Annotated in this window: 91 protein-coding genes, 3 tRNA genes, 1 pseudogene and 1 riboswitch (1 of these 96 running past the window's edge); of the genes and pseudogenes, 40 read left to right on the forward strand and 55 right to left on the reverse strand. The window is 40.3% G+C overall.

Translation table 11 applies throughout. The annotated features are described in order from the left end of the window. Positions 1–450 precede the first annotated feature (450 nt). A tRNA-Asp gene (locus AC0UMU_RS01740) sits at positions 451–524 on the reverse strand. A 364-nt stretch (positions 525–888) separates the two neighbouring features. Here AC0UMU_RS01740 and AC0UMU_RS01745 point away from each other — a divergent pair. After that, positions 889–2,319 carry a CCA tRNA nucleotidyltransferase gene (locus AC0UMU_RS01745; RefSeq protein ID WP_022600840.1) on the forward strand — a complete coding sequence of 477 codons (1,431 nt, stop codon included), beginning with the start codon at positions 889–891 and terminating at the stop codon, positions 2,317–2,319. A 15-nt stretch (positions 2,320–2,334) separates the two neighbouring features. On the opposite strand, the gene AC0UMU_RS01750 is transcribed toward AC0UMU_RS01745, so the two are convergent. From AC0UMU_RS01750 to AC0UMU_RS01760, 3 genes are read right to left on the reverse strand one after another with little or no spacing between them, the layout of a single operon-like run. Continuing rightward, complete coding sequence (locus AC0UMU_RS01750) at positions 2,335–3,525, reverse strand: FtsX-like permease family protein (RefSeq protein WP_022391037.1); 1,191 nt, start codon at positions 3,523–3,525, stop codon at positions 2,335–2,337. A 49-nt stretch (positions 3,526–3,574) separates the two neighbouring features. After that, positions 3,575–4,222, reverse strand: coding sequence for an ATP-binding cassette domain-containing protein (locus tag AC0UMU_RS01755; protein ID WP_288640567.1), 648 nt, complete (start codon positions 4,220–4,222; stop codon positions 3,575–3,577). A 12-nt stretch (positions 4,223–4,234) separates the two neighbouring features. Then, positions 4,235–5,800 (reverse strand): DUF4836 family protein, encoded by a 1,566-nt coding sequence (locus AC0UMU_RS01760; RefSeq protein ID WP_288640564.1) that lies wholly within the window; start codon positions 5,798–5,800, stop codon positions 4,235–4,237. Positions 5,801–6,234: 434 nt separating this feature from the next. On the opposite strand from AC0UMU_RS01760, the pseudogene AC0UMU_RS01765 reads away from it, so the two are divergent. Then, positions 6,235–7,797: pseudogene (locus AC0UMU_RS01765) on the forward strand (exo-alpha-sialidase); the annotation flags it as partial. A gap of 75 nt (positions 7,798–7,872) precedes the next feature. Beyond that, positions 7,873–8,520: a GDSL-type esterase/lipase family protein gene (locus tag AC0UMU_RS01770; RefSeq protein ID WP_333491140.1), complete on the forward strand. Its 648-nt coding sequence runs from the start codon at positions 7,873–7,875 to the stop codon at positions 8,518–8,520. An 85-nt stretch (positions 8,521–8,605) separates the two neighbouring features. On the opposite strand, the gene AC0UMU_RS01775 is transcribed toward AC0UMU_RS01770, so the two are convergent. The 5 genes from AC0UMU_RS01775 to AC0UMU_RS01795 form a co-directional block, all read right to left on the reverse strand. Further along, the gene (locus tag AC0UMU_RS01775) at positions 8,606–10,075 is read right to left on the reverse strand and encodes a sodium:solute symporter (RefSeq protein ID WP_288640559.1); all 1,470 of its coding nucleotides are present in this window, start codon (positions 10,073–10,075) and stop codon (positions 8,606–8,608) included. 127 nt (positions 10,076–10,202) lie between these two features. Beyond that, positions 10,203–10,979, reverse strand: a complete 777-nt coding sequence (locus AC0UMU_RS01780) for a hypothetical protein (RefSeq protein ID WP_288640557.1) — start codon at positions 10,977–10,979, stop codon at positions 10,203–10,205. 18 nt (positions 10,980–10,997) lie between these two features. Next, entirely contained in the window at positions 10,998–11,411 is a 414-nt protein-coding gene (locus tag AC0UMU_RS01785; RefSeq protein ID WP_009319017.1) for an ExbD/TolR family protein, read from the reverse strand. A 15-nt stretch (positions 11,412–11,426) separates the two neighbouring features. Continuing rightward, on the reverse strand, positions 11,427–12,128 hold the full coding sequence (locus AC0UMU_RS01790; RefSeq protein ID WP_009319019.1) for a MotA/TolQ/ExbB proton channel family protein: 702 nt from the start codon (positions 12,126–12,128) through the stop codon (positions 11,427–11,429). A gap of 26 nt (positions 12,129–12,154) precedes the next feature. Next, positions 12,155–12,868 carry a pyridoxine 5'-phosphate synthase gene (locus tag AC0UMU_RS01795; protein WP_288640554.1) on the reverse strand — a complete coding sequence of 238 codons (714 nt, stop codon included), beginning with the start codon at positions 12,866–12,868 and terminating at the stop codon, positions 12,155–12,157. 196 nt (positions 12,869–13,064) lie between these two features. Here AC0UMU_RS01795 and AC0UMU_RS01800 point away from each other — a divergent pair, with 196 nt between their 5' ends. Both AC0UMU_RS01800 and AC0UMU_RS01805 read left to right on the forward strand, forming a co-directional pair. Next, positions 13,065–13,943 carry an NAD kinase gene (locus AC0UMU_RS01800; protein ID WP_022600848.1) on the forward strand — a complete coding sequence of 293 codons (879 nt, stop codon included), beginning with the start codon at positions 13,065–13,067 and terminating at the stop codon, positions 13,941–13,943. A gap of 80 nt (positions 13,944–14,023) precedes the next feature. Next, positions 14,024–14,869 carry a helix-turn-helix domain-containing protein gene (locus AC0UMU_RS01805; RefSeq protein ID WP_288640550.1) on the forward strand — a complete coding sequence of 282 codons (846 nt, stop codon included), beginning with the start codon at positions 14,024–14,026 and terminating at the stop codon, positions 14,867–14,869. A gap of 95 nt (positions 14,870–14,964) precedes the next feature. Here the strand turns inward: AC0UMU_RS01805 and AC0UMU_RS01810 are convergent, their stop codons facing one another. Then, positions 14,965–16,062 (reverse strand): PspC domain-containing protein, encoded by a 1,098-nt coding sequence (locus AC0UMU_RS01810; RefSeq protein ID WP_288640547.1) that lies wholly within the window; start codon positions 16,060–16,062, stop codon positions 14,965–14,967. A gap of 32 nt (positions 16,063–16,094) precedes the next feature. Continuing rightward, positions 16,095–16,421, reverse strand: a complete 327-nt coding sequence (locus tag AC0UMU_RS01815) for a PadR family transcriptional regulator (protein ID WP_009319024.1) — start codon at positions 16,419–16,421, stop codon at positions 16,095–16,097. A gap of 165 nt (positions 16,422–16,586) precedes the next feature. Between AC0UMU_RS01815 and AC0UMU_RS01820 the strand changes: the two genes are divergently transcribed. From AC0UMU_RS01820 to AC0UMU_RS01880, 13 genes are all read left to right on the forward strand, one after another. Continuing rightward, positions 16,587–16,814, forward strand: coding sequence for a hypothetical protein (locus AC0UMU_RS01820; protein WP_195595953.1), 228 nt, complete (start codon positions 16,587–16,589; stop codon positions 16,812–16,814). A 397-nt stretch (positions 16,815–17,211) separates the two neighbouring features. After that, a complete protein-coding gene (locus AC0UMU_RS01825; RefSeq protein WP_009319025.1) occupies positions 17,212–17,916 on the forward strand; it encodes a M48 family metallopeptidase in 705 nt (234 codons plus the stop codon). 231 nt (positions 17,917–18,147) lie between these two features. Continuing rightward, positions 18,148–18,615: a ribosome assembly cofactor RimP gene (gene rimP / locus AC0UMU_RS01830; RefSeq protein ID WP_122304293.1), complete on the forward strand. Its 468-nt coding sequence runs from the start codon at positions 18,148–18,150 to the stop codon at positions 18,613–18,615. A 2-nt stretch (positions 18,616–18,617) separates the two neighbouring features. Continuing rightward, complete coding sequence (gene nusA, locus AC0UMU_RS01835; RefSeq protein WP_022391095.1) at positions 18,618–19,874, forward strand: transcription termination factor NusA; 1,257 nt, start codon at positions 18,618–18,620, stop codon at positions 19,872–19,874. 118 nt (positions 19,875–19,992) lie between these two features. Then, positions 19,993–22,890, forward strand: coding sequence for a translation initiation factor IF-2 (gene infB / locus AC0UMU_RS01840; protein ID WP_288640539.1), 2,898 nt, complete (start codon positions 19,993–19,995; stop codon positions 22,888–22,890). Between the two features lie 145 nt (positions 22,891–23,035). After that, complete coding sequence (locus tag AC0UMU_RS01845; RefSeq protein WP_009319029.1) at positions 23,036–23,674, forward strand: CvpA family protein; 639 nt, start codon at positions 23,036–23,038, stop codon at positions 23,672–23,674. Beyond that, positions 23,655–25,106 (forward strand): Fe-S cluster assembly protein SufB, encoded by a 1,452-nt coding sequence (gene sufB / locus AC0UMU_RS01850; RefSeq protein WP_022391092.1) that lies wholly within the window; start codon positions 23,655–23,657, stop codon positions 25,104–25,106. The genes AC0UMU_RS01845 and sufB overlap by 20 nt, the downstream gene beginning before the upstream one ends. A 39-nt stretch (positions 25,107–25,145) precedes the next feature. Continuing rightward, the gene (gene sufC, locus AC0UMU_RS01855) at positions 25,146–25,904 is read left to right on the forward strand and encodes a Fe-S cluster assembly ATPase SufC (protein ID WP_009319031.1); all 759 of its coding nucleotides are present in this window, start codon (positions 25,146–25,148) and stop codon (positions 25,902–25,904) included. 36 nt (positions 25,905–25,940) lie between these two features. Further along, on the forward strand, positions 25,941–27,284 hold the full coding sequence (sufD, locus tag AC0UMU_RS01860) for a Fe-S cluster assembly protein SufD (RefSeq protein ID WP_288640534.1): 1,344 nt from the start codon (positions 25,941–25,943) through the stop codon (positions 27,282–27,284). A 21-nt stretch (positions 27,285–27,305) separates the two neighbouring features. Continuing rightward, positions 27,306–28,520, forward strand: a complete 1,215-nt coding sequence (locus AC0UMU_RS01865; RefSeq protein WP_278715771.1) for an aminotransferase class V-fold PLP-dependent enzyme — start codon at positions 27,306–27,308, stop codon at positions 28,518–28,520. Positions 28,521–28,723: 203 nt separating this feature from the next. Next, positions 28,724–29,896, forward strand: coding sequence for an efflux RND transporter periplasmic adaptor subunit (locus AC0UMU_RS01870; protein ID WP_423767135.1), 1,173 nt, complete (start codon positions 28,724–28,726; stop codon positions 29,894–29,896). Next, positions 29,893–33,000, forward strand: a complete 3,108-nt coding sequence (locus AC0UMU_RS01875; RefSeq protein WP_278715775.1) for an efflux RND transporter permease subunit — start codon at positions 29,893–29,895, stop codon at positions 32,998–33,000. Before AC0UMU_RS01870 ends, AC0UMU_RS01875 begins: the two co-directional genes overlap by 4 nt. Beyond that, on the forward strand, positions 32,997–34,412 hold the full coding sequence (locus AC0UMU_RS01880; protein ID WP_278715777.1) for an efflux transporter outer membrane subunit: 1,416 nt from the start codon (positions 32,997–32,999) through the stop codon (positions 34,410–34,412). Before AC0UMU_RS01875 ends, AC0UMU_RS01880 begins: the two co-directional genes overlap by 4 nt. A gap of 51 nt (positions 34,413–34,463) precedes the next feature. Here AC0UMU_RS01880 and AC0UMU_RS01885 read toward each other — a convergent pair whose 3' ends face one another. After that, positions 34,464–37,052, reverse strand: a complete 2,589-nt coding sequence (locus AC0UMU_RS01885; protein ID WP_278715779.1) for a hypothetical protein — start codon at positions 37,050–37,052, stop codon at positions 34,464–34,466. Positions 37,053–37,300: 248 nt separating this feature from the next. On the opposite strand from AC0UMU_RS01885, the gene AC0UMU_RS01890 reads away from it, so the two are divergent. The 5 genes from AC0UMU_RS01890 to AC0UMU_RS01910 all read left to right on the forward strand — a co-directional run bounded on the left by AC0UMU_RS01890 (position 37,301) and on the right by AC0UMU_RS01910 (position 45,131). Next, positions 37,301–39,202, forward strand: a complete 1,902-nt coding sequence (locus AC0UMU_RS01890) for a portal protein (protein ID WP_278715782.1) — start codon at positions 37,301–37,303, stop codon at positions 39,200–39,202. A 157-nt stretch (positions 39,203–39,359) separates the two neighbouring features. Further along, on the forward strand, positions 39,360–40,583 hold the full coding sequence (locus tag AC0UMU_RS01895) for a sugar MFS transporter (protein WP_278715784.1): 1,224 nt from the start codon (positions 39,360–39,362) through the stop codon (positions 40,581–40,583). A gap of 134 nt (positions 40,584–40,717) precedes the next feature. Beyond that, a riboswitch (cobalamin riboswitch) is annotated at positions 40,718–40,917 on the forward strand. A 45-nt stretch (positions 40,918–40,962) separates the two neighbouring features. Next, positions 40,963–42,990: a TonB-dependent receptor gene (locus tag AC0UMU_RS01900; protein WP_278715787.1), complete on the forward strand. Its 2,028-nt coding sequence runs from the start codon at positions 40,963–40,965 to the stop codon at positions 42,988–42,990. Positions 42,991–43,002: 12 nt separating this feature from the next. Then, positions 43,003–44,145 carry a DUF5074 domain-containing protein gene (locus AC0UMU_RS01905; RefSeq protein ID WP_278715789.1) on the forward strand — a complete coding sequence of 381 codons (1,143 nt, stop codon included), beginning with the start codon at positions 43,003–43,005 and terminating at the stop codon, positions 44,143–44,145. An 800-nt stretch (positions 44,146–44,945) separates the two neighbouring features. Continuing rightward, positions 44,946–45,131 carry a hypothetical protein gene (locus tag AC0UMU_RS01910; RefSeq protein ID WP_278715792.1) on the forward strand — a complete coding sequence of 62 codons (186 nt, stop codon included), beginning with the start codon at positions 44,946–44,948 and terminating at the stop codon, positions 45,129–45,131. A gap of 13 nt (positions 45,132–45,144) precedes the next feature. Here AC0UMU_RS01910 and AC0UMU_RS01915 read toward each other — a convergent pair whose 3' ends face one another. Both AC0UMU_RS01915 and AC0UMU_RS01920 read right to left on the reverse strand, forming a co-directional pair. Next, complete coding sequence (locus AC0UMU_RS01915) at positions 45,145–46,419, reverse strand: ATP-binding protein (RefSeq protein ID WP_278715794.1); 1,275 nt, start codon at positions 46,417–46,419, stop codon at positions 45,145–45,147. 181 nt (positions 46,420–46,600) lie between these two features. Next, on the reverse strand, positions 46,601–47,236 hold the full coding sequence (locus tag AC0UMU_RS01920) for a leucine-rich repeat domain-containing protein (RefSeq protein ID WP_278715795.1): 636 nt from the start codon (positions 47,234–47,236) through the stop codon (positions 46,601–46,603). 1,063 nt (positions 47,237–48,299) lie between these two features. Between AC0UMU_RS01920 and AC0UMU_RS01925 the strand changes: the two genes are divergently transcribed. After that, positions 48,300–50,987, forward strand: coding sequence for an ATP-binding protein (locus tag AC0UMU_RS01925; RefSeq protein WP_278715797.1), 2,688 nt, complete (start codon positions 48,300–48,302; stop codon positions 50,985–50,987). A 34-nt stretch (positions 50,988–51,021) separates the two neighbouring features. Then, on the forward strand, positions 51,022–52,986 hold the full coding sequence (locus AC0UMU_RS01930; protein ID WP_278715800.1) for a sensor histidine kinase: 1,965 nt from the start codon (positions 51,022–51,024) through the stop codon (positions 52,984–52,986). 32 nt (positions 52,987–53,018) lie between these two features. Here AC0UMU_RS01930 and AC0UMU_RS01935 read toward each other — a convergent pair whose 3' ends face one another. Both AC0UMU_RS01935 and AC0UMU_RS01940 read right to left on the reverse strand, forming a co-directional pair. Continuing rightward, a complete protein-coding gene (locus AC0UMU_RS01935) occupies positions 53,019–55,004 on the reverse strand; it encodes a terminase large subunit (RefSeq protein WP_472300155.1) in 1,986 nt (661 codons plus the stop codon). 81 nt (positions 55,005–55,085) lie between these two features. After that, positions 55,086–55,337 (reverse strand): hypothetical protein, encoded by a 252-nt coding sequence (locus AC0UMU_RS01940; protein WP_288640522.1) that lies wholly within the window; start codon positions 55,335–55,337, stop codon positions 55,086–55,088. Positions 55,338–55,461: 124 nt separating this feature from the next. Here AC0UMU_RS01940 and AC0UMU_RS01945 point away from each other — a divergent pair, with 124 nt between their 5' ends. From AC0UMU_RS01945 to AC0UMU_RS01955, 3 genes are read left to right on the forward strand one after another with little or no spacing between them, the layout of a single operon-like run. Beyond that, on the forward strand, positions 55,462–55,986 hold the full coding sequence (locus AC0UMU_RS01945) for a hypothetical protein (RefSeq protein ID WP_009319049.1): 525 nt from the start codon (positions 55,462–55,464) through the stop codon (positions 55,984–55,986). Between the two features lie 35 nt (positions 55,987–56,021). Continuing rightward, positions 56,022–56,588 carry a hypothetical protein gene (locus AC0UMU_RS01950; RefSeq protein WP_278715805.1) on the forward strand — a complete coding sequence of 189 codons (567 nt, stop codon included), beginning with the start codon at positions 56,022–56,024 and terminating at the stop codon, positions 56,586–56,588. Beyond that, entirely contained in the window at positions 56,581–58,947 is a 2,367-nt protein-coding gene (locus AC0UMU_RS01955) for a hypothetical protein (RefSeq protein WP_278715808.1), read from the forward strand. The genes AC0UMU_RS01950 and AC0UMU_RS01955 overlap by 8 nt, the downstream gene beginning before the upstream one ends. Positions 58,948–59,024: 77 nt before the next feature. On the opposite strand, the gene secA is transcribed toward AC0UMU_RS01955, so the two are convergent. The 6 genes from secA to AC0UMU_RS01985 all read right to left on the reverse strand — a co-directional run bounded on the left by secA (position 59,025) and on the right by AC0UMU_RS01985 (position 69,510). Continuing rightward, positions 59,025–62,321 (reverse strand): preprotein translocase subunit SecA, encoded by a 3,297-nt coding sequence (gene secA / locus AC0UMU_RS01960; RefSeq protein ID WP_009319052.1) that lies wholly within the window; start codon positions 62,319–62,321, stop codon positions 59,025–59,027. A 197-nt stretch (positions 62,322–62,518) separates the two neighbouring features. Further along, entirely contained in the window at positions 62,519–64,099 is a 1,581-nt protein-coding gene (locus tag AC0UMU_RS01965; protein ID WP_288640516.1) for an alkaline phosphatase family protein, read from the reverse strand. Between the two features lie 4 nt (positions 64,100–64,103). Next, positions 64,104–65,309 carry a lipoprotein N-acyltransferase Lnb domain-containing protein gene (locus tag AC0UMU_RS01970; RefSeq protein WP_270737497.1) on the reverse strand — a complete coding sequence of 402 codons (1,206 nt, stop codon included), beginning with the start codon at positions 65,307–65,309 and terminating at the stop codon, positions 64,104–64,106. 111 nt (positions 65,310–65,420) lie between these two features. Next, positions 65,421–66,644 carry a mechanosensitive ion channel family protein gene (locus tag AC0UMU_RS01975; protein ID WP_288640513.1) on the reverse strand — a complete coding sequence of 408 codons (1,224 nt, stop codon included), beginning with the start codon at positions 66,642–66,644 and terminating at the stop codon, positions 65,421–65,423. Between the two features lie 151 nt (positions 66,645–66,795). Then, positions 66,796–68,061: a DEAD/DEAH box helicase gene (locus tag AC0UMU_RS01980; RefSeq protein ID WP_270737492.1), complete on the reverse strand. Its 1,266-nt coding sequence runs from the start codon at positions 68,059–68,061 to the stop codon at positions 66,796–66,798. A 123-nt stretch (positions 68,062–68,184) separates the two neighbouring features. Then, positions 68,185–69,510, reverse strand: a complete 1,326-nt coding sequence (locus tag AC0UMU_RS01985) for an MATE family efflux transporter (protein WP_270737488.1) — start codon at positions 69,508–69,510, stop codon at positions 68,185–68,187. A gap of 178 nt (positions 69,511–69,688) precedes the next feature. Between AC0UMU_RS01985 and AC0UMU_RS01990 the strand changes: the two genes are divergently transcribed. From AC0UMU_RS01990 to AC0UMU_RS02010, 5 genes are all read left to right on the forward strand, one after another. After that, positions 69,689–71,032, forward strand: a complete 1,344-nt coding sequence (locus AC0UMU_RS01990; protein ID WP_009319058.1) for a glucose-6-phosphate isomerase — start codon at positions 69,689–69,691, stop codon at positions 71,030–71,032. A 211-nt stretch (positions 71,033–71,243) separates the two neighbouring features. Beyond that, complete coding sequence (gene rplU / locus AC0UMU_RS01995) at positions 71,244–71,555, forward strand: 50S ribosomal protein L21 (protein WP_009319059.1); 312 nt, start codon at positions 71,244–71,246, stop codon at positions 71,553–71,555. Between the two features lie 20 nt (positions 71,556–71,575). Further along, positions 71,576–71,833: a 50S ribosomal protein L27 gene (gene rpmA / locus AC0UMU_RS02000; RefSeq protein ID WP_009319060.1), complete on the forward strand. Its 258-nt coding sequence runs from the start codon at positions 71,576–71,578 to the stop codon at positions 71,831–71,833. A 105-nt stretch (positions 71,834–71,938) separates the two neighbouring features. After that, complete coding sequence (locus tag AC0UMU_RS02005; RefSeq protein WP_009319061.1) at positions 71,939–72,418, forward strand: low molecular weight protein-tyrosine-phosphatase; 480 nt, start codon at positions 71,939–71,941, stop codon at positions 72,416–72,418. Between the two features lie 172 nt (positions 72,419–72,590). Beyond that, positions 72,591–73,286: a DUF4919 domain-containing protein gene (locus AC0UMU_RS02010; RefSeq protein ID WP_009319062.1), complete on the forward strand. Its 696-nt coding sequence runs from the start codon at positions 72,591–72,593 to the stop codon at positions 73,284–73,286. Positions 73,287–73,690: 404 nt separating this feature from the next. On the opposite strand, the gene AC0UMU_RS02015 is transcribed toward AC0UMU_RS02010, so the two are convergent. From AC0UMU_RS02015 to AC0UMU_RS02025, 3 genes are all read right to left on the reverse strand, one after another. Beyond that, complete coding sequence (locus AC0UMU_RS02015; protein ID WP_195596683.1) at positions 73,691–74,779, reverse strand: HpaII family restriction endonuclease; 1,089 nt, start codon at positions 74,777–74,779, stop codon at positions 73,691–73,693. Next, positions 74,760–76,502, reverse strand: a complete 1,743-nt coding sequence (gene vsr, locus AC0UMU_RS02020; RefSeq protein WP_195596685.1) for a DNA mismatch endonuclease Vsr — start codon at positions 76,500–76,502, stop codon at positions 74,760–74,762. The genes AC0UMU_RS02015 and vsr overlap by 20 nt, the downstream gene beginning before the upstream one ends. A gap of 119 nt (positions 76,503–76,621) precedes the next feature. Further along, positions 76,622–76,873: a hypothetical protein gene (locus tag AC0UMU_RS02025; RefSeq protein ID WP_195596687.1), complete on the reverse strand. Its 252-nt coding sequence runs from the start codon at positions 76,871–76,873 to the stop codon at positions 76,622–76,624. A gap of 648 nt (positions 76,874–77,521) precedes the next feature. Here AC0UMU_RS02025 and lysS point away from each other — a divergent pair. Both lysS and AC0UMU_RS02035 read left to right on the forward strand, forming a co-directional pair. Then, positions 77,522–79,249 (forward strand): lysine--tRNA ligase, encoded by a 1,728-nt coding sequence (gene lysS, locus AC0UMU_RS02030; protein WP_039928646.1) that lies wholly within the window; start codon positions 77,522–77,524, stop codon positions 79,247–79,249. A 15-nt stretch (positions 79,250–79,264) separates the two neighbouring features. Continuing rightward, entirely contained in the window at positions 79,265–80,260 is a 996-nt protein-coding gene (locus tag AC0UMU_RS02035; RefSeq protein ID WP_022391065.1) for an NAD(P)H-dependent glycerol-3-phosphate dehydrogenase, read from the forward strand. A gap of 355 nt (positions 80,261–80,615) precedes the next feature. Here AC0UMU_RS02035 and AC0UMU_RS02040 read toward each other — a convergent pair whose 3' ends face one another. Then, positions 80,616–81,164: an FKBP-type peptidyl-prolyl cis-trans isomerase gene (locus tag AC0UMU_RS02040; protein ID WP_009319066.1), complete on the reverse strand. Its 549-nt coding sequence runs from the start codon at positions 81,162–81,164 to the stop codon at positions 80,616–80,618. Positions 81,165–81,489: 325 nt separating this feature from the next. On the opposite strand from AC0UMU_RS02040, the gene AC0UMU_RS02045 reads away from it, so the two are divergent. Both AC0UMU_RS02045 and asnS read left to right on the forward strand, forming a co-directional pair. After that, on the forward strand, positions 81,490–82,770 hold the full coding sequence (locus tag AC0UMU_RS02045; RefSeq protein WP_122304567.1) for a pseudouridine synthase: 1,281 nt from the start codon (positions 81,490–81,492) through the stop codon (positions 82,768–82,770). 84 nt (positions 82,771–82,854) lie between these two features. Then, positions 82,855–84,261 carry an asparagine--tRNA ligase gene (gene asnS, locus AC0UMU_RS02050; RefSeq protein ID WP_122304568.1) on the forward strand — a complete coding sequence of 469 codons (1,407 nt, stop codon included), beginning with the start codon at positions 82,855–82,857 and terminating at the stop codon, positions 84,259–84,261. Positions 84,262–84,360: 99 nt separating this feature from the next. On the opposite strand, the gene AC0UMU_RS02055 is transcribed toward asnS, so the two are convergent. The 11 genes from AC0UMU_RS02055 to AC0UMU_RS02105 all read right to left on the reverse strand — a co-directional run bounded on the left by AC0UMU_RS02055 (position 84,361) and on the right by AC0UMU_RS02105 (position 92,222). Then, complete coding sequence (locus tag AC0UMU_RS02055) at positions 84,361–84,801, reverse strand: hypothetical protein (RefSeq protein ID WP_022391062.1); 441 nt, start codon at positions 84,799–84,801, stop codon at positions 84,361–84,363. Continuing rightward, positions 84,788–85,249 (reverse strand): phage holin family protein, encoded by a 462-nt coding sequence (locus AC0UMU_RS02060; RefSeq protein WP_009319070.1) that lies wholly within the window; start codon positions 85,247–85,249, stop codon positions 84,788–84,790. The genes AC0UMU_RS02055 and AC0UMU_RS02060 overlap by 14 nt, the downstream gene beginning before the upstream one ends. Then, positions 85,234–85,464, reverse strand: coding sequence for a hypothetical protein (locus tag AC0UMU_RS02065; RefSeq protein ID WP_009319071.1), 231 nt, complete (start codon positions 85,462–85,464; stop codon positions 85,234–85,236). Before AC0UMU_RS02065 ends, AC0UMU_RS02060 begins: the two co-directional genes overlap by 16 nt. Beyond that, complete coding sequence (locus AC0UMU_RS02070) at positions 85,461–85,727, reverse strand: hypothetical protein (RefSeq protein ID WP_009319072.1); 267 nt, start codon at positions 85,725–85,727, stop codon at positions 85,461–85,463. The genes AC0UMU_RS02065 and AC0UMU_RS02070 overlap by 4 nt, the downstream gene beginning before the upstream one ends. Positions 85,728–85,740: 13 nt before the next feature. After that, complete coding sequence (locus AC0UMU_RS02075) at positions 85,741–87,204, reverse strand: hypothetical protein (protein ID WP_473979854.1); 1,464 nt, start codon at positions 87,202–87,204, stop codon at positions 85,741–85,743. After that, positions 87,201–87,467, reverse strand: a complete 267-nt coding sequence (locus AC0UMU_RS02080) for a hypothetical protein (RefSeq protein ID WP_288641735.1) — start codon at positions 87,465–87,467, stop codon at positions 87,201–87,203. The genes AC0UMU_RS02075 and AC0UMU_RS02080 overlap by 4 nt, the downstream gene beginning before the upstream one ends. Before the next feature lie 18 nt (positions 87,468–87,485). Further along, positions 87,486–88,850, reverse strand: a complete 1,365-nt coding sequence (locus tag AC0UMU_RS02085) for a hypothetical protein (protein ID WP_288641736.1) — start codon at positions 88,848–88,850, stop codon at positions 87,486–87,488. A gap of 31 nt (positions 88,851–88,881) precedes the next feature. After that, positions 88,882–89,517: a hypothetical protein gene (locus AC0UMU_RS02090; RefSeq protein WP_009319076.1), complete on the reverse strand. Its 636-nt coding sequence runs from the start codon at positions 89,515–89,517 to the stop codon at positions 88,882–88,884. Between the two features lie 14 nt (positions 89,518–89,531). Then, on the reverse strand, positions 89,532–89,918 hold the full coding sequence (locus tag AC0UMU_RS02095) for a hypothetical protein (protein ID WP_009319077.1): 387 nt from the start codon (positions 89,916–89,918) through the stop codon (positions 89,532–89,534). A 71-nt stretch (positions 89,919–89,989) separates the two neighbouring features. Next, entirely contained in the window at positions 89,990–91,378 is a 1,389-nt protein-coding gene (locus tag AC0UMU_RS02100) for an SU10 major capsid protein (RefSeq protein WP_009319078.1), read from the reverse strand. 76 nt (positions 91,379–91,454) lie between these two features. Then, positions 91,455–92,222, reverse strand: coding sequence for a hypothetical protein (locus AC0UMU_RS02105; protein ID WP_473979855.1), 768 nt, complete (start codon positions 92,220–92,222; stop codon positions 91,455–91,457). Between the two features lie 463 nt (positions 92,223–92,685). Between AC0UMU_RS02105 and AC0UMU_RS02110 the strand changes: the two genes are divergently transcribed. Beyond that, positions 92,686–94,332 (forward strand): fumarate hydratase, encoded by a 1,647-nt coding sequence (locus tag AC0UMU_RS02110; RefSeq protein ID WP_009319080.1) that lies wholly within the window; start codon positions 92,686–92,688, stop codon positions 94,330–94,332. Between the two features lie 114 nt (positions 94,333–94,446). Here the strand turns inward: AC0UMU_RS02110 and AC0UMU_RS02115 are convergent, their stop codons facing one another. The 7 genes from AC0UMU_RS02115 to AC0UMU_RS02145 all read right to left on the reverse strand — a co-directional run bounded on the left by AC0UMU_RS02115 (position 94,447) and on the right by AC0UMU_RS02145 (position 99,040). Further along, the gene (locus AC0UMU_RS02115; protein ID WP_009319081.1) at positions 94,447–95,139 is read right to left on the reverse strand and encodes a Bax inhibitor-1/YccA family protein; all 693 of its coding nucleotides are present in this window, start codon (positions 95,137–95,139) and stop codon (positions 94,447–94,449) included. A 127-nt stretch (positions 95,140–95,266) separates the two neighbouring features. Beyond that, a complete protein-coding gene (locus AC0UMU_RS02120) occupies positions 95,267–95,749 on the reverse strand; it encodes a hypothetical protein (RefSeq protein ID WP_278714855.1) in 483 nt (160 codons plus the stop codon). An 11-nt stretch (positions 95,750–95,760) separates the two neighbouring features. Beyond that, a complete protein-coding gene (locus AC0UMU_RS02125; RefSeq protein WP_278714856.1) occupies positions 95,761–96,225 on the reverse strand; it encodes a hypothetical protein in 465 nt (154 codons plus the stop codon). After that, positions 96,222–96,629 (reverse strand): hypothetical protein, encoded by a 408-nt coding sequence (locus AC0UMU_RS02130; protein ID WP_009319084.1) that lies wholly within the window; start codon positions 96,627–96,629, stop codon positions 96,222–96,224. The genes AC0UMU_RS02125 and AC0UMU_RS02130 overlap by 4 nt, the downstream gene beginning before the upstream one ends. Positions 96,630–96,901: 272 nt before the next feature. Beyond that, complete coding sequence (locus AC0UMU_RS02135) at positions 96,902–97,789, reverse strand: carbohydrate kinase family protein (protein WP_009319085.1); 888 nt, start codon at positions 97,787–97,789, stop codon at positions 96,902–96,904. Positions 97,790–97,793: 4 nt separating this feature from the next. Continuing rightward, positions 97,794–98,555, reverse strand: a complete 762-nt coding sequence (locus AC0UMU_RS02140) for an NYN domain-containing protein (RefSeq protein ID WP_009319086.1) — start codon at positions 98,553–98,555, stop codon at positions 97,794–97,796. A 412-nt stretch (positions 98,556–98,967) separates the two neighbouring features. Next, a tRNA-Phe gene (locus AC0UMU_RS02145) sits at positions 98,968–99,040 on the reverse strand. A 184-nt stretch (positions 99,041–99,224) separates the two neighbouring features. Here AC0UMU_RS02145 and AC0UMU_RS02150 point away from each other — a divergent pair. After that, a tRNA-Pro gene (locus AC0UMU_RS02150) sits at positions 99,225–99,297 on the forward strand. Between the two features lie 172 nt (positions 99,298–99,469). Here AC0UMU_RS02150 and AC0UMU_RS02155 read toward each other — a convergent pair. The 7 genes from AC0UMU_RS02155 to AC0UMU_RS02185 all read right to left on the reverse strand — a co-directional run bounded on the left by AC0UMU_RS02155 (position 99,470) and on the right by AC0UMU_RS02185 (position 109,796). Then, entirely contained in the window at positions 99,470–99,880 is a 411-nt protein-coding gene (locus AC0UMU_RS02155) for a hypothetical protein (RefSeq protein ID WP_278714176.1), read from the reverse strand. Positions 99,881–100,580: 700 nt separating this feature from the next. Beyond that, on the reverse strand, positions 100,581–103,532 hold the full coding sequence (locus AC0UMU_RS02160) for a type I restriction endonuclease subunit R (protein ID WP_278714174.1): 2,952 nt from the start codon (positions 103,530–103,532) through the stop codon (positions 100,581–100,583). A 14-nt stretch (positions 103,533–103,546) separates the two neighbouring features. Beyond that, positions 103,547–104,263: a restriction endonuclease subunit S gene (locus AC0UMU_RS02165; protein WP_278714172.1), complete on the reverse strand. Its 717-nt coding sequence runs from the start codon at positions 104,261–104,263 to the stop codon at positions 103,547–103,549. Beyond that, a complete protein-coding gene (locus AC0UMU_RS02170) occupies positions 104,247–104,831 on the reverse strand; it encodes a restriction endonuclease subunit S (RefSeq protein ID WP_278714170.1) in 585 nt (194 codons plus the stop codon). The genes AC0UMU_RS02165 and AC0UMU_RS02170 overlap by 17 nt, the downstream gene beginning before the upstream one ends. 2 nt (positions 104,832–104,833) lie before the next feature. Further along, a complete protein-coding gene (locus AC0UMU_RS02175; RefSeq protein WP_278714168.1) occupies positions 104,834–106,684 on the reverse strand; it encodes an ATP-binding protein in 1,851 nt (616 codons plus the stop codon). 2 nt (positions 106,685–106,686) lie between these two features. Continuing rightward, positions 106,687–108,513, reverse strand: coding sequence for a type I restriction-modification system subunit M (locus AC0UMU_RS02180; RefSeq protein ID WP_278714166.1), 1,827 nt, complete (start codon positions 108,511–108,513; stop codon positions 106,687–106,689). A gap of 8 nt (positions 108,514–108,521) precedes the next feature. Then, a complete protein-coding gene (locus AC0UMU_RS02185; protein WP_211035171.1) occupies positions 108,522–109,796 on the reverse strand; it encodes an ATP-binding protein in 1,275 nt (424 codons plus the stop codon). 196 nt (positions 109,797–109,992) lie between these two features. On the opposite strand from AC0UMU_RS02185, the gene AC0UMU_RS02190 reads away from it, so the two are divergent. Continuing rightward, a complete protein-coding gene (locus tag AC0UMU_RS02190; protein WP_288640784.1) occupies positions 109,993–110,430 on the forward strand; it encodes a hypothetical protein in 438 nt (145 codons plus the stop codon). 82 nt (positions 110,431–110,512) lie between these two features. Here AC0UMU_RS02190 and AC0UMU_RS02195 read toward each other — a convergent pair whose 3' ends face one another. The 4 genes from AC0UMU_RS02195 to AC0UMU_RS02210 form a co-directional block, all read right to left on the reverse strand. Continuing rightward, a complete protein-coding gene (locus AC0UMU_RS02195) occupies positions 110,513–111,646 on the reverse strand; it encodes a site-specific integrase (protein ID WP_288640783.1) in 1,134 nt (377 codons plus the stop codon). A gap of 368 nt (positions 111,647–112,014) precedes the next feature. Beyond that, positions 112,015–112,992 carry a metallophosphoesterase gene (locus AC0UMU_RS02200; protein WP_122304680.1) on the reverse strand — a complete coding sequence of 326 codons (978 nt, stop codon included), beginning with the start codon at positions 112,990–112,992 and terminating at the stop codon, positions 112,015–112,017. A 253-nt stretch (positions 112,993–113,245) separates the two neighbouring features. Then, the gene (locus AC0UMU_RS02205) at positions 113,246–114,157 is read right to left on the reverse strand and encodes a DMT family transporter (RefSeq protein WP_270213820.1); all 912 of its coding nucleotides are present in this window, start codon (positions 114,155–114,157) and stop codon (positions 113,246–113,248) included. Positions 114,158–114,195: 38 nt separating this feature from the next. Then, positions 114,196–115,343, reverse strand: partial view of an MFS transporter gene (locus AC0UMU_RS02210; protein ID WP_122304681.1) — the 3' portion only. The gene runs 79 nt beyond the window's last position; 1,148 of the gene's 1,227 nt are visible here — the last part of the coding sequence; the start codon falls outside the window, past its right edge — the gene reads right to left on this strand; it ends in the stop codon at positions 114,196–114,198.

Genomic DNA, 115,343 nt, shown 5'->3' on the forward strand with positions numbered 1-115,343 from the left:
CGACTCATAAATCTACCCTTAATCGTGTATTGGATGATAGTTGCGGATTTTAGGAATTATAAAACATTAACTATATTATCCTACTCATTACCGAATACATGTCTGAAAATGTCCGGGATATATAATTTCTTATCGAAAAAATTAGAAACTATCCGATTTTACACAGATCATATTAGAGAGAAATTCACATGAATAGTCAGTTTTCCTCTTAAGAAAGAGACTGCAACGATACTGACATCGTTATAGAACAGAAGAAAACGCAAAAAATATCCTGAAATCCAGACCGGGACTTACACTTTCCCAAATACGACAAAAGATATTTAGCAATCGAAATAAACCTATTTATTCTGATCTTGTAGTAAAAGCGGTCGGATGTATAAAATACAGATTATTGAATCAGGATAAAATAAAAAACTCCAATTCTATTAAGAATCAGAGCTTTTTATTTCGCGGTGCGGACGGGACTCGAACCCGCGACCCCATGCGTGACAGGCATGTATTCTAACCAGCTGAACTACCGCACCATTTTTATCATAAGGAACTCTCCTGTTCCCTTTTGCGTTTGCAAAGATAGACACTTTTTTTTATTCTGCAATAGTTTAATGAAAATTTTTACCTTCATAATTCCTTTAATAAAGCGACAATTCTATAGTTCAACTCATAACCGATAAGTTTACAGAAGCTTAGAGGCGTCTAAAATTTTCAACAAAAAGATTTATTAAGAAATACTCAGCCTTAATTTCATAATAACAAGAGACCTTTTACCCTGTCTCTTCGGTCGCAACGAATATCTTCGACATCGGAGCAAACGAGAATAAATCAGAAGGCTTTTCGGCAGATCGATAAAAATAGCTATTTTTGCAATCGAAAATCAGATTCTTAATAAAGATGCTACTTGACATTGCCCTGCAAAAAAAACATTTGAGCCATTTTATTTTTCCGAAGATTTCCGAAACCGCAGACGAGATGAACCTCCCTTGCTATGTTATCGGAGGATATGTTCGTGATATTTTTCTGGAAAGGGATTCGAAAGATATCGATATCGTTACCGTAGGAAGCGGTATCGAATTGGCAACGACTTTCGCCGAGAAATTGGGAAAGTCGGCTCGACTATCGGTATTTAAAAACTTCGGTACGGCACAAGTCAAGTACAAAGATATCGAAGTAGAATTTGTCGGAGCTCGCCGTGAATCTTATACCCACGATTCACGTAAACCGATCGTAGAGGACGGTACTCTTTGCGATGATCAAAACCGTAGGGATTTCACAATAAACGCATTAGCGATTTGCTTGAATAAAGAACATTTCGGAGAGTTGATCGATCCGTTCAATGGAATGGAAGATCTGAAAGCAGGCATTATCCGCACGCCTTTAGATCCGGATATTACATTCAGTGACGATCCGTTACGCATGATGCGGGCCATACGATTCGCCACCCAATTAGAATTCTCTATCGAAAAAGAAACTTTCGCTGCAATAGAGCGAAACCGTAAACGTATAGAGATCATTTCAAAAGAACGAATCATCGATGAGCTAAATAAGATCGTAACATCTTCAAAACCCTCTACGGGTTTTATATTACTGGACAAATCGAAACTATTGCCCTTAATTTTCCCCGAGCTGAATGCGCTCAAAGGAATAGAAACCATCGACGGTCGGGGACATAAAGATAATTTCTATCACACACTGACCGTTCTGGACAATGTTGCAAAGAAAAGTAATAATTTATGGCTACGCTGGGCCGCCATATTACATGATATTGCCAAACCGGTAACAAAACGGTACGACAAAAAATCAGGATGGACTTTTCATAACCATAATTTTATCGGTTACAAAATGATTCCGGGTATTTTCCGACGTATGAAACTGCCATTGAACGACAAAATGAAATTTGTCCAGAAAATGGTCGACTTGCACATGCGTCCTATCGTATTGGCCGAAGAAGAAGTTACCGATTCTGCCGTTCGGCGTCTATTATTCGACGCCGGTAACGATATAGAGGAGCTCATGACCCTTTGTGAAGCGGATATTACATCTAAAAATCAAGAAAAAGTAAAAAAATTCTTAGACAATTTCACACTGGTACGAGGTAAACTGAAAGAGATAGAGGAAAAAGATCGAATAAGAAATATGCAGCCCCCGATCAGCGGTGAAGAGATCATGGATATTTTCGGATTGACACCTTGCCGGGAGGTCGGAGATATAAAAAGCGCCATCAAAGACGCTATTCTCGATGGTATTATCCCGAACGAAAGGGATGCCGCTTTTCGCTTCATGCTCGACTTTGCCGCTTCCAAAGGTCTGAAACCAACAAAATAGAACACCCTGAAATCATTATTTTATCCGCCACAAGCTCATGACCTTTCGATATATTGCACGGCAATTAAAAAACGATACGGCCAATAAAAGAGCGCACCCGATAAAGACAGTCGGCAAAAACGATCCCGGCTCATATCCGGGCCACATACGGGAAAGCAAGTCGGTATAATATCCCCTACTTCCCCAAACGGCAAGTAACGAAAAAAGAAAAACCGACAAATTCAGCATTATCGTAAGCATCCTATAAGGACGGGATATTTGTGCAGGAGTATAACCGATCAATAACAGGTTTTGCAATTTCCGTGTATTCTTCTGCAACAGCAAATAAATGCTCAGCATCAAAATAAAAAATGACAATGCCGTAATCAACAGACCGATTGCAATGACCAGCCCCGTGACGATCTTGAGAAAATAAGTAGCTTTTCCGGCATCTAGATTTCCGCCTTCGGTTTCATAACCCTTCTTTTGTAAAAAAGTCACAATTCGCTCGTCAGACGGATTACCGACTTCCACTATCAAGCGAGAAGGATCTTTCACTTCTCTGTTTCCGAACTCTCCATTTGCCCATTGCATAAATCTGTCCGGCACTAAAATCGTATTAAGTCGATTGGAAAAACCAACGATGTTCCCTTTAAAAGATCTGCTTTTTCCATTCCCCGAAATATGAATATCCACATTGACCAAACCCAACACCCCTTCGGAAAGTTGCGGAAGATTCCGAGATTGGGCAAATCCGAAATTATATAAATTCAAATAATTACGAGGAAGGATTATCGGAAGAAAATCAGACCGCTCATCAAAACGCCAATCGGCAGATTTTACATCAATATAGGCATCGGGAACTGACTCGAAAAACATCTGTGTACTCATCCCCATGCCTCCGGCCATCGAGACTCCCGCAGATACATTAAAATGTCCCGGAGTAAAAGCTCCGACATTTTTCACAAAAGGCTGGTTCTTAATTTCGTCAACATCTTCCGAAGTGAAGCCCGAACTCTTTTTTACAAGAGAACCCAACGTACTGACCCGCTTGGACAAGATCATATACTCTTTTTTCATAAGACCGTCTTCTTGTGAAAAAAGAGGCTTCACATCTTGATAAAACTGAATGCTGAGAAGTACAATGAACATTCCTAAAAGGTTTGCCAAAAAGAATCCTACAAATTGGACTATGCTCAGATGCCGTCTCAAGAGTTTCCACACCATAATTTCAAAACCATTTTTTAATTATATACTCATGCAGCCGCAACGCCCTCTATAACCTCAGTACCTTATCATACCTTATATCCAAATGTTTGCCGATGGATGTCACAATTACACCGGCCTCCCGATTCTCTGCCTCTTTCAATAAAATAGAAGAGAGAATGTGACCGTTCTCCTCATCTAAATGACTGATCGGCTCATCCAAAAAAATAAAGTCGAACGGTTGGCACAACGCTCGGATAAAAGCAACCCGTTGCTGCTGTCCGAAAGACATCTTTCCGACCAAAGAATTTTTCTTATCGGCTATTCCGAGCTGCTCGAAAAAGGTTTCTATCTCCTTATCATTTTTATAACCGGTAAGATTATTCTTTATCATGACATTCTCCCAAGCCGTCAATTCAGGGAAAAGTCGAAGCTCTTGAAAAAGAAGGCTTAACGAATGACAGCGAAGATCGATCCACCGGGAAACGGACAACTGTTTTATATCTTGATCGTCAAAATAAATCTGCCCGGAATAATCGTCCCGGTAACCGTACAAATAGCTGCAAAACGAAGACTTTCCCGTGCCCGAAGCAGCCTCTATCAGATAAACCTGACCTCTCTCTAATGTTACGTCTTTTTTCCAGACGTCCGAATCAAGAACATCCCCACTCTCCGAAAAGACATGGGGAAGTACTTGTTTTAAAATAATTCTTTCCATAAGAAAATACGACTACCTCTCTTGTGAAGCCATAACCGTTATCCAGTCAAGAATAGCAGCAAAAGCATTCTTACTGTCATCAGACAAGAATATTTCAATATTGCCATTCGTTCCGTTGCCTGAACCGCTCAAATAAGTAAAAGGACATTGTTCAAATAACGAAACATACTGTCTTGAAGAATAAGAGCCCATAACCATCGGCATAAGGTTAGCGATTCCTTCTTTCATATTAATAACAAGGCTATAAAACTGTTTATCAAAAGCCGAAGCATAAGGAGTATTTGCCAAAGACTCCGGCATACCGTTGCTAATATTCTCGAACACTTGCGTACTGTTCGTAATGAAAAAATTCTTCTTATTTTCCAACCCGAAATATAACGATGCTTCTCCCATACTCAGTTTATAACGGTTTTTCCCGATCTCTTTTACTCCCAATATACCCAAATTACGTTTTATCAACTCTACGGCATAATCATCATTTACTTGGGCAAAAACAGCCACATCCGGTATTGCAGTCCCCATAAATCCGGATGCGTTTCCGGACAAACCGATCACAGATAATAACAGATCTCCATCGATAGAACTTATTATTTTTTTTGTATCTTCACTCTGAATTGCATTCATCTGTGTCTGGGTGAGCCCGGGCAATGCCGAAAGAAACTTATACAACTTTTGCCCATCCAAATTCATGCCGACAGCATAAAGAGCATTTGCCGGAATTTGTTTCAAGAACTTACCGGACTGCTTTCCTCCCATCTTAAAAATTTCTTCCAGTTTCTTCATCGAATCTTTATCATCAGAACGCAATCCGGATGTTATTTTGATTTTGCCTTTTTGGAAATCACAATACCCGATCGAGTAAAGTGATCCCAACAAAATCCCATCCGGCAAATAAGCGCTATATACCGAACGGAAAAATACCGGCAGAGCCCCCATGCGATACCAATAATTAACGTCTTTTCGTTCCTTCAAAAAAGCAGAAAATTCTCCATTCGACAGAAGACTGTTCTCTTTCTTTTGCGTAAACCATCCGGCCGCCGTTTTACTCTCCAAAATACCTGTCGCATCCTGTCCTATTAACAACAACACTCGGTTTTTGTCAAAAAGACATTTGGCTCTCTGACCGATAAGAGAACTTTCTACATTGTCCTCCTTCGATATCGGAGTCGCAACACCTTCAGCCTCCATAGCCTTCATAACTTCCCTCCATTTATCGACATCGGAAATCTTGGCTAAAATACAAAGTACAGGATTTGTCTCTCCGGCAGCAAAACAGACCCAATTATCCGTAAAAGAAAGTCCTGAGATTTCCGGATCTTCTTGTATCTTTTTCCAAAGTTTCACAGTTCCTTCACCCATACCGCTGCTAAAAGCGTTAAAAAGAGATGCGTTTTTTTCTGACTTTATCCAATCGGCAACATCTCCTTTTTCCGATAAAGACTTCATATCAAATGTCATGACAAAAGCGGCATCCGAAGGAATAGTCTGCATATATTCCGATTTTTCACTACATGAGAACAAAAATAAAAAAGTACACAATAGTGCGCACAAGCCTGTAAAAGAGATCCGATTTTTCATATTTTTATTTTTTTAGTCTTATAACATTCAATCCCGTTTTCAAGTTCTCTAAAATCTCGATAGCCTTAGAATCCGTCCAGATTTTCCGATAAGAAAACACTATCAAGTTATTTTTGCGTTTCCTTCCATGACTGTTTTCTCCCTTTCGCTCGTCTGATAATCCGTCATCATCTTCATAAAAACAACAGAACACCCCTGAAAGAAACATTCATACCAGACCTGAGCAAAATTCAAGCCGACCCTTATTGCAAAGGTAGTATTTCCTCATCGAAATGCAATCTTTTAGCATAATAAATAAATATTGAAAAATATTACAAACAGAACTTATCGGAAATATCCGTTTCGATTAATAAAATGCAAAAAACAAAATATTTCTCTTTAAAAATTTAATCATTATTGTATATTTGCAATAATATATCAGATTTAATGCTATGATGAACAGATTTTTAACATTCGCATGTCTATGCTTGTTTTCTACACAAGGTTTCTCCGGGACTTACTGTAATGCAATACCTGAATATCTGTCGGTCGGACAAGAATATTCCACCCGACCAACGGAGTGTACACAAAGCAATCGACCATCTGCAATTTGTGATGTCACGTTAAAACGAGCCGCTACTTTGGTCGGAAGGGGCTCTTCCGAAGCGATATTGTCTTTCAACGTCAGAACTACCGATACAGAAAATCCGCACCGGCTAAAAGGCATAAATATCGATCTCAAAGGATCTACGAACATAACAGATATTACTACACTAAAAATTTACAGTCAAAATACAGACGACCGGTTTAAACCGGAGACGGCAACGTTATGCGCCTCTGTTACCGACATTTCATCCGATAATATTCATATCGCATTTGACAAACCGCTCTCTTCGGGTAACAATTATTTCTATATCGTAGCTTCGGTAAGAAACAATGCTTATGAAGGAAACCGCATAAACATCAGATTATTGTCTTTAGAATCGACTATCGGATTTTGTACGCTATCGCAAAATGAAGCCGGAGGAACAACAGAAATCATTCTGGAACGTAAACTGCTTTTCGCTCCCGGAGATGAAGGTTCGAAATACTATCGTATTCCCGCTTTAGCGACAGCTGCAGACGGCTCTTTGATCATGGTCGCAGACAAAAGATGGACGCAATTGAACGACTTGCCCTCACATATAGACATTGTTGCCAAACGCAGTGAGGATAAAGGAAAAACCTGGTCGGCCACATCGATTGTAGCCGGAGCTGATGATGACTCAAAGGGATATGGAGATCCGCTATTGATCGTAGATAAGAAAACGGGAGATATTCTGTGTATCTATGCCTTCGGACAAGGATTATGGCAATCTACCGCATCCGATCCTATCCGTATAGGGTTGTCACGCAGCAAAGATAACGGGAAGACATGGACTCCTACCGAAGATATTACCTCGCAAATATACGGCGCGGAATGTAAAGACCCTATACGCCGTAACTGGCACGGAGCTTTTGCCGCTTCCGGACGAGGCCTACAACTGAAAGACGGACGCTTGATGTTCGTCCTTGCCGTACGAACTCCTGACACACGGCCATGGGGCGGCAATTTATCAAATTATGCATGCTACTCCGATGATGGCGGCAAAACATGGGCCGTATCAGAAAATGCAGCCACATCTACCGGAGACGAGGCCAAACTGGTAGAGCTGAACAACGGTAATATAATGATGAGCATTCGCAGTCCTAAAAACCGCACGTTCAGTATTTCGACAAACCGGGGGGTCAATTGGTCGGAAGCTTCGAAAAACACCGATTTAAAAGAGCCTGCATGTAACGGAGACATACTTAACTATGCATCGATTCTCGGGTTAAGAAACAAATCCTGTATTCTGCATTCTCTCCCCAATGACACAACAATACGACAAAACGTATCTATAGCTGTCAGTTATGATGAAGGATCGACCTGGCCTATAAAGAAAACGATATGTCCGGGCTATTCTGCTTATTCTACAATGACCGTATTACCGGACGGAACGATCGGCATTGTCGTCGAGGAAGGCAAATGGGACAAAAATCTACCGGGAGAAGACGGATTCAGCCTGTATTTTATGCGGTTCTCATTAGATTGGATCACGAACGGCACTGACAGATATACTCTACCCCGATATTCTACCTATTATTATCAACGTGCGTCTTTATTCGACATATTGCCAATCACGTCCAAAGACATCGTTTTTTTAGGAAACAGCATCACAAACGGCTGCGAATGGCATGAACTTCTTAAAAACAAAAATGTCAAAAACAGGGGAATAAGCGGAGACGTCATTAGCGGCATAAATGATCGCATAGACGAAATTCTGAAAGGGAAGCCATCCAAAATATTTTTAATGGCAGGCATAAACGATATTTCTAAAGGTCACAGCATCACAGAAATTACCGGGAATATCGACAAATTAGTAAAAAAGATCAAAAAAGTTTCTCCCAAAACGAAATTATATTTACAAAGTCTACTGCCTGTAAACGACTATTTCGGGAAATTCGAGGAACATACATCCCGCTGGCAAATGGTTGTCCCGATCAATGAAGAACTGAAAAAAATCGCAAAGGAAAATAAACTGACCTATGTCGACGTTTACTCCCTTTTTGCCAACTCTTCAGGTAAAATGAATATCCAATATACCAATGACGGACTACATTTATTAGGGACGGCTTATGTCATGTGGCGCGATCTTATAAAACCTTATGTAGAAGAGTAAGAGTCTGTTTAAATTTTCTAAATAAAACCGGAAATGAATATTACGAGATTTGTTTCCGTTTTTTTATATTTATATCTCCCGAATATCAAGATTCCGGACAGAGGCTCTTTTTTCCGTCTCTACCCAAAGCGACCAGATAAAGCCCGACAAATGTCAACGCCCCATTTATCATCAGCATCTCATATCCCAGTTTATAACCATATAATTCTCTCAACAAGAAATCGAGACCGAAGCAAAGAGCCGGAGACAACAATGCGATGTAAGGTATCCATTTATCCCGAGGATTTCCGTGCATGAAAAGTCCATAAGAAAAAAGGCCGAGCAACGGTCCGTAAGTATAACCCGCTATCGTATAGATAGCATCGATAATACTTTTATCATTCACAGCCCTGATCACGCAAATAATAATGACAAAAAGCAACGAAATGAAAACATGCGCCCGTTTACGCCATAATACCGCTTTTGAAGCCGGATATCTCCCGACCTCGAGAATATCGACACAAAACGAGGTAGTGAGAGCCGTCAATGCCGAGTCGGCACTGGAAAAAGCAGCCGCAATAATTCCTATGCAGAAAAACAACAGCACCGGAAATCCTAAATATTGCGTAGCAAAAAACGGAAGCATTTCATCGCTCAGAGCAGGTATAGCTATTTGCTGCTGACCGGCAAACGTAATCAGCAAAATCCCCAAGACAAGAAACAAAAGATTTACCGGAAGAAAAGCGACTCCGTAAAAGTACATGTTTTTCTGAGAAGCCTTTAAGGTCCGTATAGAGAGATTTTTTTGCATCATATCCTGATCGAGCCCCGTCATAACAATCGTTATGAATATGCCGCTGAAAAATTGCTTAAAAAAATTCTGTTTTGTCTGCCAATCATCAAAAACAAATATTCGATCCATACCGCTGTTCCTGACCGTATTCACCACTCCGGAAAAATCGAGCTGCATCTTATCAGTTAACTGCCAAATTATCAACACTAAAGCTCCCAGTAAAAAAGCTGTTTGCAGAGCATCCGTCCAGACGATCGTCTTTATTCCGCTTCTGTGGGAATAGAGCCAAATAAGCGCAACGATCACAGTCGATGTAACGACAAAAGGCACATTCCATGCATCGAACACAAAACGCTGTAAAATAAGTACGACAATGTAAAGACGTGCAGCTGCACCTATGATTTTAGAAAGCAAGAAAAACGATGCCCCGGTTTTATAAGCATTTCGACCGAAACGCTTTTCAAGAAATGTATAAATAGACGTAAGATTAAGTTTATAATAGAGCGGCAACAATATCCTTGCAATAACGAGATATCCTACCGTAAACCCCAAAACGGTCTGCAAATAAGTCATGTCGATACTCAACGGCATACCGGGAACAGAAACAAACGTCACTCCGGAAATAGATGTACCGATCATTCCGAACGCAACCAAAAACCAAGGAGATTGTTTCCCTCCCAAAAAAAATGTATCATTATCGCTTTTACGCCCGGTCAAATGCGAAATAAGCATCAGAAAAGCAAAATAGACGACAATAATAAGTAAAATAATCGTACCGTTCATTCTTTCTCGTAATAAAGTACGAACTTGCCTGAAAATATAATTCCCAAATATCCGGTCAGAATCTTCGCTCTTATACCCAACCGAAAACGACTCTCAAAAAACGGCTATGTAAAATTGAGACAGGCTTTTAATTTTGTCTGAAATAATAAGTAATCGTCCCTCTCTCGGTAACCGCTCCCGGTTTTCTTTCAAAAACAGCTTTCCGCGCAGCCGCTTCGGCCCTTGCCCGTAACGTAAGATTGGCATATGCCGTCCCACGACTGCCGCTCGGCGTAGCCGCAGCCTGAGTTACTTTTCCCTGAGCATTGACATATATCGAAACAACGATTGTTCCCTCATCGTTACTGGCGTCATATTGAGGAATAGGCAATTCCCCTTTTAAACCTCGACCGCCCAAATCATAATCTCCGTAACCGGGAGAGCCGTGTTTAGCACCGGTAGTACTATTTCCGTTCGGGCTTCCTTCTGCTCCAGAACCCCTATCCGATGTTCCTCGATTAGATCCGGTATTCCCTTTACTGAAAGCATTGGCCACTTGATTTTTAATTCTATTATCCACCTCAGGCTTCGGTTGTGTTTTTTTCTCGGGCTCAGGCTGTTGCTTATCCTCTTTCTTTTTATCCGGGACAGCTACACTCTCCTCTATATCCTGTGTGATAGATTCTTCGGCCGCTTCATCCAGAATCTCGGCTTCCATCGCATCAGCAACGTTCTGCCCGCTCATTTCGGGTTGAAAAGTCCCGCTCGCCTCATCGATTGTTCCCAACTGAACCAAAACACCGCTTGCCTCATCCGGAATCTCCGGACGGGGAAAAGTAAAATAAAACAACATAAGAAATAACAGGAGATGGAATAACACCGTCCCCGCTATACCACATAATTTATTTTTCGTCTTGTCTTTCACAAATCATAATTTTCGGGACTACTCCTTTATAGGACGCGTAGCCAATACCATTCTCAATTTATTCTCTCCGGCAATATTCAACACCTTAACAACTTCTCTATAAGGTACGCTTTCATCAGCATAAAGAGCGACATACATATCCGGTTCTTTACTCAATGCACTCAGCAAATAAGGAGCTATTTCCTCCAACTGAACAGGATGTTCCGCTTCATTGCCGAAAGAGACATAATAATTGAGCTGTGCATCGATTGTCACCCTTGCCAAAGGTTTTGCGGCCGTTTGCTCTTTACTTTGCGGCAACAACACTTTTATCGCATTCGGAAAAACAAAAGTCGAAGTTACCATGAAAAAGATCAGTAACAGAAAAATCACATCGGTCATAGAAGCCATACTGAATGAGGCCTCTATTCTATTTCTTCGTTTCAGAGCCATACTTTCACCTCCAACTTAATCTGCAGGTTCATTCAGCAAATCCATAAATTCCATAGTTTTGGCTTCGAGCTGATTGACCACTCCATCTACACGGGCTACCAAATAATTATAAGCGAACAGAGCGATAATCCCCACGACCAAACCGGCAACAGTAGTAACCAACGCTTCATAAATACCTCCGGACAGGGTAGTTATATCGGCACTCGTTCCGGCAGATGCCATATTGTAAAAAGCTCTTACCATACCGGTCACCGTACCGAGAAATCCGAGCATCGGCGCTCCCGCCGCAGCCGTTGCCAACCAAGGAAAACCTTTCTCCAGCTTCGCAACTTCGAGATTACCGACATTCTCTATCGCTACCAGCACATCATTCATAGGCCGTCCCAATCGGGTAATTCCTTTTTCAATCAAGCGCGCATAAGGAGTATCGGTCTTTTTACAAAGATTCAAAGCCGCATCTACATCTCCTTCATGGATATAGTCTTTGATACGATCCATAAACGTACGGTCTTCCCGTGCCGCTTTACGGATAACTACAGCCCGTTCTATAAAGATATAAATTGCCAGAATGGACAATATCAGGAGCGGAATCATAATAACACCGCCTTTCAGCGACAAATCCCACATATTCAACTCAGCAACAGGAGCTGCAGTCGTCCCGGCAGAAACCGGCATTACCATATTAGCATCAGCTAAAAGAGAAAGCAACAAATTCATATAATTTTATTTTTCGGTTATCGATGTTATTTAAGACAATCTTTATATTGGCGAATAGTCTCCTGCAACCCCAGATAAAGGGCATCAGTGATAAGAGCATGCCCGATAGAAACTTCATCCAAAACAGGAATCTGCTCATGAAAATATCGCAAATTCTCAAGATTCAGATCATGTCCGGCATTGATACCCAAGCCCAATTTATGAGCCAATGCCGCAGCTTTGATAAAAGGAGCGACAGCTTTTTCACGATCCGAAGCATAAGCCGAAGCATACGGTTCGGTATATAATTCGATTCTGTCCGTCCCGGTTTTGGCGGCAAATTCTATCAATTCAGGATCGGTATCTACAAAGATCGATGTTCGGATGCCGACTTGATTAAATCGGTCTATTATCTCGCTTAAAAAATCGAAATGCGTACGTGTATCCCAACCGGCATTGGAAGTGATCGCATCCGGAGCATCGGGAACTAACGTCACCTGATTCGGTTTGACTTGCAACACCAAATTTATAAAAGGATCGGACGGATAACCCTCAATGTTGAATTCAGTTCTTAACTGAGGCCTGAGTTCATACACGTCAGAATAGCGGATATGTCGTTCATCCGGCCGAGGATGTACCGTGATTCCGTCAGCGCCAAAAACTTCACAGTCCAGCGCAACTTTCAAGACATTAGGCATATTACCACCTCTGGCATTACGCAACGTGGCAATCTTATTTACATTTACACTTAATTTGGTCATTTTTCCAAAATTAATTCTACTTATGATAAAAAGAACTTTTTTCGACCCGGTAAGACTGAAAAATATCTCCGAAGCCAAAAATTTTATGTACGTTTGCAAAAGAACTTTGTGCTGATGCAAAATTAATAGGTTTTACAGAAATCTAAAGAAAAACGTTAGCAAAAGATCAAAAAGCTCATAAAAAATGTAAATAACGATGAGAATAGCCATTTTCGGGAATTTATATCAAGCAGAAAAAAGCATACAGGCAAAGCATCTTTTCAACGCATTAAGCAAATATAATGCGGAAATTCTTATTTGTGAAGAGTTCTACCGCTTTCTGCATACTGTAATGAAAATAGAACCTCGATACAGCAAGCTGATTACAGACAATAATTTTTCGGCAGATATGGCTCTCAGCCTCGGCGGAGACGGAACATTCTTAAAAACTGCCGAACGGGTCGGTAACAAACACATCCCGATATTGGGAATCAATACCGGACGTCTCGGATTTCTTGCCGATGTAGCCGAAAATGAAATAGATGAAGCTGTAGCAGAACTGTTTAACGGCGATTACCGAATCGAAGAACGTTCTCTACTACAACTAAAAGCAGATGCTCTCCCCGTTAAGTTTTGGCCTTTTGCACTGAACGAAGCCGCCATTCTGAAAAGAGACAGTTCTTCAATGATCACCATCCGCACATATTTGAACGATGTATTTCTGAACACCTATCAAGCTGACGGGCTAATTGTTTCGACTCCTACCGGATCGACCGGATATTCATTGAGCGTAGGTGGCCCGATACTCGTTCCGCAAGCTCCGAACTTCGTAATAGCACCGGTTGCTCCCCACAGTTTGAATGTCCGTCCTTTGGTATTCAATGACCAAGATACGATCCGTATGCAAATCGAAAGCCGAAGTAACAACTTTTTGGTAAGTCTGGACGGACGTTCCGCCATGATGGGTACAAATCATGAATTAATTATTTGCAAAGCCCCTTTCACTACCCCTATCGTGAAACGAAACAATCACGTTTTTATCGATACCTTACGAGACAAACTCATGTGGGGAGCAGATAAACGATACAATATATAAATTGATCTATTTTTAATATTTTCACAGGAATATCGGTTTTATTTTCTTATTTTTGCAATCGAATATTAAAAATACAAGATATGCTTAGAACCGATTTACCACAATTCGACATATCTGAAAATATCATTATAGGAACAGATATCACCGAAGAAATCTTGGCATTTTACAAACAACCGTTCCGATTAAAAGCCGGAATCTTCGTGTTATGTTTAGAAGGAGAGATACATGCTTCCATCAAAATGACCGACTATTATATAAAGAAGAATGATTTCGTCTCTATTTTACCGGGAAATATCCTTCAGTTTATCGGACAACAAGGAAAAGTCCGATTGTGTTTCGTCGCTTTTTCATCGGAATTTCTGAGCCAAACCAACATGGTAAAATTTTCAGCAGATTTCCTGCCTCAAGTCATAGAAAATCCGGTAATATCCTTAAAACAAGAAAGCGCAGAACTTCTTGCAGAATATTTTTCTTTACTGGTGAAAACCCAGGAACAGATCACAGAAATATTCAATACGGAAATTACCAAGAGCATCCTACAATCGATGCTGCAAGGAATCGGATACATGTATCAGAAACATACATGGAATCCGCCTGCCCTTACCCGGAAAGAAGAAATCCGGAAACAGTTTGTCGGACTTGTCATGCAACATTATACACGAGAACGTTCCATCTCATTTTACGCCGAACAACTGAATATCACTCCGCAACACTTGTGCACGACCATAAAGCAAATCACAGGATTTACCGCCTCCGACATTATTGCCCGAATGGTAATCCTCGACGCTAAAGCCCAACTAAAATCGACAGAATTGACAATACAGGAAATTTCTTACTCCTTGAATTTCCCGAACGTATCATTTTTCGGAAAATATTTCAAACGCCATGTCGGCATGAGTCCTCAAGCTTATCGCAACAGTCAATAAAATTATACCAAAGAAGAAAGCCCTTGTCCGAATCAAACGGACAAAAGCTTTTAAAATAATAACCCCTTAGAAGCAATCAAAATCAGCCGAGCCGCCTATATTATATTCCCCTGATACTGATTCAATACAGTATGTATTCCGGGTAACGAAATAAACCACATTACCATACCGGCAACAAAAGCTATGCTCCACAATATAACCAACAAGACTGTCACCCAGCGGGATTGGGGAGGAAAATTAAATACACGCCCTAAAACCATTCTCAATACGGCATATACCGGAATGGCCAGCAAAACCAGCAAAACGGCAGTCAACATCCACGGATAGTGAACGGCAGAGAACATCTGCATAAAAAACGGATCTATGCCTTGCGTAACAATTCCGACCGTACCTCCGGCCGCCGCCAATAACACGAACAATAAAGAAGACAAAAGAACCAACAAAATAAAACCAAGACATCCACCGAAAATTATAAATACAAATTTCAATACGATCTTAATTGCCGAAAGCACATAATCACCGAAAGTTTTTTTCTCTGGTCCTAATTCCTCTTTTGCTATCGTTTCGGAAACAAATCGTTTGATATTATCGACCGTCGCCGCCTCCCCTCTCATCTCTAATTTCTGTGCAGCAGTTTTAGCCTCCGGAATACAAATCCACAAAACCAAATAAATCAGAAGCGCATATCCGGTAAGAAAAGTAAACAATACGAACAAAATGCGGACAAGCGCTGTGCTGACACCGAGATAATATCCCAATCCTGAAGCTACACCGCCAAGAAAAGCATCGTCCTTATCCCTAAACAGACGCCGTCGGTTTCTCTCGGGAATTTTTTCCTGAGGTGTCGTTCCATCCTCCCCTTTTTCAGTATTCTGATTTTCAACTTCTTTTTCTCCGACCTCCTTATCATCGATTTCAATATTCAGCGTATCAGAAGCAAAATCTTCGGGATGTCCCATCACAGAGATGATTTCATCTACCTCGCGCATCGTAATTATTTGCATACCGAAACGCATTCTTTCTTTAAACAACTCGGCAATACGAGCCTCGATATCGCTCAATATCTCGCTTGCTCCTTCTTCATTCCGGAAATAATCGTTCAGACTTTCCAAGTAATCCTGCAACTGGCTATAAGCGTCTTCATCGATATGATATACCGTATTATTCAGATTTACCGTTAGCGTCTTTTTCATATCTATTATATATATTATTTATCATCATAAAACTATATCTCCCGAATATGTTCGACTGTGCGGTTCAATTCTGTCCAAGCACTTTCCAACTCATTCAGGAACGCTCTCCCGGTCTCTGTCAAACGATAATATTTTCGAGGAGGACCTTGAGGAGATTCTTCCCATTCATAATCAAGCAGACCGGCATTTTTCAAGCGTGTCAACAGCGGATAAAGCGTACCTTCGACCACAATAAGACGAGATTCTTTCAAAGATTGTATAATATCCGACACATACGCCCGCTTTTTACTAAGAATCAAGAGTGTACAATACTCAAGAATCCCCTTGCGCATCTGAGATTTTATATTTTCCGTATTCATACATTACACCTTTACGCCACAAATATAGCACAAAAATATAAATACCTTGCAATACAAGGTACTGATTTTAACCTTATATAGACGTTAAAAACATTTATATAGAAAATTTCCGATACATATAAATATTCTTAACACCAAACAGATCAGAACAAAACACGAAAAAAAATGAAAAGTACATATACAAGAAACACAAAGTGTAATATTGCTAATTTTAAGCACAAGCCACAAAAACAGGCGGATTATGCGGTCATTAAGATCGACTTAAAACAGCATAAATTAGGAAATGATAAAATCAAATCAGTTGTCAACGCAAAAATGGCCGAATTACCGGATTTAAAAGGTGTAATCGTAATAAACCGTAAGAGGGAAGTAATATACAAAGCGATCCTCTAAAAATACGACTGCGATTACCCGCTACTTTGGTATCGGATAATCGCAGAAGATCTTCAGGCTCGCAGGCCCGAACACCTCAAATATACATATAATATTTTAATATACAATAGCATGATAATGCCAAACAGATCAGAACAAAACACGATAAAGAAAACTATTTATGCAAATTTAGTTCACCTAAAGTCTGTTTAAATTTTGTTCAGGTCAAGTTTAATACCTTCTTCTAATTTTTTTGTTCTTACAAAGGAGATAGTAGACCATCCGATGAATGAAAGCGAGAAAACAGTGTAGAAAAAAACACAAAAAATAACCGGATAAAATCTCTTCGTAGGAAAATTTATATAGACTCTAACATTTATAGACACACAGTATTTGATAAAAACAATATATTTGCCACATGAAAAAATATCAATACGAAGACCCCGAATTCGGTACAATAATTCTGTATCTCCACCCGACAGCCCGGCATCTCATTTTCAAGATACGGGATAATTCACTACAGATAACCGTTCCGGAAGGTATTACCTACGCACAGATAACACAATCCATAAACAAAAACAGGGAAAACATACGAAAAATATACGTACGTAAAAACGACAAAATATTACGTCCGGGAACTTTGCTCGAAACCCGAAACTTTACTATTGCCATACAAACACATAACAAAAACAAATACCTGTTCAAGCTATACAACAATACGCTATTTATATTCTGCCCCGACACGACAGATTTCGAATCTCCCGAAACCCAAAGAATCATATCTGCCGGTATCAAACGATTCATCAAACAAGAGGCCGAAAAGTACCTGCCGGAACGCCTCGATTTATTAGCCAAACAATTAAACCTGACCTATAACAGCGTATCGGTGTCTCATGGACGGAAACGGCTCGGCAGATGCGATATGCGACGCAATATACTCCTGTCCTATCATCTTATGTTTCTGCCCGATCGCCTGATTGATTACGTAATTTTTCACGAATTAGCTCATTTATCTGAAATGAATCACGGAGAACGTTTCCACCAACTATGTAACCGATATTGTCAAGGCAAAGAAAAAATTTTAGAAAAAGAACTCAAGTCTTTCCCGTTTCCTATTGAATAGAATCCAATATATTAATACATATAAATATATATTAAAATAATAAAATAATTTTGCATTATGATAGGAAAATGCAACCGAACTATTTGTTGACGTACCTATATTTTGTATATTTGCAACGCAAAAGGGAGAAGAAGGAGGGGGCACATTGCCCCCTCGTTTTGTTCTAATATAAAACTATCGCTATCGAAAAACATATTAGACATCATCTCCTTCCCCATTAAAAGAAGTTGAATGATAGAAAAAGATTTTGTAAAGGAACTTGTAGAAAAAGGACTGTCGGGAACAGACTGCTTTATGGTAGATGTTCAGGTAAAGCCGGGCAACAGTATCATTGTTGAAATAGATAACGAAGAGGGCATAGATATAGAACAATGCTCGACCTTGCACAGATTTATAGAAGAACACCTCGACCGAGATATAGAAGACTATGAGCTTGAAGTAGGGTCGGCAGGCATTACATCTCCGTTCAAAGTTCTGAAACAGTATAAAAAAAATATAGGCAATGAAGTCGAAGTCCTCACCAAATCGGGATTAAAGCTCAACGGAGTCCTAAAGGAAGCGGACGAAGATAAATTTATTGTCACAATAACAAAAAAAGTAAAGACAGAAACCAGTAAACGGAAAGTAGAGGTTTCGGAAGATCTCGCTTTCGGTTATGATGAAATAAAGTACACAAAATATTTAATCAGATTTAAATAAATATGGCCAAAAAAGAGGAAGCAATCAGCATGGTCGACACGTTCTCGGAGTTTAAAGAACTGAAGAACATTGACAGAACGACAATGATCAGCGTGTTGGAAGAATCGTTCCGCAACGTATTAGCGAAAATGTTCGGTACGGACGAAAACTTCGATGTTATTGTAAATCCCGACAAAGGGGACTTTGAAATATGGAGAAACCGCGAAGTAGTCGAAGACGGACAAGTCAGCGATCCCAATCTGCAAATCTCTTTATCCGAGGCCAAAAAAATCGATAACGATTACGAAGTAGGTGAAGAAGTTACCGACGAAGTAATTTTCGAAAAATTCGGACGCCGGGCTATTTTAAACCTGCGTCAGACATTGGCATCAAAAATTCTGGAACTGCAAAAAGATGCTATTTACAATAAATACAAAGATAGAATAGGACAAATCGTCAGTGCAGAAGTTTACCAGATCTGGAAAAAGGAAATGCTTCTTATCGATGATGAAGGGAACGAACTTCTTCTTCCGAAAACAGAGCAAATTCCTTCGGATTTTTATCGTAAAGGAGAAACCGCAAGAGCGGTAGTCGCCCGTGTCGATAACAAAAACAACAATCCGAAAATTATCATATCCCGAACTTCGGAAGAGTTTCTGAAACGGTTGTTCGAACTGGAAGTTCCGGAAATACATGACGGTCTGATTACTATTCGCAAAGTAGCACGTATCCCGGGAGAACGTGCCAAAATTGCGGTAGAATCTTATGACGATCGCATCGATCCGGTAGGCGCTTGCGTCGGGGTAAAAGGCGCTCGCATTCACGGTATCGTCAGAGAATTGAGAAATGAAAATATCGACGTAATCAACTATACCGCAAATACATCTCTTTTCATCCAAAGATCATTGAGTCCGGCAAAAATTTCTTCAATTCGTCTGAACGAAGAAGAAAAAAAAGCCGAAGTATTCTTAAAACCTGAAGAAGTTTCTCTCGCCATCGGTAAAGGGGGACTCAACATCAAATTAGCATGTATGCTGACCGGATATACGATCGACGTATATCGTGACATCGATGAAACAGAAGAAGAAGACATTTATCTCGATGAATTTAAAGACGAAATCGATGGTTGGGTAATAGAAGCCCTAAAAGCTATCGGATGTGCTACGGCCAAAAGCGTATTGGCAATGTCCCGTGAAGAATTGATCGAAAAAGCAGATCTCGAAGAAAACACCGTTGATGAAATAATTAATATATTAAAAGCAGAATTTGAAGAAGAATAGAAAGGGAATCCGTCATACTGCGAAGTAAGACGGATTTACCCTGTTTCCCAGTCTGGAAGATCTCCCGGAATCCGACTAAATATTCTTCTTTCATTTTGTATAACGCTAAAAAACGATTATGACGATAAGGTTAAATAAAGTAGCAAGAGATTTAAATGTAGGAATTCAGACAGCTGTCGATTTCCTGCAAAAGAAAGGATTTTCTATTGAGTCAAATCCCAATACGAAAATCAGTGACGAACAGTATGCCCTGCTGGTAAAAGAGTTCAGTACGGATAAAAATCTGAAAATCGAATCGGAACGTATCAGCCAGGAGCGTCATAATAAAGACAAAAACAAAGCAACCGTCGCTCTCGAAGGCTATGAAGAACCCGCATCGGACAATGAATCGGGAAAAACGGAAATAGCGACAACCATAGACGAAGAATTAAAGCCGAGAATCAAACAAGTCGGAAAGATAGATTTAGATAATCTATACCGCCCGGTAGCTCCTAAAAAAGAAGAACCGGAAGAAACCGTAACAGCCAAAGAGGAAAAAACAGTTACTGAAGAACCCGTACAAGATCATAACGAGATCGAAAAGGAAATTCAGGAAGAAGAACAAATTTCTATAAAAGAACCCGAAATTACAGAAGAACCTCAAACTGAAAATATCGAAGAAGAAGAGGAAGAAGATTTGGTTTCAGAAAACGATATTGACGAGAATTCCGAAGAAGAAGAGGACGACGAACCCATCCATATGAACGAAGAAACAAAAGAAGACGAAATATTTACGCTAAACCGGCCTAAACTGACTACGAATATCAATGTTGTCGGGAAAATAGATCTTTCAGCGTTGAATCAGCAAACTCGTCCGAAGAAAAAAACAAAAGAAGAGAAAAGGAAAGAGCGCGAAGCTAAAGATAAACAGCGCAATGATCTGAAAAAGCCGCTTATTGCGGACACAAAAACGGGCGAATCTCAAGAAACGGATATGGAACGCAAAAAACGGAAACGTATCCGCAAAGAAAAAATCGATATTGAGAAGAATGCGCCGACCACAAATCCGCAATCTCGAAACAACGGTAACCCAAAAGGTCCTAAGTTGAAACTGAAAAAACCGGTAAAAGCCGAAATCAGTGAAGAGGATGTACAGAAACAGATCAAGGAAACACTGGCCAGGCTGACAACCAAAGGACAGAAAAAGAGTGCAAAATGGCGTAAAGAGAAACGCGAAGCTTTTGCTAACAAAGCTCAGGAACTGGAAGAGCAGGAGATGGAAGAAAGCCGCATCCTGAAACTGACCGAGTTCGTTACCGCTAACGATCTGGCCGTCATGATGAACGTACCGGTAAATAACGTTATCGCAACTTGTATGAGCATCGGTATCATGGTGTCTATCAATCAACGACTCGATGCGGAAACGATCAATATCGTAGCAGAAGAGTTCGGATTCAAGACAGAATATGTCAGTGCAGAGGTAGTAGAAGCGATCAATGTAGAAGAGGATAACGAAGAAGACTTGACTCACCGTCCCCCGATCGTCACGGTTATGGGACATGTCGATCACGGAAAAACCTCGTTACTCGACTATATCCGTAATGCGAATGTCATCGCAGGTGAAGCCGGAGGTATCACCCAGCATATCGGGGCTTACAATGTAAAATTGAGCGACGGTAGAAGAATCACGTTCTTGGATACACCCGGACACGAAGCTTTCACTGCCATGCGTGCACGAGGAGCTAAAGTTACGGACATCGCAATCATCATCGTAGCTGCAGACGACAGTGTGATGCCGCAAACCGTCGAAGCAATCAACCACGCATCGGCAGCAGGAGTACCTATCGTATTTGCCATTAACAAAGTCGATAAGCCCAACGCCAATCCCGATAAGATCAAGGAAGAATTGGCCAACATGAACTACCTTGTCGAAGAATGGGGTGGAAAATATCAGTCTCAAGATATTTCGGCCAAAAAGGGTACAGGAGTACACGAACTGCTCGAAAAAGTTCTACTCGAAGCCGAGTTGCTCGACTTAAAAGCAAACCCCGACCGTAGAGCTACCGGTTCGGTAATCGAATCGACTCTGGATAAAGGACGAGGATATGTAGCTACCGTATTGGTAGAAAACGGAACTCTTCGCACCGGAGATATTGTTCTTGCAGGAACACACCACGGTCGTGTCAAGGCCATGTTCAATGAGCGAAATGCTCGGATCAATGAGGCCGGACCGTCTGCACCCGCATTGATCTTAGGCTTGAACGGTGCTCCGCAAGCAGGAGATATTTTCCACGTAATGGAAAGCGAGCAAGAAGCGCGTGAGATTGCAAACAAGCGAGAACAGTTACAGCGAGAACTCGGATTGAGGACACACAAGCTACTGACTCTCGATGATATAGGAAGACGTATTGCCATCGGTAATTTCCAAGAACTGAATGTGATCGTAAAAGGAGACGTTGATGGTTCGGTAGAGGCATTGAGCGACTCTCTGATCAAATTATCGACCGAAGAAATTCAGGTAAACGTATTGCATAAAGCAGTAGGACAAATTTCTGAATCGGATATTACCTTAGCCGCCGCATCGAATGCCATCATCATAGGATTCCAAGTACGTCCGTCTATGGCAGCCCGTCGTCTTGCAGAAAAAGAAGGTGTGGATATTCGACTCTACTCGATCATTTACGATGCGATAGAGGAAGTAAAATCCGCTATGGAAGGAATGCTTTCTCCGGAAATCAAGGAAGAAATTACGGCGACTGTCGAAGTACGGGAAACTTTCAAGATCACAAAAGTGGGAACTGTTGCCGGATGTATGGTCAAAGAAGGTAAGATCAAACGTACCAACAAGATTCGTCTCATCCGTGACGGTATCGTCATTTACTCCGGAGATCTCGGTTCTCTGAAGCGATTCAAAGAAGATGTAAAAGAAGTTGCTACCGGATATGAATGCGGTCTTAACATCGCCAACTACAACGACATCAAGATAGGTGACTTGATCGAAGCGTATGAAGAGGTCGAAGTAAAAAAGACACTGTAAAAACTCTGCACAGGCATTACCGAGACAATCGGGTTACCTATTTGCAGTAAGAATACAAACACGGATGTAAAAGAAGTAACCCGACAAACCGGAACTTTTTGACATCTGTGTTTTTCTGTTCGGAGACAAATGATTTAAAGGGAGTATGAGAATCGAGATTATAGATATAGTCATTGCCGTACTCATTTTGTACAGTATTTTCCGAGGCTATCATTTAGGACTTATTCGTCAGATCGGAGCTTTGGGAGGAATACTGTTAGCTATTTTGGGGGCTAATCTGTTATCTCCTTTCATGGGATTGCTATTGAATAAAACAGAACTGTTTCCCGAATACGTCAACCATAAAATCGCATATTTGGTAACTTTCCTGATTATTCTCTTCTCCTGCAAATTTATCACCCGATTGATGCAACGCTTTGCCCGGATGCTGCATCTCGGACTTCCGGATAAATGGGCAGGTGTTCTTTTCTGCGGATTCAAATATATCCTTGTAATCAGTGCAGTTCTGAATATTTATGATTTATTACACAAGGAGTTAGATCCGAAAGATACAAAAATGCAAGAAAATTCATACTTTTATTCCGAAATAATAAAAGTCGCTCCTTTTATTCTCGATTTATCTAAACAAGCATTCCGTAACGAGAATAAAAACAAAGAAACAGACAAACCAAAACAGATAAGTGTGTGTTTATTAAAAAGATATTCTTACGACATCCCCATTTTATCCGATATAAACGATAATGGGCTAAATGTAAAATATATATATGAAACAAGAAGATCCTAATCAAATATTAAACGACGTTACATCCAACGATTATAAATACGGATTTGTAACCGATATAGAAACGGAAGTGATTCCTACCGGATTATGTGAAAATGTAATCAGGCTTATCTCTCAAAAAAAAGGCGAACCCGAATGGCTACTCGAATTCAGACTAAAGGCTTATGAACACTGGAAAACATTGAAGATGCCGCATTGGGCACATTTAGACATTCCTTCTATCGACTACCAGGCAATCAGCTATTATGCAGCCCCGAAGAAAAAAGAAGGACCGAAAAGCCTTGATGAAGTAGATCCCGAGTTACTGAAGACATTCAACAAATTAGGAATCTCTTTAGAAGAACAGATGAAACTTTCAGGAATTGCCGTCGACGCTGTCATGGACAGTGTTTCGGTAAAAACGACATTCCGGGAAAAACTCGCCGAACTGGGCGTAATTTTCTGTTCGTTCAGCGAGGCAGTCAAAGATTATCCCGACTTAGTAAAAAAATATCTGGGTTCGGTGGTATCTTATCGTGACAATTTTTTTGCAGCGCTCAACTCCGCCGTATTCAGCGACGGTTCGTTCGTGTATATTCCCAAAGGGGTACGCTGCCCGATGGAGTTATCAACCTATTTCCGTATCAACGCAGCCAATACAGGTCAATTCGAACGCACCTTAATCGTAGCCGATGACGACAGTTATGTAAGCTATCTCGAAGGGTGTACCGCTCCGATGCGTGACGAAAACCAACTGCATGCGGCAATAGTAGAGATAATCGCCCACGACCGTGCAGAAGTAAAATACTCTACTGTTCAGAACTGGTATCCCGGTGATAAAAACGGGAAAGGCGGTATTTATAATTTTGTAACGAAACGGGGCATGTGTAAAGGAGACCATTCGAAAATCTCATGGACACAAGTAGAAACAGGCTCTGCCATTACATGGAAATATCCGAGTTGCATACTTGCCGGAGACAATTCGATCGGAGAATTTTATTCTGTTGCCGTTACCAATAACCACCAACAGGCAGATACAGGAACGAAAATGATCCATTTAGGAAAGAATACAAGAAGCACGATCGTTTCCAAAGGTATCTCTGCAGGATACAGCCAAAACAGCTATCGGGGACTGGTCAAAGTTTCCCCTCGTGCCGATAATGCCCGTAATTATACACAATGCGACAGTTTATTGCTGAGTTCTCATTGCGGAGCACACACATTTCCGTATATGGACATAAAGAACAATACTGCAGTCGTAGAACATGAAGCTACTACATCCAAGATCAGCGAAGATCAGATATTTTATTGCAACCAAAGGGGTATTCCGACAGAAGATGCCGTAGGTCTGATTGTAAACGGTTATGCCAAAGAGGTGATGAACAAGCTCCCGATGGAATTTGCTGTCGAAGCCCAGAAACTTTTACAAATCTCCTTAGAAGGCTCGGTTGGATAATTGAATATTTTAATTTGAACATAAAAAAGACGACATACGATGTTAGATATTAAAGATTTACATGCCAGTATCAACGGCAAAGAGATATTAAAGGGAATTAACCTGACGGTAAAACCCGGAGAAGTTCATGCGATTATGGGTCCTAACGGATCGGGGAAAAGTACATTATCTTCGGTTCTGGCAGGAAATCCGGCCTTTGAAGTGACCGAAGGAAGTGTAAATTTTTATGGAAAAGACCTGCTATCTCTTTCTCCTGAAGACCGTTCACACGAAGGCATTTTCTTGAGTTTCCAATATCCGGTAGAAATACCGGGTGTAAGCATGGTGAACTTCATGCGTGCCGCTGTAAACGAACAACGCAAGTATAAGGGTTTAGAACCTCTATCCGCAACAGACTTTCTGCGCATGATGCGCGAAAAACGCGAAATCGTAGAGTTAGATAACAAACTGGCGAGCCGATCGGTAAACGAAGGCTTTTCCGGCGGAGAAAAAAAGAAAAACGAAATTTTTCAAATGGCTATGCTTCAGCCTCGTTTGTCGATTCTGGACGAAACGGACAGCGGACTGGATATAGATGCCTTACGTATCGTTGCAGAAGGCGTGAATAAGTTGAAATCAGATCAAAATGCGACAATCGTAATTACTCACTATCAAAGATTGCTCGATTATATCGCTCCGGATTTTGTTCACGTGCTTTATAAAGGTCGTATCGTAAAATCAGGCGGTCCTGAACTGGCCTTGGAGTTGGAAGAAAAAGGATATGATTGGATCAAAAAAGAAGTCGATAAACAAATCTGATCCTTTTAATCAGACGTTTCATTATCATTGTACATCATGAATATAGAAAAACAATATATAGAATTGTACGACCAGTACCATTCACTCATCGACAATCATGCTTCTCCCATACTTAACGCATTGCGGGAAAAAGCGATGTCCGATTTCCGGGAAACAGGATTTCCCTCCCCAAACGATGAAGAGTATAAGCACACGAACATTCCGGATCTGTTCGCTCCCGATTACGGATTGAATCTGAACCGTTTAGAGATACCCGTAAACCCTTACGAAGTATTTCGATGCGATGTTCCGAATCTCAGTACATTGCTTTACTTTATAGTCAATGACAGTTTTTATACAAAAGAAAATCCTAAAATAAAACTTCCCGAAGGAGTTCTTATCGGAAGTCTTAACGAAATGGCTCGTTCTCATCCCGATCTGGTACAGCGTTATTACGGGAAACAGGCTTGTACCCGAAACGATGGAATCGTCGCATTAAATACGGCATTCGTACAAGACGGATTTTTTCTTTATGTACCGAAAGGTGTTATTATAGAAAAGCCGATACAACTGATCAATATACTACGGGGAGACGCAGATTTTATGGTAAACCGCCGCCTGTTGATCATTTTGGAAGAGGGTGCACAAGCTCGTCTGCTGGTTTGTGACCATACGATGGATAAAAAGAAATTTTTGTCATCGCAAGTAACCGAAATTTATGCCGGTAAAAATGCGGTATTCGACTATTATGATATAGAAGAATCATCATTGAACACTAACCGGATAACCTCTACTTTTGTAGATCAAGCTGAAAAATCGAACGTCCTTATTAACGGTATTACCCTTCATAACGGCACGACTCGCAACAATTACCGGATGACATTTTCCGGAGAACATGCCGAAGCTCATTTGTGCGGAATGGCGATAGCAGATAAAAAACAATCGGTAGATAACCATACGTTCATCGACCATGCCGTTCCTCACTGCACCAGTAATGAACTGTTCAAATATGTTCTGAACGATTCATCGACAGGCTCTTTCAGCGGACGCATTCTCGTACGGGAAGGCGCACAGAAAACCTCGGCTTATCAAACCAACCGGAATCTTTGTGCGACAAAAGAAGCCCACATGTACACGAAACCGCAATTAGAAATATATGCAGATGACGTAAAATGCAGTCACGGCGCTACCGTAGGACAATTAGACGAAAACGCGCTGTTCTATCTCCGGTCACGGGGAATCCCCGAAGCTGAGGCACGAATGCTGTTGATGTTCGCCTTTACCAACGATGTAATCGAGAACGTCAGGATGGATGCCTTAAAAGACCGATTGCGCCAATTGGTAGAAAAAAGATTTCGCGGAGAACTCGACAAATGTGCAGGATGTAATATCTGTCAATAAAATAAAGGAGATCATACAATTATGTTAGACATTCAAAAAATACGAAATGACTTTCCTATACTCAAACAAAAAGTATATGGGAAACCATTGGTTTATTTTGACAATGCTGCAACCTCTCAAACTCCCGAATGTGTCGTCGATACGATCAGAGACGGATATGACCGGATCAATGCAAACGTACACCGAGGTGTGCATTTTTTAAGCCAGGAAGCTACCGAAGGTCACGAGAATGCACGAAAAAGAGTGCAGCAATATTTGCATGCAGCACACGACTACGAAATTATTTTTACTCGTGGAACTACCGAATCTATAAACCTGGTCGCAAGCTCGTTCGGAGACGCTTTTCTGAAAGACGGAGATGAAATAATATTGTCGGAAATGGAACATCATGCCAATATCGTTCCGTGGCAATTACTTCAAAACCAGAAAAAAATTATATTGAGAGTCGTGCCTATCGATGAAAACGGAGAACTGAAGATGGACGTTTTCCGCTCATTATTCAATGAAAAGACAAAACTCGTATCACTCTCACATATCTCTAATGTTTTAGGAACTGTAAATCCCATAAAAGAAATAATTTCAATATCGCATTCGCACGATGTGCCCGTCTTGCTGGACGGAGCACAAGCTGCTCCTCACACTCGGATAGACGTGCAAGATCTGGATGTCGATTTTTATGTTTTATCAGCTCATAAAATGTATGGTCCTACCGGAATCGGAGTATTATACGGTAAAGAAAAATGGTTGAACGTCATGCCTCCCTATCAGGGTGGAGGCGAAATGATCTCGCATGTTTCTTTCGAAAAAACGACATTCAACGAACTGCCTTATAAATTCGAGGCCGGAACTCCCGACTATATCGGAACAATGGCTTTTGCGACAGCCCTCGATTATATCGAAAGCATCGGGATAGAGAATATCGCAGCACACGAACAAGACCTGCTTCGTTATACAACCGGACAATTGATGCAGATAGACGGCATGAGAATTTTCGGAACTGCACATGAAAAGAGTGCTGTTATCTCGTTTCTTGTAAAAGATATTCATCATTATGATATGGGAATGTTACTTGACAAACTCGGTTTTGCTACCCGGACAGGACATCATTGCGCCCAACCGTTGATGCAGGCTTTAGGTGTGGAAGGTGTACTTCGCGCATCTTTTGCTGTTTATAATACTAAAGAAGAGGCCGACGCATTCGTTGCAGCCGTAGACCGTGTTGCAAAAATGTTTTGATCTGATATATAAAAATTCAACAAGGATGTAGAAAATATCTACACCCTTGTTTTTTTACTAAGACCGAAATAGGGTATCAGATACCCTATTTTCAATAAAATGATAAATATACCTGCTTTTTTGCACGGATATTGTTATATATTCAGTTATTTGAATCATTTGAAAAACTATATATGAAAAAATTTGTAGAGTCAATCGCCAAAATGGAGTTTAATCGAAAAAAGGTTCTGATCATTATTATCGGGATTATCGTCATCGGAATCGTCTATTACTTCCTAAGCCGTCCCCCAAAAACAGCGGCCTCTGAACCTACGGTAGTCATAGAGACCGTAACGACAGACGATGTCGAAATCTACGGAGAATATGTAGGACGCATTCGAGCACAACAGTTCGTCGAAGTTCGTGCACGAGTAGAAGGCTACCTTGAAAAAATGCTCTTCGAAGAAGGTACTTATGTCCCTAAAAACCAACTATTATTTATTATCAATCCCGACCAATACAAAGCAAAAGTCGATAAAGTAAAAGCCCAGCTTACCAAAGATAAAGCTCAAGCACTGAAAGCTAAACGCGACTTAGAACGCATACAACCCTTATACGCTCAAAATGCGGCAAGCCGCTTAGACCTCGACAATGCAATTGCCGCATACGAAAGTGCGGCAGCTTCGGTAAACATGACCGAGGCCGATCTGTCGCAAGCCGAAATGGAACTGGGATATACGGCAGTTCATTCTCCCCTTTCCGGACGAATAAGCGAACGTCATGTCGATGTAGGAACATTAGTCGGTCCGGGAGGAAAGTCTCTATTGGCGACCATTGTCAAAAGCGATACGGTATTAGTCGATTTCAGCATGACTGCCTTGGATTACTTGCGCAGTAAAGAGAGAAATGTCAATCTGGGACAACGGGACACCTCCCGCACGTGGCAGCCTTATATAACGATTACGCTCGCAGATAACTCGATATATCCGCAAAAAGGTTTGGTAGATTTTGCCGAGCCGCAAGTAGACCCGCAAACCGGAACATTTTCCGTGCGGGCAGAGATGCCTAATCCTGAACAGATATTGCTGCCGGGACAATTCACCAAAGTAAAACTATTGCTCGATGTCCGTGAAGATGCCATCGTTGTTCCCAACAAAGCTGTAATTTTAGAAAAAGGAGGAGCTTATATCTTCGTTATGCGCAAAGACTCTACCGTAGAAAAACGATTCATAGAAATAGGCCCGGAAATCGGAAACAAAATGGTTGTAGAACGAGGTCTTGCCACAGGCGAGAAGATCGTTACCGAAGGTTACCACAAATTAACTCCGGGCATAAAAGTCAAACCGGTCACCGAAGCCATCAAGCCTGAAACACCGGAAGAAAGGAGCGAATCATGAAAAGCGAATTTTTTATCGACCGCCCCGTCTTATCGATCGTTCTGTCCTTAGTCATCGTTATCGTCGGGCTTATCGGGCTTTTCTTGTTACCGATAGACCAATATCCGCAAATTACTCCTCCGGTGGTAAAAATAAGCGCATCCTATCCGGGAGCGAGCGCAACGACCGTGTCACAAGCGGTAGCTACACCTATCGAACAAGAATTAAACGGAACTCCGGGAATGCTTTATATGGAATCGAGCAGTTCCAACTCGGGAGGATTCTCCGCCACTGTGACTTTCGATGTTTCTACCGATGCCGATCTTGCTGCCGTAGAAATACAGAACAGAATAAAACTGGCAGAATCGCGACTACCGGCAGAAGTCATACAAAACGGAATATCTGTAGAAAAGCAGGCGGCCAGCCAATTGATGACGATTTGTCTTACATCGAACGACCCGAAATTCGATGAAATATACCTAAGCAATTTCGCAACGATCAACGTACTCGACTTATTACGTCGAATCGAGGGTGTCGGCAGAGTATCGAATATCGGAAGCCGCTACTATGCCATGCAAATATGGGTACAACCCGACCGTCTTGCAAACTTCGGATTAACGGTACAAGACCTGCAAACCGCACTGAAAGATCAGAATCGGGAATCGGCTGCCGGTGTCTTAGGTCAGCAACCTGTGACGGGACTGGACATAACGATACCTATCACTACCCAGGGGAGATTATCATCCGTAGGGCAATTCGAGGATATTGTCATCCGGGCCAATCCTGACGGCTCTCTTATCCGGTTAAAAGATGTCGCCAGAGTTTCCTTAGAAGCCTCTTCATACAATACCGAAAGCGGTATCAACGGTGAGAATGCCGCCGTATTAGGAATATACATGCTTCCCGGAGCAAATGCGATAGAGGTTGCACAAGCAGTAAAAGATGCCATGAAAGAAATCAGCAAGAACTTTCCGGAAGGCATGAGCTACGAAATACCGTTCGATATGACGACTTATATTTCTCAATCGATTCACGAAGTCTATAAAACATTGTTCGAAGCATTGGGATTGGTTATTCTCGTCGTATTTTTATCATTACAGAACTGGCGTGCGACCCTTATCCCGGTAATTGCCGTACCGATCTCATTAATCGGAACTTTCGGATTTATGCTGATATTCGGTTTTTCTTTAAACCTTCTGACCATGCTCGGTCTTATCCTCGCCATCGGTATCGTGGTCGATGACGCCATTGTCGTCGTGGAAAATGTAGAACGAATTATGGAAGAAGAACATATCGGTGCATACGAGGCGACAAAAAAAGCGATGAACGGACTGACAAGTGCTCTGATTGCGACATCGTTGGTACTTTGTGCCGTATTTATTCCCGTAAGTTTTCTTAGCGGCATCACCGGACAACTTTACCGGCAATTTACGGTAACCATTGTCGTATCGGTACTCATATCGACAGTCGTGGCCTTGACATTAAGCCCGGCAATGTGCGCTCTGCTGTTAAAACCGAGCGACAAGAAAAAGAAAAAACACATTCTATTCCGATATATAAACCACTGGTTGGTTACCGGAAACAGGAAATATTCCAACCTCATACAAAAAGCGATGATGAATCCGAGAAGAATATTGTCCGGATTCGGAATCATGCTGGTCATCATGTTCGTCATTTCCCGTTTTATTCCCACCAGTTTTATGCCGCAAGAAGATCAAGGTTATTTCAAAGTAGAATTGGAACTTCCTGAAGGTGCGACTCTCGAACGTACCCGAAAAGTCACCGAAAGAGCAGTCTCCTATCTGCTGGAGAATCCGTATGTCGCATACGTACAGAATGTCACCGGAAGCAGTCCTCGAGTAGGGAGCAACCAATCGCGAAGCGAACTCACGGTAATCCTTAAACCTTGGGAAGAGAGAGAAGGTGTAGGTGTAGAACAAATCATGGAAACCGTACGAGAAGAATTTTCCCAATATCCCGAATCCAAAGTATTTCTAAGTACTCCTCCGGTCATTCCAGGTCTCGGATCTTCCGGAGGATTCGAAATGCAACTCGAAGCACGGGGAGATGCAACGTTTCAGAATCTCATACAAGCCACAGACACGTTGATGCATTACGCTTCGCAACGGAAAGAACTGACAGGACTATCCTCTTCTATGCAATCGGAAATTCCGCAACTCTATTTCGATGTAGACCGGGACAAAGCCCGCATACTGGGAGTACCGCTAACCGACATTTTCTCCACGATGAAAGCTTATACGGGGTCGGTATACGTCAACGACTTCAACATGTTCAACCGTATTTATAAAGTATATATTCAGGCTGAAGCTCCTTATCGAGCTCATAAAGACAACATCAACTTATTCTTCGTACGCGGAAGTAACGGAGCTATGGTTCCTCTCACCGCTCTCGGAACGACCGATTACACGACCGGCCCGGGAAGCATCAAACGATTCAATATGTTCAACACGGCCATTATCCGAGGAGCAGCGGCACAAGGATACAGTTCGGGGCAGGTGATGGAAATCATGGAAGAAATAGCGCAACAACACTTGCCCGCCAATATCGGAATCGAATGGAGCGGACTCTCGTTTCAAGAGAAAAAAGCAGATGGTAAAACAGGCATGATAATGGCCCTCGTTTTCTTGTTCGTATTCTTGTTTCTGGCAGCACAATACGAAAGCTGGTTAGTCCCTATTTCGGTACTGTTATCTCTCCCCGTAGCAGCTTTCGGAGCTTATTTAGGAATATGGGTCTGCGGAATGGAAAACGACATCTACTTCCAGATAGGACTCGTCATGTTGATCGGGTTAGCTGCTAAAAATGCGATTCTGGTAGTCGAGTTCGCAAAAATTCAAGTAGATAAGGGTGCCGACATCATATATGCCGCCATTCATGCAGCACGTCAACGATTCCGCCCCATCGTCATGACCTCTTTCGCTTTCATCTTGGGTATGCTCCCGATGGTATTGGCAAGCGGACCGGGCTCGGCAAGTCGGCAATCTATCGGAACAGGTGTCTTTTTCGGAATGATATTTTCCATCACATTCGGCATTATCCTCGTTCCCTTTTTCTTTACTTTAATATATAAACTCAAAGCGTCAATCAAAGAAAAATGGTCATGAAAATAGTATCCAAAATATACATAGTATTCGTTATTCTGATAATGACCGGACTCTATTCCTGCAAAATAGGGAAAAAATACAGTCGTCCGGAATTACACCTGCCCGAAAGAATTACGGAACAACATTCCGACTCGTCAACTCTGGCCGATCAGGATTGGAAAACTATATATACGGACACTTTATTGCAGTCTCTTATACAAAAGGCTCTCGATAATAACAAAGACATGCTGATCGCAGCGTCCCGTATAAAAGAATTGGCATATAGAAAAAGAATAGCTACCGGAGATTTATTCCCTACCATAAATGCGGCTATACATCCTGAACGGGAACATACGAATGACGGAGGAAATAACCCCATCAACGATGATTCGTTTGAGGGAAAACTCTCCCTATCATGGGAAATCGATTTATGGGGGAATCTACGTTGGGCACGAGCTGAAAGTATTGCCGAATATCTCGCATCGGTAGAAGCAAGACGTGCTTTACAAATGTCGATGATCGCACAAGTCGCACAATACTATTACGAACTGGTTGCATTGGACAACGAGCTGGACATCGTCCGACAGACACTGGATACATGGGAAAAAGGTCTCGATCTGGCGAGAATCCGTTTTGAAGGGGGATTGACTTCGGAAACGTCTTTTCGTCAGGCTCAAGTAGAACTTGCCCGTACAGCGACATTAGTACCGGAACTGGAAAACAAGATTTCTCAAAAAGAAAACGACTTGTCGTTGCTTGTCGGAGAATATGAAGCTGTTATTACCCGGGCAAAAATGAATCCCGATATCTATTTGCCCGAACAATTGCCTGTAGGATTACCCTCGACCCTTTTGGAGCGGCGTCCCGATCTGAGACAAGCCGAGCAAGAGTTAATTGCGGCGCATGCCCAAGTCGGTGTCGCCTTTACGAACATGTTTCCGAAATTAACTCTCACAGCTACTTACGGGATAGAAAGCTCTTCTCTGAATGATTTTTTACGTTCTCCTTACGGATTTATCGGAGGGACATTACTTTCTCCCATTTTCGGCGCTGGAAAAAACATCGCAAAGCATAAGGCTCAGAAAGAGGTATTCAGACAGACTTGTTATCGATACGAAAAATCGGTTCTGACAGCTTTTCAAGAAACAAAAAATGCAATTGTAAACTTTAACAAGGTAAAAGAAGCCCGTATCCTGAAAAAAAATCTTTACGAAGCATCAAAAGGATATGTAGAACTGGCCCAACTACAATATATTAACGGGGTCATCAACTATCTCGACGTATTAGATGCACAACGAGGATTTTTTTCTGCACAAACAGGTCTTAGCAATGCCATAAGAGATGAACAGATTGCTGTCGTTTATCTCTACAAAGCATTAGGAGGAGGATGGGACAACTTATCTCCATTCGATAAAGAAGAGACTAAGCAATAATTTATCGAACAAAATCTGCCGGAAGAAAAATTTTCCGGCAGATTTTGTTTTCTAACGTAATTTCTTACCCGAAGATACCGGATCGAAACCTAAATCAATTACATCGAAATGAGCATCGGAAGAGACCGTTCCGCACCACGCTATCCGATGATACTTGAAAGGAGGCGAAAGCGGACGCATTCGTATTTGCCCCGACACATCTCCGGCAATACGAAAACGATAAAGTAACGAATAACGTCCTTCTGCCTCTTGTGTACCCCACACCTTACAAACCAAATCAGCCCTTTGTACCGAACAACGTAATGCAATGTGAGAAACACGTTTATAAATATCGGGCAACAATTTTATAGGTCGGGTTATCACACTTATTTGCATATCCGATTGAACTTCGGAGCACAAATCATACAACCTACCGCTTTTATCTCCGACAAGCAAACCCGGGTAGAGATTATATAAATATTTCCAATCAACAATACGACAGTACCAACTCGAAAAAGATAATCCCAATACATAGCAAAAACGATAATCGGCATTCAAGAAAATAATTTCCTGCCGGATATAGTTATACCCGGCGGTACATTTCCCTTGGATATACTTTCTAAACGGGACAAAATCCTCCGATAACGATATAGAATCACCATCGGACGAATCTTGAGGAAGTGCATCCGGAACTCCGCCGAACACAGGAGAAAGTAAGTTGGACTCTGCCCCCTGTAAAGCCATAACCCCTTGTTCGGAAAGATAAACGACAGCATTATCTATCGGAACAATCAGATTCGAAGACAAACAGACCTCCCGATTTACAGGATGTTGATTGCTGTAAAGGACTCCCTCACTCCCCTGCTGCAAAACCCATATACCTTCTGTCGTAAACACATATAACGGAAACTCTCCATACTGACCTTGTGACAAGGCTGCCGTAGCAGCCGCTAAGTCGGTAATCTCTCCTCCCGATAAAATATAAGTAAACTCTTGAGGAAATACAAAAGGATTATTTATTTGCGATACTCTCAACTTATTGGGAGTATGCTCCACAGCATTTATCTCTTCCGGAATCTTGCCTTCATCAGGTTCGGATATTTCAGAAAAAGTAATAGGTTTTAAATCCGGAGAAACATAATAAGCCATATTCTGATCTTGAGAAGATTTCAAATCGACCGTTATTCCATATTGTTTTCCTCCGGCATCATCGCATATCCTCACTTTCATCTTATATGCTCGGCTGTCAGGATAAGAAATCATAGCCGAAAGACCTTTAAGAGACATACGAGACTCAAAAGAATTTACCAGACGCCTCTCCCCGTCAGAACCGTTCATGTACACTTCGATATATCCCCGTTGCACATCGATATCGATTAAGTCTACCCCATTATAACGATTCTGTGTCAACGCAAAGACCGAAAGGGGAAAACCGCTGGAATAGTACATAGATATTCCTCCCAAATGTAATCTCCCGTTATACACATAAGAGGTCTTCGCCGTAATACGATGATGAGAAAAATTATCCAAAGGCAATACATCTTGTTGTTCGAGATTATTCAAATCACAATTATATTCCAATGAAAAGGGTTGTGCAATCTGTTCCTTTCCGGAAAAGGATGCCACTTTAAAGAATACAACCTCTTCCGACAGCCTCCGTCTGACCTCCTCCTCTGTCAATTGCGGCACATCGAAAATAATAATCCGAGTCTGTTTACCTCCAATATTCCGTATCTCATACCGATAGTCATTTTCTGTCATGGCAACCTGCTTGACTACCGGTATCTCTTTTGAAATAAACACATCTATCCCGGTAACAATATCCGACCATTTCGATAAATCGCACTTGCCGATATTATAATAAAGCGACTCTCCCCTTAAATTGAACTTATTTTCGACAAATCGCCTCAAATATCCGTCTTCCAGCTCGCAAAGTGCTTCAATATTATTCAACGTATCGGCTTTATCCGATTGTAACATGACGACAGGCGGGGACGGAAGAATATAAGAACCGTCATACATTCGGAGTGCATACCTCACCAAAAAAGGATGGGCGAAATAACCGTCCGACAGCAATTTACTCTTACATTTACTATACGTACCATATATCCAAGAAATAAACGCCCTCTTGTCTGTATCGGAAAGACGACAAACTCCGTCATCCCGAGTCTCTACCTTCAAGGTATAAGTATCGAAGATCTCGGTACTCTGAATACTTCCTCCCAAATAAAACGATATTTCGGGCATATCCGGACGTGTCCCCAATATCTCATAAATTCCGTTTCTGTACAGTAAATAAAATATTTCTGTATCGGTAATTACAACAAGCGTATTTCCGACCGACTCTATTCTCGACAGTCCGGAGATCTCACACAATGCCTCCAATCCCGTCGGAAAGACCTCTCCATCCTTTTCCTCCGCCTCAAAATAAAGATTCGTGCCGTCATACGAAATATAATGCTTATAGGCTTCGTTACAATGCAAAAATATGACTTTACGGGAAGTTTCTTCCGGAGTATATAATAAGCGGGGTTCGCCGACAGCTTCCCAAATACCGTCCCGGCATCTCAAGTTCACGATCCGGCTACACTCCCCGTCGCCACACATTGCCGGAGGTAACTGATGCGACATGCCCTTAATTTGTAATCTGTTCTGTTGCATAATATTATCTTTCAATTTCTTTTTCGGTAAAAATAGAATAGAGAACATGCCGGCTCGTGGGATATTTATAAAAAAGAATTCGTTCAGGCAAGATTTTATAATTATCGCATAAAACCAGAACGATTCAATATTTTTTTTGCAATCGAGAAAGTAAATCCAGAGTCTGTTTAAAATTCTTTATAATACTCCAATACAAAAAAAGGACTGAAACAGACTCTCCGACTTATAACCGTAAAATAAAAATCATTATGAATGACTGCAATTACAAAATCTTTAACAACAAACGGTTAATGCCGAAACAGGAAAAGAGAAAAGAAAAAGAAGACGAAACATTCGACCGTTCTCAATACGAAATTTTATGGACGGCAAAAAAGGCATGGGAAAATATAGAACCATACCGCAGGCGTCGCAAACGAAACAGAAAATATACATTCGGACAACAATGGAGCGATAAAGTAACGTTACCGGACGGAAGAACGATAACCGAAGAGCAATATTTGAAAGAACAAGGGAAAGTCCCCTTAAAAAACAATCTGATCCGTCAACTGGTAAAGAACGTCATCGGACAATTCCGAAGCACTCAGACTCAACCGGTATGCATCTCCAGAGACCGGAACGAACAACAATTAGGAGAACTGATGAGCATAGCCCTCGAATATGTTTATCAACATAACCGAATGTGGGAAATCGACGGCAGAACTCTCGAAGAATTTTTGATCTCGGGAAGCTGCTTTCACAAAATAGTTTACGGCAAAAGGCGAAATAAAACGGATGTATGGATCAACGAAATAAACCCGAACCGAATTTTCTTCAACAATATGGAAGATATACGACATTGGGATTGCACAATGATAGGAGAATTGCATGATGTACCTATCGCAACAATCTTATCCAATTTTTCGGGAGGCTCTCGCAAACGGGCTTCCCGTCTCCGGGAAATTTACAGTAATGCCAATCAAGAAGAACTGTACCGTCAATATTCAAACCTGACCACGGAGCGGATCGACAATCTCGACTTTCTGATTCCCGGAGAAGACCACCTCTGCCGGGTAATAGAAATATGGAGGCTCGAAAATCGTGAACGGTTAAAATGCCATGATACTTTGAACGGAAAACTTTATAAAGAAGAAATAGACCGTTTACCGGCCATCGAAGCGGAAAACAGAAAAAGAATCTTCGACGCCGGAAAAGCAGGGATCGACAGTAAAGACGTACCGCTGATCCGCACCGAATGGTTTATCGACCAGTTTTGGTATTATCGCTTTTTCTCCCCTTTCGGAGACATTTTGGATGAAGGAGAGACCCCGTACTGGCACGGAGAACACCCTTACAGCATGCGGCTTTATCCGCTTATCGACGGAGAAATTCACTCTTTTGTCGAAGACATCATCGACCAGCAACGATATATAAACCGACTGATTACATTGGTTGATTTTATCATGGGATCGAGTGCCAAAGGCGTATTGCTTTTCCCGGAAGATCAAATTCCCGACGGGATGACGATCGAAGATGTAGCTGAGGAATGGACACGATATAACGGAATCATTTTATTCAAACCGAAACCGGGAGCGCCCCTTCCTCAACAAATTGCCGTAAATTCGACCAACGTAGGTGCTTATGAACTTCTAAACCTGCAAATGCGACTGTTAGAAGATATCTCTGGCGTACATGGCGCTATGCAAGGAAAAACCGCTGCATCGGGAACTCCCGCCTCCCTTTATGCACAACAAACCCAAAATGCAAGTCTGAATCTTATCGACCTGTTCGAATCTTATAAAACTTTTCGGGAAGACCGAGATACGAAAATGATGAAAACCATCCAGCAGTTTTATAACGAAACCCGGTATTTAGAAATTGCGGGAGATAAAGCTACCGAAGGACAAATACTCGCATCTCCGGATAAAGTCCGTAACGCAGAATTCGATATATCCATCACCGAATCCGTTTCCTCTCCGGCATACCGGGTAGCATCGAACGAGTTTTTGCTGGAACTGTTCCGAATGGGACAGATTTCTTTGGAAATGCTCCTCGAAAACGGTTCATTTCCATTTTCCGACCGCTTGTTACAGAGTATAAATAAATTAAAACAAGAGACTCAACAACAAAATTCTAAAGATACTCTACCGCTCAAAAAAACAGAAAACATTTAGGACTCTATATGGATTTTACTTGGACTTGATCCGAGCAAAATCCATACAGGCTAAAATAAAAACAGCCATAAATCCCGACCTATCGAAATTCTAAAAAAATTTGTATATTTACCGACTAAAATTAAAGGGATTATTTTGATATTACTGAATATCGATCATGAAAAACAAATTTGATAATACAACTATTTTCAGAACACCGGACGGCCGATCTTATCTCGTCCCGTTTACTTTGGTCACCAGTTTGTTCTTGTTATGGGGATTTGCTCACGGATTGCTGGACGTGCTGAACAAGCATTTTCAACTTGCATTTACCATGACAAAAGCAGAATCGGGATTAGTACAATTCTCGACTTATATCGCTTATTTCCTTATGGCTATTCCTGCAGGAATCTTCATGAAAAAATACGGATATAAAAAAGGCATCATTCTGGGTTTATTACTTTTTGCAACCGGAGCATTTTCTTTTATCCCGGCAGCACTCATGCACTCTTCTACTCCGTTTCTGATCGCGTTATTCATAATTGCGTGCGGTTTATGTATTCTGGAAACAGCAGCAAATCCCTACTCAACGGTTTTAGGCCCTAAAGAATCGGCCGCACAAAGAATAAATTTGTCCCAATCATTCAACGGTCTGGGCTGGATACTCGGTCCTCTGGTCGGAGGTGCTCTGATTTTCGGTACTCCCGAAGGAGACTCCTCCGCTCTTACCAAACCCTATATTCTTGTGGGCAGCATCGTTCTGGTAATAGGTATTTTATTTTTCTTTACGAAGCTTCCCGAAATCAAGGAAGATGATGAAAGGACTCCGGTTACGGAAAATATTCCGGACAAATCGATTTGGAAGCACCGCCATTTCGTACTTGCCGTAATAGCTCAGTTTGCCTACTGTGCCGCCCAAACCGGCATATTCAGTTTCTTTATCAATTACGTTACCGAACAAGACCCGAGTATCGATCCTGAAAAGGCATCGAGGTTTCTAGCTTTCGGTGGAATGACTTTATTCATGGTAGGAAGGCTTTCGGGGAGTATGCTGATGAAATGGACTATGCCCAATAAACTGCTTGTCCTATTCTCTTTGATTTCATCCGTATGCATGCTTCTGGTAATTCTCGCTCTGGGAAGAATATCATTATATGCCCTATACACGACCTTCTTTTTTATGTCGATCATGTTCCCTACGATTTTCGCACTCGGGCTTTCGAACATGGGAACTCTTACCAAAAAAGCTTCGTCATATATCGTTATGGGTGTAGCAGGAGGAGCTTTCAGTCCTATGCTCATGGGATTGATCGGAGAGAATAACATGGCTGTCGGATTCATCGTCCCGTTCGTTGCTTTTATGTATATTCTGTTTTTTGCAGCCAAAGGTTATCGCTCGTAAATAAGAATACGACTATTATCGCCCAAGCTTGTTTAAGTTTTCGGATAAAGAAATTCTCAAGCCAACCCGAACAAAATTTAGACAGGCGCAGAGCGAACAGTCAGAAAATTAGACAGATTCTCAATAATTCTTCTTATCTTTGTCCCCGTATTGGTTCGAGATGCCTGCAACAGGATATCGATGAAAAGGGAATCCCGTGAAAGTCGGGAACAGTCCCGCTGCTGTAATTCTCCTATATTTGCGGCAAACTATCCCCTGCCACTGAATAGAATTATTCGGGAAGGCGTTTGCCCACAGAGATAAGTCAGAAGACCTGCCATACACACAAAATGCCGTTTCTTGCGAGGATGAGACCGGCAATACAAAAAAATTTCAGCGAATGCGTAATTTCCGATTTTGCAACCCTGCTTTATTGTACGGGATAATCTTATGGTGGATTATTCTGCCGATTCGCATATCCGGACAAACGACCGCCAAAATCGATACGACAAAAACCTACCAACTAAAAGAAGTCGTATTCACCGGAAAAACGATAAACAGAGATGTAGTTCCGGCACAAACGCTTTCAGGCAAGCAATTAGAAAGACTCAGCGTGCATTCTGTCGCAGATGCGATCCGATATTTCTCGGGAGTACAGATAAAAGACTATGGCGGAATCGGCGGACTGAAGACCGTCAACATCCGAAGCATGGGAACAAATCATGTGGGTGTATTTTATGACGGTATCCAATTGGGCAATGCTCAGAACGGGACAATCGACCTGGGACGTTTCTCATTAGACAATATGGAAGCGATCACCTTATACAACGGACAGAAAAGCAGTATCTTTCAACCGGCAAAAGATTTCAGTTCGGCAGGTTCGGTTTATCTGCAATCCAGAACTCCACGTTTTGAGGAAGGCAAAAAATATAATCTGAAAGCAACATTCAAAACCGGTTCGTTCGGAACGGTTAATCCGGCAATTCTTTGGGAACAAAAGCTGAGCGAGAATATAAGCGGATCGGTAAGCGGTGAATACCTCTATACCACGGGACGATATAAATTTACGTACCGTAAAGAAGGAGGATATGACACTACTGCCGTACGGCACAACGGAGATGTAAACGCTTTACGGATAGAAACCGGTCTTTTCGGAAAAATAAAAGACGGCAACTGGAAAACAAAACTCTACTTCTATAATTCGGAACGGGGTTATCCGGGTGCTGTTGTCAGGAACAAATTTTCCAATGAAGACCGGCAATGGGACTCGAACTTTTTCGTACAATCGTCATTCCGAAAAAGTTTTGCAGAACGTTATCATCTTTTAATCAGCAGTAAATACGCTTATGATTATCTCCATTATTTAGCAGATCCGAGAAAAGACGCCTCTGTCATGTACACAAACAATCATTACCGGCAACAAGAAGTTTACTTATCGGCAGCCCAAATGTATTCTATATTCGATTTCTGGAACATCAGTTTATCGACAGATTTTCAATGGAACAAACTAAACGCCGATTTGATCAATTTTGCCTATCCGAGACGTTACTCGGGATTGATAGCGATAGCTTCTTCTTTTGAAATGGAGCCGGTAAAATTACAGGCAAGTCTGTTGGGGACTTTCACAAAAGAAACCACATCTTCTGCAGTCGTACCGGCCTCACACAAACCGCAATATACCCCGACAATTATTGCATCTTACCGTCCATGGAAACATATCGGATTAGATATAAGGGCTTTCTATAAAAAGATCTTCCGAATGCCGACTCTGAACGATTTATACTATACATTTATCGGCAATGTAAAGCTAAACCCCGAATATACGACTCAATATAATGTCGGTGTTACATACAGCAAAAGCTTCAACGGAATATTATGCATATTGGAGATACAAGCAGACGGGTACTACAACCAGGTGCGGGACAAAATCGTCGCAATGCCGACATCCAATTTTTTCCGCTGGACAATGGTCAACTTAGGAAAAGTAAAAATTAAGGGAATCGACATTGCCGCCAATGCAGGATGGCGATTCGGGACACAATGGAACATCGACACCCGCATAAATTACACCTACCAGAAGGCACAGGACTACACTTCTACCGACGATCTTTATTACAAAGGACAAATTCCGTATGTCCCCCTGCATAACGGATCGGCAGTCATCAATGCCGGATACAGAAACTGGGAACTGAATTACAGTTTCATATATACCGGAGAACGATATGCTTCGAGAGCCAATACCGAAGAAAACTACGTTCTTCCATGGTACACAAGCGATTTATCTCTATCGAAAAATCTCCGATGGCACAAAACCGGAATAAGAATAACCGCCGAAATCAACAACTTATTTAACCAACAATATGAAGTCGTGCGTTCTTATCCCATGCCCGGCACTAATTTCAAACTGATATTGAATGTTACACTTTAACCGGATAATTTTATGAAACGAATGAATATGCAAAATATTTACCGTATCTTTCCACTTATATTTTTGTTACTGACAAGCTGCCGGGGCGATGAGCCTGTTCCCGCTCCACGAGAAATCACCGTAAGTTCGGGATTCTATCTGCTCAACGAAGGAAATAAAGGTAATAATATGGCTACTCTCGACTATTTCGACTACACCAATAATACCTATTATCTGAACATATATGCAGAGAGAAATCCGACTGTAGTCAAAGAATTGGGAGATGTCGGCAATGACCTGCAGATATACGGAAACAGACTATATGCCGTAATTAACTGTTCTAATTTTATAGAAGTTACAGACCTGAAAACGACAAAACACATCGGTATGATCCAAATTCCGAGTTGCCGCTATATCGTTTTCCACAAAAACAAAGCATACGTATCATCGTATGCCAGTATAGACGGAAGCGATTTATACGCCAGACAAGGATATGTTGCCCAAATAGATACCGCCTCTTTACAAGTCGAAAAGAGAGTTGCCGTAGGGTCGCAACCGGAGGAGATGGTCATCATCGGAGATAAATTATATGTGGCAAATTCGATGTGCGTTTCGACCGGAGAAATGGATCATACGGTTTCGGTAATCGACCTGAATACATTTACCGAAATAAAAAAAATAGATGTTGCGGTAAACCTGCACCGGATGAAGGCAGATCGTTACGGTTACATTTATGTCTCGTCCAGAGGAGACTATTATGACGGGAAGTCCGATCTTTATATGATAAACAGTCGTACGGACGAAGTAGAAGGTCCTTTATCGATACCTGTCAACAATATGTGTATATCCGGAGACTCCCTATACATTCTTGCAAAAGAATTCAATTATATTACAGGATATGCAGAAAGTGTTTACGGAATCATAGACACCCGCACTCACAAAATCCTTACCCGAAATTTCATATCGGACGGAACCGATACCCGGATAGATATGCCATACGGTATCGCGGTAAATCCTATCAGCAAAGAAATATTCGTCACAGATGCCAAAGATTTCATCACACCGGGAAAAGTTTACTGTTTCTCTCCAGACGGCAAAAAGAAATGGGAAGAAATAGCCGGAGAAATTCCATCGAACATTGCATTTGTGTTAGAAACTCAAACAACAGATAATTAACAATATAATGAATTTATATTGCTTAATCGGTAAGAAGCCCATTTAAACGGATAATAAAAATATTTCTATAAGAGCCTATTTAAATTTTAGACAAATAGATTTTGAAAATTTCTTTTGAGTTTTGCGGGGGATAATACGGAATATCTGAATGAAAACAGGAAGACAGACCGAAAGAAAGCGTAAAAATAATCTGGAGAATGTTATTTACATCATGTATAATATATGTATATCAATACAATAGAATCTATATTTACTTATTAAAAAAACAACACAGAAATAAAATCGGTATTTTAGGAGATTCTTCGATTTTTACTTTGCACTTGATTTCATTCTTTGCACTTGGTCTCACAAAAATGTTGTTGAAAGCCATTTCTCCAACTATCTACACTTATCGGAAGAATATCGTTTGGTTGTGTATTGATGAATTATGCAGCCAAAAAAGAAAGGAGCAACCTCGACCCAAGAAGTATTTCGCCATTGGAGTTTTTGGTCCCTGCAAAGTTAACTATTTCTATCAAGTCATAGGCACATGGAAAGGCAAATATGCCTACCTAAATTTAGTTTACTTTGGTTTAGCATATATAGGTTAATAGACTAAACTAAACTGAATTTTCAATCTATTTCCACCTGATGAAGTAAGATATATCTTCCGTAATCACCTAAATGGAAGGATTACAGAAGATAATAATGATTTTGTTTGGATAAAGAACCTTACAGATGTAAAAGTACGCGTTCCTAATCCCGATGATGATTATATACGCTCTATCACATACATTTGCGACGAGGAGTTGGCATTAGCTATGAAAACAATCGCTCAGCATAGTTTTGGTATTACACCTGAAGATTTATTCATCGTAACTGCCAGAGAATTTGGGTTTAAACGTACTGGTGAGAATATAATTTCTTCACTTCGCAATGTATATGAACAAATGCTTAAAAACAATGAAGTGACAGAGATAGATGGTAAAGTTTGTGTAGAACACTAACGATTAGAATAATTTAATTCTTCAAGCATCCAATCGGCACAACATATACTCCATCTGCTCGTTTATAGGCAAAGTCACCAACACCTGTCAGCACCATACAAAAAGCAGGGGCTTTCATTCGGGAGGTGTCTATGATATTTGAAAGTGCCGTTAATGTTTTTGCGCCATCATCAATCAATTTCTCTCCACCCAATTTTATTTCAATAAGACCATACGACCCATTACGCAAATGTACCACAGCATCGCATTCCAAACCGTTCTTGTCTCTATAATGATACACAGAACCATCCAAGGCATCTGCATAAACCCGAAGATCCCGGACACACATTGTTTCAAAAAACAACCCAAATGTATTTAAGTCGTTAATCAAATCATTAGGACCTAAACCAAGAGCAGCCACGCCAACAGAAGGATCGACATAATATCTTGTATTCGATGTACGAACCGCTGTTTTACTCCTTAAGTTGGGATTCCATGCCGGCATATCCTCTATTACGAATATTTTCCGCAAAGCAGTAAGGTATGCATCTATCGTTTCATCGCTGACATCCTCCGGTTCATTTGTTGATATATCGGCAAGGATTGTAGCGATACTTGCTTGAGAACCTTGATGCCTGGCATAAGAACGCATAATTCTCTTTGCTCGTTCCGCATCTCGTTTTACATTATCAACTCGTGATATATCGCTATTTGTTATCGCTTTATAATATTCTGTCGCCTGCAATAGTGCCGCCTTTTCTGTTTTCTTTTGCAAAGCCTTAGGCCACCCTCCTCGGCAAACGACAAAAGCAAGCATCGGCAATGTAAGTTTATTCAAAGCACCTATTTTATCAGGTGTAAGAAACAAATCCGATAGGCTTATCTCGCCTGTAGAGTCGCCGGATTCCCACAAACTCATAGGGCGCATAGTAAGCCATCCGTATCTTCCGGTACCTGTATGATGAATTTTCTTGGCTTCGACAGGTACAGCAGAACCTGTAAGCATAAACTGTCCGTCTTCATCTCGATGATCTACTTCAAACCGAATAGCATCCCAAAATTGAGGAACTTCCTGCCATTCATCAATCAAACGCGGAGTTTCTCCTTCAAGCAAAAAGCTAATATTAGTTTGAGCCATTTGCCTATATTGCTCTTGTTTAGTAGGGTCGTCCATATAGATAACACTTTTGGCCTGCTGTTCAGCCGTGGTCGTTTTGCCACAAGCTTTAGGCCCCTCTATCAATACAGCACCCATCGCTTCTAACTTATCACGCAGAAGTTGATCCGCTATTCGATTCTTATATTCCATACACTGTATTTTTTTGCAAAAATAGCTTATTTCTTTGTAATCCAAATCAATTTCAAAAATAAATTTGGAAATTTGGCGCAAAACTATTTGGAAATTTGACTTTATTTTGATTGGAAATTTGGCGAATTTTCTTTATTGGAAAATCCAACGCTCCCCAACAAGGATAAAATAAGCCCGATACTCAATCCAAAATATAACGAATTCCCGAACGTTTTTTTAAATCGGCTATATCTTCTGGAGAAAGCTGGTTATCTCCGATATCCAAAACCGAAATCGCCGGAGAAATTTTTAATGACCGCAAAGCATTATGTTGTGTATATAAATAGGTCAAAGAAGGGCACAAACTTACATCAAGAACCGACAGCATATTATCGGAACTGTCGAGATAAAGCAGAAATTCCTGATTTCCTATTTTCAAATTGTTTAACGCATTGTGAGAACAATCCAAAGAGACCAAATAAGATAGTCCGGATATATCCAACTCCTCGATCCAGTTAAAAGAACAATCAAGGTGTTCGAGCCATTTGCAAAAAGAGACATCAATATTCTCCAAACAACATTTCGGGACACGCAATTCATTGATACATTCTCCGCAAATACGTATCACATATTCTCCCTTTCGGGTATATGTATGAATCATATTTTTATCGCAAACACCATCTCCCCAGTCGATCATAAAATCACGTGCCGATACAGAAAGTTCGATTTCGGAATTTTCCGGAATTAAATATGTAATAAGAGTAATTACACCAAAAGTTGCGGCCTTCTTATTAACAACAGATGTTTGTCTCCTATAAATTAACGGCAAGATTTTCATATCACAAAAAATATGACTTCTAACACAATACCCGATAAACTATTTAATTAGTCTAAAGATTATTAAACTCAATATAATTGCCTGTTGCTTTAAAAACATATAAAATCTAATTATCAGGCATTTCATTGTTAAATCAGACAAATATACAAGAATTATTTATGAATTTCATCAAAAAAATTAAGAAATCAAAATACCAATAAATTGGTATAGCGAATAATAATTTCGATCACTAAGACAAATATCTAAAAATCAAAGACCAACATTTCATGAAACTCTCAAAACTGACCCGAGTAAAATTTAAACGACTGGCTCTAAGATTTTCAGAAACAAGTAAGACGAAATTATAAAATACGACTGATTCGTATTTATTAATTGAGTTGAAGCTTTCTCTAAAGAAAAATCCGACTTCTTTTCTGATAATAAAAATATGAAAAAACGTATAAAAGCCTTATTAATCTTCTTGTGTTTTTTCTATAATAAAGATTACAGATAGATAAACAATAGTCCGGACATTCCCAGCATACTTTGCTAATTGCCGAAAATTTGAAAGATAACCATAATCTATATGAAGTTTCTGCTAAACAAAGAAAAAATTCTCTCTTCAGGATTCAATATGTATATGGCTGAACCCATCGTCTCCAAAAATCTCATGGAAGCATTAGCCGCTATAAATGTATAGATCCCTATTTGAGAAAACACAATAGGGAATATGCCGAGGACTTTGCCTCACATTTACTTCGGGTAAATCGTTTTGACTTAAAAATTGCTCAAGATTTTCACATAAAAATAAAAAACACATTGCAACTTAATGTTAATATTCTTAACTTTGGGAATCTGTTGAATAATTCATGGGGACAAACAAAAAGCATTGCAGCCTCGAATTGGAGGGGAGACATTGCATTACAAAAAAACGAGACCGAAAACAAACCTATGTTTTCTATGAATACACTGGCAAAAATACAAAAAAACGGTACTCCATACCGAAACGTCCTCCAGACAAAACATTGCAGATAATTGTTGACAAACACATTTGAGTATCAAAGTATATCTTCAATTAATAAGAATGAAAAGGATTCATTTCATAGCATTCAATATCATGGCTGCTATTTTTATTATAACAGCCGTATTGGGTATAAACGGTTGTCATAAAAACAAGTCTCAAACCGATTATAACATTCTTGTCATCCATTCATTCGATTCTCTTTATACTTGGGGGAAAGAGATTAAAGAGGGGATAAACGATGCTTTTTCTCACCACAATCTCTCGGTAAAGATCAGACATTTTTATCTGAATTGTGAAATGCTGAACGCCCGGCAAGAAATCGATACGTTATCCCGCTTATTAGATGAATATACCTACGACCCACCCCACATGATTCTAATAGAAGACGACCAGGCTACTTTTTCTCTGATCACCAGCAATCACCCGATTACACATATTGTACCTATTATTTTTTCAGGAGTAAGTTACCTAAACTGCGATATACTTACCGGATATAACAATATTACCGGATTCGAATGCAAGCGGGATTTTATCGCTTGCTATAAATTAGCAAAACACATTATTCCAAACATTACGAGAATCAATATTCTGACAGACAGTACAGTTTTAGGTCAATCTTCACGAAAAGAATTTCTAAAGCAATGGCAAACTGTTTCCCAAACAGAAAAAGAAAAGATCAAAATAAAATTTATTCCATACCGTGAAATGAAAACATTCAGAGTATTATATCCTTTCTATAATGCATCAAAAGGGGATATTTTCATTTTACCCAAATGGGATTTTATAATTTCACAATTCTCCAATATTTCAGCACAACCGTTTTTCACGGTTTGTAATGAAGGGATAGGGGAAAATATAACCGGAGGAATTCTCGGAGGGATTTTTACACTCCCGTATCAACAAGGTTTCGACGGGGCTAATCTTGCCGCACAAATACTGAAAGGCGAGAAAACCATAACCAATGTTCCCCTGCAATACCACAAAGACCGTCCCGTTTTTGATTGGCCTCAAATAAAAAGACTGAACATATCCAAATCCCAACTACCGGAAAACAGTTTCATATACAATATTCCGATATATGAAAAATATAAAACAGAATTTATCATCATAATCCTGACAGCATTCATTTTGCTCTTTTTTCTGATATTTTTGTACTTACTCGAAAAGAAAAAAAAGAAACGTATACAAATCCGGTTACATAATAAACAGGAACTATTGGAACAAGCCTTGCAAGTCGGAAATTTCCATACATGGTCATACGATCTTGTTACACGAAAACTCACATTCGACAAACATTTTTTTCAAAGCACAGGACTGCCTCTTACCGAGAATTACAAAATAAACCGAATATCGTTAATCAGAAGAATACATCCGGATGACCGAAGAAACGTTTACAATACTTTACTCTCCTCTATATATGGAAAAGACGCGAAAGTAGTAGTGCAATTCAGAATAAGTCTCAATTCTCCAGATGAATATGAATGGTGGGAAACCCATTTTTCTTTATCTCCGTACATATCCTATTCTAATGCTCAAATATACGGACTTTGTTCCTCCATAGAACACATCAAGCAGCGGGAAATGGAGCTTATCGTCGCCCGCGATCTGGCCGCAAAAGCAGAACTGAGACAATCTTTCGTAGCCAACATCAGCCATGAAATTCGTATTCCGCTCAATGCAATTATCGGATTCACCAACCTACTATCCGATGAGAACGCTTTCACACCCAATGAACGGCAGTCTTTTATAAAAACGATAAACCGAAACTGCAACATTTTGCTGAAACTAATCAATGATATTTTGGAACTCTCCAAATTAGAAGCCAATACAATATCCTTAGTTTCCGAACCCTGCAATATGGAACAAATTCTGGAACTCGTATATTCCCAACACAAAATGAGAATTCCTGAATCTATACAATTCTCAATAGAGACACCTCATAAACAGACAATTATAAAATCCGATTCGATACGTCTGACTCAGTTACTATCCAATATCCTCGATAATGCAATAAAATTCACGCAAGAAGGAAATATCACGATCGGTTACAGTATCGATCACAACCAATATCTCACACTGTTCGTAAAAGATTCAGGCATAGGAATCTCAGAAGAAGAGCAAAACTTGATCTTCGACAGATTTTATAAATGTAACGAATTTACACAGGGACCAGGACTCGGACTTTCTATTTGCGCTGCCATCGCCCAACTATTCGAAGCCAATATCAGCGTAGAATCCAAACCTGGAAAAGGAAGTTGCTTTTCCATTCATATTCCAATACGCAAAGATGACCAGATATCATTTGGTGAAGATAGAGAAATAAAACCCCTATTCCCGACCAATGCAGATCATAATACAGAAAACAACGAAAATCAATCCCAAGAAACAACACTGTTAATAGCCGAAGATATAGAAAGTAACTTTCTTTTGTTAAAAACGATAATAGGTAACAGGTGTCGCATCTTATGGGCAAAAAACGGAAAAGAAGCAATCGAATTATACCGAAATAATTCGGTAGATCTCATTCTCTTGGATATAAAAATGCCCGAAATGAATGGTATAGAAGCATTAAAAGAGATACGAAAATTATCTGCCGACATACCTATAATCATGCAAACCGCATATGCATTCGACTCAGATAAAGATATTGCAATAGAAGCCGGCTGCACCGGTTTTATTACCAAACCCATCAATCCGGTAGTACTAAAACAAACAATCAGTAACTATATTTCAGGCATTATCTGGTAAAAATCAATTATGCCGGGAACCAAAAAGACGAACAATGAGATCGCATTATATGACAAATATACTTAGAAATCACAAACGTTTTCTTTACAGCTTTTTCACAATATTGCTCATAGCTTGCAATTTTCCGGTACAGAAGACAACGGCATCCGAAAGTTCAGCTCCGATATTGATTATCAGTTCATACAATCCGGATACACAATTCACGACTTCCACCATCATATCTTTCAACGACACGTATCGACACCTCGGCGGAAAATCACCGATCTCTATCGAAAACATGAACTGCCAAAGTCTGTCCGAATCTCAAACATGGAAAAAACGACTTAAAAACATACTACTAAAACACAAGCAATTACCTCCTAAACTAATTATTCTCATAGGTCAAGAGGCATGGGCATCATATCTCTCTCAAGATACACTACTGTTCAAAAACACCCCTGTACTATGCAGCATGGCAAGTAGAAATGTTGTTCTTCTGCCCGACAACAATCAAGATATTAAACTTTGGAATCCTGAAAGTATCGACGTCTTCAAAGATATGCCGAACCGGAATATAAAAGCCGGATTTGCATACGAATATGATATAAAGAAAAATATCGAACTGATCATGAACCTTTATCCGCTGACCCGTAATATAGCATTCATATCGGACAATACATACGAAGGTATCTCTTTGCAAGCATTAGTAAAAAAAGAATTCAAGAATTTTCCGGACCTCAACCTCATATTATTAGACGGCCGATTAAAAACAATCTATTCGATCATTGAAGATATCAAAGATCTGCCTCCTAATACGGTCATCTTATTCGGGACATGGAAAGTCGACGCATCAAACGCTTTCTTTATAAAAAACGCCATATATACGATGTCCGGCGTTAATCCCAAAGTTCCGGTATTCTCAATTATATCATTCGGATTAAACAATTGGGTATTAGGCGGATATTCTCCGAATTATCGACAGCAAGGCCCCGACATGGCAAAACAGGCTATCAATATAGAAAAAGGGGAAGAAGCCAACATCAAATTTATTCCTAACGAATATATCTTCGATTTCAATAAAATCAAAGAATCTGATATTCCGATCGAAAAACTTCCTCGAAATTCTATTCTTCTCAATAAAACATTGCCATTGTGGAAAGAATATCCTGTCGAGTTCATTTCTATCATTTCGGTATTAATTATTCTTGTGATCGCTCTTTGCTGTACTCTATTCTTTTATTTCCGCACAAAAAAAGTAAAAGAACATCTGGAAATGTCTGAAAAAGAATTAATCATCGCTAAAGATAGAGCAGAAGAATCGAATCGGTTAAAAAGCGCCTTTTTAGCAAATATGAGTCACGAAATCCGAACCCCGTTAAATGCTATTGTAGGATTCTCGACCGTACTCGCCGAAGAAAATAAGAACAAAGAACAACAAGAATATCTGGATATTATTCAAAAAAATTCGGATTTATTACTTCGGCTCATCAACGATATTCTCGATTTATCACGTCTTGAATCGGGAAGAGTTCAATTCAATTTTTCCCTCTGCGACATTACACAGCTATGTCGTGACCAAATTGCAATAATAAACCGGGTCAAAAAAAATGCAATTGCTTATATATTCGAAGCAGACGAACCGCTTTCTATGGTAACCGACCCTCAACGATTACAACAAATCTTCATCAATCTGCTGAATAATGCCGGAAAATTTACCGATACCGGAACAATCACTCTTTCCTATAATATAGAACCAGACAAAAACAGGGTGATATTCTCCGTATCCGATACCGGTTGCGGCATTCCTAAAGAGAAACAACGGCAAGTATTCGAGAGGTTCGAAAAACTAAATGAATTTGTACAAGGCTCTGGGCTCGGATTGTCTATTTGCAAATTAACCATCAATAAAATGGGAGGAGATATATGGATAGACCCCGATTACACAAAAGGTTCTCGATTTTGCTTTTCTCATCCTCTTAATCTCAAAATGCCTCCGGAGAAAAAATATCGTTTCATCTGAATTTTCCATATTCTCCCTTTAAAATAAGCTCATCAGATCGTTGCTTCTCCGATAGGAACAGAACCGGAAACCTTTACCTGCATTTTTGTAAATCGGTACGGCAACGGCTCGGTATAACATATATAATTACCGATACAACGCGTTATAAGAATATCATCATGATGCCCGTCCATCGCCCCGAAACTTCCATTCGGTTTCCGTTCAAAAACATCATGTTCATAACATGCCTGAATATCCCTTTCTATATACCCGTTCTCCCTTAACATCTGTATTTGATGATTTACCACCATTGTTTTGGTAGAACGATTCATGTGAAATCCCCATTTAGAAGGAACTTGAGATCGGATCATTTCGGCAGATACACGAGCATACAAATGTGTATAAGAATCGGCAATAGTATCCAGAATATATTCCGTATGTTCCCCATCCGTATGTTCCGTTTCCAAAGTATTGCTTTCTATTACAAGTAACGCATGGTGATAAAAAGCTGCAATCTGGACAGACTTCCATGCCAACAAATCATGATCAATATGCCCCCTCCATTGAGCGACAATCTCAGGTACACCCCCAAACAACATCCAATAACGGTCATAGACGACAATAACCGAATAATCGGCTTTTGAAGAGCGGCCTCCGATATCGACAACGACCAGATAGCGATCCTTTACAGACATATCGGAATCCGGAAAAGCCCAGATATGAAGGCGTCCTCCCGCCTCTTCCTTAAAACCGAGCCCTTTCAATGCCGACTTTCCGGAGAAAGCTTTCCCATAAACTTCTCCGACCTTATCTGCCGGACGACATGATTCCCTAAGTCTTTGCACCTGTCGTATATCGAATACCCGTTCTCCGGTATGGTTAAACGCCTCAACATCATCAGAGGGATACTCCGCCATCATATCGGCATGATCTCTATACTCTTTTCGTTTCATACGATACCAAGCTATTGCTTCAAGAGTCGCACCTTTATCCCAAAGATCCTTTTCATAATCTGTCAAAGATGTTATCAATGCGTCATAATCTTCTACCGGAACAGAATACATTTCTATTTCGAACCACGGTATAAATAAAAAACGTTTATCGCTCTCCCCCCTCTTTGCCCTTTCACATTCCTGATGAAAATAATTCCCCGTTCCGTTCGCCGTACTTTCCATAACAACAACCGAGTCGGGCAACAAAGCAACCGAACCGCATACCGAACGAATCAACGACTCAGGAGATTTCAACCGCGTATGAGGCCAGAAAGCCACCTCCGACAAATGCGCCATAACAGCATCTGACCCACGTACCGACTCCAGAGTTTCTGCCGACCCGATCGTGACTTTACAACTCGTTTCGGCAATCACAGAGGTATTCCCCATTTTCTCATACGGTTGAAACTTCAGAGGTTTATCTGCATCTATCAACCAAGCCGGATAACTTTCCAACAATTTAGAATACATCCCTTTAATATTTGCCGCTGCATCTTTTAAATGCGCGCAGATCACGCTATTCCAGTTTTTCCGGTGTACCAGCTGTATCCAAGCCATATACATCTGTACCAGCGTAGAACCGCCCCATTGTCTTGCCTTCAACAATATCAGCCGTATAGGCAGACGTTTCGTCCTCATATCTTCAAGCTCCGAAAGCAGGCGACGCTGAGGCCGATTGAGTCGAAAAGGAATATCTGAATCACCCGTCTTATTCTTAATACGAACAAATAAAACCGCCCAAAATTCAAAATCATATTTAATCCTGACCTTCACCCACCGTCTCCAGACTTCTTCCTTAATAACAGGTGAAGGGGATTCTTTCAACTCGTTCAGAATAAATTTTTCTATCGAACCATGCCGACGTAAAAGTTTTACGAGTTCGACCTCTTCCAGCATCATTTCCGGGATATATTGTATCGGAATAGGAGCATCCGGAAGATGAAAGCAAAAACGCTTTCCGGTTATGCTTCCCTCTCCCGTCTCAGGACGATAAGGTCTATCGATCTCTTTTTTCCGCCTTTCGTTTTCAATCACTGTAATTTCCATTTTATCTAATATTTTCCGATAATTCTATTTTCCGCAAAATAGCACATCGAAAAACGATATTTCGTGCGATAAATATAAAATCTATCGCAACCCCGCCAGCCTGTCGAGCGTATCGGCTATGGCACACAACGCTTGTCTTTCATCTCCGGCATCATTTCTACTCTCATGTTTTTCCAGAATTTCAATACACTTGAGCAGATTGACTTCACTGGTACATTCAGGTATCATTTCCTGCAAACGTTTATAACACAAATCCAATATCTCCCGTCTTTTCCGGATATAATCATCGGCCGAAATATTATTTTTTCCGGTAAGAGCATTTTTTTTCGTCATATTCTATACGATTTTATAATTATAACACCATACGACAAATATATGAGGTGATATTTGTATGCTGATGTTATAATAATAAATTCGTTCACTAACCAATTAAAAAAATTTAGAAGGAGAAACAAAAATGTTTGCATCAATATTCAACGGGATCAAAGCCCGAAAACAGAGAAAAGCAGCTGAAAAGGAACAAAAAAACGCATTACAGGCCCTCGACAGCCAACAAACACAGTTAGACAACCTTTTCAACTCGGAGTATTACGGTGATTATATAAATCGATCGGACAGCCAAGCCCTATTAAAAAATCTCCGGAAACAGACTCAACAACTGAATCAACAAACACTGACTCAGTCTGCCGTCACGGGAACGACACCCGAAGCTATCGCCGCCCAACAAAAAAACAATGCGGAAACGATAGGCAACACATATAGTGCGATTGCGGCAAATGGCGCACAATGGAAAAATAATGTCCTGAATAATTACATCAATCATTCGGCAGCAATAAATGACAAAAGATACAACACCTATATGAATGCCAGCAATATGTTCCGGAACGCATCGGAAAATGCGTTACAGAACGTAGGTCGAAGATTGGAAAATCTGGATAATACAATATTAAGTATGGCACAACTGTCGTCAGGAATGCTTTGAAATCATTTATCGGAAACGGATCAAAAGATATGATAATGGAAAATAAGACAACCGAACTACAAAATAAAAAAAATACGGCAGCGATTTTCTCCGACATCAGGCAACAGGTAGAAGATGGGAAAGGCTTTCTCTCGGTATGTCTGGAAAATCGAAAACAAAAAAAGAGATCTGCCGCCCGCAAGTCGATTGATGATCTGGAATATGCGTTGAAACTTTTAGGACAAAAACCGACAAAAGAAGAATACGGAAAAAAAGAAAGGAGTTTTTACTGGAAAAAACTCACCCGGTTATTTGAACCGGAATCCGAAATTATAGATAAACAAAACGTCCGATGCAGAAAAAAACAAGAGTTGCGGAAAAATTTTCTCGAACTAACAGAGAGGATTCCGGTCATCCCGAATACTCATGCCAAACTGCCTGCAAAAGGATTAAACACAAAAGAATTTCCAGAGGTATGGCAAGATAATGCAGAAAATACCGATAAACAAAAATTCTTGCTTTTCAACTATCTGACAGCTCAAGGTATTTCTCCCGAAGAAGCCCGAGTACAAATAGAAAACTTATTATTCGAAAACACTCAAAACAATACTCTCAATGAATAAAAACAATAGATGGGATTATATCGATCCTCAATTACAAAATATGTATAAACGTCAATTCGCCCGGACAATAGATAACGGTCAAAGCACAACAACTCAACCATTTATGCAAAAACAACCGGAATATATCGATTCCGATTTAATAAAGCAGACAATGGCCGGCAACCCTCTGACCGGTCAGGAATGGAGAACTCCCATTCCTGCACAAAAGCTGTATCCGACCATACCCTACCCGTCCATTCCCGATACCCCATATAACCGAAAGATTTTGTCTTCTTTATTCAATAACGATCCTGAAGGAAAACCTTTGACAAGCTTTAAAGACGGACTGGCCCAATACGGGAAACGGTTAGCAAACGATTTTTCCTACAATATCGGAAAATTAAAAAGCTGGTGGAACAATGAAGACGAAATGCAAGCTGCATACCGAAACGTACAAAAAAATTTCGGCAGTTTATCTTCTGTAAACAATGAAGATTTATTAAAAGAAATAGAGCGGAACAAACAAGAAATTTCTGAAAAAAACATCCGAAAACCCGACAAAAAGTTCGATTGGAATAATAACGAGCTTTATGATCCGGAAACCGGAGCTGTCAATGAACAAGAGTACATGAATACAAAAGCCCGATACATCGATGCTTTAAAAAATATCATGGAGATGAAATCGGACGGATTATCCCCCCGGCAAATAGAAAAAGCAGTGAATGATTATATCATCAACGGAGGTGAAGGGAAAAAACAAATGAGCAAAGCTCTGGAACAAAATGACAGTTTCAAAGAAACCGAAGGCTGGGCAAAAGTTGCCGAAACGGGTGCAGGAATAGCTCAGCAAGCCCTACCCATAGCCGCAGGACTGGTCTTTCCACCGGCAGGAGTCGCTTTGGGTGCAGCCAATGTCGGTAGTTTAGCAGCACAAAGTCACGCTCAGGCACAGATGGATATAGACCGGTATGAAAAGGAAAACGGCGAGAAAGTACCGGATTGGAAACGTGCCGCTTATGTGGGTTCTTATACAGGAGCAGACCTCCTCATAGAAGGTCTCATGCAGGGCAGATATCTAAACAAACTCTCCGCTCCTTTGAAAGAATCGATGCGAAAAGGCGTTATGTCTCAAATGATGAAAAATCCGCAGGCATCCAAAGAGTTAACCGACTTGCTAAAAAATTACAAACATATCGACCTGAAAAAACTGGCGGCAGAAATCGGTTCGGATGCCACTATGGAGGGATTGAGCGAAGCCGGCACTTCTGTTGCTCAAGACATGGCAGCACGCATTTATCTGGATAGAGAAAATTATCCGGCATTAAATGAAATTCTTCAAAACGCAACCCGATCCGGCATAGAAGGAGGAGTCTTCGGAGGGGCATTAGGCGGAATAAGCCATACCGGAGGAAAAGCGGTGCAACATCTTCGGAGAAAAAATGATGGAAAAGTGACAATACTCAATACCAAATACGGAGAGCCGATGGAGGTAATCGGGCAAACCGAAAACGGACTGTATAAAGTCATTACACCGGAAGGAAAAGAAGAACTCATATTTCCTGATTTCGCAGAAGGCATATATTCTATTCCTTATGAAGATTATAATCGGATTACCCGCAGCAGTGCGGACGAATACGAAAAAATGCCATCCGCGACAGAACAGAATAAAAATCTGAAAAAGGAAGATTCCGGATTCAACATTTCGATCGTCAACCCTGACAATCCGTGGTTGAACAAATACGATACGCAATTTCAAAGAGACAGACGCCGACAGGAAGCCGAAAAAATAAGCAAGGAACTTGGCATTGATGCTCAAATATTTGACCGACAATCGGAACTTCCTCTCGACGTACAGCAAAAACTGCCGGCTAAAGACGTCCTACCGGGTTATTTTTCTCCCGAGAATGATCAGGTGAACGTTATATTAGACAATATCCGTTCTGAAGCTGAACTAAAAAAGACACTGATGCGTGAAGCTGTCGCCAAAAAAGGAATACGTGCTTTATATGGAGAACATACCGATAGTTTTCTGGATCAGGTATTCCGGTCAATGCCTTCAGAAGTCAGGGAAACTTACCAAAAAAACAACAGATCAAATCGTAAAGCTGCTGAAGAATACCTGTCCGATATGGCAGAAAAGGGGATCGATAATCCCGGACTATGGAACAACATCCGGTCATATACCCGACAAATAATAAGGGATAAATTAGGACAGGACTTCGATTTTGACGATAACGAATTGCAATATATCTTATGGAAAGCCCGCAACCGTATCACAAACAAAGATACGATGAAAGAGATGCTGAAAAAAAACAACAAAGAACGACAAATGCGAGAATCGATGTTCCCGACTCACTACCCGCCTAAAAACAAAAAATAACCGCAACCTTCATAATGACAAACGGGAAAGATTGTAAATCACCTTTCCCGTTTTATCATTTATATTAAAGCAATAGCTTATGCTTCTTTCCCGTGGCAGTTCTTATATTTCTTACCGCTTCCGCAAGGACAAGGGTCATTACGTCCTACCTTAGGCCCGACTTTGATCGGTTCGGGTCTTTGCGGGGCTTGCTGTGCAGAAGCTGCCGAAGAACTGCCTCCTACCTGATCTTTTTGTGTACGATATTTGCTGTAATCCTGACGCACTTCAGGAGCAGCTTCACGCACCTGCTCCGGCTCTCGTACAGGAATCTGGCCTCTCATCAGAATAGCTACCGTTTTTCGGTTGATCGTATCGATCATATCTTTAAACATACCGAAAGACTCCAATTTGAAGATCAATAACGGATCTTTTTGCTCATAACTTGCGTTCTGTACCGATTGACGCAATTGATCGAGATCGCGCAAATGTTCTTTCCATGCCTCATCTATCGTATATAACAATATGGCTTTCTGGAATGCTTTATTGATAGCTTTCGACTCCGATTCGTATGCCTCTTTCAAATTACAAGAAATATTATACATCCGTTTTCCGTCCGTAATCGGTATCATTATATTCTCATACCGGTCACCCTGATTTTCATAAACCTGCTTAATCACCGGATTGGCAACAGCCACCATATTATCCGTTTTACGCTTGAACGCAGCAATGACCGCATCATACAGCATATCTACCAATCGCTCGTTCTTTTCACTTCGCATTGCCGTTTTATCGAAAGGTATTTCAATGGCAAACGTCTTGAACACATCCTCTTTAAGCGCATCGTAATCCGAATTTTGAGAATGAGATTCGATCATAGCCTGTACGGCATCATACATCATATTCACAATATCGATGCCGATACGTTCTCCTAAAAGAGCATGATGACGTTTGGTATATATTACCTCACGTTGTGCATTCATCACATCATCATATTCCAATAAACGCTTACGAATACCGAAGTTATTCTCTTCTACCTTCCGCTGAGCACGTTCGATTGATTTGGAAATCATATTATGTTCGATCATCTCTCCTTCTTCAAAGCCCAAACGGTCCATAACCTTAGCAATACGTTCTGAACTGAACAGACGCATCAAATTATCTTCGAGAGATACATAAAATACCGAAGATCCCGGATCACCCTGACGTCCGGCACGGCCTCTCAACTGACGGTCTACACGACGAGACTCATGACGTTCAGTACCGATAATGGCCAACCCACCGGCAGCACGAACCTCAGGAGAGAGCTTGATATCAGTACCACGACCGGCCATATTGGTAGCAATAGTCACCGTTCCGCTCTGACCTGCCTGAGCGACAATATCCGCTTCTTTCTGATGTAACTTGGCATTCAATACGTTGTGTTTGATCTTACGCATGGTAAGCATCTTACTGAGCAATTCTGAAATTTCAACAGAAGTCGTACCCACAAGTACCGGACGGCCGGCCTCGACCAGTTTTTGTATTTCATCGATTACCGCCGTATATTTTTCCCGTTTGGTCTTATACACCCGGTCGTTCATATCGATACGGGCAACAGGTTTGTTTGTAGGAATCGTAACGACATCAAGTTTATAAATATCCCAGAACTCCCCTGCCTCGGTCTCGGCAGTACCGGTCATTCCCGCCAACTTATGATACATACGGAAATAATTCTGTAAAGTAATCGTTGCAAAAGTCTGTGTCGCAGCCTCGACTTTGACATGCTCTTTCGCTTCGATAGCCTGATGCAATCCGTCCGAATAACGACGGCCTTCCATAATACGTCCGGTCTGCTCGTCGACGATTTTTACTTTATTATCGATAACGACATATTCATCGTCCCTTTCAAACAAGGCATAAGCCTTTAAAAGCTGGTTCACGGTATGCACCCGTTCTGCCTTGATCGCATAATCCTGCATCAGGGTATCTTTCTTCGCCTGTTTTTCCTCATCGGACAGTCCCATATTTTCCAGCTCGGAGAGTTGAGCACCGATATCGGGCAATACGAAGAATTGCGGATCATCGGAATTTCCGGTAATCATGTCCAGACCCTTATCGGTCAGCTCCACACTGTTATTTTTTTCATCGATTACGAAAAGCAGCGGGTCGGTAACAATCGGCATATTACGGTTGTTTTCCTGCATATAATACTCTTCTGTCTCGAGCATCAACGCTTTTACACCGGGTTCACTGAGATATTTAATCAATGCAGAGTTCTTAGGAAGCCCCTTAAACGACCTGTATAACAACAAAGCACCCTCTTTACGCACCTCCTTATCGCTCGAAGCTATTTTAGTACGAGCTTCAGCAAGCAGCTTGGTCGTATAAGCCCTCTGTGCTTTATACAAAGCTTCTACTTTCGGACAAAACTCCTCGAAAAGTTGATCATCACCTTTCGGTACAGGACCTGAAATAATCAACGGCGTACGGGCATCATCTATCAATACGGAGTCCACCTCATCGACAATCGCATAGTTATGTTTACGCTGTACAAGATCCTCGGGAGATGTCGACATATTATCACGCAGATAATCGAAACCGAACTCATTATTAGTTCCGAAAGTAATATCCGCATTATACGCTTTGCGTCGTTCTTCAGAATTGGGCTGGTGCTTGTCGATACAATCGACAGACAAACCATGAAACATATATAACGGGCCCATCCATTCCGAGTCACGTTTGGCAAGATAATCATTCACGGTTACCACATGCACGCCATTCCCGGTAAGAGCATTCAAAAATACAGGCAAAGTCGCGACAAGAGTTTTTCCTTCACCTGTCGCCATTTCGGCAATTTTGCCCTTGTGCAAAACGACACCGCCGAACAACTGGACATCATAATGAATCATGTCCCATGTCACCTCATTGCCTCCGGCTACCCAGTGATTCTGATAGATGGCTTTATCTCCTTCGATATGTACAAAATCATGAGTCAATGCCAATTCCCGGTCAAACGGTGTAGCAGTCACGGTGATCGTTTCATTTTGAGCAAAACGACGGGCAGTATCTTTTACTACCGCAAATACCTCGGGCAATACCTCATCAAGAACTTTCTCATATTTTTCAAGAATCGTTTTCTCGATCTTGTCTATTTCTTCCCAAATGGCTTCACGTTTTTCGTAATCTTGTTCTTCTACCGAAGCTCTTAACTCCGCGATACGGTTTTTCTCAGGAGCGACAGCGTCCTGCACCCGTTTTTTAACATCATCGATACGGGCTCTCAGCTCATCGTCGCTTAGCTTTTCGATAGCCGGATATGCCTCTTTGACCTTGTTTACATAGGGGAGTATCTCTTTTAAATCACGTTGCGATTTATTTCCGAAGAGACTTTTTAAAAAATCATTAAATCCCATAGATTATATATTATTTTATTTTTTGCTGAATGAATAAAAACATTTCTCAAGAAAATACTTGGAGAACGGTTACAAATGTAATGTAAATAACCCGAAAACAAAAAGTCCGGAAAAGATTCGATAAATTCAATATCGGAACAATTCAGAATTTCACCTGGATTCTATCCGATTTATTTCACCGAAACGACTTTCTCATTTTACCGGATTTCGGGAAGCGCCGGTTGAGATGCGGCATTCGGAGAGCGTATCCGCAAAATACGTGAAACCGTAGGTGCGATCATTGTAACCCGAACAGGCCGGGCGATATGCTGAGGTTTTATGTCTTTACCAAAGAAAATAAGTGGAGCTGGAATCGCATTCTCCCGAACATATTCACGTGGATTATCCGTATTTTCATATACGATTTCCCAACCGGGCTGAACCTCGAGAAGAAGATCTCCGGATAATTTACGATGATACCCCCGACGAATAGCATCAATCCGGTTATTCCAATTTCCGTGCAACATCTGGAACGATGTCGTCACATCCTGTATCCCTGTCATTTGAACAAGAAATTCAGCAGCTTTGAGCTGAACATCTTTCAAACTCATTTCTTTATCCGAAATCAGTTTCCGATTCAAAAATATCTGACGGTCATGATAACCGAGTACCCATTTCTCCTGTCCGTAAACCGCCATCAAATACATATTGAGTAAAGAGGTAGCCCGCTCAGGATAAAACTCTCCTGCAGGAATTTCATATATCCCCACCTCTTTTGCCTCTCCGTTAAAATATCCGGTAGAGGTCAGGAAAATCACCGTATTCTTCAATCCGACATTCTTGTCGATCATCTCCAACAAACGAGCAATTTCCTGATCAAGGCGCAAATAAGTATCTTGAATTTCAAGACTATACTCCTGAATGCTTTTTCCTTGGTAATTGGCAGCAGAATACCCGATATTCAACATATCGGGATACATTTGTTTCCCCAACTCGCCTTTAGTAAGAAAAGCCTCCACGACCCGGTTTACCTCTTCATTCACCAAACCGCTGGTCTTAAAGTAATCGTATTTCTTATATTTCCCCTTGTCGAATATATGCTTAAACATATAGTCGCTACTCAGATAAGACAAGCCTGTATAATCCGTTGCCGAACGCAATGGCTGCCAGATAATCGTATCTATACGACGGTCGAGTCCCGATTCTATATTATATTGGTCGATATAAGCCGGGATATCTTTGTAATGAGTAGATGAAGCCCATTTCCCGTTGTCATTATCAATCCAGAACACGGCATTTGCAGCATGTCCCCCGCTCAATATCGCCTGTTCGAAAGTCGGTGCGACGGAAAAAACACGAGAGACACCTTCTGTCGCGATTTTCAATTCATCACAAATCGTCGAGGTCAACAAATTCTTAGGAGAAACCGTTTCATTCGTATAATTTCCCATTTTAGCAGGATCATACAAGATAGATTCCACCCTATCCTCCGTAACATTATATAATGTATTGGCCACAATTCCATTATAAGCCGGATACGTTCCCGTATAAATAGATGCCGTTGCAGAAGAACGATCGATATTCGGAAAATCGAATGTAACTTGATCATATAGCAAGCCTTCGTCCATCAGACGCTTGAAGCCCTTGTCCCCGAAGACATGCCGCATCATCTGCAAATAATCGGTACGCAACTGATCTATAGTAATACCGACAACCAACTTAGGCACATCGGCCGGAACCTGAGCCCCCAAAGGTGCGGTCATCAATACTAAAATCAAGGATGCTATAACTTTATTCATTTTTCTATATTTCTTTTTCTGCCATCTTTTCCTTCCTGCGATTCACCCATATATAGGTCACAGACCTAACGGCCAATACCAACACTAAAGGCAAGAATGCAATATTCATCTGTTGAGGCAACCAATACCAACTTGCCAATAAACAGAAAAGCACCGCAAAGTTAATAAAATGATAATAACAGACGACCTTTTTCATAGATTTTACCCAAATGATTGCAGGTAATATCAATAAAAAAGGATTTGCCCAGAATCCCGAATAATTCGGATAGGTAGCCGGATGGGTAGATATAAACATCAAGAAGAACAATAGACAGCCTACCAACCCGTAGATCAAAAACAAAACCGTATCTACAATACGGTAATGACGACGTTTTATAATTTCTACGACAGAAATTATAACTACCACGGACAACAGCAAAGATGCAGCAAATAAAGGAGATATACCGGTCGGTCGAACAGTTGCAGACGTCATATGCATAGGATCTGCGGCGAGCAATAAAACCGGCTCTCCGGACAAATAGCGCACCGAGTCGCCTTTTACGACACGGGCATCTTCAAATGCGTCCATAAGCACATCCGGAAGAAACATCTGTTCTTCATAACTAATCGTCCGGTCGAGAGGCGCTCCCAAAGCCAGATCTATTCCGAAAGTAAGCCACGGATAATTATGCGTACAATCATGAATCATATCACGGAATGTCACTTTTTCGTCCGGATCTTTATACTGTATCTGCCCCGATAAATTTTCCGTTATCACATTACGAGGACGAGTGGCGCAATTATCATACAGAAAGTTATACCGATATATACGATTATCGGGCATATTATTAATAATCAAAGCCTGAAATACACGCTTACTCTCTTCTGCCGTCAGCTCTAAAGGAAGTTCTGAAACTTTACTTCCCCGTACAGCATAGTTATAGACAAAATCCCTGAAATCGGCAAGCCCTATACTATAATCGGTCTCTCCTTTAGTAAAACGATAGATAAAATGCGGGGTATTGAAACTGAATACACCATAATGAAAAACGACATCTACATTTCGTGATACATCTTGCACTCGCAATCCCGTATGCCCGAACAACTCATATACTTGAGATCCCGGAGAACAGGTTATCAAACTGATTTTTAAGGAATCGTTTACGGAAGAATATCCTGTTGCCAGCGAACATAAAAAAAATAAAAATACAAGTATCTTCTTAATATCCATAATCTTAACCCGACAAGTAATACAATACTGTCTTCAACGGGTAAAAATACGACATTTTCACGAGACGACTTCTCCCGTGTTTATTTTTTATATTTTATTAGAACAGAACTTTCATCTGTTTGACAAAAAACGGAAATCAGCACCGGAAGGACTCTGAAATACTCTTAAGTCGAACTCTGGTAGAACCGCCATAATATGATCCAAAACATCCGCCTGCAGTGCTTCGTACAACGGCCATTCTTTTCTTTTTGTGAAAAAATAGATTTCCAAAGGCATTCCTTTATCCGTCGCTTCAAGATAACGGACAAGAATCATCAGATCTCCATTGCACTCGGGCAATGCCCGGATATAACGATCGAGATAGGCCCGGAACAGTCCGATATTGGTCAAACGGCTCTGAGGCGAAAGTTCTTTTTTATAATCGACATATTCGCGAACACCTTCTAAACGACAAAAACGCTCTAACATTTCGGGAGTACAAAATTTCACACTGTTCATGTCGATATGTACCGCACGCTTTATGCGACGCCCTCCCGACTCCTCCATCCCTCTCCAGTTCTGAAAAGAATCGCTCACCAATGCATACGGAGGAACGGTAACGATCGTATTATCGAAATTTCTGATTTTTACAGTATTTAAAGTGACCTCGATCACTCTTCCGTTCGCCCCATGTTTCGGAACGGTAATCCAGTCTCCGGGGCGCAACATATCATTTGCAGACAACTGTATTCCCGAAACGAATCCCATGATCGTATCTTTAAACACCAACATAAGAATTGCGGCAGAAGCCCCTAACCCGGCGAATAAAGATAACGGAGATTTGTCTATGATTACACTGATAATAAATATTGTACCGACAAAAAACAATAAAACCTGCAAAGTCTGAAACAGACCTTTTACAGGCCGGTCTCGCAGTTTTTCCTTCCGGTTGGTCAACTCAAGCAGAATATTAAGAAATGAACTGAAAAAACGCAGAACGACCGCAATGATATAAACAATACAAAGTTTCAGTATCCATGATAAAGCGACCGGTTGCTCGGGAAAAGCCAGAGGTATTAAAAAATAAATCATTACGGCCGGTACGGTCAATGCAAGTTTATTGAGCAATTTCCGGTCAAACAGCATATCGTCCCACTCGGCTTTCGTACTCTTCACAATCCGGTGCACCACACTGTTTATAAAATAGCGGCAGATATAATCGGCAATTACTGCCAACAACAAAATCGCAACGAGTATGATAACCCGGGAAAAAAACAAAGAAAGAGACGGGCTTAACGACGTATTATCAAACCAGCCCGATATCCAATACAATATATTTTCTGTTTCCAACAACATTCCACAATTATTTGCAACGAAACAAAAATAAGAAATTTATCGAAAACAAAAACTGCCGGCCTAATCTTTTATATAACATTCTTCATATCAAAAAAAACGGGAAACCGCATCCTGGCAGTACTCCCGTCTTCACAATGTTATCTAAACATATTTACGCCCGCACATCTGAACGACTTCCAAGACTATTCTGAAAACGACTATTCCGGTAACTTTTCCTATCCTCACGTCTTACGGTTCTCTTCAATTCTTCCTTCTCCGAAAAAACGGGTACAGGTCTTACAACACCTGCATTAAAAGGATGTTCTTTAATCTCGACGATATGTTTGCCGGTCAATTTTTCTATGTCCCTCAGATAGACCTTTTCCTCAGAGTCGCAAAACGAAAATGCAGCGCCACTGCGTCCGGCACGTCCCGTACGGCCGATACGGTGAACATAAGTTTCGGGAATATTCGGTAAATCATAATTTATAACATGAGAAAGATGATCAATATCTATCCCCCGAGCCGCTATATCCGTAGCAATTAAGACCCGGGTAATATGATCCCGAAAATTATTCAAAGCTTTTACCCTCGCATTCTGAGATTTATTTCCATGAATAGCCTCCGCTTTAACTCCCGATCTGCCCAATATTCGGGCAACCTTATCCGCTCCGTGCTTTGTCCGGGTAAAAACCAAAACCGATTCGATATTCTTATCTTGTAAAAGATGAAGCAGCAATTTACTTTTATCAGCCTTCTCTACGCTATAAACATGCTGCTCGATTACATCAACGGTAGATGAAGCAGGCGTCACCTCGATCATCTCCGGATGATTCAATATCTGTCGTGATAATTTTTCGATTTCGGCAGGCATCGTAGCCGAAAAAAACAGAGATTGTCTCTTACGAGGCAACAACAGCAATATTTTCTTTATATCATGGATAAATCCCATATCCAACATACGGTCAGCCTCATCGAGAACAAAGAAGCGTATCGTCTGTAAATCAATAATCTTCTGACTTACCAGATCGAGCAAACGCCCGGGTGTGGCAACCAATATATCGACACCCTTCCGTAAAGCCTCTACTTGAGATTTCTGCGATACGCCACCGAAAATAACGGTATGTTTCAATCGGGTATGACGACTATAAGCGTTTATATTATCTCCGATCTGAGCCGCCAGTTCCCGAGTAGGGGTTAATATCAATGCCCGGACAGACCTCCGTCCGTTTCCTCCGGCTTCCGCTAAGAGATTCTGTATTATGGGAATCGAAAATGCAGCAGTCTTACCTGTTCCAGTCTGCGCACAACCTAATAAATCTTTACCATCTAAAACACAAGGAATTGCTTTTGCCTGAATCGGCGTCGGGGTAATATACCCCTCATCTTGAAGAGCTCTAAGAACAGGCTCTGTCAATTTCAAATTTTCAAATATCATTAAATAATCGTTAGTAATCCCGATGTATTCCGGAATCACATTTCAAATGTACGCCTTTATATCGGACTTTCTATCATCGCCCGACATATAAAATGCTTTATTAACAGTTCGGACATTATTTTATCATAATCGTTTTTCGCGCCAATCGGACTTTTTCAAATACAAGAAAGAGAACAACAGCATAAAAACGGCATATACATGATCCGAAGTCCAACATACCGCAACATCGGCTTTAAGCCCGATAGCGACATACAATACATAAGCGACATATATAGACAATGCCGCAAGATCGAGCATAAATGCCTGACGAGTATTTCCCGTGCCGGAAACAATCGTAAACCAAATCATGGCAGGAACAAAAAACAGATAAGAAGACAACATTACCCACAAAGATGGTACGGCATTCTCTATCAAATCTGTATTATCGGTATAAATACGCAATACCTCCGAAGGGAATAAAGCGATAAGCAACAATATCGGCAAACAACAGAAAAAGCATATTCGGGTAATCCTCATTCCTAAACGGGGAACTGCATTCTGCTCCGACGCTCCCATAAGATTACTCGTCAGCGATCCTGCCGTCGAGGAGAATGCATTGACTACGATAAAAAGTAAAGAAGAAACACTCCTGACTATATTCGTGACCGCAAGAGAACGCTCTCCCAAGTGCTCGACCGAAACAAAAAACAAAAACCATGTGCTCATAGACAAGAAAGTCTGCAACATCGTCCAAATAGAGGTCGAAAGTATCCTCCCCAGCATCTTCGGATGAAATTTGATATTGAAAGAAAAACCGTACTTCTTCCAATCGATCTTAATCCAAGTATATAAAATATAGAATAAAGCAGACACCGCTTCGGCAGTACTGGAGGCTATTGCCGCCCCGGCGATACCCAACTGGGGGAATCCGAATTTACCGAAAATCAACACATAATTCAACACAATATTTGTCAATACCATAACAACGGAATTGATCGTCAGAATACGGGTATAAGTAATTCCGACATAAAACGCCCTGAATAAAACAGCGATAAAAGAAAAGAAAAAACCGTAAATACGCCAGTTCATATAACTGACCGTTGCTTCATATACAAGATCAGATTGTATTATCGAACGTAAAAATATCGGAGAATAGAGCTTCGAAATCACAAACACACCCCCTGCCAACAGCATAAGAAACATCGCCCCTTGCAAAAAAATTCCCCCGATATCGGAATAACGCTTCTCCCCGTTACGACGGGCAATTATAATCTGCACTCCGATACTGAAGCCGAATCCCAACATGAAAATCGCCAAATAATAAACTCCGGCCAATGCAGAAGCTCCCAGCTCTACCTCTCCGACACGTCCCAAATATGCCGTATCGGTAAGTCCGATTAAATGTTCCATCAGCAAACTGATGAGAATGGGATAGGCCATTTGCCAAATTTGTCTGTTGGTAAAACGCATACGCTTATTATTATGCAAAAGATAAAAGATTGATCATTTTTATTCAGACGGCAAAGATAACACATACATCCGTTCTCACTACCCGAAGTATATATAAAAAAGAATTTTAGCCTTTATAATTGCATTATTTCGATTATAATTTATACATTTGAGAATTAATTAATTCTTGTTAGCCCGTATGGAAACTATTAACTTAAACATTGAAAAAGCCCTTGGTAAAGGTGCAAAAGAGCAACTTCTTTCTGCCGCTCCAAAAGCAGAAGATGCTATAAAGACATTACATAAAGGAAACGGAAAAGGAAATGATTTCCTCGGATGGCTGCATCTGCCCTCCTCGATCAGTGAAACAGAATTATCGGATATCGAAGCCGCGGCCAAACAATTGAAAGACCGATGCGAGATTGTTGTTGCAATCGGTATAGGAGGCAGTTATTTAGGAGCAAAAGCCGTGTTGGAAGCGCTGTCGAACACATTCATACAAATGCAAACCAAGCAAAGTGCTCCTTTAGTCTTGTTTGCCGGACAAAATATCGGAGAAGATTATCTGTACGAACTACAACATATTTTGCAAAATCGTCAATTCGGATTAATCAATATTTCAAAATCCGGAACAACAACCGAACCGGCATTAGCTTTCCGGCTGTTGAAAAAACAATTGGAAGATCAAGTCGGCAAAAACGAAGCTAAAAACCGCATCATCGCCATAACCGATGCATCCAAAGGTGCTTTACGAAAATTGGCGGATAAAGAAGGATATAAGACATTCATAATTCCGGATAATGTAGGCGGACGTTTTTCGGTACTCACTCCGGTAGGGCTGTTACCTATCGCCGTAGCCGGATATGATATTCGCCAATTGGTAAAAGGCGCAGTTGCAATGGAAAATAAATGCGGGGAAAATGTACCGTTTACAGAAAATCCGGCAGCCGTTTATGCCGCAACCCGCAACATATTATACAAAGCCGGGAAAAAAATAGAAATACTCGTCAACTTCAATCCCAAGCTGCACTTCTTTGCAGAATGGTGGAAACAGCTATACGGAGAAAGCGAAGGTAAAGATCATTTGGGGATTTACCCGGCATCGGTAGATTTTACCACCGATCTGCACTCTATGGGGCAATGGATACAAGACGGAGAACGCACGATTTTCGAAACGGTTCTTTCCGTAAAAAAGATGAAATATAAAGTCGAAATTCCTGCCGATGAGGAAAACTTAGACGGACTGAACTTTCTTGCCGGCAAACGAGTAGACGAAGTGAACAAAATGGCCGAACTCGGAACTCAAATCGCCCATGTCGATGGAGGTGTCCCCAATTTGAAAATAGAAATTCCGGAGATCACCGAATATTACTTGGGACAACTGATTTACTTCTTTGAAAAAGCCTGCGGCATCAGCGGTTATATATTGGGAGTAAATCCCTTTGACCAACCCGGAGTAGAAGCATATAAGAAAAACATGTTCGCTCTACTCGGAAAACCGGGATATGAAGCAGAAACAAAAGCCATAAAAGCAAAACTCTGATTTATAAATCCATTGCCCGAACAAGAAAAAGTTCTAAGAACCTATCTTGTTCGGGATGAAATAAAAATACTGTTCCGAATTTTGAATAGAAAGATTTGGAAATACAAAAAATAAGCATTAATTTTGCACCCTCATTCCGTGCTGGGTATAAATAAGCGGTGATAAAAATCACCCACCCACTGGAGGTAACCTGAATAATAAATTATATCAGATGTACGCAATTGTTGACATTCAAGGACAACAATTTAAGGCCGAAGCAGGCAAAAAATTGTATGTTCATCGTCTCGCAGCCGAACAAGGCGCTTCTGTCGAATTTGACAAAGTATTGTTACTCGACAACGACGGAACGGTAAAAGTTGGCGCTCCTACCGTAGAGGGCGCAAAAGTTGTATGCGAAGTACTTTCTCACCTGAAAGGAGAACGCATAATCGTTTTCAAGAAAAAAAGAAGAAAAGGATATCGCAAACGCAACGGACACCGTCAATGCTTTACACAAGTGTTAATTAAAGAAATTGTTGCTTAACTTATTAAATTCTAAGAAAAATGGCTCACAAGAAAGGTGTCGGTAGTTCGAAGAACGGTCGTGAATCGGAAAGTAAGCGACTGGGTATTAAAGTATTTGGCGGACAGTTTGCAAAAGCAGGAAACATTATCGTACGCCAAAGAGGTACAGTTCACCATCCGGGTGAAAACGTAGGTATGGGTAAAGACCACACATTGTTCGCATTAGTGGACGGTATGGTAGTATTCCGCAGAAAAAAAGATAATCGTTCTTACATTTCTGTAGAACCCAAAAACTAATCAGTTCGATTTGTACGAGGCTATTATACCTCGATTACAATAAGAGACTTACATGACACGCATGCGAAAATCGCATGCGTGTCGCTTTTAATACAAACATCAACGATGGAGAAAAAATACAAAATATTGTTTGTCTGTCTCGGCAACATTTGCAGATCCCCGGCTGCCGAAGGAATATTGCAGAAGCTATTGCAAAAAGCAAAACTGTCCGAGAATATCGAAGTAGATTCTGCAGGAACGTACGGAGGTCATGCCGGAGAACTGCCGGACAGCCGAATGCGTGCCCATGCCGCCCGCCGAGGATATAAGCTGACTCACCGATCAAGACAAATAAAATGGGATGATTTTGAAAAATTCGATTTAATTCTCGGCATGGACGATACAAATATCAGCAATCTACAACGATTAGCCCCCGATCCGGAATCGCTTGCAAAAATACGGAGAACTACCGATTTTTGCAGAAAATTACCATACGATCATATCCCCGACCCCTACTATTCGGGAAGCGACGGGTTTGAACTCGTACTGGACATTTTGGAAGATGCTTGTAACGGACTGATAGAAGAACTGAAAAACCGTAAATAATATCATCTGGCAGTACTAAAATTCAGAAGTTCTTTCTCCTGCTATACAAAATAGCAGAGATCTGCAAACAGCCTCTAAAAAAGGTAAAAATATACAGTCTTTACATTGAAATTTATCTGTCAAAGAGAGATTTTTACCTATCTTTGTTGAGATAGCAAAATCCAATCAGGCAATGAAAAATAGACTCATTATATTTCTCCTTTCTTTATTTCTGTTCATTCCGTCCATAAAAGCGGAAGACAAAGATTTCAAAATTCCGAATTTAAAAGAAATACATAAAAACATCCGTAACTACAATTCCCACCTCTATTACCCTTATTTGATAAAACGCTTTCTGAACAACGACACGACATTTACACTGAAAGAGTTAAGACATCTATATTTAGGATACAGTTTTCAAGAGGGTTATAATCCTTATCGAGTAAACAAACACCCTGAAGAGATCATGAAATTATACTCTCAACCGACACACACAGCAGCAGAATGCGACACAATCATCGATTACGCAATCCGGTTGTTGGATAATTTTCCGTTCGACCTAAGACAGATGCATCTATTGGCGTATGCATACAAGACTAAAGGTGATAAGGAAAAAGCCCAAATATGGACTACAAAAATGCGACAACTTCTCGAAGCTATCCGTTCTACCGGAGATGGGAAATCTCCGGAAACAGCATGGTATGTAATCAATTCGACGCATGAATATGACATTATCAACAGCATCGGATATAAAGCTGACAAATATGTCTTTGTTGAACCTAACTACGACTTTATCGAAGTAAGCGAAAATCCTGATAAAACAGAAGGATTCTATTTCAACGTAAGCCGTATGTTGAAAGAATATGAACGAAAATACAAAGAGAATTAAACACCTGTCTAAAATTCAAACAGTAATATTTTTAATTTAATAGTATTCCAGCAACTATCCTTGAATCAAAAATTTAATGACGCCAACTCTTTTTGCTAATGTTCAATAATTTTATTATTCTGAATTTCTTTGTTTCTTAATTCCTCAAGTGTTTTTTGAAACTACAATGGCTTCTTCTTCAGTAGCCATACCTAATGTAAAAAACGTTAGGAATTTGCACCGCACCAAAATTTTTATCCTTAAACAATTTGTTATATATCAATGTATTTAACAAAATTCCTCCATTCTAAAAAAATTTGCAGTTTACGTACTCACCAACGGATTTAATTACATTAGAAATAATAATTTTTCACTTCCATCAGATCCATAAATGAAGTTTATCTTCCTCATCTATCCCATAAACATTATCTTAGTCTCACTTGAAAATTAAGTTTGAAAGAAAGAGTGCCGTCATTTTCTTTTATTATCGAAGCATATTCATGACGAGTGGTGCTTGAGCGCTCCAGATAGGCATTTAAGAAAAGAAAATCTTCAAATCGATTACGGTCGTAAAAATGGTAGCAAAGGATTTCACCATCTTTCTTTACAACTAAATATCCACCATTTGCATCAAACTTTCCATCCCAAGCGGTAGCAGGCATCATACCTAATGCAGCCGAAGTCAGTAGGTGTTTGATTTTATACGCATAAAAAGGAGAAGACTGTTTCGTATCATATCCTAAAGGATTTGTTTTAGTAATCACATCTGCCAATTCTTTTAATGTAGAAACACCACTATCTAATTGTTCCAAAAGCAAATGGGCGATTATAGCAGGTAAATCTCCATCAAGCATAATAAGGTTGTTACGGAATGTAAAATTATCCACCTTGTCAAAAACCAATCTACCACCTTTATTCTTAATAGCATTAACCCTGTCGATAACTTTATTTCGTTTAGAGTCTAATGAATTAATTCTGTTAATATCGTCAGTAGAAAGAGATACACCTTCGATTTTGAAATTAAAATTAGTTGCTTTACTTGCATTCAATAAAGTTGAATCTCCTCCGAGTTGGGATTTTATACTGAAACCCATTTCTGAGTTCATGTTGGTTCTACGGTCATGCAGAATAATTCTTATATCAGTTTTATCTGCCGATTTTGCTTTCAAAGAATGACAATGGATGCGACTCATGAAAATCTCAATTTGCGGAATGGCAAATGACCCGTCATTTTCATTAATAGCCTTTAATAAATCCTCCGCTTCCACCAAAAATACGGATGCTTGAATTCTCAATAACTCTTCTCCTTCTGGGGTTTGAATCACAACATCTTTATCTTGTAGCTTATAGTTGAAGTTACCATCTTTTTCTTGACGAAGAATCATTATAATTGGATAAAACAAACTCTGAATCTTATTCAAGTTCTGGTCTCCTGCATAAACCTTACCTTCGCCCAATAATTTTAGCAAGGTGTATATTTCACTCCATTCTCCTTTATTTCCTGTTAGTGCCATATTTCTTGGATTTAGAGAGGTTAATTCTTTTGATTATTTCCTGTGCAGTTGCTTGAATAGCAGGTACTGCAACAGAATTTCCGAATTGCTTGTAAGCAGACGCATCTGCCACCCCGATTATAAAATTATCAGGAAAACCTTGTAAACGCGCCCATTCTCGCGGTGTCATTCTTCGTAATCCTTCACGATTTATCTCACCTTTAATGTTGGTAACAGGGGTGAAATCCTTAAGGCGATTATCAATTACAAGATTACGTTCTCGTCCCATCCCCCCGACAACAATAGCGTTTGCAACACCGTCATCTGGTATTATTTCATATCCGAAGCCATTACCTTTCGCAGCATGTCTTTCTTTATGAGCCACAAGAGTCTTCACATATTGAGTCGATAAATAATATTTTGCAGAAACAGTGTTTTCTTCTTTTATATCTGCGAATGTTTTAGTTGTGTCTGTTGGTACTGGGTATGTAAATTCGGTTACATTCTGATCTTTCCTGAATCCTACAATATAAACTCTTTCACGATGTTGCGGAACTCCGAAATTCATTGCGTTTACGACTTGAGGTTCCGGAACATAATAATCCAAATCCTCCCTTAAAACTTTTAATATCGTTTGGATTGTTTTCCCTTTATCGTGAATAAGCAGACCTTTGACATTTTCCAAAAAAAATGCCTTGGGACGTTTGCGACGTATTATTTCAGCGACATCGAAAAATAGAGTTCCTCTGGTTTCCTCAAATCCAAGCCGCTTTCCTGCTAAAGAAAACGCCTGACAAGGAAATCCCGCACACAACATATCAAAATCATCGGGGATAAATGATTTAGTGATCTCTTTGGTAATATCACCAAAAGGCACTTCTCCATAATTCAACAGATATGTTTTTTGAGCCTGTACATCCCATTCTGAAGAGAACACACATTTTCCACCAAGATTTTGCATTGCCATTCTGAATCCTCCAATACCAGCAAACAAATCAATGAACGTGAATTTGGGATTGTCTATGGGTAAAAACGGAACTGAAAACAAATCCAAAAACAGCGAATATTGGGTACAAACATCTGAAACACATTTTTCTTCAGCTTGCTTGTTGTAAACATTATATATATCTTCTATCAACCCTTCGGCTTTATATTTATATGGCTTGGCATATTTATACCCTTGATTATGCAAATAATGAGAAACTATTGCCATTTGTTCGTCAAATGGCATAATCGTCCCATCTTCATTCAAAGAATGCGGACCATACATTTGCATTGCAACCTTATTACCACCACATATTTTTGTGATTGCTATTTTTCCAGTTGCTTTAGTATCTGTATTCATATAGTTCAAAATTCTATTTAAGCATTTATCTGGTTCTTTGGTTATTTCTGTTTCCCAAAATCGAAAAACTTTCCAACCTTGTCTGTGTAATTCCGCATTGACTTCCTCGTCACGCTCAATATTTCGTTCAATTTTAGAGTACCAAAACTCACAATTACTTTTATGGTCATTCTTTCTTATTTCCCAATTTCTACCATGCCAAAATTCGCCATCGCAAAATATCGCAATTTTATATCGTTTAATGACAAAATCAGGTTTACCAAACACAGATTTATCATTTTTACGATACCTCACTCCTGCGTTCCAAAGCAATTTACCAAATAGAAGTTCCAGTTTAGTGCCCTTACCCCTATTAGCCGCCATATTCTTATGGCGTTGTTCTTTTGTTAGGTGATCCATTGGCAATGTTTTTATAAAAAGTATATACCAAATCTAGTTTACAAAGGTACTCATTTTAAATCAAATGGAATCCATAGTTAACTGACAATGACAAAAAAAACATCTTAGATTTCTTATTTTTAATATGTTATGTTTTCAAAATCACTCTTAAATAATATATTTCCAATAATATAGACATCGTCACGTTTGCAGGATGATTTGATAAAAGCCAGGACATGGTTTCTTGCTTTTACCATTACCTTATTTACGATGCTGCGGTCTTTACGAAAGTTGACGCAATCCTTATCAAATGCCCTTATCAGTGGCTTCATATTCGCTTTCCATCCCTTGATAAGCATTACATACCATTTCCGCCACCACGTATGCTTCACAGTCGGATATACGCTGATAGTATTTGATGATTTACACCCTGATATTATTATCTAAAGCGTAGTTGATGTTCCTCCCTTACTCCGGCACTCTTGTCTTTAGCTCGATTGCTTTTCGCATCCCAAAGAGCTTTAGAAATAGTTGATCTGGTAACGTAATACTTTATCGAAATAAGCGAAAATCCTGATAAAACAGAAGGATTCTATTTCAATGTAAGCCGTATGTTGAAAGAATATGAACGAAAATACAAAGAGAATTAAACTTCTGTCTAAAATTTGCCCGAATAAAGATTGAGAACAATCCACAAGAGAATGGTCGGTTTCTCTCTTGATAGGAGAACCTGCCGATACCGTCAACATCGTTATTGACCGGCAGAAAACATAAGAATGACCGGATAATATTTTTCTATTTAAAATTCAGATAGGCCTTAAGAAGTTATAATAAGTCTTTCCTTTCAAACAAACAGCACAGCTTTTTTTCAGGAAGAAACACTTTTGTAATAAATTAGACATAATCATACACAGGTTTCGCATAAAGTTTTGTATTTTTGCAAAATCCGTATAATGCACAAAAAGATGTGCAGTGAAAATGGTATGTCCTTTAGAACGATGGATATATGTTACGGCAATGAAACGATAAATTTACGACACATGAACTTACTTGATTTAAGCGAACAAGAAATCATAAGACGAGGGAGTCTTGAAGAAATGCGGAAAATGGGAATAGATCCCTATCCTGCTGCCGAATATAAAGTCAATGCTTACACAACCGAAATAAAATCTTCTTTTAAAGATGAAGATGCTCCCCGGCAAGTATCTGTTGCGGGACGTATCATGAGCCGCCGTATCATGGGAAAAGCATCGTTCATAGAATTAAAAGATTCTACGGGACGTATACAAGTTTACATATCCCGGGATGATCTCTGTCCGGGAGAAGACAAAGAGTTGTATAATACGGTTTTCAAAAAACTTCTGGATATAGGAGACTTTATCGGAATTAAAGGTTTTGTATTCCGCACTCAAATGGGTGAAATAACCGTTCACGCTCAAGAACTTACCGTTTTATCAAAATCTTTACGTCCGTTACCGATCGTCAAAATGAAAGACGGCGTAGCATACGATGCTTTCGAAGATCCTGAACTCCGTTACCGTCAACGGTATGTAGATCTTGTTGTCAATGAAGGGGTAAAAGATATCTTCATCAAACGAAACAAGATATATAATTCTATGCGTGAGTATTTCAATGCGCAAGGATACATGGAGGTAGAAACGCCCATTCTTCAATCGATTCCGGGAGGAGCTTCCGCACGTCCGTTTATAACGCATCATAATGCGCTCGATATACCGTTATATTTGCGTATTGCCGATGAATTATATCTGAAACGTCTTATCGTAGGAGGATTTGAGGGAGTATATGAATTTTCAAAGAACTTCCGTAACGAAGGGATGGACCGTACTCACAATCCGGAATTCACATGCATGGAAATATATGTTTCATACAAAGATTACCAATGGATGATGAATTTCACCGAACAGATGCTCGAAAAAATATGTCTGGATGTAAACGGAACGACCGAAGTCAAAGTAGGTGAAAACATAATCAGTTTTAAAGCTCCTTTTAAACGCGTAACGATGATCGATGCCATCAAGGAATTTACAGGTATCGACATTACCGGAATGAACGAAGATCAACTACGGGAAGTTTGCAAAAAGATAGGTGTCGAGGTGGACGAGACAATGGGTAAGGGAAAACTTATCGATGAAATATTCGGAGAAAAATGTGAAGGGAACTATATTCAACCGACTTTTATCACAGATTATCCTATCGAAATGTCCCCTCTTTGTAAACGTCATCGTAACAATCCTGAATTGACAGAACGTTTCGAGCTCATGGTAAACGGAAAAGAACTGTGTAATGCTTATTCGGAATTAAACGATCCGATAGATCAACGATTCCGTTTTGAAGAGCAATTACGGCTCTCTGAAAAAGGCGATGACGAAGCGATGTTTATCGACAACGACTTTATCCGTGCTCTTGAATACGGAATGCCTCCTACATCCGGCATGGGGATAGGAATGGACCGTCTGGTAATGCTTATGACCGGACAATCGACCATACAAGAAGTATTGTTATTCCCACAAATGCGTCCTGAAAAGACTCAGAAAAAAGATGCAGAAAACAAATACACTGCAATCGGGATACCGTCAGAGTGGGTAGCTCCGATACAAAAAGCCGGATATTTAACCGTTGACGCCTTGACCGAAGCAAACCCGAATAAACTGCATCAGGAAATTTGCGGAATCAATAAAAAATACAAACTTGAATTGACCAATCCTTCAGTAGATGATGTAAAGGCTTGGGTAGAAGCAGCTAAATAAAAAAAGCAAAAAAAAATGAATCTACCGGGAAAAATAGCTATCATAGGGGGAGGTACATGGGCTACGGCCATCGCTAAGCTTATCCTCAACAATACCGATTCTATAAATTGGTATATGCGGAGAAAAGATCGTATCGATGATTTTAAACGTCTGGGGCATAATCCGGCTTACCTGTCGAGTGTCAAATTCGATATAAGTCGTATTCATTTCAGCAATAATCTGAATATGACGATCAGAAATTCGGATATGCTGATTTTCGTTACGCCGTCTCCTTATCTAAAACAACACCTGAAGAAATTAAAGACTCCGCTATATAATAAATTTATTGTTTCTGCGATCAAAGGTATCGTTCCCGACGAAAATATGATCGTCACGGATTATCTGAAAAAGATATACAATGTACCTGCGGAAAATCTGGCTGTAATCGGAGGACCTTGTCATGCCGAAGAAGTTGCCTTAGAAAGGCTGTCCTATTTGACTATCGGATGCGCCAACACAGAACGGGCAAAGATTGTCGCAAACATGTTAAACGGCAATTTCTTGAAAACAAGCATCTCTCAAGATGTCGAAGGAATCGAATACGGTTCGGTACTGAAAAATGTATATGCCATCGCTGCAGGAATTTGTTACGGATTAAAATACGGTGATAATTTTCAGGCAGTATTAATTTCAAATGCCATCCAAGAATTAAATCGTTTTGTCAATGCCGTGAATCCGATAGACAGAAACATCTGTGAATCGGTTTATCTCGGAGACCTGCTTGTAACGGCTTATTCCCGATTCAGCAGAAATCACACATTCGGCACGATGATAGGCAAAGGGTATTCTGTAAAAACAGCACAAATCGAAATGGAAATGGTGGCAGAAGGCTATTACGGCACTAAATGTATTAAAGAAGTAAATGAAAAATACAATGTCGAGATGCCTATACTCGATGCTGTATATAATATCCTTTACAATAAAAAATCATCTTTTACCGAGATACGGCAACTCACCGAAACATTCAGATAAAAATAGAACGGGAAATGAGAAACTAACAAATCTATCATTTCCCGTTTTTTTTGATCCTTTTCCGAACAAAAGAATCAAAAATACACACAAAACAACTTTAATAACAATATCTATCAAAAAACATTCAGAGTCTAAATTTTCCGATAAGATAATCATCATCAAGTCACCGTTGCGTTTTTTTCAGTCTATTACATTGTCGGTATTCTCCTCTCGACATGGAGTACTATTCTTGTGGATTTCTCTAAAACTTAGTCTGTGTAAAATTTAAACCGACACTAAACGATTCAACAAACGGTAAAAAAAAGAACTCTGAAAAATCAGAGTTCCTTTTTCTCAATAAACCGAGAATAATATCTTAATGACAACACCCGCCGCCGCAATCGTTGTGATGCTCGTCACCACAATTGCAACCGCCACCGCAGCCGCCACAAGACGGATGCAATTCTTCAGGTGTAGCCGGGCGCACCGTTACAATTTCACCTACAAAATGCAAATCTTCTCCTGCTAACGGATGATTAAAATCCATAACCACGACATTTTCCTTAACTTCGAGGACAGAACCATTCAGTCGGTTTCCGCTGGCATCCATCATCGGAACTGTATTTCCCGGAAAAATCATCTCCTCATCGAACTTGCCGTCAACGATGAACATATCTTTATTCAATTCAAGGACATGTTCCTCATCTCTCTCTCCGTAAGCATCATTACAAGGTATTACAAATTCAAATTTATCTCCGGCTTTCAGACCTTTCAGTTTTGCCTCGAAAGAAGGTAACATCTGATCAGCACCGAAAACAAAACGAAGAGGAAGCTCTTTAGTTGCCCGTTCCATAAGTTCATTTTCAGCTCCGACAAAAAGATCGTAAGTTGCCTCAACAAACTGTCCGGGTTTAATAATTTCCATAACCTATTTCTTTTATATTATTATTTCGATTCATAAACATATAACTTTGCAAAGTTAGGAAAAGGTTTCTATTTATTCTTTCGTGTTTCTCTTTTTTAGATCACTTTTTCAGATTATTAATAGCACGCTACGTTCTCAAAAGTATTTTTTTGCAAAGAACTGAAATTTACACGTTAAGAAATGCAGAAAAACGGCTGATTATTACCATAATTAAAAAAACATTTGCATCTTTGCAAAGAAATAATTATCTTTCAAATTAAATAAACATTTGGAGGTAGGCCGAGAGGCTCACTCTTTATATTAATTACAATTCAAAAGATTCCCTATGGAAAGAGAAAACAAACCAAGGCGACCTCGTATTGGAGAGAGTAAAAGTGTCGCCGGCCGTGACGGTAGTGTAGAAAGATACGAAAAAGTAGATTATTCTCGAAGAACCGAAAACACGTTCAATCCGGAAAGAAGACCCCGGATCAATAATGGCGAAAGAAATTATAATCGCCTTTCTTACGGAGAAAACGACAAGAAACCTTATAACGGCAACAGGCAATCATCCGGTTATAACCGAACCAACAATTATGGGGATGCGGGAAACCGTTCCTATAACAATGATCGCCCGTACAATAAACCGTATAATAACAGGCCTTATAATAACGACCGTCCCCGTTACAACAGTGAAAACAACGACCGCCCCTATCGTCCGGCAAATCGTCCGGCATACGGGAACAATTCCAATAACGGGAACAGGCCTTATAATAACCGTAACAACGGCTCATACAATAATAACAGAAACGGTAACAGACCATATAATAACAACAGACCGCAACGTCGAGACGACTATTCTCAACAACGCAAACGGATCATCTATGAAGAAATAAACGTAGATCCGAACGAACCTATACGTTTAAATAAATATATGGCCAATGCCGGAGTATGTTCTCGTCGTGAAGCTGATGAATTCATACAGCAAGGTCTCGTAAAAGTAAACGGAGTCGTCATGAACGAACTCGGGACTAAAATTACCCGTAGCGACGTCGTTACTTTCCAAGATAAAGTTGTGACTTTGGAACATAAAATATATGTCTTACTGAATAAACCGAAAGATTGCGTGACGACATCAGACGATCCTCAAGGCCGTCTGACCGTAATGGATATTGTCCGAAACGCATGTACAGAACGTATCTATCCGGTAGGTAGATTAGACCGGAATACCACAGGAGTCCTATTATTGACAAATGACGGAGATTTGGCATCAAAACTGACTCACCCGAAATTTATCAAGAAAAAAATCTATCACGTGTGGACAGATAAAGATGTTTCGGAAGAAGACATGCAACGGATTGCAGATGGCATTGAATTAGAAGACGGACCTATTCACGCCGATGCTGTCAGCTATGCAACCGATACGGATAAGAATCAGGTCGGAATCGAAATTCACTCCGGACGAAACCGTATCGTCCGCCGTATTTTCGAAGCTTTAGGATACCGAGTGACAAAACTCGACCGGGTTTATTTCGCCGGACTGACTAAGAAAAACTTACCCAGAGGACGCTGGCGTTATCTTACTCAACAAGAAGTCACCATGCTTCAAATGGGTTCGTTCGAATAAAACGAATATAAAATCAAAAAATAAATCTGCACGAATGTCGGAAATTTCCGACATTCGTGTTCAGGCATAAAACAAGAAGGACAAATGGAAACAATCAGCAGAACCAAAATCGCAGATCTGTTCAAAAATAAACCTTTCGGAACTCAAGTTAACGTAAAAGGATGGGTTCGTACTCGTCGCGGGAACAAACAAGTCGGGTTCATCGCTTTAAATGACGGATCGACAATTAAAAATATGCAGATAGTCATCGACCTGCAAAAATTCGATGAAGAACTCTTAAAACCGATTACAACCGGTGCTTGTATCAATGTAAACGGACTATTGGTCGAATCGCAGGGAAAAGGCCAAGATGCAGAAATACAAGCAGAAGAAATAGAAATATACGGAACTGCCGATCCGTTGACCTATCCGTTACAAAAGAAAGGTCATTCCATGGAGTTTTTACGAGAAATAGCACATCTGCGTCCTCGTACAAATACGTTCGGAGCTGTATTTCGGATGCGACACCACATGGCAATGGCAATACATACATTTTTCCATGAAAGAGGTTTTTACTATTTTCATACTCCGATCATTACCGCTTCCGACTGTGAAGGAGCAGGACAGATGTTTCAGGTGACTACCATGAATCTGTATGATTTGAAAAAGGATGAAAACGGATCGATTATTTATGATAATGACTTTTTCGGTAAACAGGCGAGCCTGACCGTTTCAGGTCAACTTGAAGCCGAATTAGCAGCGATGGCGATGGGAGCCGTTTATACATTCGGTCCTACATTCCGGGCAGAAAACTCCAATACTCCCCGTCATCTCGCAGAATTTTGGATGATCGAGCCGGAAGTTGCATTTATCGAAATTGCAGAAAATATGCAATTGGCAGAAGACTTCATAAAATATTGCGTTCGCTGGGCCTTAGACAACTGTAAAGACGATCTGCAATTCCTTAACGACATGTTCGACAAAGGACTTATCGAACGGCTGCAATCGGTTCTTAAAGATGAATTCGTACGACTGTCTTATACCGAAGGTGTCAAGATATTGGAAGATGCGGTCGCTAAAGGTCACAAATTCGAATTTCCGATATATTGGGGGGCAGACCTCGCATCCGAACATGAACGGTATTTGGTAGAAGAACACTTCAAACGTCCGGTCATCCTCACCAATTATCCGAAAGAAATAAAATCATTCTATATGAAACAGAATGATGACGGAAAAACGGTCCGCGCCATGGATGTCCTATTCCCTAAAATAGGAGAAATCATAGGAGGTTCGCAACGTGAAGAAAATTATGACAAACTTTATACTCGTGCTAAAGAAATGGGTGTTCCGGAAAAAGATATTTGGTGGTATCTCGATACACGACGCTTCGGGACTGCCCCGCATTCCGGTTTCGGTTTAGGATTTGAACGACTTTTATTGTTCGTTACCGGAATGACAAATATTCGAGATGTCATTCCGTTCCCAAGAACTCCGAAAAATGCAGAATTTTAAATATTCCTATAAAATAAAGACTTCCCGAAAAATTAAATTTTTCGGGAAGTCTTTATTTTATACCTATTTTATAGCCTTAATCTATTCAAAGTTTTCGAATTATACCTTAAACAGATGCACTTTCCCTTTATCCGCATCATACACATCCAAGTGCAGCCAAGAAACGCCATCCTCCAAACGAATCGGACAGGGCAGCAGAATTTGATTCTTTATGATCAATCTTCTCGCTTCCTCTGCCGTCATCCCTTCTATCGTCGCATCTATGGCCTTCCCGAAATTATGCGCAGACAAATAGAGTTTCCCGTTTTTTGTCTTATCCCTTACCAGTTGACAAATATTGCACCGAAGTCCTCTTTGGGTATAACCTCCTCCTGAAGCCCAATTATTAACAATCATCGGTTTGTTCAATATTTTCTCCCGGATTATATCAAGCGTCTCTATCAATTCCGGATCGATAAACATCCATGCCCGTTCTCCATATTTTTTATAGACTTCGGGACAAACAAGTTCTTGTATTTTGAAGTGCTTACTTTTTTTCATTTCCTACTCCTTTTAATTTTTCGATTAACTCTTTCGCTTTTTCAATGTCTTTACAATTGATGATCTCTTTCATGGCTTCGGGGATATCAGCGGCGACTGACCGCTTCTCTTTCAAGTTCTCGAAGACACTGCGCAGTTCTATATACACGATACAGAGCGTCCCGAACATGGAGGCATAAGGAAGATTATAAACCGTGATAAACGAACCGACAATGTCGAATAACAGGAACATTATCTGAACTCTCCAATATTCTCCGATCTTTGCTACCGTTCGCCTAAGTTTATCGCTATAAATTTGCTCGTGTCGGGCTCTGGCTTTTTCAACTCCCGTCCACAAATCGATAAATACGGCTATAACCATTATGATCCAAAAAACTAAAATAATGACAGCTCGACGTTTTAATTCTCCGATCTGATCGCTGCTAATAAAATCTAAAATAATATCCATATCCTCCATATAATAAATAATTGAACAATTTGTCCGGCAATACCGCCTATCAGTGTTGCCCATAAATCGAGCCGGTCGAATTTCCCGCTCCATGCCTTGTCTCCATATTCCTTGCCGATCGTCAAGCCTATGGAAAACAGTAACGTGCCTATCAACGCCCCGAGAAATCCATATAAGATATGACGAGAACGGTTACTTTCTCTCAACCATTTCATCGAAGACCTCCTTCCTGATCCGGTGTCCATTCCGGGCTGGCCAACAGTTTCTCCAGCTCTTTCCCCTGATAGACGGGATAATTCTCCCACTCTACGCTATCTTCCGATAGGGGCATTATTTCCTTATTTCTCTCCGATACCAGCGTATCGTATGTTTCTACGTGTATGATCGCTTCTGTTGCGTCTACGTTCTTTCTTCTCGTTTCCCAATCCGGGTCTATATCTTTAAGTTCCGAAATCGGGATTTTGTAATATCTGTTCATCGTATTTTGGTTTTTAGAATTCGTTATTTTCTCCGGCCTTGCCGTCTATATCTTCTCCATTGTATTGACACGAGGCCTTATAGTTATGCTTTATTTCTTCTTCGGTTAACTCCCTGTTATATATTAATGCATCATATATTTTCTGTTTACATGCGTAAATAGGGGAATTATTTATTGATCCTAATGTAATCCCGATTACTTTGTTTTCTTTTCCGCCATTAAAGCATCCTACAACGAATATCTCTTTTCCTTTATTGGCAATATTAAAATTTGTTTTACTGATATTGCCATTCATTATATATCTATTCTCTGACGAAAAACAAATACCCTTGTTTATTCCTAAATAATAGCTACTCCCATAAATAAGTCCGCTCCAACTATTACCGGTTAATAATTCAACATCACTAATTGTAAAAAGAATTGTAAAATCTATATTGGTCATTGCTTTTACAACACTTGAAAAGTCATCTACCCCGTCATATTGGATATAACCGTCTCCGTAACCCGATTCCGGCGTATATGCGAAGTTTTTATTTTCAAGGTCGTTCCCGTTGCCGGATAGATCCGGAAGAATGTTTTTATTCTCATCCGTGTTGCTTCGCCCTCGACCGGTATAGTAACCGATCAGACCCTCCCGGATATAGTCCAATGCTTTCGATACCTGACATTGGGCTACCATACGGGGTTTTACTTCGGCGGCATTGCTGGCGAAATAGGTCTGTTCGTCATAGGTCGTTATTACCGGTAAATCAAGCGGATATTCTATAGGGGTATAAAGGGGATAATATATCTCGTAATTTTCACCTAAATAGGCTATCGCTTTTTCTACTGTGTCATATTCTAAAGGCACATTGAAATAGATGTAGTGCACATTTTCTCTTGCATAGTTACTCCAGCAACTATTCAAGGGTTGATTATTCATTGCCCAACCGGTGGCCGTTATGAATATGTCACTTAAGATTTGACCGGTTGCACAAAAGTTTTTCGGTTCTGATGTCTTAAATTGGAAACGGAATAATTGCTTATCTGTATATGTAGCGTCTTTAAACAGAATTCCCATTTCCGGAATATTATCCAATACTCCTATCCGTTGTATCAGTTTCCATTTTTTTCCGTTATACACTACTTCATCGTATATGCCGTTTACTGATCGAAGGATACCGTCATGTCCCGCCTTTTTCATTGCAGCCTTGATGTTCAACAACTGGTAATCGCTTCCTGCTTTATCCGGCATGACTGACAAAAACAGCCCACTGTCTCCTACCGATCGCATAGGTACGGGATTCGCAGGGGTCGGTGTACCGATCTGTTCCGTAAGCCCATGTATCGATAGGGACAGCAGTTTATCGTCTCCCGGTTTCGTGTTCCAGATCGGAAAAGCTCGGCCGGAGGCCTCTACTTCCGGATGGTTCGTCCCGGAGGTTGAAGCGTGACCAAGCTTCCCTAAATGTCCTAAGTTCCCTAATCCGTTCATCATTCCATTACATTTGCTGTTCCAGATATCTCTATCGAATACCCCTCATATACCGAAAAGTATTCTGTCTGTCCGGACGGGAGGAGAACTCCGCTTCCGGTTTTATCTCCTCTATATTGCCAAAGACGGCAGTCTGTGACAGCCGTTATCCGGATTATACGGCTTGCTCCTGACGGAAGTGTCCCGTCCGTGATGTCTTGGGCCGGTCCTATCGGCAATACCGGTATGGGATTCAGATTCTTGTCTAAGGGCATGATATTGTTCATATTGTTATGGTTTTATCCTTATGGTAATGTTACTGCTATTTGGATTGGCATATCCGGTCTTATTTTCTCTATTATCATGGAGACGAGAGATTCCGGATTGGTAAAGGTTATTTTACCGGTTTCTCCGTCATTTTCTGTCGCAAAAACAAAATTTCCTGTATAGGTCGTATCTTCAACGGTATATTTATAATAGAACAGATATCTTGTCCCCGTTTCAACATTCGTGATTATATCATTGAATGTGTTGTTTCCTAAAAACGGTATGGCGGTATCTGCATCGGCTATTTCTTCCGTACCATCAGCGGTATTGAGATCGATATCTATGATTTCGATCGAGTCCAGTTTCCGCTTGTCCGACGAAGGCATCAGACCGGCTTCCAAATCACTTGCATTTTTTGCAAGGGCAAGAGGTATCCGTTCCGGGTTTTCCTCCGGATCCAACAAGGTTACGAACGGCTCTCCTTCCGATGTGATGCCAATACTGCGGTTATTATCGGAATCGTCCCAAACCTTTAATGCTATAAAGCGGCGGGAAGCATCCGTATCGTTGGTATATTCCGATTCATAAATACCGACTTTTTCCTGTATTGCTTTTTTATCTACATTCGTCAGATCTACGGGGACAAAGGGGGAGGACCATTCGCTCCATGCCGAATCGCCCGATTTTACCCTTACTAATACTTCGCCGGACGAGTCTCCGAATAATTTCTGTGTATATGTTTTTTCCCTGTTTATCGTATTTACACTCATATCTACCAGCAGCAGCAAATACGACCTATCGGTTTTTTGCTTATCGATGACAATATAACTGCCGGAAGATGTGGTATCGTCTATCGCCAACTTGTCTATTACTTTTAGCGATTCCGGTACTGTCGTGATAAATTCCCTGAATGCTTCCGTACTGCTGTCATAATCCGGTCCATAAAGAACCTTGACCAAATCTTCTTCCGAAACATTAGACAGGTCTTTGTCGGCTTTGTCCGACACATCCCCATAAATAGGTACGACAGACGTCTCCCAATAATCGCCATTCCAAAATAACATTATAACAGCATTCGTTTCGGTAGAGACCTCTATCGGAACACCCGCATTTAAAAAATTGGCAAATGTGATGTTACCCGACTTATTCGACAAATACAAATATGTCGTTTTTATTCCCAATTTAGCATTCGGCTCAAACGTTGCCGGATCATCTACCACTCCTTGCAACGGACCTTCCACCCGGTTACTGTCTATCCATTTCTTGTTGAGAAAATCCCATACCCATATCGAATTGGTCTCTCCGTTCACGAAAAAACCACCGGGGATTCCTCCGTTAGGGTGTCTGGACAAAAATGCGCCGACTCCCCAATAATATCCCATAAATTTTCCTTGTGTAAACATTTTTCTGATCTTAAATAACTTATTTATAATTCTATAATTCCGGCAATGCGACTCTTCCAACCATTTGTGCCGCCATATCCGGTTGCCCCAATATCTCATAAACCATAGCTGCGCAGACATATCCAACAGCATCCGCCAACCTGACCGGGACATCATAACCGCCATCCTGCATTTCCGGGACAGGTATATACACCGCACTATCGACCTCATGAACACGTAAAGACGCAGGTAACGAATAATAATCCAGAATAACCCTATCCGATGCAGACATAGATAAAACGGCAACAGGCTTATTCACCCCTCCTCGCACATACCGATTATATTGCAGTTCGCTTTTTGCATGGCAAGAATTTATAAACCGGGTTACCGGACGATTCCAACCTTTCATTTTAAAAGAAAGCACTCTCAACACCTTTTCCGGGAAAACCACTCTGCCGCTGCCATCCTGGCGTTTTTCCGGAAATAAAACATCTTTACACTCCTTTCCTTCTAACAGATGAACCGGAGCTGTAATAAATACCCGGGCAATCGCATCCGGGAGTTTAGCACGAATATACTCTCCCACATCGACTCCAAAAATGTCTATTTCAGCAGTCTCATTCTCCGGAAGCAATTCTTCCATATTCGTCCGGATTTTCTTCAACCACTTTTCTTCCGATTCCAGCATATCTACTTCTGTTTTTATAGATTACTCTTCAACAAAGGGAACACTATTCCATTCTTCTTTGCAGACTTTTCAATTCTCTCAGGAGAAGACAATTCATATTCAGGAACAGAATATGGCTTTTTTCTCAACAACTCTTTGGCATTCTGCCAAGTTTTAATATAAGGGATCGGCTTTAATTCAATCTCTTTTTCATCACAAGAGCAAGTCTCCTCCAGCAAATAAAATTTGCGCCCATATCCACTATCCGACTCGATTGCTCTTTGCAAATCGACATCTGTCGTCGCATAATAACCGTGAACATTGTCCTTTGAGATAAAACGAATACGTACGTTACGGTTCCCGACTTGTACAACCGTACTTAAATTTCCATGACGAGTCTCGTATGTTTTTATATTCTTCATATTCTAAAATCTGAAAATTAATAATCGAGATGATGTGATCCGGGACAGATCACATCATCATTACAAAAAAATTATGCTGTTTTAGGTACAATACGCATATGAGCTGCCGGATAGCGCAGGGTCAAGCAACTTGCTTCTGTAAGTACAAGAGCATCGGTATTCCGGATACCAGCACCCTTCAGATCGAGTTTCTGACTTCCGAACGGTACGTGAGCCCATTTTGAGATAAACTCCGGATCGAAAATAAACCCGTAATCGCTCATACCACAGTCATCAAAAACCTCGGAATACAAGATAAAGAGCTTACCGAATTTTGATTTAATTTCAGAAAAGTCTATTCCCCATTTTACAAAATCATCATTAGCTGATACCACTTTGGTAATCTCCAGCTTGTTTATGCGACCGATAAAGTCCGAACCGCCGATCAACACTTTTCGTTTATTTCCCCCATTTCCGGTAAACGCCTCTTTCATAATATCGATAAGATCATTTTGAGTAAGCTCTGATTTCGGATCAAATTCATATTCTTTTCCGGCTTGCCACCAAATCCCACCTGTCAAAGAGACATTTTCTTTTTTCTTAGAATCATATATCATACGTTTTACACCGAACATGAATGTTTTTTCCATTCCCAAACGCATATCGTAAATTGCGGCCTCCTCAGAATCAGAAAAGTCCCATTCAACCTCTTTATTCGCAATTTTCTGGAAAGTAGATTGTTCTACCTGCATTTTAAATATCTGACAGAAATTCTGCTCTTTCACCGGAAGCGCTTCGAATTGCGCGGTCTGCACATCCAACTCCGTAGCGGCACGTCCCATCCGTATAAATGTCGTACCTTTATCGATAGATGGAACACAATTCTCAATCGATCCGATCTTTTTCCCGTTGATTGCATAAACATTCAATTCTCCATTTTCTTCTTTACTGGAGATATAAAGCACCAAATCGGCTTTCGATTCCGTCACACCGTCTGCTTCATACCCTTTAACTCCTTGAACGAGAATCGTCTCGGAAACTTCGAAAATGTCGTTATTCGTTGTGTTCAATTTGACTTTCTGAGAAGCAGCCGTAACATCAGAAGAGGTCGGTTCTGTATAAGCGACATTCAATGTCGCTTTAGTAGGTTTTACATCTACCGAATAATAGTCGACAATCATAGATCCCGAACGGCGAGCTCCCGTCCAACGAGATAATTGATCTATCGGAGTGGACATAGGTCGTATTTTGGTAATCCGTTTATCGACCTCACTCATGAGAAGCCCTTCGCTCTCACGACGACTAATATCCGTAGTCAGCGGTTCTCCGGTCAATATTTTTCCACCCGAAACACCCGGTATTACCGCCGCCATTGCAAACGTACAATCCCGATAAATCACGACCAATAAAATCATGACCAGAATTGCAACCATCCAAAACCAGAAATCTTTCGATTTCAAAAACTTAAATACTTTATTCATTACTAATTGTTTTTAAAAGATAAATAATCGGTTAATTATACTTGCTGATGTTAATTCATTAAATGTTTATTTGATTTTACATGTCCCACACACTGCGACGACGTCTCAATCCGAATCCCGGAGTCAGGTTCTCTTCCTCTTCACTCCTTGACGAACGGTTATTATGCAATCCCGGCAAGGCGTCTCCATCCAATTGTCTTTTCTCCAGCAAAATGCGTTCGTTACGACCTCTTACTTCTGCAGCCCTCTCTGCACATCCCAGATCATTGTCATAATTGACCCCTTTGAATAATATTTCCAAAACATCCGGTGTAAAGTCGCTCATAAACACATGTTCACAGATATGATGCACTCTCTCGAGAAAATTATCGAAATCATTGTCACTCATATTTTTCGCTTCCTTAAACCGGGTGATCGCACGCTTACTGTGTTCCCAATTTTCGGCCATCTCCTTTTCAAGTTTACGGTTTGCCGACATACGGGCAAGAAACTCATCATTCTCTTTTTGTAATTGCTCCATACGATTTTCATCATTGGCACACTCCAATACATCTTTTCCGAAATACCTCACACAAGCGACCAATGCGTCTTCTCCGGATATTACATCAGAAATAAATCCTCCCATTTTCGGATTACTGATAAAAAGTGTGGCAAGTTTCGTCTGGTCATCCCGCAACTTTTCATACCGGTCGCACAAATGCGTGTCATACTCTACTAAAGCATCAAAAAACGTATCGTCGCTGTCTAAAAGACGGTCGGGAAAACGTTTTCTCAATTTCTCCAGAATAATCTGGTGCGAACTCGCTTTCGGTCGTTCATTCACTCTTTCTTCAAAACTTCTCATAATCGTTTGTTTAATAATAAATAATAAAAACCATACAATTGTAGTATTTTTACAACACAAAGAAAACAACATAATGAAGAAGTTCTATGCTATAATTATAAAAAATAGCATATCTGAGCAAAAAAGATGGTTTATATACCATTTAAATAACCAGAAAAAAGAGAGACTCCATTCAAAGAATATTAAATTATAGGTTTTATATACAGAAATTATCCTGAAGCGACTTTCTTGTTATGAAAAGATCGTGTACCTTTGTAAAAACAAAAAACAAAAGTCTGTCAAAATTTTGCATAGACATTTTTGGGATTGTTTTGAGGACATTTTTCAGTCCCGACAAGGAGCATCGAGAACTGCGTAACATGCAGATACAGGGAAATAGTTCCCAAAGGACAGATAGATTTTTTGCTATCGGAAAATTTAGACAGGCTCTTAGAACATTCAAATTATTTAAACATAAAAAAGTATGGCGACAAAACCTTTTAAGTATCAAGAACCTTTTCCTCTGGGAAAAGACACTACCGAATATTATTTGCTTACCAAAGATGGTGTATCGGTAGAAACATGCCACGGTAAAGAAGTTCTTGTGGTAGAGCCCGAAGCGCTTACCCATTTGGCTAATACGGCAACCCGTGACGTAGCATTTATGTTGAGACGCGAACATAACGAAATGGTAGCCAAAATACTTCATGATCCTGAAGCCAGCGAAAACGATAAATACGTAGCGCTCACCATGTTACGAAATGCAGAAGTTGCATGCAAAGGACAACTTCCATTCTGTCAGGATACCGGAACGGCAATTATTGTCGGGAAAAAAGGCCAACAGGTGTGGACAGGAGGTGGCGATGAAGAAGCACTTTCTTTAGGTGTGTATAAAACCTATACCGAAGAGAACCTTCGTTACTCGCAAAATGCGCCGTTAGATATGTACAAAGAAGTAAATACCGGCTGCAATCTTCCCGCACAAATCGACCTTTATGCCGTAGACGGGATGGAATATAAATTTCTTTTTGTAGCCAAAGGCGGTGGTTCTGCCAATAAAACTTACTTGTTTCAAGAAACAAAAGCTCTGCTTAACCCCGACACTCTGGTTAAATTCCTTGTCGAGAAAATGAAAACTTTAGGAACGGCAGCTTGCCCTCCTTATCATATAGCGTTCGTAATCGGCGGAACTTCAGCCGAAACCAATCTGAAAACGGTAAAACTGGCATCGACCAAGTATTATGACAATCTTCCTACAAGCGGGAATGAATATGGTCGGGCATTCAGGGATGTCGAACTCGAAAAAGTAGTTCTCAAAGCTGCTCAAGAATCTGGTATCGGAGCACAATTCGGCGGCAAATATTTTGCACATGATGTACGAATCATACGCATGCCCCGACACGGAGCTTCTTGTCCGGTAGGTATGGGAGTTTCTTGTTCGGCAGACCGAAACATTAAAGCTAAAATCACCAAAGACGGACTTTGGATCGAAAAACTTGATGATAAACCCGGAGAACTGATTCCGGAAGAATTACGTCAGGCAGGAGAAGGCAATGCTGTTAAAATAGACTTGAACCGTCCGATGAAAGAAATTCTTGCCGAACTCGACAAATATCCGGTTGCTACACGACTTTCTTTGAATGGAACGATTATCGTCGGTCGTGATATCGCCCACGCAAAAATCAAAGAACGCTTAGATGCCGGTGAAGATATGCCTCAATATCTGAAAGACCATCCGATCTATTATGCCGGTCCGGCAAAAACGCCTAAAGGAATGGCATCCGGATCTTTCGGTCCGACAACTGCTGGCCGAATGGATTCTTATGTCGATCAATTCCAATCAAAAGGGGGATCGATGATCATGATAGCAAAAGGTAACCGCAGCCAACAAGTGACAGATGCATGTAAAGCTCATGGAGGGTTCTATCTTGGAAGTATAGGCGGACCGGCAGCTATTCTGGCTCAAAACAATATCAAGAAAGTAGAATGCTTAGAATATCCTGAACTGGGAATGGAAGCCATTTGGAAAATTGAAGTAGAAGATTTTCCTGCATTTATCCTCGTAGATAATAAAGGCAATGACTTCTTTAAACAGATAAAACCCCGTTGCAACGGAGGTTGTAAACTCTAATTCGGTCATTCCATAAATCACAATAAAAAAGGCGCGAATTGTAATCGCGCCTTTTTTATTGTGATAGAAAAAAACAGGAAAACTCTTTCCAGCTTTCATCCATAAAATACTATCTTATTTCCTGTCCCCGAAAATACGCAACAAATACAAGAACAAGTTAATAAAATCAAGATATAACGACAGAGCTCCCAGCAATGCCAGCTTCTGGGTCTGCTCATTTATTTCCTGATTAGCCAACATCTGTTTGATTTTTTGTGTATCATAAGCTGTCAGACCGACAAAAATCAACACTCCTGCATAGGTTATGATCCAATATATCATTGCGCTCTGCATAAAGATATTAACCACCGATGCAATAATCAAACCTATAACCGCCATAATCAAGATATTTCCCCAAGAAGACAAATCTTTTTTCGTAAAATATCCATATAAACTCATCGCTCCGAAAGTTCCGGCCGTAATAAAAAAGGTTGAAGCTATCGAACTACGAGTATAAACGGCAAAAAGGACAGACAGCGTAAGGCCGTTTAATAAGGAATAAAGCATAAACAAACCGGTCGCCGTAGTAAAGGACAAGGACATGATTCGCGCCGAAACATACCATACTAAACCGAGTTCTGCTATTAACAAAATAAAAAACGTAGCTCTACCGCTGAAAAGCAAAGATGACAATGTCGGAGAGTTTACTACGGCTAACGCCGTAATTCCCGTAATAGCCAATGCCACGGTCATCCATAAATAAACATTTTTGAGAAGAGTCGCTTGTGCGGCTTTCATCTCATAACTTGAAACATAATTCGTATCCATATTCTATTATTATATAGTTATTTCTATCTTTGTACTACCGCAAATATAAGATTTATTTAATTGTTAACATTATACTCTTGAAAAAAAGGTCTTATTTTGAAGAATATAAGAGTTTATTTAATATTTTTCAAGACCTTACAGGCCGACGTATCGGTACACGTCTCCTATTAAGACGCACCCTCAATAAGTTCAGATTTTCCTCAAATTGAGATAATTGATAGGATGCCTTATCGGGAATGCGATCGATATACCAATAAAACAACACATAGGAAATAAAAGCCTCACGTATCGTACGCTTTACTACCCCATCCGTTCCCGGAAATACTTCGTCAGGCAATACCAGAACAAAACTAAATGTATCCTCCTGAACAGGAGGTACGCATATCTCCGAAAGATATGCAGAAACAACACCATTAATTCGGTCACAAGCTTCCTGCATACGATCACGGGCCCACAACAACTCATCACCGGTTAATATCCAGCGATCACTCCACCCCTCAGTAGCCGCCCCATCAGAAGATAAAGAGACCGCCATATAAGATGTCCGCTTCAATAATTCCTGCATTAATTCATCTACTCCAATGACGACATGTACACATATTTTTTTCATAACATCTAATTTTACGATTTCAATACACGAATACAAATACCCATAACCAATAAAACAAGCAATATCCAAAATAGATTAAGAGAAATGGAAAACGGTTCTTTTTCCACACTTTCTTTTCGATCTACTTCCACATGAACACTATCAAGCCGATCATATAGAACATCCTTTATAGATTTACTCTCCGAGATAACTTCCTGCTTAGCCATAGATTGCGAACGCAACGTGACCGTACGCTTCTCCTTGACAGGCAAACAAGAAGTTGTATCATCACTGCCATACAAGACATGTTCCCAAACAATATCCCACCTCCGAGAATCAAATCCGGATTTGAAAAACAAATCTTTTATCGAGTCTCTCACGATAAACTGCGAAACAGAAACCGTATCCGATTCTATTTTCTGATCGGACAACCGATGGGTTGATCTGCAAGAAAAAAAAGAAAATAGAATACATAACATACAACATAACTTCATCATACAGTTTCTCCCCGCTGATTACGATATAAAATGAGACGAGCTGTCTGCATTCCGAAAAAGAACCGGGAAGCATTCTCCTCAGCCAATATAGTAAACAAAGCATCTTTAAAAGAAGCCAAAGGCTTTTCTTTCATATACTCTGCCACCCGCTGTGCCAGTTCCTGATACATAGATACTTTGAGCTCGTTACGACGAGCCAAAGGCAAACGGTTCATAATGCGACGAACATTACGTGCAGCTTCTTCAAAAGAAATATAATACCGGCCCTTACCGCTATGCAAAGCCCTAAGTATTACATCATCACGAGATACATACGGAGCTGATGTTCCGAGTGATTTCAATTCATCTTCATAAGCCCGAACAAAATCTTGTTCTTTGAATTTTCTAAAATAATCTTTTTTCATCCTCTATCATTTTTTTGATCGAGGTATTGGGTTCTGCCGTTAATCACTAACGGTATTCATGTTATTGGGATATGGCAAAGATAAAAACAATATTGTAATTATACAACAATATAATGGTTATTTAACAACAAATATATAAAAAGGTATGACTTATTGTGTAAAAACTCAATATACTTTATTATATAAAATGCATAAAAAAGAGGTTTCTGTCAACATAACCTCTTAAAAGCTGATCAGCAACCTCCACAGTAAAACATCAGTGAATGATAACCTCAAAGTAATCGGGACTTTATCGAGATTGGCAACTCAGGCATAGCCCCATTTTGAGTACACACATAAGCAGATACCTCAACCGCCAGTTCATGAGCTTCCCGTATACTTTTCCCCTTTAAAATCGCAGAAATGAACGTTGCCGTAAAAGAATCACCGGCACCTACTGTATCGGCAACCTCAATTTTCGGAGTATTCACAAAAGAGACATTCTCCCGGGTAAAAACATAACTTCCATTTACACCACATGTCAAGATAAGAATTTCTAAACCATACTCTGATAAAAGAGCTCGACACTTATCCTCCAAATTGATGCCCGGATATTCAAACATACGACTCACCGCGATCAACTCTTCATCATTAATTTTCAAGATATTGCATCTTTTCATAGAATTACAGAGAATTTCCTTATCATAAAACCCCTGCCGCAAATTCACATCGAATACTCTGTATTGTCCTGCCGCATCGGACATAACATCAAGAAAGCGGTTTATCGTTTCACGAGAGACAGTATTCCGTTGGGCCAATGAACCGAAACAAACCGCACGAGTCTTCTTTGCCAACTTTTCCAAATCAACCGTAAAGGGAATATTATCCCACGCTACATTCTCCTTTATCTCATAACAGGGAATTCCGGCTTCATCCAACTCGATCTGTACCGTACCGGTCGGATAAGGAACTCTTTGAATCAGATAATTAAGACGCCTGTTATTGAAACTTTCTAAAATTTCATTACCTAACTTATCATCACCGACAGCACTCACGACACAGCCGTCAAAACCATATTGCGACACATGATAAGCAAAATTTGCAGGAGCTCCGCCAATCTTTTTCCCTTCAGGCAGCATATCCCACAATACTTCTCCCATTCCTACAATAACATCATTCATGGCATTATATATTCTTCACATAAATATGTTTGATACGTTTGTTCTCAACCTCACGTTCCTCTATCTGAAAATATTTATCCAAAGACTTCATCAACGGAGTCAGTTTTAAAAAACCATAGTTGCGGGGATCAAAATCAGGTTTCTTCTTCATAATCAAACCTCCCACCTCAGCAAGAAATGCCCAACCGGTATCATCGGCCAAATCATCAATAGTCGTTCTGAACAAATTGATCAGATCCTTTCCGATAACCTCTTTTTCTGTAGCTTCCGACTGAACCGAAAGATCAACTCCAAAGTCTTTTTTACCCGGAAGATCAGTATCCCCGACCTTCAAAATCTCCAAATAAATAAATTTATCACATGACACGATAAAAGGATTCGGAGTTTTCTTTTCACCGATACCGATAACAAGCATCCCCGATTCCCGTAACCGTGTAGCCAATCGGGTAAAGTCGCTATCACTGGAAACAATACAAAAGCCATCGACCTTTTCGCTATGCAATATATCCATGGCATCGATAATCATTGCCGAGTCGGTAGCATTCTTTCCTGTAGTATAACTATACTGCTGAATCGGAGTGATTGCATTCTCCAAAAGAGAAGATTTCCAACCGGAAACTGTCGGTTTCGTCCAATCTCCATAAATTCGTTTAATTGTCGGAATACCGAACTTGGCAATCTCATTCAACATCCCTTTTACATTCGAATACGGGATATTATCCGCATCTATCAAAACCGCCAACTTCAAGTCTTTATTATCCTTCATCTCTTCACTCTTATATTAAACCATAAACAAATATAGTGAATATCTACCGACAAAACAGAAAATAAGATTGATTTTCAACCTATTTTTTATATCCAGATCTTCAAATATTCTTTTTGTTCCATAAAACACTGATCATCAAGAGGGGGCTTATTACTCTTCTAAAACTTCAGAACTTATCTAAATTTTGTTCGGATCAGGTTTGAGGGATTCTTTCGAAGATACTCGTCTGCATCTACGAGGGAAATAGCAAACTATCACAAGCGAAAACAGAAAAACAGAGCGGAGAAAAACGTAGGATAGCCTGATAATACTTCCGTATTATAAAAAGTTCAATATATTAAGTAATTACATCATAGTGAAGATTTTTTACTTAAAAGTTCAGGGATTTACATCGTTTTGCCTTCTTAGAAAGTGGTGCCACCAGGAATCGAACCGGGGACACAAGGATTTTCAGTCCTTTGCTCTACCAACTGAGCTATGGCACCATCGTTTTTGCGTGTGCAAATGTATGACAAGTTTTTGAAACTACCTAATTATACAGAAACTTTTTTGTTGAAAAAGTCCATTTTTATGCCAACTGATGAAAAATTGAGAAAAGAATAAAATTTTTACCTTATGTTTTTTGTCTTTTAAAAGGAATACATTACATTTGCACTCGCAATTGTCAATCGGGGTGTAGCACAGTTGGCAGCGCGCCACGTTCGGGACGTGGAGGTCGGAAGTTCGAGTCTTCTCACCCCGACACACATGGCCATAACTTATTGATAATCAATAAGTTATGGCCATGTCGCTATTTTATGCCGGGAGAAATACGGGAGAGAGTATTCTATATTTAAGATCTTCTACAAGGGAAATAGAAAATACCCAAGTAACAAAATTTCCGTTATTGCTCATTTATCAGAGTATTTACCCTTTCAATCTTCCAGATCTCTCTTGACAGTCAATCCATTCTTTACATCAGAAAGAGTTCCTTTTTTACTTAAAAGATAATGATAAACAAGTTGATTCTGTGTAGAAACGACATACGCTTGTTCAAACTTCCATCCCAATTTAGCCATATAATTCAAAGCGTCGATCATAGAATTGAACTTTATCCTCTTCCCATTTTCATCTACAAGAAATTTATCTCTATACTGAGTCCAATAATTTATTTCTTTTCCAAAATCAACGGCAACTCTTACCTTTGTTTGCAATAAGTTACTTTCACCAACAATTTCACAATAGAGAAACTGGTTACTTTTTATAGTATCGTTCTTCTCCATTTGACCATAAGAAGCAAAAATACAGTTCACAATAATGAGTGATGACAATAATAGTTTTTTCATAAAACGAATGCTTTAATTTAATAAATATGTTTGTTATTTATAATCACTGCAAATCTACAAGGAGAATTAACGTAACAAAATAAGAAGCTGTTTAAAAACCTGTTAAATCTGAAATTAATGGAGATTTCTCATATATAATTTACATATAATCAACATTTTACTATTTTCACTCCTTTAATTAAGAAACAATACAGGAACAAAACAATCAATTAAAGCAAATTCAGACCTTTTCTATTTTCATTAGGTTTCATTCCTTTCACTTGTTTGCACAAGGAGTCCGAGCTTTACTGTGAGCAGTTATTCTCTCTGCTCCAAGAGACATTTATTGATAAACATACTTGCAGCCAAAAAAGAAAAACTCCCGATCTCTCTTCAGCCTGTGCTTTCCTTTTATTGGCAACCAAAACCGCTTTTACCGTAATAGCCATAGGCATACTGACAAGCAAATATGCCTATCTAAATATAGTTTACTTTGGTTTAGCTTATATATAGAGCTAATAGACTAAAGTAAACTGAATTTTTTCAGTTTGTTCAACAATGCAGCCAAAAGAAAAATGGCTGTAACCAATAAGTTTTGGCGCAGCCATCTTTTTTCCCTTTGTTTGACTTTACTTTAATGAATATATATAAGATGGGAATAAAGTAAAGCTCGTCTTTTTCTCTTTTCGCTGTATTATACTTACATAGTCTCTACTCAATATTAACGATTCTGATTATATGTCCTTTCAAAAACAAACTCCTGTAGCCACCGTTGAAATGATGGATTATCTTGGTATTCTTTGTAGAGCTCCAATCCAGACGTCGTGGACCTAAGGATAATCGTCATCAATGCTTTGTCACTTTCAATTCTCGCAACCTCTCTATCAGAATTGCGAATTGCATTCTGATAAGCTTCATTTTTAGCAACTTCTTCAGGAATAGCAGCGATTTGTTGCCGGATACGATCTGAATCCGTCCAGGGAATATTACCGAATCGAGTGTTGAACTCTTCCAAAATCGTTGTCAGCGACTGAAGATTCGGGGATGTAATGCCTCCGCTCCGTCCTACGGGAATGGCTTGGACCTCCGCTTTTTCATTGTCCAAAATAATACGTTGTTCTTCCTGAATCGTATTTTTGTAGCTATTGAAATCCACAGCATCAAGTAACCCTTCTGTATAATCATCTCCTTCCGGAGTCGGTAACTTGTGAATAAGCAAATTGAGAAAAATACTCAACTTTTCCCACTCTGCACTCCCAAAAGGCAATATGGCAGCCAAGAAGGCATAGGTTCTGATAAAACTTTTGGCACTGCTCTTGAATTTTACCTGTGAATCGGTATTCAAAGTCTTGTAATTCTCGGCACATGTATCCAAAATCGAATCAATCATTTCACGATCCGACGCACCAAGGAACAATCCCACCAAACGTTCGACATCTTCAGCCGTATATACTTGATGTTTTTCCAGTTCGGCAATGAGGTCATTGAGTTTATTAGGGTCGGTTTCCGAAGCTAATTCAGTCGTTTTGTAATAACGCTGGAACGATTTTTTAATGTCTTCCGGATCATTGGCAAAATCAAGAACAAATGTGTCTCGTTTTTTGGGATGGGCCCGATTGAGTCGAGACAAAGTTTGTACGGCTTTGATATCCGTCAGAATCTTGTCTACATACATCGTATGAAGCAGCGGCTCATCATAGCCCGTCTGGAACTTATTGGCAACAATAAGAAAACGATAAGGGTCTTTCTTGAAACGATCTTCAATCTCTGCACTCGGAAATCCATTCAACGAGGCTTCGGTCATCTTTCCGTACTCCCTGTATTTGTTTGGCAACTCCTTTTCTCCGGAGAATGCGATTATGGCTTTATACTGGCTTCCTCGTTCTTCCAGCAATCGGCAAAATTCAAAATAGTAATCTATAGCTCGTTCGATACTGCTGGTCACGACCATTGCACGAGCTTGTCCTCCTATTTTCCCTTTGCTGATGACATTCGTATGGAAGTGCTCAACCATAATAGCCGCTTTGTGGTGGATTGTAGTTCGATCGCCTTCAACATAGGCACGGAGTTTGGCTTGTGCCTTTTCATTGTCGAATAACGGGTCATCTTCCGATTTTTTCACAAGTTTATAGAAACTCGATACCGGGGTATAATGTTCCAGCACATCCAGAATAAATCGTTCCTGAATCGCTTGACGCATTGAATAGGTATGAAAAGCCACATGTCGTACTTGCCCGTCAGGCTGTGGTATCGCATCTCCAAACATCTCCAAAGTCTTGTTTTTGGGTGTTGCGGTGAATGCGTAATAATTGGCATTTCGGACCATCCGATGCCCTTCTATGAGTTTGTTGATTTTATCTTCGATATCTTCCTCGTCGTCGCATACATTTCCTGAAACGGCCATATTCATCTTGGCAAACAGGCTTCCCGTCTGGCTCGAATGGGCCTCGTCGATAATGATGGCAAACTGTTTGTCCTTATTTTCCGTGCCTATACTCGACAAAATGAACGGGAATTTGTGAATGGTTGTAATAATTATCTTCTTCCCCGCATTAAGCAGCGAACCGAGTGTGGAAGAGTCGTCGGCCCAGCCAACAACGCTCCGCTCCTGCATGAATTGTCTTATTGTATCCCGAATCTGTCGATCAAGATTCACACGGTCAGTAACCACGATAATTGAATCGAAAAAGGTCTTTCCGCTTTTCTCCAGTTTGACCAACTGATATGCCAGCCATGCAATCGAATTCGATTTGCCGCTTCCTGCGCTGTGTTGAATCAAATAGCGTTTCCCCACTTCATTCCGAAGGGTATCGGCCAACAGTTTGCGAACCACCGTCAATTGATGATAACGTGGGAAAATCATGGTTTCGCCGACAACCTTGTTCGTTTTCCGATCGATTTTCTCGACCACCTGCGAATAATTCTCCAAAATATTCGACAACGATTCCTTGGTCAGAATCTCTTTCCAGAGATAATCGGTCTTGATGCCATCCGGATTGGGTGGATTGCCTGCACCGCCATTGTTCCCCTTGTTGAACGGCAGAAACCAGGACGCCTTACCGCACAACCGTGTACACATTTTCACCTCGTTGTCATCGACCGCAAAATGTACTGCACATCGCTTGAAGTTAAAAATCAACTCCTTCGGGTCGCGGTCGTTCATGTATTGATTGACCGCATCATCGACATTTTGTTTGGTCAGTCTGTTTTTCAGTTCGAATGTGGCGATTGGCAAGCCGTTTATAAAAACTGCCAAATCCAAAGCCAATCGGGGAAATTCCTTGGAATAGGTCACCTGCCTCGTGACACTGAAAATGTTTCGGGCATACAACGCTTTTGCCATCGGATTCTGTTCCGAGAGGGTAGAATAGTAAAGGTCGAATTTATAAGCCAGATATCTGAAACCGTTGCGAAGGATGTCGATAATCCCAGCCTCGCCCAATTTCTTGCGCAGACTGACAAAAAATTTGTTCCGCTCATATTCACTATCCAGAATATGTGCGGCTTTCACCTTTTCGGGCTGTGTGGCTTGCAGGAACCGTAATACCCGTCCTTCATCGAGCGCATACTCCTTACTGAACTCGGCAGCCTTGCCGAGCTCGTAACCATTCACATCGACCAGATAGTCGGATATTATCTTCTCCAAACCGGCTTCGCTGATATCTGTTGCCATGACGTTTCTCCTTTTTATTCTTCGTTGGGTATTTTTACTCCTCTGACATCGACTTTCCCTGTTACGACATCAGAAATTAGGCGTTGCTTATACTCTTGCAGGTAATTGATTTCCTCTTTTAATTTTGTTATGTAATTATCAATAAATGTAATTCGAGATTGCAAATATGATACTATTGCGTCTTGTTCCTCTTCGGGAGGAACAGGAATATGCAATCCTGCAAAACGTTCTGTTTTAACGACTTTACGTAATCCAGAATACAATGGTCTCAATGCTTTTGCTTCATCAACAGCAAGAAAATAATAATAGTAGAACTGGCTATTGATTCCTTTGATTGAAAAAACATTGTATGCTCCTGTTATCATGCCATCTATTGATGACAAACCAACAGTACGAGGTGTTTCATCCACATCGAACAAGCAAAAAATAATATTCCCGGATTCAACAATTTTATAATTGTCAAATTCCTTGGGGAATTTACCTTTCCCGCTTTCTATATCACGCTGAATGACACCTTGTTTTGTTAACGATAGCAGCGTGTATTTGTAAGCGTCTTGCCCTACGACATTATCACGCTCCGTTATAAATATTTTATTCCGGAGCAATTCCCAATGAGCCGGAATTTTTCCCAGCCATTCGATTCCGCTCTCTTTCATCGGGACATTGGGATCGAGGCCACGGGTAACAACGGCGGTAATTTCCGCCTGCTTTAATTCAGATAGAGCTTGCATCTCTCTCTATCTGGCATATACGTTCATTTATCTTGTTTGACTTATAATCCAGATAGGCAACAATTTGCCGTTGTTCCTCTTGAGGAGGGATAAGGCACAAACATTTCTTAAACCATGGAAAGTATAAAATCTGTTGAATGCTTCCCACCCCTTTTGATGCTACTTTATATTGTCCTACCATGTACTGATCCCGCAACAAATAATTTGCATATCTATAATTCAGCGAAGAGGATAATTCAAATACATGATACGCAGGGCTAACAATACCTCTAAATGAAGATACACCAACTGAACCGCGCCAACATTGTTGATTATTCATAACGAAATCCCCAATATCGACCAACTGGTATTTAGATAAATCCTCAGAGGGTTTATGGACTTGTTTACCATCCGAATCTATAGTCCTAATTACTCCTTTATCCAAATAAACAGAGAGAAGATCTTCTTCAATATAACCTGTTTGATTTTTTAATTTCGCGACAGAGAAAAACAAAGTCTCATCCCAATGGGCAGGAATCTGATCTTGCCATTCGATGCCGCTGTCCTTATATGTTGGATATACTGTCATTTCTATTGTGCCTCAAATTTACTTTTAATCAGATTCAAGAATGTTAGATTCCTTGCATCTGCATCATTAACAACTGCATCGAGATCCAGAATATAACGTACCGCCGGAATCTTTATACCCGACACCCAATCTACAGTAATATCATTCGTATTTACAAAAACATTCCCCTTAGAATATAGAGGATGGTATCCTGCTGATGATAAATGTGATTTGTAATCATTGTCAAGTTCAACTACTCCGTATAGCCACAATGATTGCACTTTACCGGGGTACAATCCATATAATCCTCTCGCTCTTTTCTCGAGTTGAACTTCTACCCGAATATTGTCCTCAGGCTTTAATCCTTTGCGCTTTAATTCAACAATTACGACATCAAACTTTTCCGTGGTTTTTGGATCGTCTGAAAAGATAATTGCAATATCCGGTCTATCATCATCTTTTATAACCTCGCCTTTTGTTAATTCTCGAAGCAAGTCTGTCATTTCCATATCACTTAAGACTGTGGAATACGTCATGAACTTGTCATCTAATATCCATGTATTGTTTATGTAAATATCTTGGCTGAAATCTCCAGAACGAAGAATCCTTTTCATCGGAACCAATATGTTGTGAATTTCAGACTCTCGATCCTTTTTATCAATCTTTTTTAATCGGTCAATCGTTTTTTGGCGGAATAGCACATATTCTGTTAATGCCCTACCAGCCAAATTCATGGACTTTTCGAATTCCGTATCTGTTAAATCGGTCGACTTACAAAGAATATCTCGCTGATCTTTGATAAAACGAGTCTGCGCTTCTTTGATAACTTCGGTTTTTGAGCTTATTCCAATCGTGTCTTCTTCGAAATAACCTCTCAAATGGGGAAATTGATTATTTAATTGTTCGGATGTACGCTGCGTCTGTTCTATTATTTGGGGTGCCAAATCAGAAAGTATGGTTATTATTTCGTCTCTAAATATTTTTTGGAGCATTCTCATGTCAGACGGTTTAATCGTTATGACCTGCCGAGTGGCATCCGTTTGCCCTTGAAAAGAATCTGAGTATAAAATAAATACCATATCATATCCTTTGGGGATACTCTCATCAGCAAAGACATCTATTGATTCATTTCGATTATCAATAGAGATAGCAGTAATTACCGATGAATCTTTTATCTCGCACTCTTTAACAGAGTAATACAATGTCATTTCTCCGTCAAGGGAATATTTAGACACAATTGTTTTCTCATTCAACTCAGGAATTGAAGCTGCATTAATTGTGCGTACTACGTTTGTTTTACCTATGGTAGATTGGATAGTGATATTTATATCATTACCATTCTTTTTTGCTTTGTATAGTAGAGAATAAAATTTCTTTAAAATTCGTCTTCTTATCCATTCGGCATCAGCAAAATTTTTCTCTTTTAATTTAGATAAGTTATATCCTGTCATTTCCAGAGTACTTCCGCTCTCGTGCTCACTATCTAAAGTAGAACTATTGTTCGGAGCATCAGTACCAAACTCTTTATCAAAATTAAACTCACGATATTGATTCCCATTATAGTAGCTGATTACTTTTACATTATTAAAGTAGAACAGGTAAACCAATCGCCCAAGGCCACGATGTGTTTTGTCGTCTTTGTCAACTTCCAAAAGGCGACAAAATTTTGTATATCGCTCATCAGTAAAACCAATACCATTATCGGAAATTGTCAAACGGAAAGACTTTATGTTCGAAAGCGTAGATACAGAAAAATGAATATGTATTTTTGAGGCTCCTGCGTCCAATGCATTAGCGACAGCCTCCAGATAAACCATATCAAATGAAGACTGTGAAAAGAACATTGAAATAGCTTGTTTTAGATTGATCTCCATAATTAATTTAATATTTGGTTCAACAATCCTTTTGTCGATTCCTCTATGGCCCGAATGTCGGCCCGAATCTCATCGAGCGTTCGCAACCGCTTGGGCTTATAGAAATATTTGGTGAAACTCAATTCATAACCAATTACATAATCGTCCGTATTGACAATGGCATCGGGCGTATATGGAAGAATCTCGTTCCGAACAAAAGCTTCGATACCTCCTTCATAGGTCAGTGGAACTTGTTCCTTATCACGCAGCGTCTTGTCGATTTCGATTTTACCCCGTTTGTTCTTGATGATAATGCCTTGCTCGTCGCGTTTAGGTCGGTCAACCGTGATTTCCCAGTACCCGAATTCGGAATTATCGAAAATCTTGCTGATAGGCGTCTCCTCAAAATCCATATAAGCACGAAGTATCTGTTCATTGATTTCCGGCGTAAATTCACAATTTTTCTCACCGAGGTTCTTACGGAGAGGTGATTTCAGACCGGTAGCATCAATCAATTGAATTTTCCCTTTCCTTCGGGATTCCTTACGGTTCGTGACAATCCAAATGAAAGTTCCAATGCCTGTATTGTAGAACATCTTCTCGGGAACAGCAATAATAGCCTCCAAAAGGTCATTTTCGATAATATATCTCCGTAAGTTACTCTCACCACCTCCTGCATTACCGGTAAAAAGCGACGAACCATTATGGACTTCAACAATACGAGTTCCCAGCTCGGTGGTATCCTTCATTCGACTAATATTGTTCGCCAAAAATAACATTTGGGGGTCACCAATATTAGGAACCAATGAATAGGCCGGATTTCCATCGTATGCTATCAGGAATCTGCCATCGGTAATATCCTTTTTATCTTTCAATCCCCAATTCTCCAAATCTCGTTTCCAAGGAGTCCCGAATGGTGGATTGGAAATGCAGAAATCGAACTTCATACCCGCTTTACCGTCTTCGGAAATGGTCGATCCAAATGAGATATTATTTGCTTCTTCTCCGTCTCCTTTGATAAGAAGGTCCGATTTGCATGTCGCATAGGTCTCCGGCTGTAATTCCTGACCAAAAATATGCGTATTGATGCGTTTGCCGCGAGCTTCGGCAAGTTGCTGAAGGCGCTCTTCGCTTACGGATAAAATACCTCCGGTACCACAAGCCCCGTCATAAATCAAATAAGAGCTGTCGGTAATTTTATCCATGATGGGAACAAATGCAATTTCGGCCATCAATGTGACAATATCACGAGGCGTAAAGTGCTCTCCAGCTTCGGTTACATTGTTTTCTTCGTTGAATCGTCGTAACAACTCCTCAAAGATGGTACCGATAGAATGATTGTCAAGAGCCGGCAGACGCACAGAGCCATCATCAAATAAGACAGGGCGATTACTTAAATTGATTCTATTGTCGACAAATTTTTCGATGAGCAACCCCAGTACGCCGCCTTCGACTAGTGTATCTATCTCATTGCGAAATTTGAATTTTGTAATAATGTCCTGAACATTGGCACTAAAGCCATCCAAATAAGCAATGAAATCCAATTTTAATTGTTGGGAATTGGTCCTTGATTTCAAATCTTTGAGCGTAAATGGAGAACTGTTGCAGAATGCTTGTCCAGCAACAGCACACAATGCTTCGTCTTGTTGAATGATATTGGCTGCGGTTAAGCGTTCTTTCATCGCTAAAACCTCTTTTTTCGTATCCTCTAAAACGGCATCGAAGCGTCTCAATACAATCATCGGGAGAATCACTTTACGGTAATCCCCCTTGTTATATACGTTTACAAGAACATCGTTAGCAATATTCCATATAAATGAGACCAGTTGGTTATGTTGTATCTGTGTCATATCGTTTATTAGTCTTTTAAGCATCCAATAGGAACCACATAAACTCCGTCTGCACGTCGATAGGCAAATTTTCCTGTAGCCGTCAACACCATTAAGAAAGACGGGGCTTTCATTTTATCCGTATCTATCTTTGCAGCCAATGTTTTTAAGGTAGTTGCGCCTTGCTCTATAAGTTGGTCTCCGCCAAGTTTTATTTCGATAAGGCCAAATTTACCATTGCGCAGATGAACAACTGCGTCACATTCGAGGCCGTACTTGTCTCGAAAATGATAAACTTGTCCATCTAAAGCGCTCGCAAATACGCGTAAATCCCGGACACAAAGTGTCTCAAATAACAACCCCATTGTATTCAGATCATTAATCAGGTCCTTTGGGCCAAGACCCAAAGCAGCAACAGCAATTGACGGATCAACAAAGTACCTGGTATCAGATGTCCGAATAGCTGTCTTTGAGCGCAGATTAGGATTCCATGCAACAGAATCTTCTATGACAAAAATTTTTTTCAGAGCGTCAATATAAGAAGTAACTGTTTTTACATCCGTTGATTCTTCATCATTCACTCGCATATCTTCTACAATAGTACTAATGGGAGCCTGAGAACCTTGATGTCGAGCATATGAACGCATCAATCGTTTTGCCCGTTCTTGATTGCGTCGAACGCCATCTACTCGAGAAATGTCCGAACGCGTCACAGCGTCATAATAGTATTTCACTTGATCCAGCGCAATATCTCCTGTTTGCAATGATGCACGAGGCCACCCACCTCGACAAATTAAAAAAGCAATATCATCAAGCGACAATTTGTTGATTCCCATTATATTATCTGGAGTTTCAAACATCCCCTCCAAACTCACTTCTCCAGAAGATTCCCCCGACTCGTATAAACTCATGGGACGCATAGTTAGCCATGCAAATCTACCTGCTCCTGAATGATGAATTTCTTCTGTTTTTGCAGGAACAGCCGAACCAGTTAAAATAAAAAGACCTTCGCCTTCTCTGTGATCGACTTCAAAGCGGATTGTATCCCATAATTTGGGAGCAAGTTGCCATTCATCTACCAATATGGGACATTCTCCGACCAACAACGCTTTAGGATTTATATCAGCCATACGGAGATTCTGTTCTTTGTACAAAGGATCGTCCATGTAGATGATTGTGGACGCCTGTTGCTCCGCAGTTGTAGTTTTACCGCACCATTTAGGTCCTTCAATCAAAACGGCACCGATACCTGCCAGCTTTCGTTGTAACTCCTTATCCGCAATTCTCGGTTTATATGTCTTCATATCTATATACTGATTATAAGGCAAAGATAATACTATATTTTAGAATTTCCATATGTGGCTAAATTAAATTACCTTTTTTGGCTAAAAAACATAGCGCCATTCGGCTGCATTTTTTTGTGTTTTTTGGATAAAGCGTAGTTGAAATCCTGAATAATCAAGTGGAAGTTTAGCGATAATTCGCTTCAATAATTGTGTTATGTTCTTGCCACAACCATTCTCCAACGGGCTTGCCCGTCTGCCACGAAATTTCTTTCGGGGGAGCCTAATACCCCTTCCACCGTTCGACGGCGGGAGGGCTGCCACACAATCTACAAGCAGGGGCAGTCTCGTTGTCCAATATTGGCCTGATTATAAAATGGTAAACAGGTTTACAGCCCGATGCTGGATTGCCATCGGAGTTTCTCCGGCAACACGCACATCTGTCAAGCAATATAAGGGGAAAAGAAAGAAGAAACGGTACCCGTTATCCGGCTCGGGCAACATATTCCCGCAGCCTATTCAGAGATATTTTTCATTGGAAGGAGGTCAACAAATGTCGGACGACTTATCCCTTTATACAGGGCGGCAAAGCCCGTATTTGATTCAAACTTTCACCGCCGGTTTTCTTCAAATTGGTTACTTGAAAACGGTTTAGTTTAGTTTTTCTCCCTTATATATAGATACTAAAGTAAACTAAAATATATATGGCCGCTCCGGTACAAAGGACTATTCCTGTTTCAGTCGAATAATCCGTTTACCAGATTGACAGCATCATCCTTTTTCTGATTGACGATTTTGGCATATACCTGTGTCATCTTCACGTCGGCATGACCGAGCAGTTTCGAGGTCGTGTAGAGGTCTGCACCAAGCGTTAGCATCATCGTTGCGAACGTGTGGCGGGCGAGGTGAAATGAAAACCGCTTATCTATTCCAGCCGCTTTCGCCCAAGGTTTGAGAAGCATGTTTATCATCGTTGGGCTCGGCAAATCGAATACATGGTCTTCCGATGTCTTCTCTCCACGTTCCGGCATCCACTTCAAGGCTTCAGGGGAAAGTGGCAGATAAATCGACTCTTTGGTCTTTTGCATGGATACAGCCAAACGGTATTGTCCTCTATCCACAAAAATATCTTTCCATCTCAAACCGATAATGTCGCTTATCCGTAGTCCGCAGAAGCAGGAGAACAAATAGGCCTGTTTTACGGCCTCGTTTTTCATCGGAGTAGCAATCAGTGCCCGAACCTCTTCAATGGTCATATACGAGCGTTTGCTCTCCGGCAAGCGTATCTTATCCGAGTTGTTAATCTTCATAAATGGGTTGGACTTGATAATATCCGCACGAACGGCGGCATTCAAAGCTCCGTTCAGAATACGGTAATAAGTGTGAAGCGTAAAGTTAGATACCCGTTTCCCTTTGGGGCGATACTCCGTCAGCAGATAGTCGATATACTCTTGGCAAAATGCCTTGTCGATCTGATCCATTGTCATACGTTCACCCGCAAAATCTTTCAGTATGCGGATAGTTACCATGATTTGGTTCCCGTCCTTTTTACCACGCTTCGCCTGATTCTCTTTGTAGGTTTCCATCCAGTCCAGAAGAAAAACCTTTTCACGGGTTTCGATACCCGCTTCACCATTGGTAAGTTGGATTATGCGCTTCGATTTGATGGCATTGGCAGCTGCCATTGTCGCTTGATTCTGTCTACGAGCATTATGATCTGTTTCGGGAATAAGGTACAGCTTCAGATACTCGTATGTCCGTTTGCCATTCCGGTATATATCCAGATACAAGCTCTTGTTTCCATTGGCCAGTTCTTTCATCCGCAAGCGGATAGGTTCTTTGACTTTTGCAGGCTTTTTTACTCGTGGCATATTCCCTCCTCTTTTGCTCGTTATATCTGCTGCAAAACTACAAATAAAAGTCGATACTGAGGAACAAATAAGAAACAAAAATGTACCGAAAAAGAACCAACCAACTAAAAAGAATGAGAACAACAGAAAATATCAAATGTTATATAATACACTGTAAATTAGTAAATTTATTTGCACTAATTTAGTTCTTGTTTTCATTTAACACCCATACTTTGGAAATCTGTCTAATTTTTACACAGATTTTTTGAGAACTCTCTTTAAGGGAGTTTTCAATTCCGATAAAGAGCATGGCGACTTACGTGACGTAAAGGAACAAGAAAATAAGCCGTAAAGAGATTCATAAAATCCGGATATATGTTCTTTTAAAATCAATTCTGTTTATAATCGTACACATCGACAATCTTTCCATTCGATAACCGGATATAAGAAGAAAACCCCCGCACACCTTCCCGAATCTCAATAACTCTTGCACCATTAGAAGTTTTCGTATAAGTCGTCTTTCCACCGGAAAAACGTCCATAAGCCAAAGCTATACCGTTATATAATGCTATATAATCATTTCCATGATCATGTCCGGTAAACATCCCCATCACATCTCCATTCAACAGCATTGCCGCATACATTCCCGTATTTAGTTCTGGTGCACATTCCCTTTCTCTACGTTTTCCGGATTGCCTGTTTTCTCGAATATTATAAGCAACACGATACTCCGGAAGAGGGATATGAAAGAATGCCAATGCAGGAATAGGTTTTCCCCCATTCAGTCCGGTATAATAACGACTCCATAAATTATAACATTCTATTTGATCGGGAGTGAACCAAGCATACCCCTTTATAGCTTGGATAGAGGAATAACTATTAGAATCCAGTCCGTAAAGCAATAAAGCCGGTTTATCCGATAAATGACCCAATACGGGAAACACTCCATTCAAATATCCGGTCACGCTATCTACACGCACCGTATTCAAATTTAAAGGATATGAAGTAACCAGCTCAGCTACCTGTCTACGGGACAGATCCTGCTCATCATCATGATTTCCCAATGTCACAATAAAAGGAATATTCCGCCGTAATATCGGATCGAGCACACTGTCCCAACCTATCCGAGCAGGACGTCCAGTTACTATATCCCCGGTCAATACGACTAAATCAGGATTTTCTAAATCCAAAACCTTTTCGATCAGATGAATGGCAGCTTTCGATTTCGGATTATTCGGGACATAATGGACATCTGTAAACTGTACAATTTTAAAATGCCCTGCCGAGTCAAATTTCAAATTTTGTCCCCAAACCGGTACAATAGCACCTAACCCAATAACAACAATAAGCCATATATATCTACCCATATTTCAACAAATCATTATCTTATTTATCATCGATAAAGATAATGTTTTTCTCTGTCTAATACTTATAAGCAGCCTAAATTTTCCAATAAAAATACTATCCGGATATTTTTATGTTTTCTTCCGATCTATAGTTATCAGTGTTCCACTCCCCAGAAGAGAACAAATTATTCTTGTGGATTTTTCTAAAACTTTGCACAGATATTTTTATAAGATCTGTTCTCAAGGATGCTTCAGCTCCGATAAGAATTCTTTTTTATTTCTCAGTAACAGGAGTCTTTCGTTCGGCAATCTCCACCAAATATACTCCAATGCAAATCAAAAGCATAGCAGAAAGTTGAGTCCAACTAAACCGATCTTGCCCGATAGATAAAGAAACAATAGTCGCTACTATCAAAATTAAATAACCGTATATGGCAACAATGGTCGTATTCAGATATTTCAATCCTACCGGTATCAGCAAATAGCTGATTACCGTCGGAAAAATAAGAACAAATAATAAAACACAAAGCGGTAACCAATGTATCGGAAGCGTTAAAACCGACGCATCAAATTTTATAAAACAAGCCATGATAAGGCTTGAAAATGCAGCTCCTGTAAATACATATTTCAATAAAGTAAACATCCCTACCGATTTCAATATTCGATTACTGATGACCAGATACACGGCATACATTACAGAACTACCCAGACACAAAAGATTTCCGGTCAAAGCATCCGATGCCAAATCATCGCTCTGTTGCGTAGAGATACAAAGTAATGCACCTCCCAAACCGATAAGGATTCCCACTACTTTCATCCACGTTACTTTTTCCTGATAAAATAAAACAGCAATTAAGAATACCCATACCGGCTGCAAAGTCGAAAAAATAGAACTCGATACCGGTGTCGTCTTACTCAACCCGACCAAATACAAACACATATATCCATACACACCCAAGGCTCCCAATAAAAAAATCTGAACTTTTTGTTTTCCCGTAGAATGTTCCGACGGTACAAAAAAACTTATAATCCAGAACGCAACGGCAGCAAATACACAACGCAACGCAACACCTGTAAACGGGCTTATCCAAAAAGGGAGTAAATATTTCAACGCATTCATATTCAATCCGCTAAACCCTTTAGATATAACCATACAGATATTTGCTTCAACAATTTTATTTTTCACGACTCATTCCAAATTTATAGTGCAAATAACCGATATTCCTATTCTTCCGTATTTTCGCTAAACACAAACGAATTCCGCTTCCAATATGCCCATCCGGCAGCCAAGACAGTTACAACCAGATTAAAAATAAATGCAAATTGCTGAGTATGTACTCGAAAAATAAAACCGGCCCAATCAATAATAAAAGGACATAGCAAAATCGCCAGATAATTCATCGCCATTACAAACGCCAATGCCAAAGTCACCTTTCGAGAAGATGCGGTTCTTGTCGTCTTATCATATACAACAGGCTGTATCACTCCATAACCAAAACCGGCAAAAAGACACCCCGATCCGATCCACCATTCCGACCGGGAAAGTATAATAAGTCCCAAACCTACAGCGATACATAACAAACTATAAAATTCCGTTCTTTGCTTCCACCATCCGATAATTTGGTTCAAGAATAAACCTGGTGTCATAATTGCCAAAAAGAAAAGTGAAATCATTATGCCCGAATTACCGCTCGAAAAATGATACTCTTCCATCAAAAACGGTAAATTAAAGCTAACAATAATAACCAAATAAGTACAAAGTCCATAAAAAGCCATTAACTGTACGAGTCTTTTTCTATTTATAAAATCTCCCGTATCTGACTGTTTCCCTGCAACGATGGCAGATGTTCGATTACTTTCGGATATTTTTTTTGTCGTCCCCGAAGCTTCTCTTAAATAAGATGAGAGAAATATCGAAATAATCGGTAATAAATACACGATAAAGGGCAAATGCCAGTCAACCTCTGCCAAATAACCGGTTATAACAGTTGCGACTACTAAAGTGATATTCGTAATAGCCGAACTCAATCCGAACTGCTTTACCCGGTAAGAACCTTTAAAAAAACGAGTAATGAATCCGGTAGATAACGGCACGATCAATCCCGATCCAGCTCCCAGCAAGGCACTTACGGCAATCAGCTGCCACATTCGATCCGAAAGCAAATATAACACCCCGCTGGCTGCAAATATTCCTAATCCTATTTGCAACAGCCGTATGTTATTCACCCGTTCGGTCAATGTTCCCGAAAGAAGTATGAACGGAATTATCAATAAAGAGGGTAACGAAGTCAGCATTTGAATATCCAGCTCCGTAGCATGAGGAAAAATCTGTGACAGTTGACCCAAGATAGGAGAAACTGCCAATCCGGGTA

It is taken from the genome of Coprobacter fastidiosus (assembly GCF_982245605.1).

Coding starts and splice junctions, on each gene's coding strand:
- AC0UMU_RS01745 (WP_022600840.1), top strand. CDS start 889: ATGCTACTTGACATTGCCCTGCAAAAAAAACATTTGAGCCATTTTATT.
- AC0UMU_RS01750 (WP_022391037.1), bottom strand. CDS start 3,525: ATGGTGTGGAAACTCTTGAGACGGCATCTGAGCATAGTCCAATTTGTA.
- AC0UMU_RS01755 (WP_288640567.1), bottom strand. CDS start 4,222: ATGGAAAGAATTATTTTAAAACAAGTACTTCCCCATGTCTTTTCGGAG.
- AC0UMU_RS01760 (WP_288640564.1), bottom strand. CDS start 5,800: ATGAAAAATCGGATCTCTTTTACAGGCTTGTGCGCACTATTGTGTACT.
- AC0UMU_RS01770 (WP_333491140.1), top strand. CDS start 7,873: ATGCGGTTCTCATTAGATTGGATCACGAACGGCACTGACAGATATACT.
- AC0UMU_RS01775 (WP_288640559.1), bottom strand. CDS start 10,075: ATGAACGGTACGATTATTTTACTTATTATTGTCGTCTATTTTGCTTTT.
- AC0UMU_RS01785 (WP_009319017.1), bottom strand. CDS start 11,411: ATGGCTCTGAAACGAAGAAATAGAATAGAGGCCTCATTCAGTATGGCT.
- AC0UMU_RS01790 (WP_009319019.1), bottom strand. CDS start 12,128: ATGAATTTGTTGCTTTCTCTTTTAGCTGATGCTAATATGGTAATGCCG.
- AC0UMU_RS01795 (WP_288640554.1), bottom strand. CDS start 12,868: ATGACCAAATTAAGTGTAAATGTAAATAAGATTGCCACGTTGCGTAAT.
- AC0UMU_RS01800 (WP_022600848.1), top strand. CDS start 13,065: ATGAGAATAGCCATTTTCGGGAATTTATATCAAGCAGAAAAAAGCATA.
- AC0UMU_RS01805 (WP_288640550.1), top strand. CDS start 14,024: ATGCTTAGAACCGATTTACCACAATTCGACATATCTGAAAATATCATT.
- AC0UMU_RS01810 (WP_288640547.1), bottom strand. CDS start 16,062: ATGAAAAAGACGCTAACGGTAAATCTGAATAATACGGTATATCATATC.
- AC0UMU_RS01815 (WP_009319024.1), bottom strand. CDS start 16,421: ATGAATACGGAAAATATAAAATCTCAGATGCGCAAGGGGATTCTTGAG.
- AC0UMU_RS01820 (WP_195595953.1), top strand. CDS start 16,587: ATGAAAAGTACATATACAAGAAACACAAAGTGTAATATTGCTAATTTT.
- AC0UMU_RS01825 (WP_009319025.1), top strand. CDS start 17,212: ATGAAAAAATATCAATACGAAGACCCCGAATTCGGTACAATAATTCTG.
- rimP (WP_122304293.1), top strand. CDS start 18,148: ATGATAGAAAAAGATTTTGTAAAGGAACTTGTAGAAAAAGGACTGTCG.
- nusA (WP_022391095.1), top strand. CDS start 18,618: ATGGCCAAAAAAGAGGAAGCAATCAGCATGGTCGACACGTTCTCGGAG.
- infB (WP_288640539.1), top strand. CDS start 19,993: ATGACGATAAGGTTAAATAAAGTAGCAAGAGATTTAAATGTAGGAATT.
- AC0UMU_RS01845 (WP_009319029.1), top strand. CDS start 23,036: ATGAGAATCGAGATTATAGATATAGTCATTGCCGTACTCATTTTGTAC.
- sufB (WP_022391092.1), top strand. CDS start 23,655: ATGAAACAAGAAGATCCTAATCAAATATTAAACGACGTTACATCCAAC.
- sufC (WP_009319031.1), top strand. CDS start 25,146: ATGTTAGATATTAAAGATTTACATGCCAGTATCAACGGCAAAGAGATA.
- sufD (WP_288640534.1), top strand. CDS start 25,941: ATGAATATAGAAAAACAATATATAGAATTGTACGACCAGTACCATTCA.
- AC0UMU_RS01865 (WP_278715771.1), top strand. CDS start 27,306: ATGTTAGACATTCAAAAAATACGAAATGACTTTCCTATACTCAAACAA.
- AC0UMU_RS01870 (WP_423767135.1), top strand. CDS start 28,724: ATGGAGTTTAATCGAAAAAAGGTTCTGATCATTATTATCGGGATTATC.
- AC0UMU_RS01875 (WP_278715775.1), top strand. CDS start 29,893: ATGAAAAGCGAATTTTTTATCGACCGCCCCGTCTTATCGATCGTTCTG.
- AC0UMU_RS01880 (WP_278715777.1), top strand. CDS start 32,997: ATGAAAATAGTATCCAAAATATACATAGTATTCGTTATTCTGATAATG.
- AC0UMU_RS01885 (WP_278715779.1), bottom strand. CDS start 37,052: ATGCAACAGAACAGATTACAAATTAAGGGCATGTCGCATCAGTTACCT.
- AC0UMU_RS01890 (WP_278715782.1), top strand. CDS start 37,301: ATGAATGACTGCAATTACAAAATCTTTAACAACAAACGGTTAATGCCG.
- AC0UMU_RS01895 (WP_278715784.1), top strand. CDS start 39,360: ATGAAAAACAAATTTGATAATACAACTATTTTCAGAACACCGGACGGC.
- AC0UMU_RS01900 (WP_278715787.1), top strand. CDS start 40,963: ATGCGTAATTTCCGATTTTGCAACCCTGCTTTATTGTACGGGATAATC.
- AC0UMU_RS01905 (WP_278715789.1), top strand. CDS start 43,003: ATGAAACGAATGAATATGCAAAATATTTACCGTATCTTTCCACTTATA.
- AC0UMU_RS01910 (WP_278715792.1), top strand. CDS start 44,946: ATGAAAACAATCGCTCAGCATAGTTTTGGTATTACACCTGAAGATTTA.
- AC0UMU_RS01915 (WP_278715794.1), bottom strand. CDS start 46,419: ATGGAATATAAGAATCGAATAGCGGATCAACTTCTGCGTGATAAGTTA.
- AC0UMU_RS01920 (WP_278715795.1), bottom strand. CDS start 47,236: ATGAAAATCTTGCCGTTAATTTATAGGAGACAAACATCTGTTGTTAAT.
- AC0UMU_RS01925 (WP_278715797.1), top strand. CDS start 48,300: ATGAAAAGGATTCATTTCATAGCATTCAATATCATGGCTGCTATTTTT.
- AC0UMU_RS01930 (WP_278715800.1), top strand. CDS start 51,022: ATGAGATCGCATTATATGACAAATATACTTAGAAATCACAAACGTTTT.
- AC0UMU_RS01935 (WP_472300155.1), bottom strand. CDS start 55,004: ATGGAAATTACAGTGATTGAAAACGAAAGGCGGAAAAAAGAGATCGAT.
- AC0UMU_RS01940 (WP_288640522.1), bottom strand. CDS start 55,337: ATGACGAAAAAAAATGCTCTTACCGGAAAAAATAATATTTCGGCCGAT.
- AC0UMU_RS01945 (WP_009319049.1), top strand. CDS start 55,462: ATGTTTGCATCAATATTCAACGGGATCAAAGCCCGAAAACAGAGAAAA.
- AC0UMU_RS01950 (WP_278715805.1), top strand. CDS start 56,022: ATGGAAAATAAGACAACCGAACTACAAAATAAAAAAAATACGGCAGCG.
- AC0UMU_RS01955 (WP_278715808.1), top strand. CDS start 56,581: ATGAATAAAAACAATAGATGGGATTATATCGATCCTCAATTACAAAAT.
- secA (WP_009319052.1), bottom strand. CDS start 62,321: ATGGGATTTAATGATTTTTTAAAAAGTCTCTTCGGAAATAAATCGCAA.
- AC0UMU_RS01965 (WP_288640516.1), bottom strand. CDS start 64,099: ATGAATAAAGTTATAGCATCCTTGATTTTAGTATTGATGACCGCACCT.
- AC0UMU_RS01970 (WP_270737497.1), bottom strand. CDS start 65,309: ATGGATATTAAGAAGATACTTGTATTTTTATTTTTTTTATGTTCGCTG.
- AC0UMU_RS01975 (WP_288640513.1), bottom strand. CDS start 66,644: ATGTTGTTGGAAACAGAAAATATATTGTATTGGATATCGGGCTGGTTT.
- AC0UMU_RS01980 (WP_270737492.1), bottom strand. CDS start 68,061: ATGATATTTGAAAATTTGAAATTGACAGAGCCTGTTCTTAGAGCTCTT.
- AC0UMU_RS01985 (WP_270737488.1), bottom strand. CDS start 69,510: ATGCGTTTTACCAACAGACAAATTTGGCAAATGGCCTATCCCATTCTC.
- AC0UMU_RS01990 (WP_009319058.1), top strand. CDS start 69,689: ATGGAAACTATTAACTTAAACATTGAAAAAGCCCTTGGTAAAGGTGCA.
- rplU (WP_009319059.1), top strand. CDS start 71,244: ATGTACGCAATTGTTGACATTCAAGGACAACAATTTAAGGCCGAAGCA.
- rpmA (WP_009319060.1), top strand. CDS start 71,576: ATGGCTCACAAGAAAGGTGTCGGTAGTTCGAAGAACGGTCGTGAATCG.
- AC0UMU_RS02005 (WP_009319061.1), top strand. CDS start 71,939: ATGGAGAAAAAATACAAAATATTGTTTGTCTGTCTCGGCAACATTTGC.
- AC0UMU_RS02010 (WP_009319062.1), top strand. CDS start 72,591: ATGAAAAATAGACTCATTATATTTCTCCTTTCTTTATTTCTGTTCATT.
- AC0UMU_RS02015 (WP_195596683.1), bottom strand. CDS start 74,779: ATGGCACTAACAGGAAATAAAGGAGAATGGAGTGAAATATACACCTTG.
- vsr (WP_195596685.1), bottom strand. CDS start 76,502: ATGGATCACCTAACAAAAGAACAACGCCATAAGAATATGGCGGCTAAT.
- lysS (WP_039928646.1), top strand. CDS start 77,522: ATGAACTTACTTGATTTAAGCGAACAAGAAATCATAAGACGAGGGAGT.
- AC0UMU_RS02035 (WP_022391065.1), top strand. CDS start 79,265: ATGAATCTACCGGGAAAAATAGCTATCATAGGGGGAGGTACATGGGCT.
- AC0UMU_RS02040 (WP_009319066.1), bottom strand. CDS start 81,164: ATGGAAATTATTAAACCCGGACAGTTTGTTGAGGCAACTTACGATCTT.
- AC0UMU_RS02045 (WP_122304567.1), top strand. CDS start 81,490: ATGGAAAGAGAAAACAAACCAAGGCGACCTCGTATTGGAGAGAGTAAA.
- asnS (WP_122304568.1), top strand. CDS start 82,855: ATGGAAACAATCAGCAGAACCAAAATCGCAGATCTGTTCAAAAATAAA.
- AC0UMU_RS02055 (WP_022391062.1), bottom strand. CDS start 84,801: ATGAAAAAAAGTAAGCACTTCAAAATACAAGAACTTGTTTGTCCCGAA.
- AC0UMU_RS02060 (WP_009319070.1), bottom strand. CDS start 85,249: ATGGATATTATTTTAGATTTTATTAGCAGCGATCAGATCGGAGAATTA.
- AC0UMU_RS02065 (WP_009319071.1), bottom strand. CDS start 85,464: ATGAAATGGTTGAGAGAAAGTAACCGTTCTCGTCATATCTTATATGGA.
- AC0UMU_RS02070 (WP_009319072.1), bottom strand. CDS start 85,727: ATGAACAGATATTACAAAATCCCGATTTCGGAACTTAAAGATATAGAC.
- AC0UMU_RS02075 (WP_473979854.1), bottom strand. CDS start 87,204: ATGATGAACGGATTAGGGAACTTAGGACATTTAGGGAAGCTTGGTCAC.
- AC0UMU_RS02080 (WP_288641735.1), bottom strand. CDS start 87,467: ATGAACAATATCATGCCCTTAGACAAGAATCTGAATCCCATACCGGTA.
- AC0UMU_RS02085 (WP_288641736.1), bottom strand. CDS start 88,850: ATGTTTACACAAGGAAAATTTATGGGATATTATTGGGGAGTCGGCGCA.
- AC0UMU_RS02090 (WP_009319076.1), bottom strand. CDS start 89,517: ATGCTGGAATCGGAAGAAAAGTGGTTGAAGAAAATCCGGACGAATATG.
- AC0UMU_RS02095 (WP_009319077.1), bottom strand. CDS start 89,918: ATGAAGAATATAAAAACATACGAGACTCGTCATGGAAATTTAAGTACG.
- AC0UMU_RS02100 (WP_009319078.1), bottom strand. CDS start 91,378: ATGAATAAAGTATTTAAGTTTTTGAAATCGAAAGATTTCTGGTTTTGG.
- AC0UMU_RS02105 (WP_473979855.1), bottom strand. CDS start 92,222: ATGAGAAGTTTTGAAGAAAGAGTGAATGAACGACCGAAAGCGAGTTCG.
- AC0UMU_RS02110 (WP_009319080.1), top strand. CDS start 92,686: ATGGCGACAAAACCTTTTAAGTATCAAGAACCTTTTCCTCTGGGAAAA.
- AC0UMU_RS02115 (WP_009319081.1), bottom strand. CDS start 95,139: ATGGATACGAATTATGTTTCAAGTTATGAGATGAAAGCCGCACAAGCG.
- AC0UMU_RS02120 (WP_278714855.1), bottom strand. CDS start 95,749: ATGAAAAAAATATGTGTACATGTCGTCATTGGAGTAGATGAATTAATG.
- AC0UMU_RS02125 (WP_278714856.1), bottom strand. CDS start 96,225: ATGATGAAGTTATGTTGTATGTTATGTATTCTATTTTCTTTTTTTTCT.
- AC0UMU_RS02130 (WP_009319084.1), bottom strand. CDS start 96,629: ATGAAAAAAGATTATTTTAGAAAATTCAAAGAACAAGATTTTGTTCGG.
- AC0UMU_RS02135 (WP_009319085.1), bottom strand. CDS start 97,789: ATGAATGATGTTATTGTAGGAATGGGAGAAGTATTGTGGGATATGCTG.
- AC0UMU_RS02140 (WP_009319086.1), bottom strand. CDS start 98,555: ATGAAGGATAATAAAGACTTGAAGTTGGCGGTTTTGATAGATGCGGAT.
- AC0UMU_RS02155 (WP_278714176.1), bottom strand. CDS start 99,880: ATGAAAAAACTATTATTGTCATCACTCATTATTGTGAACTGTATTTTT.
- AC0UMU_RS02160 (WP_278714174.1), bottom strand. CDS start 103,532: ATGGCAACAGATATCAGCGAAGCCGGTTTGGAGAAGATAATATCCGAC.
- AC0UMU_RS02165 (WP_278714172.1), bottom strand. CDS start 104,263: ATGCAAGCTCTATCTGAATTAAAGCAGGCGGAAATTACCGCCGTTGTT.
- AC0UMU_RS02170 (WP_278714170.1), bottom strand. CDS start 104,831: ATGACAGTATATCCAACATATAAGGACAGCGGCATCGAATGGCAAGAT.
- AC0UMU_RS02175 (WP_278714168.1), bottom strand. CDS start 106,684: ATGGAGATCAATCTAAAACAAGCTATTTCAATGTTCTTTTCACAGTCT.
- AC0UMU_RS02180 (WP_278714166.1), bottom strand. CDS start 108,513: ATGACACAGATACAACATAACCAACTGGTCTCATTTATATGGAATATT.
- AC0UMU_RS02185 (WP_211035171.1), bottom strand. CDS start 109,796: ATGAAGACATATAAACCGAGAATTGCGGATAAGGAGTTACAACGAAAG.
- AC0UMU_RS02190 (WP_288640784.1), top strand. CDS start 109,993: ATGTTCTTGCCACAACCATTCTCCAACGGGCTTGCCCGTCTGCCACGA.
- AC0UMU_RS02195 (WP_288640783.1), bottom strand. CDS start 111,646: ATGCCACGAGTAAAAAAGCCTGCAAAAGTCAAAGAACCTATCCGCTTG.
- AC0UMU_RS02200 (WP_122304680.1), bottom strand. CDS start 112,992: ATGGGTAGATATATATGGCTTATTGTTGTTATTGGGTTAGGTGCTATT.